Genomic DNA, 115,343 nt, shown 5'->3' with positions numbered 1-115,343 from the left:
CATGACAAGTTCCGGGCGGGCACGCGGGTGCCGCCGGATGTCCTGCACGAGGTGTTCCGAAGCCTCGGCACCCGCAAGGGCATCAGCCACGAGGACTTCCTGTACAGCGAAGAAAGCTGGGCAATGATTGGTGACAGTTACCAGAAATTCTGCACCGAACCCTCGTTCGTCGATTACTTCTGGACCATCCGGATCATGCATTCGCCGCTGTTCCAGCTGGCTGACATTGCCCGCAAACTGCCTGACACCGGCATGGTGCACAGCATATCCACCGGCTACGCCGGGCTTCTGGGAGCCATGGTCAGTGAGCAGCGGGGCATTCCCTTCGCGCTGAGCGAACATGGCATCTACACCAAGGAGCGTAAGATTGACCTGTCGCAGGCGGAGTGGATTCGTGATCCCAGCGATCAGGTCAGTGCCAACATCAACGACCAGCTGGGCTACATACGCCGACTCTGGATCCGGTTTTTCGAGGCCCTGGGCCGACTGACCTATCAGCAGGCTGACCCTATTGTGTCCCTCTACCGGGGCAATCGCGACCGCCAACTGGCCGACGGCGCGGAACCGGAGCGCACCCGGATCATCCCCAACGGTATCGACCCCACACGTTTCGAGGCCGCCCGGGCCGCACGCCCCGAGGCTATCCCGAAGGTCCTCGGCCTGGTGGGCCGGGTGGTGCCGATCAAGGACATCAAGACGTTCATCCGGGCCATGCGCTCCGTGTGCGAGGTGGTACCGGATGCCGAAGGCTGGATTGTCGGGCCCGAGGACGAGGACCCGGTCTACGTGTCCGAGTGCCGCGAGCTGGTTGAAAGCCTGGGTCTTGAAGGGCAGGTGCGGTTTCTGGGGTTCCAGAACGTCAACGACATCCTGCCAAAGCTGGGCCTGATGGTACTGACGTCGATTTCCGAGGCACTGCCGCTGGTAATCCTGGAAGCCCACGCCGCCGGCCTGCCCTGCCTGGCCACCGACGTGGGCGCGTGCCGCGAACTGCTGGAAGGCATGTCACCGGAAGACCAGGCCCTGGGCCGCAGCGGCTCGGTGGTGCCCATTGCCGACCCCGAGGCCACCGCCCGGGAAGCCATCCGCCTGCTGCTAGATGAACGGCTCTGGTACCAGGCCCAGAAGGCCGGCCTCGAACGGGTGCAGCGTTACTACACCCTGGAGAGTATGTTTGGCGCCTACCGGGAGGTTTATGACAAGGCACTTCGGGTAATGGAGGATCGTCACTGATGGCGGGCATTGGCTTTGAACTGCGCCGGATTCTGAAGCGCGACAGCTTTACCGGACTGCTCGGCGCCTATGGTCTGGCCGGCGTGATCAGCTCGGGACCCTGGGTGCTGTCGGTGCTGGGCGTCATGCTCATCGGTATCGTCAGCTTCAATCTCGCGGTGGCAGGATCCGATGTCGTGCAGTTCCTGGTCTCGGTGACCTATCTGATGGCGGTGTCGCTGACGCTGTCGGGCCTGTTCCAGCATGTCTTCACCCGCTGGGTGGCAGACCGGCTCTATGAGCAGAACCGGGGGCGGATCCTGCCCAACCTGATGGGCGTCATCTGGATGTCGACATTGCTTGCGCTGGCCGTGGGCCTACCAGCGGTACTGTTGCTTTTTCCCGGCACCAGCAACCTATACAAACTGCTGATGCTCGCCAACTTCGTGGTGCTCTGTAACCTGTGGCCGGTGACCATCTTCCTCTCCAGCATGAAGTCCTACCGCCGGATCGTGGTGATTTTTGCGCTGGGCTACGCCACCGCCATCACGGCGTCGCTGCTATTTGCCCGGTTTGGCCTGAAAGGTCTGCTGGCGGGGCTGCTGCTGGGCCACAGCCTGCTGTTCTTCAGCTTTTTCTACACCATTATCCGCCAGTACCCCGGCGACGAACTGATACGCTTCGACTTCACCCGCCGCCGGCAGATCTTTCCCACGCTGATTTTCACCGGGCTGCTGTTCAATGCCGCAGTCTGGGCGGACAAGTTCATTTTCTGGTTTCACCCGGACACCTCCCAGCCTATCATCGGCGCCCTGCGCGCGTCGGTCATCTACGACCTGCCCATCTTTCTCGCCTACCTGGCCATTATTCCGGGCATGGCGGTGTTTCTGGTGCGCATGGAAACGGACTTTTCGGAAGCCTACGACCGCTTCTACAACGCCGTTCGGGACGGCGACACCCTGGCACGGATCAGCGGTTTTCGCAATGACATGGTACTGGTGGCACGCAATGGGATTTACGAGATCTGCAAGGTTCAGGGGCTGACGGTGATCATCCTGTTCCTCTGGGGCGAACAGCTCCTCGCCGCCATCGGCATTTCCACGCTCTATCTACCGCTGTTCTACATCGACCTGGTGGCGGTGAGCATCCAGCTCATCCTGCTAGCCATACAGAACGTGCTGTTCTACCTGGATGCCCGGGGCATCAACGTCAGCCTCTGCGTGCTGTTCTTTGCCACCAACATCCTGTTTACCTTCACCACCATAGAACTGGGGGCGGCCTTCTACGGCTACGGCTACGCCGGCGCAACTCTGGTGTCCGCCCTTGCAGGCCTGGCCCTGCTGTCCCGAAAGTTCGACCGGCTGGAGTACGAAACCTTCATGTTGCAGGGCCGTTAAGGCTCGCGCCTCAGGGTCGTTTGGTGACCGCCATGGTGAGGCGGGAAATGCAGGTGGTCTTGCCCGCTTCGTTTTCCAGCAGGATTTCCCAAACCTGGGTGGCACTGCCAATGTGGATGGGGCGGGCGGTACCGTATACCCAGCCCCCGGTCACCGGGCGGATGTGATTGGCGTTGATATCCAGGCCCACGGCGACCGTCTCGGGATCTTTCAGACAGCAGTTGGCAGCCATACTGCCCAGGGTTTCTGCGAGCAACACCGAGGCGCCACCGTGCAGGATACCGAAGGGCTGTACCGTACGCTCATCCACTGGCATGCGGCCCTTCACGAAGTCGTCGCCGATCTCGAGATACTCGATTCCCAGGTGGCTGACGGCGGTGTTCTCACTGGCTTTTGCCAGTTGCTCCAGGTTCGGGGTTCGGGTCCAGATCGCCATTCAGAAGCTGCCTCATTGTCGGTTGAAACGAACGCTGTCTGTAGGCGAGTGTATACAGGTAGGATGCGAACTACCAAGACTTTTTCTGTCGTGCTGAGGCTGCTTTGGTTACCTGCAGCTCGAACTCCGAGGCCGGCACCGGCCGGCCGAAAAAATACCCCTGGAAGTGTGGGCATCCCATGGCGACCAGCCGTTCGAGCTGCCCCCGGCTCTCGACACCCTCTGCAACCGCAGACAGTTTCAGGGCGGATGCGAGGGCGAGGATGGTTTCGGCGATGGCGGCATCATTCGGATCGTCGAGGATGTCCCGGACAAACCCCTGGTCTATTTTCAGCTCGTCCAGCGACAGGCGTTTGAGATAGCCCAGTGAGGAGTAGCCGGTCCCAAAATCGTCCAGCGAAATCCGAAGCCCCATGCTCCTGAGTGTTCTCAGCGTCTGCTCCACCAGCTCGAGGTCGTAAGCCAGGGCACTCTCGGTAATCTCAATCTTCAACCGTCGCGGTGATGCGCCGGTTTTACGGAGCAGCCCCATCACCCTTGTGCAGAAGGAAGGGAGATGAAACTGCCGGGCGCTGACGTTGATGGACACCTGCAGACGGGCGAAGGGATCGCCTAGGGCCTGCCAGCGGGCAACCTGCGCCATCACCTCCTCCATGACCCAGTAACCGATCGGTTCGATCAGGCCGGTTTCCTCTGCCAGCGGAATGAATTCAGCCGGAGACACCGGGCCCTTGCCGGGGCGCGTCCAGCGAAGCAGCGCTTCAGCACCCTCGGGTACACCCTTCTGGTCCACCAGTATCTGGTAATACACGTCCAGCTGGTTTTTCCGGATGGCGCTGCGAAGATCCGACTCCATGGCCAGTCGCTCCGCCACCTTCCTCTGCATCATGCCGTCGTAGAAGCGGATTCGGTCCCGGCCATCCGCCTTGGCCCGAAACATGGCCATATCCGCCTGGCTCAGCAGCTCTTCCAGGGAGGTATCGTGGTTGAAGAACAGCGTCACCCCCATGCTGGCAGAGCCCGTGTAATCGCATCCATCAAGCCGGTAGGGCTGACTGAGCACGTCCCGGACCTTCTCGCAGACCTTCTCCACTTTGGTGGCCGCGTCGGCCGGGTCTTCGGAAAAACCCTTGAGAATGAGTACGAACTCGTCACCGCCCAGGCGCGCAACGGTATCCCACTCCCGCACCACGCCTTCCAGGCGCCGGGCCACCTGCACCAGCAGTCCGTCGCCCACCTGGTGCCCGGCGGTGTCGTTGATGTCCTTGAAATTGTCCAGATCTATGAACACCAGCGCGCCATGCTCCCGGTCGCGGTTGCTGCCCGAAAGCGCCTGGGCCAGCCGGTCCCGGAGCAACCGGCGGTTGGGCAAGTTGGTCAAGGGGTCATAGAAGGCCAACTGCTCGATCTCGGTTTCCGAGCGTTTGCGGTCGGTTACATCGTAGAAATAGCCGTGCCAGACGATGCTTTGATCCGCCAGCATCGCAGGTACGGAGCGGGCCTCAATCCATGCCACGCTGCCGTCCTTCTTGATGGCGCGGAAATCCGTCTCGAACGGGCTCATGTCCCGACGGGAATGCTGCACCTGCGTGAAGAAGTCCGCCTTGTCGTCGTCGGCGATCAGTTCCAGCAAGGCCCGCGCATCCGGCCGCAGGGTCTCCACCGGCAGGCCGAACATGTCCTCCACCTTGCGGCTGATGAAGGGGAAACACACCCGGCCATCCGGGTACATGCGGAACTGGAAGATCACCCCGGGGAACTGACCGGAGTAGCGGAAGAGACTGTGTTCGAAGCGCTCGTTCCTGTGCGCCAGGATCTGCCGATGCAAGGACGCCCCGAGCACTGCGGCCAACGGTTCGAGTGTGGCGCGGTCTCCTTCCCCGGGTGCCCGGTCGCTGGCATCCAGGTAATCCAGACCCAGAACCGCCGCGAGTTTGCCTTCCAGCACGATAGCCACTCGTATCTGCGTACTCGCCGCCACCGAATCCTCATTGCGGATGTCTCCCGGACCACCGACGAGCCCATCGGGCGTGCTGGCGGAGACAATGTTCCGGGCTTCGAGGGCCTGCCACAGCGGCGCAAATTCGTCCCAGGGCCGGTTGCGGACGCCGTCGCTCAGGGAGGCGATGCCCTCGACGCAGGCTTCATGGGTGACCGACACCGTCTGGGTGGCATCGTCCAGCACCAGCAGGAAACCCCGATCAGCGAGAAAGTCCCTGGTGATGTCCCCAATCACCTGATCGAGCGCCTGGCCCAGTTTTTCTATGGGGGCCTGCGCTAACGCCAGTGCCATCCGGCAAACAAGATCAGTTCGATTTGCTTTTCGGTGTGCCATGCCTTCGGACTCCTTCCGCAAGTGCTATCCTTTTAATACTCCGGGCTAGTCAACTCGTATCAGTTCTTCTTTTTGCCAACCGAGCCGGCCAGTCTCGACGACCTGCCGCCGGATCCCCGGCACCGGGCGGATCATGAACAGGTCACCGTTGCGACCGACCATGGCCCTGGGCACACCCTGGGACCGGGCAATGTCCGCATGGGCCTCCATGTGCTCAGCTTCGCCATGGACCGGAATGGCAATGCGCGGCTCAATCCACTGGTACATCAGCGCCAGTTCCGCCTGCGCCGGGTGACCGGATGCATGGATGGGCCACTCGGCGTCTTCCGCGGTAATGACGTTCACGCCCAGGGCTTTCAGGTTGCGGATCAGGGCCTCAATCGATTCCTCGTTACCGGGAATGGCCCGGGCGCTGAAGATGACGGTATCGCCAGCCTCCAGCTCAAAATCCGGATGATTACCTGCGGCCAGCCGGCGCAGGGCGGTTCTCGGCTCACCCTGGCTGCCTGTGGCGACAGCCAGCACCTCATGGCGGGGCAGATAGCCCAGGTGCGAGGGCTGGATCAGCTGGTCACCGCTCTCCCAGAGTCCCGCCGCCCGGGCCGCGTTGGTCATGTTGACCAGCGACCGGCCGAGCAGCCCCATGTAACGGCCAGTCTGCCGGGCAATCCGGGCAAGGGTGTGCAGCCGGGCGATGTTGCTGCCAAAACAGGTCACCACCACGCGACCCTCCGCACGGGCCACCGCCTCTGACAGCCCCCTGTGCAACGTCGCCTCGGAGATCGAGTGGCCCGGTACTGTGGCATTGGTGGAATCACACACCATGGCGGCCACGCCCTCGCGGGCCAGCGTAGTGAAGGTGTTCGGAGAATACCCATGGCCAACCAGGGGCTCGTCATCCAGTTTCCAGTCGCCGCTGTGGAAGATATTCCCCTGCCCGGTGCGAATCATCAGGGCATTGGGATCGGGAATGGAGTGGGTGAGGGCCAGCCACTGTACATTGAAAGGACCGATCTGGCGGCACTCGCCGGTGTCCACTTCGATGATGGGCACCCTGTGCAGCAGATCGAATTCCGCCAGTTTGCGTTTGAGAATCTCGGCCGTGAATCGACTGGTATAAATAGGACATTGCAACAGCGGCCAGAGGTAGGGCACCGCACCCACATGATCTTCGTGACCGTGCGTGATGATCAGCCCCGCCAGGCGGTCGCGGCGATCCGCGATGAACGCCGGATCGGCCATCTGTACGGGCGGCTCACCCCGGTGGTGGACGGTGCCATCCGCCGCGACGCGACCCGGTTTGGGAAAGGTGACGCCGCAGTCCACCATCAGCCAGGCCCCGTCGTGCCCATACAGATTGAGATTCATGCCAATTTCTCCGGTACCCCCTAACGGCAGGAACCAGAGATCTGCTTGTTCCGGAGTCATTTAATCGGGTTTTCCAGGTATTTCAGCACCAGATCTTCGTGGATGCCTTCCATTTCGATGAGTTTCAGGGCAGCCCGGATGTCGTCTGCATAACGGAGGGCCGGTGAAGTTCTGCTCACCGCGATGTAAGAACGCTCGCCAGGCACAAAGAAAGGCGAGACGCTCACGTCCATGCCGAGCTTCTGGACGGTGTAAAGCCCCACGAGTTCGGGCGCAATCACCACGTCCACCCGGCCCTTCTGCATCATGAGCATGAGGTTTTCGTAGCGGGGCGCCGACTCCTTGAGTAGCTTCGGGTCATTGTCAAAACGCGGAAAGTAGGAGGCGCCCTCCAGCACACCGATCGCCCGACCGTAGAGATCGGAATAGCCTTCAATTCGGTGGCGGTCTTCCATGTAGAAAAACAACCTTCGCTCGGGCGGGAAAGCCGGCGCCACAAACTCCATCGTGCGGGTCCGGTCCTCGGTTTCCAGAGGGCCCAGCATGATATCCACCTGGCCCTGCTGGACCATCCGAAGGACACGACGGAACGGAGCCTCCCGGTAGTTCACGTCCCATCCCAGGCGATCGGCAATTTCCTCGAAGATATCAATGTACAAACCGGTAGCCTTGCCGCCTTCCAGGATCCGGTAAGGAGGGGCATGGTTGGCACCCACGGTGACCGTCAGCGCCTCCACTGTTTCCGTACCCTGCTGGGCCCATCCCGGCAGGCCCAGAGCAAAGATCAGGGCACCCATTAACACTCGCATGCACGCCATCCTTGTTCGAGTTCTTCATGTATTGTTAGCAAGACCGACCCGACGCCTCAAGTATAGCCGCTTCAAGATCCGTCGCTCCCGGATTTACGTAACCACGGTTGAATTCAGTCACCGGCGGCACAAGGTTTTTCACATCAAGAGCCGTGCAAGTCATCCACTGTTTAGCCAAGAGGACGGAACACATGAAGATTCTGATGGTTCTCACATCCCACGACCAGATGGGCGATACCGGCCACAAAACCGGCTTCTGGCTTGAGGAATTCACATCTCCGTATTACGTGTTCAAGGACGCGGGTGCCGACATCACCATCGCCAGCCCGAAGGGCGGTCAACCACCGGTGGATCCGAACAGCGAGGCGGACGACGCGCTGACCGAATCCACCCGCCGGTTCCAGCAAGACGCTCACGCGAAAGAATCCCTGGCCAGCACCAAAAAACTGGCGGACGTGGACATGAACGATTTCGACGCCATCTTCTACCCCGGCGGCCACGGCCCGCTCTGGGATCTGGCGAACGACCAGAAATCCATTGCCCTGATCAAGACCGCCTACGAGCAGGACAAGGTGATCGGAGCTGTGTGCCACGCGCCGGCCGTGTTCAAGAACGTGGAAGTGAAGCCCGGCCAGAACATTGTGGGGGGCCGCGAAGTGACCGGCTTCAGCAACAGTGAGGAAGAAGCCGTGGGCCTCGACAAGGTGGTGCCTTTCCTGCTCGAAGACATGCTCAAGCAGAACACCGCCACCTATACCCGGGGCGAGGACTGGGCACCGCACATTGTGGTGGACGGCAAGCTGATTACCGGGCAGAACCCCGCCTCATCCGAAGGAGCAGCGAAAGCCGTCGTTCAGGCCCTCCAAGGCGCCTGATGCCGGCCTGACACTGCCCGCAACCAGGGACAGACCGACGCATCGGTCTGTCCTTGCCTCAGTTTTGAATCCTGCAAACCAGCCCCCCGCCTTCTGCAATTAAACTTCCGTTACTGCCCCGACGACCCGTGCTATCTGTGCTAACGTTTTGAGGAACCTCTCAAAAAAACGGGCCACAGGCATGAGCAACCCCAAACATACCCTGTTCTGGATGACACTGTTTCTGGGCGTCGTCATGGTTGTCGGCGCGCTGATTCACAAGCCGCTGATCGAGGCCTTCATGGCCAACTGGGTATTCAACCTGCTGATCGTGTGCGTGCTGATTGTGGGAATCGCCCTGACCTACCGGCAAGTGTTTGTTTTGTTCCCCGAGCTCAAGTGGATTGCCCAATTCCGAACCGGCCACGCCGGGTTGTCGGTGGTGCAGGAGCCCCGACTGCTCAAGCCCCTGGCCCGCCAGCTGGGCGAGGACGCCAAACGGGATCGCTTCACCCTCTCCACCCTGTCGTTGCGCACCGTGCTCGACGGCATCCACTCGCGCATGGACGAGCAACGGGAGATCACCCGCTATTTCATCAGTCTGCTGGTCTTCCTGGGCCTGCTGGGCACCTTCTGGGGGTTGCTGGGCACCATCAACTCCGTGGGCCAGGTGATCACGGGCCTGGACATGAGCCAGGAAGATTTCGGCAAGGTGTTCGCCGAGCTCCAGCAGGGGTTGCTGACCCCTCTGCAGGGCATGGGCACGGCCTTCAGTTCCTCCCTGCTAGGCCTCGGCGGTTCGCTGATCCTCGGCTTCCTGGATATCCAGGCCGGCCACGCCCAGAACCGCTTCTATGATGGCCTGGAGGAGTGGCTCACCGGCGTCACCAACCTGGTTGATCGTGTTGACACAGAGAAAGACCTGTCATGATCGGATCCCGGCGCCGCTCCCGCAGCACCACCAATGTCTGGCCCGGGTATGTGGATGCTCTCTCGGCCTTGCTGATGCTGGTGATTTTCATGCTGCTGGTGTACGTGGTGAGCCAGCTGTACCTGTCACAGACCCTGTCTGATCGGGACACCCAGCTGGCCCGCCTGAATGCCCAGCTGGACGAGCTTTCCGAGCTTCTGGGGCTGGAGGAAAACCGGAGCGAAGCGCTGGAGAACCAGCTGAGCAGCCTGCAGGAGCGCAACAGCAGCCTGGTGAGTCAGCTGGAATCCACCCGCGAACAGCTGATGCGCCAGTCTGCCATGGCCGACGCCCAATCAGAGCGCATCGCCAGCATGGAAGAGTCCATGGATGAGCAGGACGAGATGTCGGCCAGCCAGCAGGCGATGATCCTGAGGTTATCGAACCAGATTGCGTCACTGCGGGAGCAGCTGCGTCAGATTACGTCCGCGCTCAAGCTGCAGGAGCAGATGACCGCCGATAAAGAGCAGGAACTGGAGCAGGTGAGCCGACGCCTGAACACGCTGCTGGCCGAAAGGGTCAACCAGTTGGAGAAGTACCAGTCCGAATTCTTTGCCCGCCTGCGAGACATTCTTGCCGGCAACGAGAACGTGCGGGTCGTGGGCGACCGCTTCCTGCTGCCCTCGGAACTGCTGTTTGCATCCGGCTCCGCCAAGCTGGGCGAAGCAGGCCGACGCGAGCTGGACAAACTGGCCGATATCCTGCTCGACGTGGCTGACCGGATTCCCGACGACGTGGACTGGATTCTCCGGATCGACGGCCACACCGACATCCTGCCCATCAACACGCCCCGGTTCCCGTCAAACTGGGAACTGTCCACCGCCCGGGCCGTGGCCGTGGTGCGCTATCTGGCCGCCCAGGGCGTGCCGGAGCGACGCATGGTGGCCGCGGGCTTTGGGGAATTCTTCCCGGTTGCCGAGGGTACCTCGCCGGAGGCGCTGCAGCGGAACCGGCGGATTGAGTTGAAGTTGACGGATCGGTAGGGGTCCTGCTTCTGGGCCCCTCTGGCCCTCAAAAATGAATAACCGACCGAATACTCTTGCCCTCATGCATCAAATCAAACGCCTTGTTGATGTCTTCCAAGGGCATCTCATGGGTAATGAACACATCCAGGGGAATCTCGCCTTTCTCGGCTTTTTCCACATAGCCCGGCAGCTCGGTGCGGCCTTTCACGCCACCGAACGCTGAGCCTTTCCAGACGCGACCAGTCACCAGCTGGAACGGGCGGGTACTGATTTCCTCGCCGGCACCGGCCACACCGATGATGATGGACTCACCCCAGCCTTTATGGCAGCACTCAAGCGCGGCGCGCATCACCTTCACGTTGCCGATACACTCGAACGAGTAGTCCACGCCGCCGTCGGTCATCTCGATGATCACTTCCTGGATCGGCTTGTCGTAGTCGTTCGGGTTGATCACGTCGGTGGCGCCCAGCTGTTTGGCGATGTCGAATTTGCCCGGGTTGATATCAATGGCGATGATCCGGCCAGCCTTGGCCATGGTGGCACCAATGATGGCAGCCAGGCCGATACCGCCCAGACCAAAGATCGCGACGGTTGCGCCCTCTTCCACCTTGGCCGTGTTCATCACCGCACCGATGCCGGTGGTTACGCCACAACCGAGCAGGCACACCTTCTCAAGGGGCGCTTCCTTGGGGATCTTGGCCAGGGAGATCTCGGGCAACACGGTGTACTCGGAGAAGGTGGAGCAACCCATGTAGTGGTACAGCGGCTTGCCCTGGTAGGAGAAGCGGGAGGTGCCGTCCGGCATCACGCCCTTGCCCTGGGTAGCCCGAACCGCGCCGCACAGGTTGGTCTTGCCGGAGGTGCAGAACTTGCACTCGCCACACTCGGCGGTGTAGAGCGGAATCACATGATCCCCCACTTCCAGATTTTTCACGCCGGGGCCCACGGCCTCGACAATGCCACCGCCCTCATGGCCGAGGATGGTCGGGAACAGGCCCTCCGGATCGGCACCGGAGAGGGTATAGGCGTCGGTATGGCACACGCCGGTGGCAACGATGCGCACCAGGACCTCACCTTCTTTGGGCGGGGCGACATCCACTTCGACGATTTCCAGCGGTTTGTTGGCTTCAAACGCCACCGCAGCACGGGATTTGATCACGGTCGGACTCCTGTTGAATTTGGGCCTGTGTTCGCGGGTTTAGTGCCTTACTGGCTCGGCTGTTCGTCCATTCTAGACGAACTGACCGGCGCGTGGGCGCCGAAATCTTTTCCGGAACCGGCACGTATCATTGGTTAAACGAGTTTATGAAAGGAGCCATTACGTTGCGTTCGCTTTACTGGTTTACGCGCGATCTGCGCCTGCACGACAACGCCGCCCTGCTGGCCGCCTCCAAATCCGACATTCTGCTGTGTGCGTTTATTGTGGACCCGCGCTGGTTCGGGCCCGGTCCGCTGCAAAGCAGGGCCATGGGCGATCACCGCTGGCGCTTCCTGTGGCAAAGCCTGATGGCGCTGGAGCGCAGCCTCCGGCCCCTGGGTCAGCGGCTGCATATTGCTTTCGGGGAGCCCGAGCGGGTGATCCCGGAGCTGGTTCATGGGCATCAGATCCAGCGGGTTATCCGCTCGCGCCTGCCGGGCACCCAGGAGTACTCGCAGTGGCAGACCATCAAGGAGCGCCTGCCGGATACTCTGTTCCAGCAGTTCGAAACCCTCAGCCTGTTTACCGAGCAGTCCCTGCCCATGGCTCTGCAGGATCTGCCGGACACCTTTTCCCAGTTCCGCAAACAGGTGGAGAAGGCCGGCGAGCGTTGCTCAGAACGCCTGCGCATCCGCACCCTGACAGCACTCCCTCCGCCGCCGGGCTTTCCCGAGGACAACCGTGGCGACTGCCCGGCCATCGCCGAACCGGTGCATCCGCTGCAGTTCATGGGCGGGGAGGCCGCTGGCCTGGAGCGGTTGCAGCAGTTCACCTTCGAAAGCCACTGCATTGATCGCTACAAGGAAACCCGCAACGCCCTGGACACCTGGGATGCGTCCTCCAAGTTCTCGCCCTGGCTGGCCAACGGCTGCCTGTCGGTGCGGGAGGTGGCCGAGACCATCACAGAGTACGAAGCGAGGGAGACGAAAAACGAGTCCACCTACTGGCTCTGGTTCGAACTGCTGTGGCGCGAGTATTTTTTCTGGTATGCCCTGCGGCACGGCGCCAACCTGTTCCGCCGGGACGGGGTGCAGCGAAAACACCGCCACGGCACCTTCTACGGCCATCGTTTCAAGGCCTGGTGCCAGGGCAACACCGAATACCCCCTCGTGAACGCCGCCATGAACCAGCTTCGGGAAACCGGTTACATGAGCAACCGGGCCCGCCAACTGGTAGCCAGCTGTTTCGTGAACGAGCTTGGCCTGGACTGGCGCTATGGCGCCGCATGGTTTGAAGAGCAATTGATCGACTATGATGTAGCAAGCAACTACGGCAATTGGCAGTATCTGGCCGGCGTGGGTGCCGACCCGAGGGGCCTGCGGCAGTTCAACCTGGAAAAGCAGGCGCAACAGTACGATCCCGCAGGCACGTTTGTGGACCGGTGGGGCGGGCATTCGGAACAGCCCGTTGGCCTGCACACCGTGGACGCCGCCGACTGGCCCCTCTAAACCGATCAGCAGAATGGAACGATCGTTATGGCGGAAATCGAATCAGTCCCCACGGCACGGGAGACCCTTGCCCGCATCATTGACACCTGCGCACCGGGCGCGGTGCTGAGCTGCGGCTGGCTGGCCAATGAGGTGGCGAGCGTATGGCAGGATCACCGCCCGGACGTGCGGCGGCACACCCTCGACAGCCACGATCCGAACGCCCATCTGCCCCTGCCGCACGTGGTCGACCTGGCCCTGATTACCGGAACCCTGGAACACCTGCCCCACGACGAAGGCGCCCTGCTCCTGGGCCAGCTCAGGAACTACGGCACCCACCAGATCGCCGTGCTGGTGGCGGAAACGCCCGACTGGGCTTTTACCGACTTTATCGGCCTCGGTTTCCGGCGCCATGCGGAACTGGACAACGATCACGGACCCCTGACGCTCTACACCTATAATCTGGATTCCTACAACCACAAGCGGGCCTGGAATAACCCCGAGAACTGGGCCAACCCGGAAATGTGGGGCAAGGCCTGGTGGTAATGAGCGAGGTGAACGAAAACAGCGTGGCGACAAAACCGAAAAGCCTGAAACCCAGCACCCTCCGCATTGGCACCCGCTATCGGGCCAACCGCCTCAAAGGCCCCTACGACGCCATCGTGATCGGCTCTGGCATTGGCGGCCTCACCACCGCCGCCTGCCTGGCCAAAGCAGGTAAAAAGGTGCTGGTGCTGGAGCAACACTACACCGCCGGCGGCTATACCCACAGTTACGCCCGTAACGGCTACGAGTGGGACGTGGGCGTTCACTACATTGGCGACATGGGCTCGCCCCACACCCTGGGCCGCCGACTGTTCGACTACATCACGGATGGCAAGCTCAAATGGGCGCCCATGGACGAAAATTACGACCGGTTTTTCCTGGGTGAGAAAGTGGTCAACCTGCGTGCCGGTAAAGAAGGCCTGAGGCATTCGCTGATCTCTGCCTTCCCCGAGGAGCGGGAGGCCATAGATCAGTACCTGGCCTTGCTGGGCAAGGTGGCCGATGGCATGCAGTGGTATACCCTCTCAAAGCTGACACCCGGCATCCTCAGCCCGGTGGTCCACAAGGGGCTGGACCTGGCCCTGCCGGATTGCTTCAACAGAACCACCTGGGACGTGCTGAGCGAACTCACCGATAATGAGGAGCTGATTGGCGCGATCACCGGCCAGTGGGGCGACTGCGGAGTAACACCGAAGCAGTCCAGCTTCATGGTGCACGCACTGATCGCCAAGCACTACCTCTACGGCGGCTTTTATCCGGTCGGAGGCGCCTCGGAAATCGCCAACACCATCATTCCGGTTATCCAGAAACCCGGTGGTGAGGTGTTCACCTACGCCGATGTCACCGACATCCTGGTCGAGAAAGGCCGGGCCACCGGCGTGCGCATGGCCGACGGCGAGGAGATCGGGGCACCGCTGGTGATCAGCAACGCCGGCGTGATCAACACCTTTGAAAATCTGCTGCCCGCAGACGTGGCAGCGCAGGCCGGCTACCTGGAGAAACGCCGGCATATCATTCCGTCCATGCCTCATATCGGCCTGTACATCGGTCTGAAAGGCACCCCCGAGCAGCTGGGGCTGCCCCGGACCAATTTCTGGATCTACCCCAGCGCCGACCACGACGGCAATGTACAGCGTTTTCTCGCCGATCCTCACCACTCGGAGTTTCCGGTGGTGTACATCTCGTTCCCGGCCGCCAAGGATCCGGACTACCAGAACCGCTGGCCCGGCACCTCCACCATCGAGATTGTGGCACCCACCACCTGGGAGATGTTCGAGCCCTGGCAGGGCACCACCTGGGGCAAGCGGGGTGACGATTATGAGGCGCTGAAAGAGACCATCACCAACCAGCTTCTGGACGTCATGTACCAGAAGCTGCCCCAGCTACGGGGCAAGGTGGATTACGTGGAAACCTCCACCCCTCTTTCCACCGCCTGGTTCTGTCGTTACGGCCGGGGCGAACTCTACGGCCTGGACCACAACCCCGAGCGCTTCGAGCAGGACTGGCTGAGGCCAAAAACCGACATCCCCGGCCTCTACCTGACCGGCCAGGACGTGCTCACCTGCGGTGTGGTGGGCGCGATGATCGGTGGCCTGGTGACCACCCTGGCAATCCGGGGCTGGCGCGGCGCTGGTCTGGCCAAACGCATTTTCGTGGGGTAGTCGGCCTTGCCAAGACCGATCTGTCTCCGCTGCGGCGTACATGCGGCGATCTGTGTCTGCGCCGATTGCGCGCTGATTGCCAACAGGACAGAGCTCACCGTGCTGCAACATCCGTCCGAAGTTGCTCACGCCAAGGGCACCGTGCGCATACTCACTCAATGCCTGAGCCGCCTGGGGGTGTTTGTGGGCGAAACGCCCGACGACTTCCGCCAGGCGGGGTTTGATCCGCTCAATGACACGCGTGCCTCGGCGCTGCTGTTCCCCGGCCCCGATAGCCAGGAACTGGAAACGGCCGATATCGGCGATATCCGGCACTGGATCCTGCTCGATGGCACCTGGCGTAAGGCCGCCAGAATCCTTTACCAGAATCCGGCGCTGGCAGCGCTGCCCCGTTTCCACTTCGCCAACCCGCCCAGCTCCGTATATGCAATCCGGAAGGCCCCCGGCGAAGGTCATCTGGCCACGGCCGAAGCCGCCGCCTACCTGCTCAACCGGGTGGAGCCCGACCTGGACACCGGCCCTGTATTCCGGGCCATGGAGGCACTGGTCGACCGCCAGCTCGCGCAGATTCCAGCACGACTGCACAAGTACTATCGATAACCCCTGGCCGGTGAGACGACGGCCCGGTTACGGCGTAAAAGCCCACGGGTAATACACGGGGACCAGCCGATGACCACAGACTTCGACCCAGCCGACCTCTCCCGCATCATTGAGATGGCCTGGGAAGATCGAACGCCCTTCGAGGCAATCGAACAGCTTTACGGCTTGCCGGAGAAATCGGTAATCCAGCTCATGCGCCGGGAACTCAAGCCCTCCAGCTTCCGGCTCTGGCGTAAGCGGGTGACCGGCCGTTCCACCAAGCACAGGCTGCTGCGCCCGGCGGGGGTCAGTCGGGGCTACTGCCCCACCCAGTACAAGCACCGCTAGCGCGCCGCTGTTGGCAAATGTTGCGCCAGTGCGCGATCATGGCGATTGATATCCGCAGGCCAAGAGAACGAGAAGGAACCTTCATCCATGGCATTGTTCAGCCGTAAGAACGCCGAAAAGCAGCTCAAGGCAGAAGCCGACCGGGTGCACCGGCAAGACCTGGAGAAACTGCTGGAGCGCCAGCGCGCCATTGAGGAAAAGGTGAAGGGCAGCGGCAAGCTCAAGCGCTTCGGGGCCGATATCCGGCTCATGTTTTCGATGATCCGGGATTACTGGTACGGCAACTACCGGAGCGTTCCCTGGAAAACCATCGCCGCGGTGGCGGGTGCGCTGCTGTATGTTCTGAATCCTCTGGATTTCATTCCCGACCTGATTCTTGGATTCGGCTTTATCGACGATGCCGGCGTGGTGGCACTGTGCCTGAAGCTGGTGGAATCGGATCTGCACCGATACGCGGCCTGGAAAGAGCATCAGGTAGAACCGGAGCCGGTGGCCAGCACAGATTGATTAATTTCTGAACTGGCGGTAATCTCAGCCGCCTCACCGAAACCCCCGTTCAGCCCCTGGAGTTCCTGTGGATTTTGCCACTCTCATAGGCCTTGTCGGCGCCATTCTGATCATCGCATCGGCGGTTATTCTCGGCACGTCTCCGTCCGTGTTTATCAATCCGCCCTCGCTGCTGATCGTGGTCGGTGGCACGCTGCTGGTGGTTCTCGCCAAGTTCAGCTTTGCCCAGTTTTTTGGCGCTTTCAAAGCGGCTGCCCGGGCCTTCAAATTCAAACTTCCGGAAACCCAGGCCAGCATCGAGGAACTGGTGGACGTGGCGCAGGTCGCCCGCAAACAGGGCGTGCTCGGGCTTGAAGGTCGGGAAGTCAGCACACCTTTCCTGGGCCAGGGCATCCAGATGCTGGTGGACGGCCAGACGGGCAAAACCATCAAGCAGTTGTTGAGCAAAGAGCGGCTGATGACCCTCGACCACAACCGATCCGGCGCCAAGGTATTCCAGGCCATGGCCGACGTGGCTCCTGCCATGGGCATGATCGGCACACTGGTCGGCCTGGTGCAGATGCTGTCGAACATGGAAGACCCGAAGTCCATCGGCCCGGCCATGGCCGTTGCCCTGTTGACCACCCTCTACGGCGCCATGATCGCTACCATGATCGCCACACCGATCGCCGACAAACTGTCCCTGCGCATGACCGAGGAAGCGCGACTGCAGTCCCTGTACATCGACGCCCTCGTGGCCATCCAGGAAGGCACCAACCCCCGAATCATCGAACAGATGCTCTCCAGCTATCTGCCGCCCAAAGAGAGGGAGAAAAACGGAGAGGCGGAAACCGCCAGCGGCTAGCCATGGACGAACTGCCAGAAGAGGAAAAACCGGGCATACCGGCCTGGGTGGTCACCTTTGCAGACCTTATGTCGCTGCTGATGTGCTTCTTCGTGCTGCTGCTCTCCTTCTCGGAGATCGACGCCCAGAAGTTCAAGCAGATTGCCGGCGAGCTGTCCAAGGCGTTTGGCGTGCAGCGCGATGTGCCTGCCCTGGAAATCCCCAAGGGCACCAGCCCGATCTTCGACAAGTTCTCGCCTGCGCCACCGGAGCCGACCTTGGTCAACGAGGTCAAACAGACCACCACCGAGGAAGCCCCCGAACTGCAGACCCTGAAAAGCCCCACCGATGTTGCGGTAGAGGCGGCCATGGACGAGCAGATGCAGGAAACCATGGATGACATTCTCCAGGTGCTGGAGCCCGCGATTGCCGATGGTCGTATCAACGTCAGCGAGGATCAGCGCCGAATCGTGATTCGGGTCGAGGAAAAAGGCTCTTTCCCATCGGGCTCCGCTGAGCTGACCTGGGAATTCGAAGGTCTGCTGCTGGACATGGCGGAAGTCATCGAGGGCATTCCGGGGGACCTGACCATCGAGGGCCATACGGACAACGTGCCGATCCGCACCGACCGGTTCTACAGCAACTGGGATCTATCGGCCGCCCGCGCAGCTGCGGTCGCCAACGTCCTCGTGGCCCGGGATCAGGTTGAACCCACCCGGCTGAAGGTGACTGGACTGGCTGATACCGAGCCCCGGGTGCCCAACACCTCACCGGAAAATCGCGCCAAGAACCGGCGAGTGGAGATCATCATCGACCTGTCCGGCCCGCTCCAGGAACGGGAAATTCAGCTACGCGAATTGATTGATGCCGAATCGACCAAGGGGTCGTCCGAGATTCGCATTGAGTCGGCGCCGGCCTCCGGCGACATCAACTGGTAAAAACCGACCATTTTGGTGCGCACTGACCCGGTACGCACTTGTTTAGTGCAAAAAAACCACAGAAACCGCCCCGGCAACCTCCACCATTTCCTCCAAGGCCCTTTCCGCTCTTGAAATGCATTGTTTTGGAACAGCTCTTGCTTTGCATGCCCTCCAACAATGCACAACCCCATCAAAAGGCCCGAAAGAGGCCGAAAACACAACATCAGGAGCGAAAACCCGTGGACATCACGAGTGCAGTACATACCCTGACCGAAAGCGCCAACACGCTGTTCATCCTCATCGGCGCCATCATGGTGCTGGCCATGCATGCCGGCTTTGCCTTCCTGGAAGTGGGCACCGTCCGTCACAAGAACCAGGTCAATGCCCTGGTGAAGATCATGACCGACTTTGGCGTTTCCGCCGTGGCCTACTTCTTCATCGGCTACTACATTGCCTACGGCAGCCATTTCATGACAGGAGCGGCCGAACTCACCGCATCGAACGGCTATGAACTGGTCAAGTTCTTCTTCCTCATGACGTTTGCGGCGGCCATTCCGGCCATCGTTTCCGGTGGTATCGCCGAACGTGCCAAGTTCTACCCCATGCTGATTGCCTCCGGACTGATCGTGGCCTTCGTGTACCCGTTCTTTGAAGGTCTGATCTGGAATGGCAACTACGGTTTCCAGTCCTGGCTGGAGAACCAGTTTGGTGCATCCTTCCACGATTTTGCCGGCTCTGTTGTGGTGCACGCCGTCGGTGGCTGGATTGCCCTGGCCGCGGTGCTCATGCTGGGCGCCCGCAATGGCCGTTATCGGAATGGCCGTGTGGTCGCGTTTGCGCCCTCCAACATTCCGTTCCTGGCCCTCGGCGCCTGGATTCTCACGGTCGGCTGGTTCGGCTTCAACGTGATGTCCGCGCAAACCCTCGACGGCATCAGCGGACTGGTGGCGGTCAACAGCCTGATGGCGATGGTCGGCGGCATCCTGGTATCCATGCTGCTGGGCCGAAAGGACCCGGGCTTTATCCATAACGGGCCCCTGGCCGGTCTGGTGGCGGTATGCGCGGGCTCCGATCTGATGCACCCGGTCGGTGCGCTGATCACGGGCGGCGTGGCCGGCGCCATCTTCGTGTACCTGTTTGAATGGGCCCAGGCCAAAATCGAACGCCTGGACGACGTGCTCGGTGTGTGGCCACTCCACGGTGTCTGCGGCGTCTGGGGCGCCATCGCCTGCGGTATCTTCGGTCAGGAAGCCCTGGGCGGTCTTGGCGGGGTCAGCCTGATGTCCCAGATCCTCGGCTCCATTGCCGGTGTGCTGGTGGCCTTCGTGGGAGGTCTGATCGTGTACGGCGTGATCAGCGCAATCTCTGGCCTGCGCCTGACCGAAGAGGAAGAGTTCAACGGTGCCGATCTGAGCATTCACCGCATTGGTGCCAATGCCGTCGAGTAAGCAGTCATCCAGTCAGTCACGGTAACCGGTGAGTTCCATATAACCGACACCTGCGTGGCTGCCCGTGACGCTCACCGGGCTCTCCCAGTAGGGATAGAGCCCGGTGTTCATATAATTACCCCCGGGCGCCGACACAGTCAGTTGCACGCCCAGGTCCAGCACCTCCAGGCGCCATCGACGGGGCACGCCCTTTGGGTTCGGATCCATTGGCGCGATTCTCAGTTGATCAGCCCGCAGCGCCGCGGGCTCGCCCTCCGCCGGAACCCAGGTGCCCGCCTGAAAAGCGCCATCGTCCTGCCTCAACCGGAAGGCCATCAGCTTGTCACCCGAATCCAGGTGCAGGGCAAACCAGTCCCAGCCCTGCTGGCCGGGCTTGAGAAACTGACTGCTCCATTCCCGGTCGAACCAGCCCTGGCCGGATACCTCGAAGACCTGGTCCCCCAGCCTTACCCGGCCCTCGATGGCCAGATCCACCAGGCTGAAATACATGGAGCCTTCGCCACTGTCGGATTTGGCACTGAATCCCTGGTTACCGTGGGCCACCGGCGCCCGGTTCTGGTTGAGCGTGAGGTCGTACGACCATTTCCCGGCGTCCACCTGCAGTCGCCAGCGCTTGTCGTCGAGGGTGGTCAACTGCCAGTCGTCCAGCCACACGGACATTGGCGCTGCCCGGGCGCCGGCCTGGCCGATATCGCCCCGAGCCAGTTTTTCGGCGAACACATGGTTACCGGAGTAACTCACCGCTGCGTGAGCCATCCAGGCGGCGTGAAGGGGCCAATCGGTGGCCGGTGGCGGTTCGGCGCCGGCGGGCCGGGGTCGCAGGGCCTGGCGGAACTGCGTCCATTGCAACCCCAGCGGCTCACCGTCTGCCGTTTTCAGGTTGGCGGTGAGATACCACCACTCGATCCGGTGCTGGGGGTGCGGGCCGAAATCCCGCGGAAAGCTCAGGCGTTCCCCCGGCCCCGGCTGCAGGAACGGCACCTCGTGCTCCGACTCGGCAACGCCGGCCAGTCCGGCGAAGCCTTCGGACTCCGGGCGCTCTGAGCAGCCTGCGAGCACCCAGGCCAAGGCGCCGAAAACAAGGCAAAGGTAGGCGTGCCTCATCGTTCACCTCCGGTCAACGCATTGACACGGGATGGCGCCGAGATTCCATGCTGCAGTTGCCGGCGCATGAGCCATGCGATGCTCAGGCCAATGGCCAGGCTCAGCACCCCCAGCTCCAGCCAGAAGCCGGGGTACACCGCCATTGGCAGAGACCAGCCAAAGGCCAGCGGGTTGATGCGGTGCACCAGTACCCAGGTCAGCCATACGCCCAGCGGCAGCGCCAGCAGCGCAACGAGGCCGGTCAGGGTAACGGACAGCCGGGTGAGTTGGCGCGCGGCCTGCCCACGGGACATGCCCCACACCACCAGCAGCCGGAAATATCCGGCCCTGGTGGAGAAGAACACCCAGCCCATCAGAAGAAGGGCCGTAGCGGCGAGAATCAATGTGAGTAACGTCATCGCCCGGGTGAGCAGGAAGGTCTGGTCGAAGATCGCGGTCGCCAGTGACTGGATCGAGCGATTGTCCCGAACCGTCAGCTGTTCCTGTTGCCAGATATCACGCAGCCGGCCAGTAACGGTGTCCATGGACAGCGAACCTGGCGACACCGACAGGCTGCGAAACGTTGCTGGAAACTCCGTTGGCAAGGTGGCGGCACTGAGCAACAGCTCGCCCGCAGGCCGACCGTAATCCGGATAGATCGCCAGTATCGGCAACTCGACTGTCTGCCCCGCAAGCACCACCGTCAAGCTCTGTCCGATATCCAGCGCCTGTCGCCGGGCCAGTTGCTCGTTCACCATCAGACCGTCGCCAGCCGCCAGTTGCTGCCAGGCGTTGCCGGTGGCTTCGAGCAGTCGCCAGTCAGTCAACAGCGGCCCCACAGGAGCGATTGCCAGCACATCTACCTGAGTATCGGACCTCTCCGTACCACCGGCCAGGGTGGCGGTGCCACGAATCACCCTGTGCCATTCGCCGCCGGCTTCCGGCATCCGTTCGGCCAGCCAGGCTCCGGCCGGGTCGATATCCGCCTGTGGTGGCACCTCGATGTAGAAATCCGCCGCCAGCCGCTGGTCCAGCCAACGATCGAAGGTACTTTCGAAGGTGGTAACAAGGGCCTGCACCGCCAAAACCATGGCCATGGCAAACTGCAAGGCCACCAGTGGCAAGGCCAGGCGCCGTACCAGCACCGAGAGTTCCCGGTATCGCCAGCGAGCGAGGGGGTCCCGGGTGCGCCCGGCCCACGCCTCGCCCAAACCGCCAACCAACCCAGGGAGCCACAACCCTACGGCCACAAACACCAGCGCCACCCCGAGGAAAAGCACCGGTAGGGAATCAACGAGCATCGACAGCCCAAGGCCTGCGCCCAGCAGTGCCGGCGGCCACCAGCGCCGACCTTTCTCATGGGGCAACAGACCACGCAGCATCGGTCCGAGAAAATCCACCAGGCAGGCCGCCAGCACCACCCCCAGCATGATGCCTACGGGCACCAGCCAGCCACCGCCCTGCCCGGCATAGAGGGGCGCATCGAACAGGCCTTCCAGCGCCCGGCCAAAGCCATCACCAAGCACGGCGGCCAGGAGCCGACCCAGCCATACGCCCGGAAGAATGCACACCAGTGCCAGCAGCAATAGCTCCAGCACCAGTAATCGCCGGATACGCCCGGGGGGAACACCAAAACGCCGCAACAGCGCCAGGCTGTCCCGACGTTGTGCCAGCCCGAGCAGGTACACGCTGCGCACGAGCAGCGCGGTGATCAGCAGTACAAGAACCCCGAGAGCATCAAGGTTCAGCAGGAAGCTTTCACCCAGCTCACCGGTATCCGGCCCGACGGAGAAGGGCGCTGTCCGGTAACCCGCGGGCAGCGGCTCAGCCGATTCGGACCGATCAATGAGCAGGGAAAGCGAGGCCTGGTCGTCGGCACTTCCCGCGGCCTCGCTGATGTCCACAAAGGGCTGGCCATTCAGTTCCCCCTGCCAGGGTGCCTCGGTGCCAGTGTCAGTAACAAAGCAGGCCGCTGCCAGGGGGTCGATGCCAACGACCCGCCCGGTGTCCGGCCCCAAGACTTCAAGCCAGGGCATGACACACAGACCTTCACGCCGCAGGTAGGCAAAGTCAGCGACGGAAACCGGCTGGCCATCGGCCCGCACCACCTGGAGGCGCTCGGCCACCGCGGCCTCGCTCCGGTCCAGGCTGGCCCGGGCCTGGCTGGTCAGGTGATGCACGCCGGTCCAGAGCATAGTGGCCAGCAGGATCATCACAGCCAGCGCCAGTAATTGAAGGGGGTGGCGTCGATAGTGGCTGGTGAGGGCGGAAAAAACCGTCATGGCAGACTCACCGGGCCTGGCGATGGCCAAGATCCAGGGTCCGGTCGCAGCGGTCGGCCAGCTCGGTATCGTGGGTGGCCAGAATCAGGCCGCAGCCATGGCGGGACTGGAGATTGAACAGCACCTCGGCTACGTCCTCGGCGGTGCGCCGATCGAGGCTGCCAGTGGGCTCATCGGCGAGAATCAGGTCCGGCTGCATGGCGAACACCATGGCCAGGGCGGCCCTCTGCCTCTGGCCACCAGACACCTGGTCCGGATAGCGATCGGCCAGATCGCCAATGCCCAGGCGTTCGAGCCAGTCCCGGCAGGGCGCTTCGTCCCTGCTGGCAAGTCGGGAGCGCAGACGAACGTTATCAAGCAACGACAGCGCCGGCATCAGGTTGGCTTCCTGGAACACCACGCCCACACGGCGCCGCCGGAGTTCGCCCCAGCGTGTTTCAGCCCGCCCCAGGGGCCGCGATTGTGCTTCGAACGACTCGCCGAGTATCCGGAGGCTGCCGGCATCCGGCCACTCCAGACCACACAGCACATTCAGCAGGGTGCTCTTGCCCGAGCCCGAGCGGCCAATCAACGCGAGGGACTCGCCCCGGCCAAGATCCAGCGACAGCCCGTCGAAAACAGTGACCGGCTCGTTGCCGCTTCTGAACTGTTTGCGCAGGTCTTGGGCCGAGATCAACAGATCACTCATTCCGATGCTCCCAGAGGCTCTGCGGCCGAGCCATGACGCTGCGCCCGCCACTCGCGGAACTGCTCGAGCCAGGATAACAGGGCCGGTATCACCACCAGCACCAGGAGGGTCGACAGTCCCAATCCGAAGGCAATGGACGTTGCCATGGGAATCAGGAACTGGGCCTGCAGCGAGGTCTCGAACATCAGTGGCAGAAGGCCGCCAATGGTGGTCAGGGAGGTAAGCAGCACTGCGCGTACCCGCTGAACCGCAGCCTCATTGAGGGCATCGGTAATACCCAGACCCTTCTTCCGCTGCTGGTTGTAGAAGGCTACGAGGATAATCGCGTTATTGACCACAATGCCGGACAGCCCGAAAAGGCCAAACAGCGACAGGATGGTCAGTTGCAGCCCCATCACCCAGTGGCCAAGCAACGCCCCCACCAGCGCAAACGGAATGATCGCCATCACGATCAACGGCAGGCTCCAGGAGGCGAACACCCAGGCCAGCACCACATACATCAGACCCAGCCCGATCACCAGGCCGGTCTGCATGTCACCCAGGGTTTCCCGCTGGTCGGCCGCCCGGCCCTCGAAGCTGTAGCGCACGTTGTAGCGGCTGGCGATGTCCGGCAGGGCCTCGGCCTGCAGGCTTTCCAGGATCTGGTCGGTGGTGCTCACCCGGGTGTTCAGGCCTGATGTCACTTCCACCGCCAGCTTGCCGTCGGCGTGGCGCAGGGCCTGGAAGCCCTGCCGGTGGTCCAGGTTCATCACCTGGGTCAGTGGCACGAAACGGCCATCCGGCACCCGGACGGTCACCCTCGACAGCGTGGAAAGCCGTTCACGCTGATCCTTCGGCAACTGTACCCGCACCTCGATTTCATCCCGACGGTCCTGGTAGATCTGGGCAATCCGGCCGTCAAACGCCGCCCGCAGTTGTCGCCCCAGGTCGGCCGTCGTCAGCCCCAGGGCCTGGCCGTGGGCGCTCACCTGGTAGATCAGCTGTTCACGCCCCCAGGGCATATCGTCCTCAACATCCAGCACGCCCGGCAGGGTCGACAGGGCCTGGCTGAGTTCGTCTGCCGCCCGCTTGAGCTGTTCGGCGTCCTCTCCGGTCAGGCGCACATTCACATCGCGGCCCGGCGGTCCGGCCTGGCGCTCGGAAATGGTCAGATTATCCAGACCCGCCGGCAACGCCAGGCGCTCGCGCCACTCGGTGATGAACTCCGGGTTGCGCACCGAGCGCCGGTCCGAGGGCACCAGTTCAATCATCATGGATCCCAGCTCATCCCCGCTCCGTGAGCTGCCCTCTGCACCCTGGGTGGCGCCGACGGTGGTGACCGCATGCAGGATGAAATCGCCACCCAGGGCCTGCTCGGTCTCGTTCAGCGTTCGCTGCATTTGATGCAGAAAATCCTCCACGGTGCCCCGGTCGGTGCCGGCCACAAAACTGGCGTTGGCGTAGAACACCGAAGGCTCCGGCGTTGGGAAGAAATTGAACCCGAGCCGGCCACCGGCCAGCAGGCCTACCGTGACGATGGCCAGTGCCACGGCACCGGCTACGGTCGCGCCCCGGTGCTGCAGACTGTAGCGGGAGAACCGCCGGAACGGGCCCTCGCGGAAACGGTCGAAGCGTTGCTCAAAGCCCTGACGGAAGCGCTCCACCCGTCCGGGCCGGGCGGGCTCTGCAACGGCACGCCGGCTATTCCGGCGGGGTACGAAGGCATGGCGCAAATGGGCCGGCAGCACGATAAAGCACTCCAGTAGGGAGGCCACCAGCACGCAGATCATCACCAGAGGAATGTCCCCCAGGATATTGCCGATTACGCCGCCCACCACCAGCAACGGCATGAACGCGGCCACCGTGGTCAGGGACGAGGCCAGTACCGGCCACACCATGCGTTTGGCGGCGCCCTCGGAGGCGTATATGGATTCCTCACCCATGCGGGCATGGGCGTCGGCGTCCTCACCCACCACGATGGCGTCGTCGACAATCACCCCCAGAGCCATGATCAGGGCAAACAGGGAAATCATGTTGATAGAACCGCCGATCAGCCAGAGCACCGCCATGGCCGCCAGGAAAGCGGTGGGGATGCCTATGGCCACCCACAGTGCCACCCGCCCGGGCAGGAACAGGTACAGCAGGCAGATCACCAGCACCAGGCCGCCGAGGCCGTTGTTCACCAGCAGCGAAATCCGGTCGTCCAGCAACTGCCAGGTTTCATCATACACCTCCAGCTGCACCGTCGGCGGCAGGGTCGGTCGGGTGTCCGCCAGCCAGCGCTCCAGCACCCGGGCGGCGGCCAGGGAATTACCGTTCTCCGCTCGCTGCAGCTGCATTTCCACCGCCGGCTGACCGTCCTTTTCCAGGGTCACCTGGCTCTCACGGGCCTGCTGCCGGATGATGGCAACGTCACCCAGGTTGAGCTGAATGCGCTCACCACTGAGCACCGGAATGCTCTCGAACGCCTGGGGACTGCGCCGCTGTTCCACCGCCCGTAGTTCGCGGGTGGCATCCTGCTGGGCCATCATGCCGGCGGGCAGGTCCCGTGAAATGGCCGCCACCCGCTCTGCGATCTGCTCCAGGGACAGCCCGAGGGTCTCCAGGCGCTCCACCGGCACGTCAATGCTGATCTGCTGTTCAGGCAGCCCCCGGATGGACACCCGGTCTATGCCCCGCTGCAGCAGCTCGTCTTCGAACCGGTACGCCAGTTGCCGCAGCTCATCCCGCGCCACCGGCCCCGACACCAGCAGGCGCGCCACTGGCTCGTAGCGCTCCACGCGGGTTACCTGGGGTTCTTCCGCCTCGGCCGGGAAATTGGTGAACTCGTCCACCTGTTGCTGGACGTCGTCCAGGGCCTGGATCGGGTTGGTGCCCTCCTCGAATTCCAGGGTGATGGACGACACGCCCTGGGCGGAGGTGGACGTCATCTTCTTGAGGCCATCAATGCTGCGCAGCCTCTGCTCCAGCGGGTTGGTGATGCCCTGCTCGATGTCCTCGGCAGAGGCGCCGCTCCAGACCACCCGCACGCTGACAATGTCCAGGGCGAAGGTGGGGAAGAACTGGATATTCATCCGGGTCAGCGCCAGCACACCGCCCAGCAACATCACCAGCATCACCAGGTTGGCCGCCACCCGATGATGGACGAAGAAGCCGATCACGCCCTTGTTGCGTCTCATTGGGCCGGGGCCTCCGTGCCGGACACATCCACCTTGAGACCGGTAAGCGCATTGGGCAGATGGGTGGTGATCAACCGGGCGCCGGAGACCAGGGCATCACCCGACACGAGCAGGCGGCGCTCCCCGTCATCGGCTCGTGCCTCGCCAATCCGGTTCACACTGACCTGCCGCATGCGGCCTTCATCCGTCATCAGGTACACGCGATCGGCGCCGTACAGAGCACTGAACGGAATGGCCACGGTCTGTTCCCTGGGCGCCCGCTCCAGGGTTACCGGCAGCAGACCACCGGGCCGCAGCCCGCCCGGATCGCCCGCCAGCCGCAATATGGCCTCGGTACCCGAGGCATCGCTGGTGCCGGCAAAGCGCACCAGACGGAAGCTGTGCTGGCCGTCAGCGCTGGTGGCGGTCAGGGTCTCGCCGCGGGCCAGGGAGTCGAGCAGCTCGGCCCGGAACATTTCGGGCACACGGGCCCGGAGTTCAAGGCCCTGGGCAGGGTATAGTGACAGCAGCACCTGGTTAGGGCTGACCTGGTCGCCTTTGGCTACCCGGATATCGGTCACCACCCCTTCGAAGGGCGCCACCATGCGTGCTCGTTCGGCGTTCCGCTCGGTGTTGGCCAGGCTGGCCTGCGCCTGGGCCAGTTTTGCTTCCAGGCTTTGCAGCCGCGACGGGTGTTCATCGATCGAACGTTGCCGGGCGCTGACCGTCAGTTCTGCGCGGGCTGCCGCATCGTTTGCCGCTTCCAGGGCTTCACGGGAGGCCAGGTTGCGGTCCACCAGTGAGCGCGTGCGCTCAAGCTGTCGCCGGGCATTCTCGAGAATGGTTTTTTCGCTCTCCAAGGCCGCCCGGTCATTGCGATAGCGCACCTGCTCAGACCGGATCTGCGCTTCCAGGTCCCGAACCTGGGCCCGGGCCTGGGCGAGGGCAGGTTCTATGTCCGCCTCAGACAGCGCCACCAGCAGGTCACCGGCGTTCACCCGCTCGCCCTCGGTCACCGGCCGCGCACCGATCCGCCCGGGCAATGTGGCGGTCACCGTCACCTGTTCCGGCGCCACCAGTTCGCCATAAAGAGGCAGCACGGGTGTGTGGGTGCCAGGCTCCAGGGTCTGAACCTGAACGCGCCAGCTCCGTTCGGTGGCGGTTACTTCGGCGGGTTCCGGGCGGGTCATTTTCAGGAACGCAAAGCCGGCAATACCGATGGCAATGATGACGGCGGGTATCAATCGTTTAAGCATAGAGTCCGGGCCAACCAGGTCTTGGGGTGCCTTTCAGGCAGTGAAAATCCTACTACTATACAATCTACGGCAAATTTCGGATCCGGAGCCGCCCGGTCACGGTGACAGAACCGGCAGCCGGCGCTCCAATATCTCTCATCACAGGGAACCATAGAGCAGTGGAACACCTCCTGCACATCCTGAACGCCAGCATCATCAACATAATCCTTGTGGTGGTCGTCGTGGTGCTGCATAACGAGGTACTGGTGCGCCTCAGTGGCCTGCTGGGCCGAATGCGCCAGAGCCACCATTTCCGGTTGATTGTCGGTGTTCTGGGCGTGCTGGCCACCCATACCCTGCAGGTGTGGATTTTTGCCACGGCCTATTATGTGATGCTCAGGACCGAAGGCTGGGGTGCAATCACCGGTAACACCTCGGGCAGCTTTTGGGACTGCGTCTACTTTTCCTTCACCACCTTTACCACCCTGGGCTACGGCGACATCGAGGCCCTGGGTGTGATGCGATTCCTGACCGGCATCGAAGCATTGACAGGCCTGGTACTGATTACCTGGAGTGCGTCGTTCCTGTATGTGGAGATGCAGCGTTACTGGCCCAGCCGGTAACGCATCTTATGAGAGGAACAATGGGCGATCCAGGGTTCGGCGACATAAAAAAGCCCCGGGTGGAGGAGTTGGATCCACCCGGGGCAGAATGTCACCCGCTGGCTATGGGACGCGGGTAACCGCCATGCACTTAAACTCTGGCAGCGAGCGCGGCACGCAGGGTCCGGCCAGAGTCACCGAGGGATACGACTCCCGCCAGAAACGGATCACCCGGAAGTGCAATACTCGCCCATCACGGACGGGGTCTTTTGAGCAGGGAGACAAACCTGGGGTCAGCGGTACCGACGCTGATCGAGGGTAGTGAGGCGGTCCGGATGGAACACCATCAGGCCAGTGACGAAGGTGCCGTTCACAAAGCCTTCGGGAATCATGAAAAGTGGCAGGTAGCGGAGGTATTCGTGCACCAGTTCGTCAAAGGTGTAGACCCCGCTGCTCCAGAGCATCAGGCACATGACGATGCCAGCCGCGGCTACCGCAAGACCCGCTCCAAAAAAGCCGCAGAAGAAGATATACGCGAAAAAATTCCGGAAATTGCGCCGCCGCTCCCACAGCATGATGCCGTGGCTCACCATGGCCGGCACCATAACCGTGATCAGGCCATTGGCGGCAAACATGACCAGGGGTTCGCGGCCGGTGATCACGGTAATCACCAGCGCCAGCAGCCCTGCCATCACCGCCAGTGCCCAGCCCAGCATGAGCGTGATCACGGTGATGCCGAACACATGAATGGCCAGGCCGGGAGACAGCCCGGCGCGCAGCTGCCAGACAAACCCCAATACAACCGCTGCGCCAAAAAAGGAGTGCTGCAACGCGTTGTCCTTACGGAACCCCTGCCAGTCGATGGTCCGGGCCGCACGAACGAGAATGGCCAGAAAAATCACCAGGGTGAGAATCCACTGGCTGGTCGATAACAGGTTTTCGGTCATGCCCATGGGGAATCTACCGGAACGATCGCGTCAAGGAGACCATCATATAGGCTTGCCCCACCCGGAGCGCAAGCCGGCATGCCACGCTTAGGCGGGTTGGCGGTCGAGCCGGCTCCGGTCGGTCAGGCGCTGCCAGGCTTCGTAAGTGCTCAGGAACACCTGCCCGCCCAGGTGCGACAGCAGTTCAGTGTCCTGCAGGCGATCCATCACTGGCCCTTTCACTTCCGACAGGTGCAACCGAACGCCCGCGTCTTTCATACGTTCGTTGATGGCTTCCAGGCTTTCCAGGGCGGACGCATCCACCAGGTTCACCGCCGGGCACACCAGCACCAGATCCTGCAGTTCCGGCTGCCGGGTCACCAGATCCATTACCGTTTCTTCCAGGAACCGGGCGTTGGCGAAGTACAGGCTTTCGTCTACCCGCAGGAAAGTCACCCGTGGGCACAGCTCCACCTTGTGGCGAAGCACATTGCGGAAGTGCTCGGTGCCCGGAACGCGACCCACCACGGCACTGTGGGGCCGACTGGTGCGGTACAGGAACAGGCCGATCGACAGCGCCACCCCGGCAACGATGCCCGCTTCCACGCTGTGCACCAGGGTCAGCACGATGGTGGCGAGCATGGCACCGAAATCCGGGCGGGAATAGCGCCAGGTGCGCCCCAACGCGGGCAGGTCAATCAGCGTAGACACCGCCACGATGATGGTGGCTGCCAGAGTGGCCTGGGGCAGATAGGCGATGGCCGGCGTCAGGAACATCGTCGCCAGGGCAATACCCACAGCGGCATAGGCGCCGGCCGCCGGTGTTTCCGCACCCGCATCGAAGTTCACAACCGACCGGGAAAATCCACCGGTCACCGGCAGCCCCCCGGACAGGCCGGCGCTCAGGTTGGCGTTGCCCAGTCCGATCAGCTCCTGGTCCGGGTCAATGGTCTGGCGGCGCTTGGCTGCGAGGGTCTGCCCCACCGACACCGATTCCACAAAACCGACAACGCCAATCAGCAGGGCGCTGACTGCCAGCTGCTGCCACAACCCGGGATCCAGACTCGGCAAGGTCAGCTCCGGCAACCCCCGAGGCACCTCGCCCACCAGCCTCACGCCGGCGCTTTCCAGGTCCAGTTGCCAGGCCAGCAGGGTGGTGACCACCACCGCCACAATGGGGGCGGTCCGGCCCAGGATATCCGCCACTCTGGGCGCCAAACCGAGGGTCACCAGCAAGGGCTTGAGGCCCTTGCGAGCGAAAACCAGGAACACCAGGGTTCCCGCGCCCAACAGCAGGGTCACGCCATTGAACTGACCGATCGTGAGCCACAGGGAGCGGCCGATCTCCAGCAGGTTGTGGCCGGAGGCCTGGACACCGAACAGATGCTTGAGCTGGCTGGCAGCGATCACCAGGCCTGAGGCCGTGATAAACCCGGAAATCACCGGGTGGCTGAGAAAGTTGGCCAGAAAGCCCAGCCGCAGGATGCCCATCACCGTCAGCATCAGGCCGGACATCACCGCCAGCAGCACGGCGCCAGCAAGGTACTCCGGGCTGCCCACCTCTGCCAGCGGCGCCAGGGCAGCCGCGGTCATCAGCGAGGCCACCGCCACCGGGCCCACCGACAGGGTGCGGCTGGTGCCGAAAACCGCGTACACCATCAGCGGCAGGATGCTGGCGTACAGCCCCACGTAGGCCGGCAGCCCCGCGAGCAGCGCGTAGGCAAGCGACTGGGGAATCAGCATCACGGTCACGATGGTTGCGGCCACCAGATCGCTGGTGGCCTGGTCCCGGCCATATCCGGGCGCCCACTGCAGAATGGGCAGGTAACGTTTGAGGCTCATGGTCGGCGTCAGAACCGGTTGATCGGCACTTTCAGGTACACCTGGCCGTTGCTCTCCGCCGGCGGCATGTGCCCGGCACGCATGTTGACCTGGACCGAGGGAATGATCAGGCGCGGCATGCCCAGGGTGGCGTCGCGCTCGGTGCGCATCTTCACAAACGCATCCTCGGAGATGCCCTCGTGCACGTGGACATTGCCCCGCCGCTGCTCGGCCACGGTGGTCATGCACTGGTATTCCTCACGGTCCGGCCCCTTGTAGTCGTGACACAGGAACAGGCGGGTCTCCGGCGGCAGCGCCAGCACTTTGCCGATGGACCGGTACAGGGTTCGGGCATCGCCGCCGGGGAAGTCGCAGCGGGCAGTACCATAATCGGGCATAAACAGGGTGTCGCCCACGAAGGCGGCGTCACCGATCACGTAGGTGAGGCACGCTGGCGTGTGTCCGGGCGTGTGCAGCACCCGTGCGGTCAAACCGCCGATATTGAAGCTGTCGCCCTCCTCGAACAGCCGGTCAAACTGGCTGCCATCGCGCTGGAACTCGGTGCCTGCATTGAAGGCCTTGCCAAAGATTTCCTGAACATCGCGGATATGGGCACCAATGCCGGTTTTACCACCCAGTTGCTCATGCAGGTAAGGCGCCGCAGACAGGTGATCGGCATGGACGTGGGTTTCCAGAATCCACTCGACCTTCAGGTTGTTGCGTTGAACAAACTCGATGATGGCATCGGCCGAGCGCACGTCGGTGCGACCGGCGGCGTAATCGAAGTCCAGCACGGAATCGAGGATCGCGCAGGCGTGACTGTCCGGATCGCGCACCACGTAGCTGAAGGTGTTGGTCGGTTCATCAAAGAACGGCTGCACGGTGGGATTGCTCATGACGTTCACCTCTCTGAATCTGTCACAAAGTCAGCATTAATTTTGATCTAAGGATATATCATTAAGTAATATGAGGTGAAATCATCTTTTTTCATATGCGCACTGTCCCTGATGCATCCACCAGGCAGTCCCGCCCGCTCTCTTTGGCCAGGTAGAGCCGATGGTCCGCCAGGCCTATCAGCGCCTCCGGGGTGGCCGGCGTGGCGGTAAACTCATCGATGCCGGCAACGCCGGCGCTGAGCGTTACCGGCACCGACTGGCGTTCAAACACGAACGGTTCATCACGCACCGATTGCAGAATCCGCATCACCAGCTGCGGCACGTCGGTCTGTTCCAGGGCATTGAACACCACCAGGAACTCTTCCCCGCCAAAGCGCGCAATCACGTCCATGGTGCGGGTCTGGCTGGTCAGGATCGCCGCAATTCGCTGCAGGATGTAATCGCCCCCGAGGTGGCCAATGGAGTCGTTAATGGCCTTGAAGTGGTCCACATCGAACATCGCCAGGGCAAATTTCTCGCCCCGACGGTTGCTGCGTCCCAGGAGTTCCTCCAGGCGCGGCATCAGGTAACGGCGGTTGTGCAGACCGGTCAGTGGATCACGGATGGACTGGTTGAGCAGCTCCTCCTCCAGGCGATGCCGCTCCAGGGCGCCTGACAGAAGGCCAGACACGATGATCAGCAGGTCCGCCTGATCCTGACGCCAGGTGCGCTGGCGCAGGGAGTCCACGCCAAAGAAACCCGTCACCCGGCCCCGCACGCGAATGGGCACCGAAAACATGGAAGACACGCCCTGCTCCTGCAGCAAGGCTCGCTCGGCGGCAGCCGTAGCGGGCAACCGGTCGACATCCTCGATGAACACCACACGGCTGGCACTGACCATGCCCTCAATCTGCTCCTGCCACCAGTGGAAGTGCTCGATGACCACGTCCTGCTGGCCGTCTTTCAGGGCGGGCACGCCAGCACGACACCACTCATGGGTGTTGGTCATCCGCTGGTAATCGTCCGAAAAGCCGTACACGTAGGCACGGTCCACTTCGAAAAACTCGCCGATGGACCGCAGCAGCTCATCAATGCACTGATCAATGGTGCCGAATCCCAGGTTGATGAATTCCGTCGACAGCCGGGCAATCAACCGCTGGAAGCCAGCCTGGAACGAAAATTCCGCCTCGCTCTCGCGCAGGCTCTGCTCCAGTGCCTTGTAATGCTGGATATTATGGAATTGGCCGTACCAGAGGGTGCTGCCGTCGGCCTGTCGCTCCGGCACCGAATGCGCCTCAAACCACTGGTACTGGCCATCCGCGAGCCGAAGTCGAGCCCGATAGCTCCAGGGTTTACCCGTGGTGGCGGACTGCTGGATGCTCGCGGTGATCGCGTCAGCGTCTTCAGGGTGGATCACCGAGAACACGGCGTCTGCATTTTCATTGAGCGCGGCGGGGTCGACGCCAAACAGGGTATGCACCTGGTGACTGACGAAAGGGTATCGATGGGACCGGCCGTCTGCGCTGAGCCAGTAGGTGAACAGGACGCCTGGAACACCCGAAGCCAGTTTCTGGAAAAAATGGGCAGGCATCGCAGTCGCCTGCCCATCGTCGGACCTGCTCACCATGGACTAACCGTCTCCCTGACCGAAGAGCCTACCCTCTCCCTAAGGAGTGTAGCTCACCGGATCACGCCAGCCAGGGACGAACGAGTACCTTTTACAGGGTTTCCAGACGCTCCCTGGCTTCGGCACGGCGTCCAGCATCAGCCACTTCCCGGCCGGGCCGTCCCGGTGCTTCGAGCACCTTCTGTAGATAGGCGCGGGCCCGCTCCGGTTCACCCTGATCGAGCAGGAAGTCACCGAAGAAGAAATTCGCATCCAGACCCTCAGGATTGATGGCCAGCGCTTTCTGAAGGTACTGCCGGGCCTTGTCGTCGTCGCCGAACCCCAGCGGCCACCCGGGCACCTGGTAATACAGACTACCAAGAGACGTATAGGCAGAACCGTCCAGCGCCGTTCCGTTGATGGCCAGTGCGGCCTCCAGCGACTTGCGGGCATCCTTGACCAGACCCAGGGCGCCGAGACCGCCCTTGGCACCGGCATAGGTGCTGAGCACGATGCCCTGCCAGATCAGGGGTTCGGCGCGATCCGGATAATGCGCCACAAAGTCTTCTGCCTCGCCGGCCAGGGCCTCGAAGGCCTTTTCCTTCTGGTCGTCAGGCATCTGATACTGGATCTCCGCCCAGCGATGCTGGATGGCCGACAGCTCCGTTTCAAGATCCGCGGACCAGGCCGGCTGGGCGAGCAAGACAAGAAAAGCCAAAAGCACAGGTTTCATGACAGAGCCCTCGAATCCAGGAATCGCCGGATCACCGGCAGCTGTTTGAGCATCGCCTTGTCGACTACACGGGGCAGGATGCCGTTGATCACCACGAACAGACGCTCCGGCCAGCCCAGGAACCGGCGCCGCTGGTCCGTCTCCATGGCACGGAGTATCTCCGAGGCCACCTTTTCAGGTGGATCCATGGTGTTGCCCAGCGCCTGGTTGAGCTGGTTCACCGCTTCGGGGTTCATCGCCGTGGCGGTTGCCCGTGGGGCCACATACACCACCTGCACCGGCGTATCTGCCAGCTCCCGGCGCAGCGACTCGGTAAAGCCTCGCAGCCCGAACTTGCTGGCGCAGTACGCGGTGTAGCCGGGAAAGCCGATACTGCCGAACGTGGATCCCACGAACACCAGCGCCCCCTGGCCGGCTTTCTCGAACCTGGGCGCGAAATGCCGTGCCACCAGCAGCGCCGAACGCAGGTTAACCATCAACTGGGCATCCAGCTCGGCCACCGGCATCTTGCCAAGGCTGGCAAACCGGTTCTGGCCGGCGCAGTGAATCACGCCGTCGATGTCGGGGTAGGCCTCGTTCAGGCGCGCCAGCTGTTGGTCGAGATCCGCCGCTGCCAGGTCCAGATACACCGGGGACACCCCTTCCTGGTGTTCCAGGCACTCCGGGTGCCGTGAGGCCACGATTACCCGGGCACCTGCGCCTACCAGGGGCGCGATCAGGGCCTTGCCAATACCACCGGAGCCGCCCAGCAGCAGAAAAACCCGATCATGCAACCGCATGGCTTTGCTCCTTGCGCCGGGCTGGCAGCGGGATGCTGTGCAGCATATCGCCGTACAGGCGGTAAACCATGCGCGCGGCCTCAATGATGGCCTGCTGGTCGTCCGGATCGGTGATGCTGTTCATCAGGTTACGGAAGAACTCGAAATGCTCCTGGTCCAGGGCACCGTGGGAATACAGGTAGCTGAAGGCCTGGTTGGGCAACTTCAGCTGCTTCTGGATCGCCTCGCCCAGCGGCGTGGCCAGCTCGATGGAGGTGCCCTCAAGCACCTGAACCATACCAAAGAAGGCTGCGGGGTTGCCCCGGTTGATCCGGTCGTACAGGTAGGCAACCATCAGTTCGATGGAGGTATCCGGTGTGCCGTGTCGAATGGCTTCCTTGTCCTCACCGCAGGCGGCAAGATCGTTCAGGATCCACTCATGATGGCCGTACTCTTCCTCGATATATTCCACCAGTGCCTTGCGCACGAATTCCAGGCGCTCGGGCAAACGGCCGCCACAGGCCATCATCAGCGGAACCGTGTGTTTAACATGGTGGTAGGCCTGGGTCAGGAACCAGGTGTAGCCATCCAGATCAAAACGACCCTCGCGAATGGCGGTAATGACGGGTGCACCGGTAACGTGGGCGCGGGCCTCGGCAGTCTCGGACTGCAGTCGATCGAAAAATGCCATGAAAGATCCTCCTGGCAGGTGTGAAGAATGGTTGGGGTCAATAGTGAGTGAGCAAGCGCCGGCGACCAGTGTCGGCAGGTCCGCCTGGATGCGCTGTCGCATGGGGCGCCCGTTGGCGGTCAGGTAGCCATCGGCATGGGTAAGTGGCAGGCGCCGGACATGCACCCGGGCGAGCCGGGCGTAATCCGGCAGGCGTTCATTGAGGGATGCAAGCTGCGCCCCCAGAGCGTCTGTCGAGCGATCATCCTGCACCACCAGCAAGGCCGAGGGATGCGGATCGCCGTCGCCATACACCACGGCCTGACGCGCGCTCAGGGCCTGAATCAGCTCAGTCTCCAGCCACTCGGGGCTGATGTTGCGTCCAAAGCTGGTGATCAGCAGGTTCTTGGCGCGGCCGTTGACCGACAGGAAGCCATCGGAATGACTGGCGCCGAGATCTCCCGTATCCAGCCACCCATCCTCGACGACGCGGTCGCCCAAATAGCCCAGGTGAGTGTTACCGGCAACCCGGATGTGGCCGCGGTCATCCACCCGAACGCGCACGTGGCCCAGCGGCTGGCCGACGGAGCCTTCGCGCTCGGCGCCGGGCACGTTCAGGGCCACCACGGAACCGCACTCCGACAGGCCGTAGCCTTCGTAAAGCGGCAGCCCGACGGCACGCCCCCTGGCCAGCAGATCGGGAGACACCCGTCCGCCGCCCACCGCCAGGAACCGGAAGCCATCACCACTCAGTTGCTGCTGCTCGGCCGCGGCCACCAGGGCCTGCGCCAGTTCCGGAACCAGTATCAGCGAGTGGGGCCGATGGTGATTAATAGCCTCTACCAGCCGTTTGACGTCCAGACCGCTGCTGCCCGTCATACCCAGGCTGTGCAGGGGTGCCACGGTGACCGTGCCGCCCATCAACAGGGGCAGATAAACACCGGCAATGTTCTCCAGCAGGGTGGCCAGGGGCAGAATGCACAGGTGATGCTCCAGGGATACACCGGCCAAACGCTCTTTCAGGGCCAGGGTGGTCGCGGTCATCTGGGCGATGGACAGGCACACACCCTTGGGGGTGCCCGTGCTGCCCGAGGTGAAGGTGATTTTTGCCGTCTGCTCGTGCATCCATGCCTCGCCGCGGGCTTCGGGCAATCGCGTCAACCAGACGCCATACCCCAGATGTTCTCCGCCGTCTGACGCCTCCGCCGACAGCAGGCAATCCAGGCCCGCCCGTTCCGTGAGGTGGGCGGTTTGCGAGGGTGAGAAAAACACCGGTACCGGCACACACACCACCCCGGCCAGCATGCACGCCAGATCGGCCAGAACCCAGGCCATGGTGTTGTCGCCACAGAGGCCGGCCCTGCGCACACCCGAACGGGTCAGTTGATCGGCCAGGGCCTGCGCGGCCTGCATCATCTGGGCGTAGGTAAAGGCAGCCTCCGGCCCCTGCAAAGCCGTTCGCGACGGATGCGTGCCGGCCTGGCGTGCCAGAAGGTCAGGCAATGTGGCCATAGGACCCTCCGGCTGCGGTGCCGTCTGCACAATCGGCTTCGACGGATTGAATCAGCCGCAGAAGGCCTGCGCTGCGAAGGGCGGACATGCCGTCCGCCACCCGAATGGCCATGACCACCGGGTGATGATCGTAATAACGGCCCCAGCCGGCGCCACCATCGGGCAAGCGGGCCGGATCGGCGTCACCCAGGACGTCTGTCGCAATACCGAGCCGGTGAAAGCTGTTGCGCAACTGGTCGGTGCCGGTACAGACCACCCAGTCGTATCCGGCACCATCGAGCCACACCGACAGCGACGCAAACAGGAACCGGCTGACGCCGGCTTCCACACCGGCCAGATGGGCAATCTCGGCAATCCGGTGACGCTCAACGCCCGGCTCCGGCAGCACCGATTCCACCGGCACCAACAGATAGTCCTCCAGAAACAGTCTCTCCAGCGCGGCATTGCGTACCCCCACGGCGGCCAGCAGGCTGCCCTGGGCAGTGGTCAGCGCCAGCAGCGCCGGTATCCGCAGGGTGGGCTCGGCACCATAGGCATGGAGGAAGCGACGCCGGATGAAACCCGCGACGGTTCCGGCCATGGCGGTCTCGGGACGGATTTCGTTAAACCAGCGACCGGCACAACGGAAGACCGGAACCACCTCCCCGGAATCCGGGGAACAATACGTGGACATCATCAGCGGGTCTGTCATGTTAAGCCTCCTGAAGCAACAGCTACCAGACTAGGGCCGCAGGCTTAACCAAGGCTTAAGGGCAGGCGTGAGTTTTCTTAAGCTGACCTTAAGATTTCTGTGCCAGAATGAGTTTCGGAGTGGTAACAGGACCTGCCATGCGGATATTGCTTGTAGAAGACGATCATCACCTGGCCAACACCATGCTGGGCATGCTGCGCGATGGGCAGAACACGGTAGACTGGCTCGATGATGGCCAGCAGGCACTGAATGCCCTGAGCCAGGAACATTTTGATCTGGCAATCCTGGATCTCACCCTGCCCCGCGTGGACGGCCTGGATATCCTCAAGGGTGCCCGAAAACAGGGTGTTCAGACCCCCGTGATCATTCTCACCGCCCGGGGCGGACTGGATGAAAAACTGAGCGGGCTGGATGCCGGCGCTGATGACTATCTCACCAAGCCCTTCGCCATGGCGGAACTGAAGGCCCGCATCAGGGCCGTGACGCGACGCGGCTCAAACACCCTTCCCGGCGGGCTGACCGTGGGCCAGTTGACACTGAATACCGACTCGGGACAGCTGACCACCTGCGAGGGCGTCACCACTCTGCCTCGCAGCGAATTCCAGATCCTGCAATATCTCATGCGGCACCCAGACCAGGTGGCTACCCGCCGGCGCCTGGAAGAACAGCTGTACGGCTGGGATCAGGGTGCCGAAAGCAACGCCCTGGAGGTGCACATCCACCACCTGCGGCGCCGTGTTGGTCGCGACACCATCCGAACGATACGGGGTGTGGGCTACCTTCTGGACAGCCAGGCAGCCGCCGGGGTTACCGAATGTCCCTGACCCGAACCCTTACCCTGCTGGTTACTTCGACGGTTCTGTTAATCGCACTGATTGCCGCAGCCTGGAGCTACATCGAAAGCAACCATGAGCTGGAGGAACTGTTTGACGCCGAACTGGCACAGAGCACTCGTATCGTGCAGGGACTGGTGCAACACCTGGCGAATACCCAGTCCATTGAACAGCTACCAACCACCCTGAGCCGAACCCTGGAATTGCCATTGGCCGAGACCTCAGGCATTGACTTTGAGGCCGACAACGATGAAATACTGCCGGGTGGCATCGGCCACAAATACGAGAAAAAACTCGCTTTCGAGGTGTGGACGCCGAATCGCGAACCGCTGTTGGACACGCTCAAGGCCGACGATACCGAAGGCCTGAAACCTGGCTACTCCTGGGCCGAAGCCAGCGGCCATCGATGGCGGGTGTTCACACTGCAGGATCCGGCTACCGGTTTCTGGATTCGGACGGCCCAGCGCGAAGACATTCGCGAGGAACTGAGTGAAGAACTGGCCCTGGGCAACATCCTGCCCCTGCTCGTGGCACTGCCTCTGCTGTTGCTTGCCGCCGGCACGGCTATCCACGTCGGTTTCCAGCCCCTGCGGAAGCTGGAGCGACCCGTCCGCAACATGGCCCCTGAAAACATCCACCCCCTGGACGACCGCCAGGCACCGAAGGAGGTGGCCGGCCTGGTGCAGGCAGTGAACGGCCTGCTGCGGCGACTGAACCAGGCACTGGAGCGGGAGCGGCGGTTCTCGGCGGACGCCGCCCATGAGTTACGCACGCCCCTGACCGCGCTGCGCCTGAACCTTGAAAAGGTCTGCGAGACCAATCCCGGGCAGTACGAGGACCTGATCCAGTCCGTGGATCGCATGGTGCACCTGGTGGAGCAGATGCTGCTGCTCAACCGGGTGGATTCGGGCGCCGACTTCACGCCCGAATACCACAACCTGTCAGCAATTGTGGAGCAGAGCATTGCCGACGTGGCACCCCTGGCCCTGAAAAAGCACATCGACCCGGTGCTTGAGGATCATACCGGCCAGGCCCTGGTGTGCTGTCACAGCGCCCTGATCAATACCCTGATGCGGTCCCTGCTGGCCAACGCCATCCAGTACAGTCCGGAGCACACCACCATCGAGACCCGGCTGACTCCCTCGGGAGAGGGTTACCTCATCACCGTCTGCGACCAGGGGCCGGGCATCCCCGCAAACGAACGGGAACGGGCCCTGAGCCGGTTCGTGCGTCTGGATCAGCGTCTGGGAGGCGGCGCCGGCCTTGGCCTTGCCATCGCCCGGCGCATTGCCGAACTTCATGGCGGCCAGCTCACCCTCGCCGACCGGCCCGACGGTCAGCGGGGTCTGTGTGCCACCATCTGGCTTCCCGCCCGCCCATCCTCAAAACAGAAGCGGGCTTAAGGTTGGTTTAAGGTTCAAGACGGATACTCCTGCCCATCGCCAACTCCCTTTTCTAAGGATGATGCTTGATGGGCCAGGAAAGAACTCTCTCGCTGGTTATTCCAGCCAAGGACGAAGCGGCCAACATTGCCAGCCTGCTTATCGAGGCCTTCGGTGTGATGCGGGACTACCATGGCTTCGAAGTGGTACTGGTGGACGACGGCAGCACCGACAATACCCTCGATACCGCGATCCGGACCGCCCGGGCCCTCGGGGGACGACTGGTCACGGTTCGCCACGACCAGAGCATTGGCCAGAGCGGTGCACTGGCCTCCGGCATTCGTCGGGCCCGCAGCCGGTTGATCGTCACCATGGACGGCGACGGCCAGAATGACCCGGCTGACATTCCCGCGCTGCTGCAGAAAGCCAACACGCTGACCAATCCGGATTTCTGCATCGCCGGCTATCGTAAGAACCGCAAGGACACGGCATGGAAGCGATTCCAGTCGAAGCTGGCCAACCGCGTTCGCGACGCCCTGCTCCATGACGGGGTACCCGATACCGGCTGCGGCCTGAAGCTGTTTCCGCGGGACACCTTCCTGAAGCTGCCCTGGTTCGACCATGGCCACCGCTTTATCCCGGCGCTGGTGCGCGGTATTGGCGGAGAGATAGCCGTGGTGGAGGTCAACCACCGGCCCCGAACCGCCGGCACCTCCAAATACAACGCCTGGAACCGGGCCTGGGCCGGCATCGTTGATCTGCTCGGAGTGCTTTGGCTGCTGCATCGCACCCGGGTGCCGATGATCCGGGAATCGGCCGAGGCCGACGCCCGGGCGTCGTTAGCGGAGCGTTCCTGAGATGCCCAACGGTTCCCGCTGGCTGGCCTTTGCAGCGCTGGTACTGTTTGGCTATCTGACCATCCACTACGGCTGGCTCGACTTTATCACCAACCAGAACGCCGTGGCCGATTACCTGCAAACCCATGGCGCCGCCGGACTGCTTGGTCTGACGCTCTCCGGGGCTGTGTTCACGGGCCTGGGCGCGCCCAGGCAGGTACTGGCGTTTGTTTCCGGCTTTGCGCTCGGCGGGCTTAATGGCACCGCGATCTCCACTCTGGCCACGGCCATGGGTGCCGCCGGCTGCTTCCTGACCGCCCGCTGGCTACTGGCCAAGTCCCTGCAACAGCGATTCGGGCACCGTATGCAGCAGTTCGACCGTCTGTTTCGTGACCAGCCCCTGATCAAGGTAATGATGGTGCGGCTTCTGCCCGTGGGCAGCAATCTGGTCACCAATCTGGTCGCCGGCTGCTCCGGCATCCGTTTTTACCCATTCCTCGCGGGCAGCACACTCGGCTACCTGCCCCAGATGCTGGTATTTGCCCTCGCCGGCGCCGGCATCGGCAGCGCCGACAGCTATCAGTTGGCCATCAGCAGCGGCGTCTTCATCCTGGCCTCCGTGATCGGCGCCTTGCTTTACCACAACCAACGGGCCAGGCGCCTGGCTGATTCTGTTTCCGACACGCACTGAGACCCACCCATGCCCGCATCACCCCTGGTACGACACCTTCCGGAAACCCTGTTCAACCTCTCACGCAACCGCCTCTTGCTGCTGTTGCTGGCGTTCGCAGCCATCATGATTCTGTCCGGCGTGGGCCTGCGCTCGCCCTGGCCCGCCGATGAGCCCCGATTCGCAGAAATCGCCCGTGAAATGGTGGACTCCGGCCAGTGGTTGATCCCCATGCGCGGCAGCGAGTTCTACCCTGACAAACCACCGGTGTTCATGTGGAGCATCGCCCTGTTCTACTGGCTGACCGGCAACCTGAACGTCGCCTTCCTCCTGCCCAGTGCCTTGTGCAGCCTGCTGATCCTCGGTCTGGTGTTTGATCTGGGCACCCGGTTGTGGAACCAGCGCACCGGTGCCATTGCCGTCATGCTGCTGATGCTGGCTCCGCAATTCCTGATTCAGGCCCAGAGGGCCCAGATTGATGCCATGGTGGCCTGCTGGATCACGGTGGCCTGCTACGGCCTGATCCGGCACTTTTTCCTGGGGCCGGCCTGGGCCTGGTACTTCGTTGGCTGGGCGTTCATGGGGCTCGGAATCATTACCAAGGGGGTCGGGTTTCTGCCGGCACTGATGCTCCTGCCCATACTGGCGATGAAATATCGGGACCGGTCGCTGTTTGCCGGCACCCTGCAGTGGCGCTGCGCCCTGGGCCCACTGGTGATGCTGGCAGTGGTTGCTGCCTGGCTGATTCCCATGGTGCTGTACGTGAACCACCTCGGCACCGAGGAGGCCCTGGCCTACCGGAACAATATCCTGTTCAAGCAGACCGGAGAGCGCTATGCCGACTCCTGGGGCCATATCCAGCCCTGGTACTACTACCTCACCAGCGTGATCCCCGCGCTCTGGTTCCCCCTGCCGCTGCTACTTCTGGCCCTGCTCCGGCCGCTCTCCGAAACTGCGCGGTATCGCCCCCTGATCACAGTGCTGCTGGCCTGGATTGCCCTGGTAATTGTGTTTTTCAGCCTCAGCCCCGGCAAACGGGGTGTCTATCTGCTGCCCGCGCTGCCGATGCTGGCACTGGTGCTGGCCCCGATTGCCAGCAGCCAGAAACCGGCCAGATGGTTCCCGCCGGTACTCACCGCCCTGCACTTCGTGCTGGGAGCGGCCCTGATTGCCGTGGGCATTCTGGCCTGGAACGATTACCCCAGGCTTGTGGAGAAAGTCAGCGATTACAGCAGCGACCCTTCGCGCCTGCACGAGGCGGGCACGCTGGTGTGTGCCCTGGGAACGATATGGCTGCTCAGCCTGTTCGGGTTCTGGCGCTCGCGGGCAATGGGCCGCCTGTTCGTTGCGCTGATGGTGAGCTGGCTGCTGCTGTCCACCTGGGGCTATCGAATCCTGGAGCCCCTGCGAACCCCGAGAAACATCCTGGCGGCTGCCGAGCAGCAGATGCCCGCTGGCGCGCAGCTGGGAATGATCGACTTCAGTGAACAGTTCATCCTGTTCTCCAAATCCGATTTCACCCATTTCAGCTACTTCAGCAGTCTTGAAGAGGAAAACCGCAACGCCTGGCTGTGGATGAAAGAAACCGATAACAGCTTTCTACTGATTGCCAAAAGCCAGGCCCTGCAATGCTTCGACAACACCGGCGCAACGCTCCTGGGAACAGCCCACCGGGAACAGTACCTGCTACTCAGCGATGCCCAGATGAAACCCGAATGCGCGCCGCCGCAGCGGATCCGGCGCTTCACCACCCCGGCGCCCTTTGCCAACGGAGGCATGTGATGACACTGATGGATGCCGAAAATCGGTTCGGGGCCGTTTCCCGGGTGATGCACTGGGTTATGGCGGTTCTTCTGCTCGTGAACCTTGCCAGCGAAGTCTGGTTCAAGGCGCTGGGACTCAGGAAGTCCACGATCTGCGCGCCAACGTGTTGTGGGCGATGATTGGCTTACATGTCGCCGCTGCCCTGGCACATCAGTTCGTGCTGGGAGACCGGACCATGAAGCGAATGGCCTGACTCGGGCGGTCAGCCGCCCTACGGATCCGGATGAATCGAGAGGCTCTGGTCCGGAGGCGGCAATCCGGGAAGCAGGGCCTCCACGTCAATCCTGTAGCCAGCGAAAAACGCTTCCGCCGCCTGAATCAACGCATTCTCGGTTTTCAGGATGCCCAGGTAAACCGGCCACTCGGCGTCGATCAGTCCGGTGCTGTAACCATCCGGATCGAATCCCAGCAGCTGGGCCAGAAACCGGAACTCCAGCTCATTCATGACGATGTAATCGCACCGTTTTTGCAGAAAAATGCTCAGCATCTGCTGGGCATCGTACGCGTCCAGGCGTACCAGATTGGCACTGAGGCGCCGCTCAAGCTGGTCACTGTAAACAAACCATCGTCGCAGGCAGACGCTGCCCTGAAGATCATCGAAGGAAAGGGGTTTATGGCCAGGTTGCGCGAACACTCGATCCCGCCAGGTTAACACCGGTCCTATGGCGTGCATGCGGTCAGGCAGCGGCATCCACAGTGGGTTGGCGAAAACCGCGTTGGCGTGTCCGTTTTCCAGGGCCCAGGCCTGCCGTTTACGGGGCATGGGGCGGAACTCGGCGGCAATACCGGTCTCCTGACTAAACTCCTGGATCACCTCGGCCAGAATGCCCTTATCCAGGCTGTGGCCGTAATAGAATGGGAGAAAACCCTCACTCGATCCCATGATCTGGAGCGTTTGAGATGAAACCGGAGCGAACCAGAATGCTGCCAGAATCAGCAGGCCTACTCTCATCAAGTGAGTCTCTCAGTGATCGAGTGGTTCAGGCCACACAGTCTCCGTTGGAGTGCGCCCAACACATCCCCAGCGTAGCACAGGGGTACATAGTTAAATGACGTGAATCATCACTTTTATCACAACCACAGGATCACGCCTTAGCGCTTGACTACATTTAACATTTGCAGGGGTGGAGTCGCCCGGCTGCCGCCGGGGTTGGGGCCTGGCCAGGCGGGAAATCAGCCTGGTACAAACACTGGGAAGCCGTCCAGTTCCGCAGAGAGCAAGCGCTGGCCGAACAGGCTTTCAAGTGCCGAGGTCACCAGCATGTCCCGGGCCGGGCCCCAGCAGGCCTGGCCGTCTGGGTACAGCAGAAGGATCTGGTCGCACCATCGCGCAGCCAGGTTGAGGTCGTGGAGGCACATAAAGACCGCCCGATCGCATTTTGCCTGGTGGCGCAGCAGGGTCATGACGGCGGTCTGGTGCTGTAGATCCAGGTGATTGGTCGGCTCGTCCAGAAGCCAGATCTCCGGGCTTTGGGTCATCAGGGTGGCAATGGCCACCCGCTGGCGTTCGCCACCGGAGAGGGTATTGATCAGACGATCTTTCAGGTGAATGACATCAAGGGTTTCGAGGGCTCGCTCTGCAATCGCCAGGTCATCACCACTCTCCATCTGCCAGGCGGACAACCAGGGATGTCGACCGATCAGGGCGGTTTCCAGAACCGTTGCCGGGAATCCATCCTGCCGGTCCTGAAATACGAGGCCGATCCGTTGCGAGAGGGTTTTGCGGCCGATGTCACGCAGCGGGGTTCCATCAAGTCGCAGGTCTCCGCTTCTGAGCTCCCGCAACCCCGCTAGCGTATGCAACAGGGTGGTTTTGCCCACGCCATTGGGACCCAACACCCCCCACACCTGCCCCGGCTCGATGGCCAGATCCAGCGGCGCACCGGAAGCACGCCCCGGAATATCGATGATCAGCGATTCTGTGGTCAGGCGCGTCATCATCGACTCCGGTACAACAGATACAGGAACGTGGGAACACCGAGCAGCGCAGTAATCACGCCCACCGGCAACTGCTCCGGCGCAATCACCACCCGCGCCAGGGTATCCGCCATTACCAGCAAAGTGCCCCCGGCCAGGGCGCACGCTGGCAGCACCAGTCGCTGGTCGTTACCCAGGACCAGCCGCAGCATATGGGGCACCACCAGGCCCACAAACCCCACCGAGCCGGCCATGGTCACCGCCGTGGCCGTCAGCAGACTGGCCATGAGGTAGATGGACCACTCCAGGGGCCGCACCGACACGCCGAGTGCCGCCGCCTGCAGGGAGCCCCTGGCCAGAACATTCAAAGCCCGCCCCAGGGGGAAGACCAGTACACACACCAGCACCAGGATGATCAGGCCGGGCCAGGGCGTGGCGGCGTGGGACAGATCACCCATCAGCCAGTACAGCATGCCAGGCAGCCGACTGGCCGGCGTCATCGACAGGATCAGGGTGATGATAGCGCCCCAGCCTGCGGCCACTACCACACCTGTCAGTAACAGCCGCGATGGCGTCCAGCTGCCACTGCCATGGGCCAGGCCGAACACCAGCAGAGTCGCCAGCAGGGCACCGGCAAAAGCCGAACCGGACACCAGGAAGCCGGCGGCACCGCCCAGCATGGCCAGCAGGGCGCCCACGGCGGCCCCGCCGGATAGCCCAAGCACATAGGGATCGGCCAGCGGATTGCGCAGCAGCACCTGCATCAGGGCGCCGGCTACCGCCAGCAGCCCACCGGTGGCGAAGGCACTCAGGGTGCGCGGCAGTCGAAGCTCCAGAATCAGGGTCTGTTGCAGAGCGCTGCCGCCACCGGTAACCACGCGCAGCGTGTCCTCGATGCCAATGGAAGTACTACCGACACTCACCGACAGCAGTGCCGCCGCCAGGGCGGCTAGCAGCAGCACAATCAGGGGTCTGGAATAACTAGAGATTGGCACGGGCCTGCTCCAGGGTCTGGCACAGGTGGCGCGCACCTTCGGCAAAGCGGAGGGTGGGTCGCGCCAGCAGATCCGGCGGTTCCAGGAACAGGTTGCCGGCTGACACGGCGGTCAGCTCCGGGTACTGTTGCCAAATCCCCAGCCAGTTATCCTTGCCCGCTTCGCCGGCGGTAACGATGGCTTGCGGATTGGCCGCCAGCACCGCCTCAATGCTGAGCCGTGGCACCAGTCGCGGCAGGTGGCCGAACACGTTGACCCCACCACACAGCTCGATGGCCTTGCTGATCAGCTCTTCCCGGTTGACGGTCATCAGCGGCTGGTCCCAGATCTGGAAGAACACCCGCACCGGGCCGGCGCCGTCGTAGCGCGCCTGAAGCTCAGCGATATCCGCCCGGAAGGCGTCTGCGCGACGCTTCCCGATAGCCGAATTGCCCGTCAACAGTGCCAGATTTTCAACGGCGACGGCGATGTCGTCAAAGGTACGCGGGGCCAGCCAGAAGACGGTGATGCCGAGGTCCGCGAGCCGCTCCAGCTGGCTCCGGGAATTGCCATCGACCCAGGCCACCACCAGCTCCGGCGCCAGGGACACAATGGCTTCCAGATCCAGGCGATTACTGTCGCCCACTTGTGGCAGGTTGGCGGCTTCTGCCGGGTAATCGCTCCAGGCACTCACCGCCACCACCCGGTCGCCGGCGCCGGCCGAAAACAAAAGCTCGGTGGCACCGGGAGACAGGGAAACCACTCGCCTCGCCGGCGCCTCCAGGCACACCTGCCTGCCCAGCGCATCCCCGGCGCACATCGCCTGCGCCGGGGATGGCATCAGAACAAGGCAGGCGACAAGCAGAACGAATCCGCGCTGGATCATGGCGCTGGCATCATGGGTCAGTGAATGGGACTACTGGCGGAAATCATAGCGTATGGACGCCAGGTACGTCCGTCCCGCTGCAAGATAGTCAAAGGGCTCGAACGTAACACTGTCGAACCCGCCACTTGTGGTGTACCGGCGATCCAGCACGTTATCCACCTTGAACTGCGCGGACCACCCCGGCAGGAAATTCCAGGCGGCGCGCAGGTCCAGGGTTCCGTAACCGGGAAGCCGGCTGTTATTGGCGGCATCGTTGTAGCGGTCACTTTCGGCAATCACGCTGGCGCCCACGGACCACTGGTCGAACAGACGGTCCACGTCCAGCCGCACATTGCGCTCCGACCGGCGAGGCAGACGCGCTCCGGTATCCCGGTTCTCGGTGTCGGACAGGGTAATGGCCGCATTCACATCCCAGTTCACCGTTTCGAAACCTGAAGACAGTTCAATACCGCGAATCCTCGCGGATTCGACGTTTTCCACGGTCCCTTCAAACGTTACGGGGTCGGACACAAAGGTTATCAGATCGTCCACATCGTTCTGATACACGGCCACATCCCAGAACCAATGGCTGTAACGGCCACTTACCCCAATTTCCACCATCTGACCCTCTTCCGGATCAACGTCGGGGTTGCCGGTGTAAAAGGGTACCTGCAGGTAAAGATCATTGAAGGTGGGCGCTCGAAAAGAGGTGGCATAGCTCACCCGTGCCCGGTGGGCCTGATCGAACTGGTGACCGAGGGCGAGGCCGCCGGTTTCTTCCTTACCGTAGGCTTCGTTGTCATCCAGACGTGCACTGGCCATCACATCGGTGGGGCCGAAATTCAGGCGGGCCTGGCCAAAAACGGCGGTGTTGGTGCGGCTGTCTTCGCTGAACTGGCTGGTGCCTTCCACCTCATCCACAGTTGCCTCGGTGCCGACCACGAACTCGTGCACGCCCGCGGTGAGGGTGTTTTCCCAACGGGCCGACCGGTGCAGGGTATCGAACACGCTGGGGAAGGAGCCGAAGGTATCCTGCTCGTCACGGGACTCGGAAAACTGGATCCGGGTACGCCAGTAATCGCTGGCCACGGCCTCCAGATACAGGCCCATGGCGCGAACCAGAAAGTCCGTATCGCCACCCTCAAACTCGGTATTGCCTTCGGACTGAAACACCGTGACACCGGCCCCACCGCCCTGGTCGAACCGGTGGCTCACCTTGGCCAGTCCGCCGGCATTGCGAAAGCCCTTGTCCTCGCCACCAGCCCGGAGGTTGGTTCCGTCGGTATCCGAATACACGCCACCGACAAGAAAGCCGGTGCGACCTTCGCGCCCGGCCACGCCAGCGGTGGATTCCAGAAGGCTGTGGGAGCCGCCAGACAGTTCCACCCAGCCCTGCCGGGCCGCTTCCGGCTCAAGCGTAAAGGCCTGCACCACGCCACCAACGGCATCCGCCCCGTAAAGGGAGCTCTTGGCGCCGCGCACCAGCTCAACCCGCTCGATCAGCTCGGGCGGGAGAAACTGCCAGGGGGGGATGCCCGCCGAGGCAGAGCGCAGGCGGATGCCATCCAGCAGCAACACCGTGCCGGCACTGCCTGCGCCACGCAGAAATACGCTGGTGGTCTTGCCATAACTGCCGTCCGATACCACATTCACACCCGGCTGCGCGTGCAGCAGGTCCCGGAACTCGGCCGGCTGCTGGCGGCGAATGTCGTCTTTTTCGATCACGGTGACGGAAGACAGGCTCTCGCCCACGGTTTGTGGCCCGAGGGTTGCGGTCACCACGATGGGATCAAGCGCATCGGCCTGGGTGTCAGACTGGGCCATTACGGCCAGCGGCAGGGCGGCGAGGGACACGCCCGCCAATACAACAGGAAAGGATTTTGAGGACATCAGCTTTGCTCCGCACTCCGCGCGCACCCGCACGGGATTCTGGGTTTTGTTGCGGAACAGGCAGGAGGGCGGGCGGCAGGTCAGGCAGGCCACGGGAAAGCGGCAGACGGCCCTGGTATTTCGCCCACCTGCGTCGCCCACCGCAACACCGGGTGTTTTTCCAGGCCGGTCTCCGGGCTGGCAGGCGGAACCGACGGTTCCCGGGCAATCACCTTCCCATGTCACGCGACACAGTGGCGCATCAGATTGCCGTTATCCTGCTTACCGTTGCGGGGGCAGCATCGGACTCGCGCTGGCCAGGCCAGGCTCACCGATTTCCCGTTTCACCCGTCGCGCTTCGCGACGGACACCTGAAAAAGTGCGGCAAGGCTAGCAACAAGGGCCTGAGCGGTCAATGAGATCCGTCAAAGGTCGACATGGCCGCTGGCCGGCGCCGCTGCTATATTGCTGTACTGACAACGACTTTTCTTCATCAGCCCCGGGAGTCTTATGCAGGCCGAGCTCATCGACATCCGCAATCACATGGCCCAGTACCCGCCGTTTGACGAGATGCCCGATAAGCTGCTCGACCAGGTGGTCGGTGGCATTGAGGTGGTCTATTTCCGGGCCGGCACGCAGATTCTCGAGTTTGGCGAGTCCAATAACTGGCTGTTCTATGTGCGCAGCGGCGCGGTTGAGATCTACCGGCGTTCCGGGGAGCTGTACAACCGTATCAGCGAGGGGGAAATCTTTGGGCAGTTCGGTCTGCTGATGAACAAGCGGGTGCGGTTTCCGGCCAGGGCGCTGGAAGACACCCTGATTTACAAGATTCCTGGCGAGATCTTCCAGTTGCTCTGGGAAAGTGACGACAACTTTGCCGATTTTGTCGAGATTGAGGACCGCAGTCGCCTGCGCTCCGCGCTCTCCCGGCGGGAGAAATCCAATGAGCTGATGACCTCCAAGGTGACCCGGCTGATCTCCCGCAAGCCGGTATCGGCGCCCCACACGGTACGCCTCCAGGAGGCGGCGCGAATCATGACCGAGCAGGGCGTGTCGGCCCTGCTATTGATGGATGAAGAGGGCGAGAAACCACTGCTGCGGGGCATCATCACGGACCGCGACCTGCGCACCCGCGCACTCAGCGAGGCGTTGCCCTCGGAGACGCCGATCAGCGAGATCATGTCCGAAGACCTCATCACCATCGGCTCCTCCGTGTTCATCTTCGAAGCCATGCTCACCATGCTGCACAACAACGTACACCACCTGCCGGTGATGGAAGGCGACGAGGTGCGTGGCGTCATTGCCCTGTCGGACATCGTGAAGTACGAGAGCCAGAGCAGTCTCTATCTGGTCAGCAACATTTATCACCAGAAGGATGTCAGGGGCCTCAAAGCGATCAGCCAGAACGTGCGCGACAGCTTTGTCCGCATGGTCAACGAAGACGCCAACTCCCACATGATCGGCAGCGCCATGGCTGGTATCGGCCGCAGCTTTACCCAGCGGCTGCTGGAACTTGGCGAGGAAAAACTGGGGCCACCCCCCATCCCCTACTGTTTTATGGCCCTGGGCTCCATGGCCCGGGATGAGCAACTGGTGGTCACCGACCAGGACAACGCCATGATCCTGGACGACAGTTTTGTGCCGGAGGAGCACGATGAATACTTCCTCGCGCTGGCCAAATTTGTCTCCGATGGCCTCGCGGAGTGCGGGTACAGCTACTGCACCGGCGATATCATGGCCACCAACCGGAAATGGCGGCAGCCGCTGAAGGTCTGGAAGGAATACTTCACCGACTGGATCGAGAATCCCAAGGCAGAAGCGCTGCTGAACAGCAACATCTTCTTTGATCTGGACGGGATCTACGGCCAGACTGACTTCGCCGAGCAACTGAAAACCCTGGTGGCAAACAAGGCGGCCAACAGCCCCCGATTCCTGGCCATGCTGGCGCGCAACGCCCTGAACCGGACCCCGCCCATAGGCTTCTTCCGGACGTTTGTGCTGGAAGAAGATGGCAAACAGCAGAAGACCTTCAACCTGAAACGCCGGGGCACCGCGCCGCTGTCGGACCTGATCCGGGTGCATGCGCTGGCCTGCGGCTCCCGCGCCCAGAACTCTTTCGAACGCCTCAAGGCCATCGGCAACACCAAACTGCTGCTGGACGACGACCTGGGCAACCTGCGCGATGCCCTGGAGTTCATTTCCATTGTGCGGATACGACACCAGGCCCTGGCGATCGAGGCGGGCAAGGAGCCCGACAACAACGTTCGCCCCGAGGACCTCTCGCCCTTCGAGCGCAGCCACCTCAAGGATGCCTTCCAGGTGGTGAGTAACGCCCAGAAATTCCTGCGCTTCCGCTACAACGCCCAGGTGGTCCGCAATGTCTGAGCGCTCCCCTACCGAGCCCAACCAGACAGACCCGGAAGTAACGCGGCTACCCTGGCCGGAGCAGTACCAGGCCCTGGCAGAACGCAGCCAGTCGCCTCTGCTCAAGGCTTTCTATGAAAGCGGATGCGTCTCTGCCGACACCCCGCTCCGGGATGTCCCGATGGTAGCGCTGGACTTTGAAACTACCGGCCTGGATGCCAGCCAACATTCGATTGTCAGCGTGGGGCTTGTGCCATTCACGCTCGACGGGGTGCAGCTGGCACAAGCGCGGCATTGGATAGTCCGGCCCCGCCTGCCCCTGCACCAGACCTCCATCACCGTGCACGGCATCACCCACAGCGACATTGATCAAGCGCCGGATCTTGAGGACATTCTGGAGGAGCTGTTTGCCTGCCTGAACGGCCGGCTGCCGGTGGTGCATTACCGGAACATCGAGCGGCCTTTCCTGGATATTGCCCTGCGCTGGCGCCTGGGCGAAGGCATCCGGTTTCCGGTCCTGGACACCATGGCCATTGAGGCGCACCTGTACCCGAACCGCAATCCCTCTGGCTGGCGACGCCTGATCGGCCAGAAACCGGTTTCAATTCGCCTGGCCGACAGTAGGCAGCGCTACGGCCTGCCCCATTACGCCGCCCATAACGCGCTGATCGACGCCCTTGCCACTGCCGAGCTGTTGCAGGCGCAAGTCTGGCACCACTTCAGTCCGGAGACGGCGGTGGGGGATCTCTGGTTGTGACCTGAGTGTCGGTTTACGCTGCGCTAATCCGACCTGCTCGAATGCCTCATTGGCCGGCCACCTCCGCCTTCGGCTTCACCTCGTCGATCCATTTGCCATAACCGGCCTGCTCCATCTTGTCGAGCGGGATGAAGTCCAGCGCCGCCGAGTTCATGCAGTACCGCAGTCCGGTGGGCTTCGGACCGTCGTTGAACACGTGCCCGAGGTGAGAGTCCGCGTACTGACTCCGGATCTCGGTGCGGGTCATGAACAGCGAGTTGTCTTCCCGTTCCACCACCGCATCCGGGGTGATGGGCCGAGTAAAGCTTGGCCAGCCGGTGCCAGACTTGTATTTGTCCCGGGAGGAGAAGAGCGGCTCGCCAGAGACGATATCCACGTACAGGCCGGGCTGCTTGTTGTCCCAGTACTTGTTATTGAACGCCGGCTCGGTGCCATCCTCCTGGGTGACCTCGTACTGCATATCCGTCAGGCGTTTTTTCAGGGCCTGCTGGCTTGGCATCTCGAAGGTCTTGGGGTCAAAGCCCTTGCCATCGGCCTTATCGGCACTGGCCGTTGCCCCACCGTTCGACACCAGATCATCGCTGGCATCCACGGTAGCGTTCTCCTGGAACCGGCTGTAGTCGAGCTGGTAGTCCTCGCCATAGACCTTTTCGATGAACTGGTAACGCCCGGAATTGAAGGTATAGAAGTTGTAGCGAACCGGATTCTTCTCGTAATAGTCCTGATGGTATTCCTCGGCGGCGTAGAAATTCTTCAGCGGCACGACCTCGATGACCACCGGTTTGTCATACACGCCGGAGGCCTCCAGCTCGGCCACTGCCTGCTCCGCCAGACGCTTCTGGGCCTCGTTGTGGTAGAAAATAGCCGGCCGGTACTGCTTGCCGCGATCCACAAACTGTCCCTGGTTGTCGGTGGGGTCCATCATCCGCCAGAGTGCCTGCAACAGGCCCTCATAGGTCATTTTTTCCGGGTCGTAGTAAACCTGAACCGCTTCGGTGTGGCCGGTCTTGCCCGAGGACACCTGCTGGTAGGTCGGGTTGGCCTGATCACCGCCGGCATACCCGGACACGGCTTCCACCACGCCGGGGACCCGCTTCTCGTAGCCCGCCTCCACGCACCAGAAGCAGCCACCGGCGAAGGTGGCCACCGCCAGCCCGGGCTGATCAGGAGCGAATCGGGTGTCTCTGGCCTGGTGCTTTTCGGCGGTGGCCTGGGCGGTAAACAGGCCGCCGGCAGTCACCAGCGCCAGGGCAATGACAGTGCCTGCAATTGTACGTTTCATAAGACATCTCCTCTGGGTGATTCGATGGCTCTAGGGTAAGGCTGCGGATTCACGAAAACGTTCAGTGTTTGTTACGAATTCATAAAGCTGTGGATTGTTCCCGGTCGCCACCCGGTCGTTGACCCACCATCGGCAACCAGACACTGAATACCGCACCGTTGGCGTTGGTTGCCCTGAGTTGCCCGTGCTGAAGCGCCACCATGCGCTGGGCAATCGCCAGCCCCAGGCCCGCATGTCCGGCGCGGGACGCGCCCGACGCCTGGTAGAAGGGTTCGAACAGGTGGTCCAGGTCGTCGGGATCAATGCCCGGGCCCTCATCTGCCACCGATATCTCGACCCCGTCATCGTCGACCGCCACACTGAGGGTGACCGAGCTGCCCTCGGGGGCGTGGTCAATCGCATTGCCTATCAGGTTATCCAGTACCCGTTCGGTCATGGCAATGTCTGCCAGCACCTGCGCCGGCGCCATTTCAGTCACGACCAGGGTTACGCCTGCACGCTCCGCTTTGGGCCGATGTTTATGGGCCACATCATGTAGCAACTCTGCCACCATGAAGGGCTCCGGCACCGGCTGTTTCTCCCTGGCATCCAGGGCCGCCAGCTCGAACAGTTCCTCCACCAGGCGCCCGAGCCGATGGGTCTCGGCCAGGGCAATACCGAGGAAGCGGGAACGCTCATCTGCCTCGAGCGAGTCCTGCTTCAACCGCAGGGCCTCCAGATAGCCCTGGATGGATGCCAGCGGCGTGCGAAGGTCGTGGGACACCTGGGCCACCAGTTGCCGGCGCTGGGCGTCCTTGTCCTTGAGCATGTCCAGTTGGGCCTCGATGCGCCTCGCCATCTGGTCAAAGCGGGCAGACAGGTAATCGAGGTCGTCGCCGGCGGTGGCCACGTCTGGTGCCTGGTCCGCAGACATGCCCTGATTGAAGGCTTCCACCCGGTCAGTCAACCGTGACAGTCGCCGGGTCAGCAGTCGGAAAAACACCAACCCCGCCAGCAGCCCAACCACCAGGCTGACGGCCAGGGCACCGGCCCCCATCTGCAGCAGACGGTCACTGTGCACCATGCTCTCGGCCAGATCGTACTCCTCGCCCCGGAGCACCACGTACAGGTAACCGGTCGGGTTGTCGGCGCCCGGCACCGGTGTGACCGAAAACACCTTGCGACGGTCATGGCTGCGCGGATCATCGCCGGGCAACGGGTAAGCGTCCGGATTGTTCAGCAGACGGATAATCGGTTCCAGGGACACCCGGTTACGCTTGATCTTGTCGGGGTCGGCGGAGTACGACAGGATCTTGCCCTGACGGTCGAGCAGGTAGATTTCGATGCTGGGATTGATGGTCATGTACAGCTCGAACAACTGCTTGAGGGCATCGCGGTTGAGCTCACCATCGGTCACCAGATTGCGGTCGGCCACCAGGTTGCGGGCCAGGTCGCGATTGAGCTGCTGATTGATCGCCGCCGAGTACTCCCGCACCGAGGCCAGGCTCAGGAAGGTGAACAGACCACCCACCACCAGCAACAACAGGAACAGACCGATGGCCAGGCGTGCGTACAGGGTCCGGAACAGGGGCGGCGCCATGATCAGTCCATGAACCGGTAGCCCACACCCCAAACGGTCTGGACATAGTGCGGGTCGGCCGGGTCGGCTTCAATCTTGTTGCGCAGGCGATTGATGTGGGTGTTCACGGTGTGCTCGTAGCCCTCGTGGTTGTAACCCCACACCGCGTCCAGCAACTGCGACCGGCTGAACACCCGTCCCCGGTGAGAGGCAAAATGCCAGAGCAGGTCGAACTCCCGGGCGGTCAGCTCCACCGGCTGGTTATCAACCGACACCCGTCGACGCACCGGGTCGATTCGCAACCGGTCCACCTCGATTTCACTGGCATCGTCGCCGGTAGAGGCACTTTTTGAGAAAGCGTCCACCCTTCGGAACAGGGCCTTGATCCGGGCCGACAGCTCCGCCACGCTGAATGGCTTGGTGAGGTAATCGTCCGCGCCCATCTCGAGCCCCAGCACCCGGTCAAGCTCGGTGCTTTTCGCCGTCAGCATGAGCACGGGTACATAGCCGGGGCCGGACCGGATTTCCCGACACACGGCCAGGCCATCCAGGCCGGGCAGCATCAGGTCCAGGATCACAAGGTCAATGCCGCCTTCGCGAAACCGCTCCAGGCCAGTATCGCCACGATCCACCAGCACTGGCTCCATACCCAGATCCGACACCTGCATGCGTACCAGTTCTCCGATGCCGGGATTGTCCTCGATGATCAATACGGTTCTCGTCATGATGACGGGCTCCTGCGCCTGGCCCTCTTGGGAACTTTCAATACAGCCACGCAGGCAGTTTAGGCGGAAAACTTCACAAAACCATCACAGGGTTCCTGCCACGCAGGACACAGCAGGCCCGGCCCCGCATAGCGGGTTGTCGGTTTAGTGGTTAGAATGAACCGAAATTCCGGCACGAGGTGGCAGTGACTGACAGAACCGTTCCCAGGGCAACACCCGCGGAGGCTTTCAAACGGGCCCGTCGCATGTGGCTCAAGGGTGAGCGCATCCACCTGGCACCCCTGTCGGAAGAACTCGGCATTGGCCGTGCCACCCTGTTCCGCTGGGTCGGCAACCGGGATCTGCTCATCGGCGAGATTCTCTGGTCCCTGTACGAGCCGCTCTGGCGGCAGGCCATGGCGGAAACACCAGGCGTGGGTATCGACTACATCGTGGGCGTGTATCGGCGCACCAATTCCACCATCCTGCATTTCGAACCCCTGCGGCGGTTCATCCACCAGGACCCGGAATACGCCCTGAAGATACTTACCTCGTCGCAATCGATCCTGCACACCCGCACCGTGGAAACCAACACCCGGATGCTGAAGGATCAGGTGGCTGCCGGACACATCAAGCCACCCATGAATATTTTCAGCCTGTCCTACTTCATGATCCGCCTTGCCGAATCCTGCCTGTACAGCGACATTATCGCCGGGCGTGAGCCCAGGGAGGCCGAATTGGAGGATGCCTGTACCGCCGTGAGGATTTTGCTTGGAGGAAAAGCGTAAGGCGGATCACTCAGAACTCGCTCAGGTACCCCCGTTCGGGCCCAGTCCGCATTTCAGCAGGCCAGGCATCTAGCGTTTACAATTGCAACGAGCGAACTTCCAGAAACTCCTCCAGACCCCACTTGCCGAACTCACGCCCGATACCGGAGTGGCCGAAACCACCGAACGGCGCCAGCGGATTGAACGCGCCCCCATTGACGAACACCTGGCCAGTGCGCAGCTTGCTGGCGATTTTCTTTGCCTTTGCGTCATCCCCGGACCAGACTGCGCCGGACAGACCGTACTGGGTGCCGTTGGCAATTTTTACGGCCTCGGCTTCGTCGTTATAGGGGATCACGCACAACACCGGCCCGAAGATCTCTTCCTGGGCAATACGGCTATCCGGCTTGACGTTGCCGAAGACGGTGGCCTTCACGAAGTAACCCTGTTCACACCCTTCCGGTGCTTCCGGGCCGCCAGCGACCAGCCTGGCGCCTTCCTCGATACCCAGCTTGATGTAGTCGATAACCTTGTCACGCTGCTGTGCGGAGGACAGCGGCCCCAGGCGGGTGGTTTCTTCCAGCGGGTTGCCCGGTGTCATTTTCGCCACCGCAGCAGCGGCCAGTTCGCAGGCCTCATCGTGCCTGTCTGCCGGAACCAGCATGCGGGTGAGCGCGGTGCAGGTCTGGCCGGAATTGAGCAGGCAGTTGTTGACGGTACCTTTGACGGCAGCCGCCAGGTCCGCATCCGGCAAAATAACCGAGGCGGATTTGCCGCCCATTTCCAGAGCGATCCGTTTGAAATCGTCGGCGGCCGCATGGGCAATCAGGTTGCCGGTGCGGGTGGAACCGGTGAAGGACACCATGCGCACATCCGGGTGTTTGATCAGGGTATCGCCCACCGTATGGCCATAACCGCACACCAGGTTGAACACGCCCTTGGGCAGATCGGTGTCATCGAGGATTTCCGCAAGAATATAGGCCGTCTGGGGAGCGATTTCCGAGGGTTTGAGCACCACGGTGCAGCCAGCGGCAATGGCCGGAACAATTTTCAGGATCACCTGATGCAGCGGGTAGTTCCAGGGGGTGATACAGCCAACCACCCCCACCGGGGCGTACTGTACTTCGGAGTTTCCGGACTGTTCAGTGAATGGGAAGTCCGGCAGTAGTTTCAGGTAGCTCTTGGTGACCGTAGCCGGCATACCTGCCTGGATGGGCGCGGCCAGCTTGATGGGCATGCCCACTTCCCGGCAGACGGTCTTGGCGATCTCCGGAGCCCGTTCTTTCAGGCCTGCGTGAAGTTGTTCCAACACCTTGATGCGTTCATCCAGTGTGCTTTCCGACCAACTTTCGAAGGCGGCGTCCGCGGCGGCAATGGCCTGTTCCATTTCACACGCGCCGGCGGCAGGCACCCGGGCAATAACCTCGCCGGTGCCAGCTTCGTGAACATCGATCATGTCACCGGCCCAGCTCACCCACTGGCCGTTGATGTAGTTTCTGTTCAGCTCGTTCATGCTTCCCCCAGTCACCTGCGATAAGTCTGCGTAAGAGCCGATGTCAGACCACTTCAAACAGGCCGGCAGCGCCCTGACCGCCACCGATACACATGGTAATCACCACATACTTTGCGCCACGACGCTTGCCTTCAATCAGGGCGTGGCCCGTCATTCGGGCGCCAGTCATACCGAAGGGGTGACCGATTGAAATGGAACCACCGTTTACGTTCAGTTTTTCCATGGGAATACCGAGGCGATCGCGGCAATAAATGACCTGGGATGCAAAGGCTTCGTTCAGCTCCCACAGATCGATGTCGTCCATGGTCAGTCCGTTCCGATCAAGCAGGCGCGGGATCGCATACACCGGGCCGATGCCCATCTCATCCGGTTCACACCCGGCGACGGCAAGGCCCCTGAAGATTCCCATGGGTTCGATGTTGTGCTTCTCGGCGTAGGTGCTGTTCATCACCGTGCACACGGAGGCCCCGTCGGACAGCTGGCTGGCATTACCGGCCGTAATGAACTGCTCCGGGCCACGGACCGGCTCCAGGCCCGCCAGGCCCTCGAGGGTCGTGTTCGGCCGGTTGCATTCGTCAGCACTCAGAGTCACCTGTTTCTCGCTGACCTCACCGGTTTCTTTGTCCTTGACCAGCATGGTGGTGTCGAACGGCACAATCTCATCGTCGAACTTGCCGGCCTGCTGGGCCGCTGCTGTGCGCTGCTGGGAAATCAGAGAATACTCATCCTGTGCCTCACGGCTGACGTTGTAGCGTTTGGCGACAATATCCGCCGTCTCGATCATCGAGAGGTACAGCTCCGGCTTGTTCTTCATCAGCCACTCATTGGTGGCGTGAAAGCTGTTCATTTTCTCGTTTTGCACGAGGGAAATAGACTCAACCCCGCCAGCCACCATAGCCGGAACCTTCTCGGACACTACCCTCTGCGCAGCGAGGGCAATGGACTGCAGACCGGAGCTGCAGAAGCGGTTGATGGAGAACCCCGCGGTGGTTACCGGAAGACCCGCGCGTATGGCCGCAAGGCGGGCAATGTTCCGGCCCTGGGTGCCCTCCTGGTAGGCCGCACCCATGATCACATCTTCCACAATGGCCGGATCGATGCCCGCGCGTTCAACGGCGTGTTTGATGACATGACCTGCCATATCCACGCTGTGGGTGTTGTTCAAAGAGCCCCGGTAGGATTTGGCAAGACCGGTACGGGCGGTGGAAACGATGACTGCATCAGACATGACACTACTCCTTTAAAGATCGCCGAATTTCTTGCCTTCACGCACCAGCTTTTCAAGCAGGGCCGACGGCTCCCACTGCTCACCCCCAACGGTGTCCTGGTACTTTTTCACCGCCGAAAGAATGGTGTCCAGTCCTTCCTGATCGGCCCAGAACATGGGGCCACCGCGATAAGCCGGGAAGCCGTAGCCGTATATCCAGACGATGTCGATATCCAGCGGACGGTCCGCGATGCCTTCCTCGAGGATCTTGGCGCCTTCGTTGATCATCACGTACATGCACCGCTCCAGGATTTCCTGGTCGGTGATCTCCCGCGGTGTGATTCCCTGCTCCTTGCGGAACTCCTCGATCAGCTGCTCCACCTCGGGATCCGGGATCGGCTTGCGACTGCCTTCCTCATACTTGTACACACCTGCCTGGGTCTTTTGACCAAGGCGCCCCTGTTCGGCGAGCTTGTCCATCCAGCTTGCAGGAATGTCCTCGCCTGACTTGCGACGCTCTTCGCGGATGCGGTAACCCACATCAATCCCGGCCAGGTCGGACATTGCAAACTGCCCCATGGGGAAGCCGAGATCGGTCAGTACCTTGTCGACCTGTTGTGGTGTGGCCCCCTCGTCTACAAGCGACATGGCTTCGGTGCCACGCTTGTGGAGCATCCGATTGCCGACAAAGCCGTAGCAGTTGCCCACCATGACACCGACTTTCTTGATCGTCCTGGCAACCGCCATCACCGTGGCTTTGACCTCATCGGAGGTCTTGCTGCCACGCACGTTCTCCAGCAGCTTCATCACGTTGGCCGGGCTGAAGAAGTGCATACCCACCACGTCTTCCGGGCGTTTGGTGGCGGACGCAATCTCGTCGATATCCAGGGTTGAGGTGTTGGAGGCCAGAATCGCGCCCGGCTTGCACACCTCATCAAGCTTGGCGAAGATTTCCTTCTTGATGGCCATGTTCTCGAACACCGCCTCGATCACCAGATCAACATCCCGGAAATCGTCGTAGGTGAGGCTTGGAGTGATCAGTGCCATCCTCTGTTCCACCTGCTCCTGGGTCAGTTTGCCCTTCTTCGCGGAGTTCTCGTAGTTGCGGCGGATGATGGCCAGGCCTTTGTCCAGAGCGTCCTGTTTTACCTCGACGATGGTGACCGGAATGCCCACGTTGACGAAGTTCATGGCAATACCGCCACCCATGGTGCCGGCGCCAATAATGCCCACACTTTTCACATCACGAACCGGCGTGTCCTTGGGCAGCCCCTTGACCTTGGAGACCTCTCGCTCGCCAAAGAACGAATGGATCAGGCCGGCGCGCTGGGGCGATTCCATGCACTCCATGAACAGTTCCCGCTCGCGCTTCATGCCTTCTTCAAACGGCAGGTTGAAGGCGGCTTCCACGGCGTCGACACACTTGAACGGGGAGAACAGACCGCGGGCCCGCTTCTTCAGCTCTTCCCGGAACTGATCAAAAACGTCGCTGCCTTTGTCCGCCTCGATTTTGTCAGTGATATCGCGAACACGACGTACCGGCTTGCCTTCATCGGCTACTTTCTGCGCGTAAGCCATGCCCACTGTGCGGGCATCGTCGCCTTCTTCCACGGCATCGAGAATACCAAGGGCCAGCGCATCCTTGGCGCCGACAAATTCACCGGTGGTGATCATTTCCAGCGCTTTTTGGGCACCGGTCAGGCGCGGCAGCCGCTGGGTGCCGCCAGCACCGGGCAAAAGACCCAGCTTCACTTCCGGCAGCCCTACCTTGGCGCTGCTGACGGCAACCCGGTAGTGACAGCTCAGCGCGGTTTCCAGACCACCGCCCAGGGCCGTGCCATGGATCGCGGCAACCAGCGGCTTGTCGCTGTTTTCAAAAATGTTGACCAGCGTCGGCAGCGTGGGCTCCTGCATGGGCTTGCCGAACTCACGGATGTCGGCACCGGCGATGAAGGTTCGCCCCTCGCAAACCAGCAGCAGTGCCTTGGCCTCTGTATCGTTCTGGCCCTGCTCCAGGGCTGCGAGCAGACCGGAACGAACAGCCTGGCCGAGGGCGTTTACCGGCGGGTAGTTCACGGTAATAACGCCGATGTTGCCTTCCCGGTTATAGCGAACGACCTCAGACATGATTTCTCCTCGCATTAGTTCTGAAATATGATTTTAACTAGCGAAACATGCGTACGATTTAATACAAGTTCGTCGGTGTTTTCAACCATCCGGTAAACAGCAGTCACAAAAAAACCGCAGTCTTTCCTCTGCGGTTTTTGGTCAGGAGTCCGTCGGAAGGCGGCGGGGAGGTTCTTCCTTCGTTACTTGGGAGTTAGTCTCAGACGCCCAAGGATTCAATATCGCCAGCCAGCATCGCCAGCTGGTGGGCAATGGAACCACGGAGCTTTTCCGCCGGCACCAGATAAGACGGCGCAGCACAGGTCAGGGCCATGATAGTGCCGTCCTGCAGGTGGATTGGCACACCGGCGGAGTTGATGTTCCGGTCCCACTCCCCTGTGGACAGGCAGAAACCATGTTCCTTGTAATCCTTCATGGCCTGGTCCAGGCCCGCTTTCTTCTCCGGCCAGTCTTTGCCGTATTTGGCCGCCATGGCATCGTCAATGACCAGGCGGGCTTTGTCGCTGATAGCGCAGTAGTAGGCACGGCCGGCAGAAGTGGTGGCCATGGGCAGTTTCAGGCCGATATCCATGCGCAGCAGGGACGCCTCCGGTGGCAGACGGTTTTCCACGTAGATCATGTGCAACCGGTCGCGGCAGGTCAGACCTATCGACATGTTGGTCTGGCGGGCAAACTCGTCCATGTAGGGCTTCGCCAGCTGGCGAACCTTGAGATTGGATACGTAGGCATAACCGAGCGCCAGCACCCCGGAACTCAGCTGGTATTTTTCTAACTGGGTGTTGTAGCTGAGGTAACCCAGCTTGGTGAGGGTATACGTCATCCGCGACACGGTCGGTTTAGGCAGCCCGGTAATGCGGGCGATGTCCTGGTTGCCCAGAATCACTGGCCCCTGGCTGAAGGCGCGGAGCACGTCCAGACCACGAGACAGGGCCTCTACAAACTTGCGGTCTTTTTCCGGCTTAACGGGCTCACCGTCAGTGGATGCCACTTTCAGTTCGGGTGAGATCTGCTTTTTTCCTGCCATAATGGGACGTCCTCCAACCGCGTCGCCCGCTCCGGTAACCGGTGTATTAATATGGTGAATGACTGCGAATTCACCATTTTAATCGCTGCAGAAATCAAGTACCAGAAAGTCTTTTCAAAATTCGTACCAAATATGAAACACTTGGCACTTATGTTTCAAATTCGGAATCGCAAGGCGGTACTGTATACCGACTTTTTCGAATTAAACCGATTTTCTATTCTGCATTGCAAAACAAACTAGCAGCCATCGAACCCTGTGGCGACAACCGGAGGCAAAATGAAGATTCTCTTTGTGGCAGGCGACCCGAAACCCGAGCGCTGGACAGTGCCCATCAAAGAACTCTTGCCGGAAGCGGAGATTTCCGTTTGGGATCCGGAGGGACCTGCTGTTGACGCGGATTATGCCATCGTGTGGCAGCCCCCTGAGGCGCTATTTGAGCGGGAAAAGCATCTGAAAGCGGTGTTCAATCTGGGTGCGGGTATAGACGGCCTGCTCAAGGTTGCCAACCTGCCGCAAAACCTCACGATTGTACGCCTGGAAGACGCAGGGATGTCGGTGCAGATGGCGGAGTACGTGCTGCACCAACTGCTGGAAGCCAGCCGCGAGATGGAAACCTACCGGGAACAGCAACGCCAGGGCATCTGGAAGATCCATCGCCCCATCAAACGCAGCGAGTGGCCGGTGGGTGTCATGGGGCTGGGCCACATTGGCAAGCGGGTCGCCCGCACACTGGCCGACCTGGACTATCAGGTAAGTGGCTGGGCCCGCGGGGTACATAACCTGGAAGGGGTCAGCACCTATGCCGGCCCGGACCAGCTTGGTGACTTTCTGCAATCCTCTCGTGTTCTGGTCAACACCCTGCCCCTGACCGACGACACCCGGAATATCATCGACTACGGGCTGCTGAGTCAACTTCAACCTGGCGCCGTGCTGATCAACGTCGGCCGGGGTGAGCATCTGGTCGAGGACGACCTGCTTCGGGCACTGGACGATGGCACCTTGCTGCGCGCCTCCCTTGACGTGTTCCGCAAGGAACCCCTGCCGGAGGGGCACCCCTTCTGGCAGCGGAAAGAAATCACCATCACGCCACACATCTCGGCCCGGACCCTTCGAGACGCCACGATCGAGCAGATCACCAGTAAGATTCGGGATCATGCCGCAGGGCGCACCATCTCAGGGATCGTGGATACCGACCGGGGCTATTAACCCGGTGCCAGCCAGGCCACCAGCGCCGTAAGAGCCAGCAGCACCGGCAGCGCAATCAGCGCGAACACGCCATTCCACCGGAACGCCACAACCCACCGGGAGATCTGCCCGAACCTGGATAACAGCATGACCGAGGGGCCAAATGGCGAGAGCATCATGGCCAGGGAAAAGCCGATGACCAGAGCCACGGCGACCGGGAGCAGATCCATCCCCTCGGCCACCAGCTGGGGCAACAATCCGGCCTGGACGCTCAGAACGGTGATGGGAATGATCCCGATCATGGAGAACATGGGTAGCATCAGCATGCCCACGACGGCCACCAGAAAAACACCACTGCCAGAGGCGACCAGCCCCGCCAGCGCATCCGCCGGAATGACCGCAGACAGGGCTACCCCAAGAATCGCCGAGGCGGCGAAAATGGCCATCTCATTCTGCATGGCCCATACCTGGCTGGAGCCTTCCTGAAGAACCGGCATCAACCCCCGTTCCTGCCAGAGCATATAAAGCAGTGTTACGGTCGGCACAGACAACATGGCCGCCACCGACACCTTGAAATCGGTCGTCGCCACCAGACACGCCATCACCGTAAACACCAGCAGGATAAGGAACAGCAGACGACCAGTACCCGGCAGCCAGCCTTCAACGGCAACGCGCTCACTGCTGACCTTGCGGAACCGGCGCTGTTCGAGCACCCAGCCAATCACAACCATCAGAATCGCGGCAACCACTCCGAACGGCAGAAGCTGCGACCAGCTCAACTGGGGAAGCTCCCGGGTGAGAATCGCAACCGCCACGCTGGTGGGCGCCACGAGTGGCACGAGGGCAAATCCCCTCAGGGCACTGATCAGGACACTGCGCAACCACTGCAGGCGGGATTCGCCACTGATGCCACGCTCACGCAGGGTTTCAGAGAGACTTCCGCACAGCAGGTTCATCATTCCAAAACTCAGAACCGTGGCAACGCCGCAGCTGACCAGAGCGTACTTGGGATAGAGCAGGACGGGCCTGCCGCCAAGCAGCACATCGTGAATCCGGCGCAATACCTCAAACCGACGCACAAGGCACTGCATCAGGCCCAGGCTGCCCAGAAACGCGGAATAGAACGCTGCGTCAGACGCCGCCTTCAGCACCAGCTCGTCGTCCAGAGCCCCGCGCCAGGCAAGCCCCCCCAGAACCAGAAGGGCTATAACCAGTAACATCCGGGCATACCCCTGCAGGCGCCCGGCTCCCGCCAGAAAGGCAGTGATAAACGCCACGCCCGCCAGCGCACTGAGTTCGCGGCTTTCGAGACAGATAGCCACGAGCTCCGTCACCACCGCCAGGGAGACCCACCACTGCAGCATGCCGCTCAGCACAGGGGCACCTGGTCAGCCTTGAACACTGCTTGCATTTCCATAACACCCGGATTAGTCTTTCAGGATCAAATTACAAAACTGTGTTTCGCTTAATGAAACAACATTGATACAAAGATAGCACAAACTGGTCCACTGCCCCTAGCGCCGGACTTTTGATATTCGCTTTCAGGAGAGTACACAATGGCTTCCGCACCCTGGAATGATCTGCTGGATTTCGATTCCCAACTGGACGAAACCGAGCGTCAGGTCCGAGACAGCATCCGCAGCTTCTGTGATGAGCAACTGATGCCTGGTATCACCGAGGCCAACCGGCACGAAAAGTTCGACCGCTCCATCTTCAATCAGATGGGTGAACTCGGCATGCTGGGTGCGACCCTGCCTGAAGAATACGGCGGACCGGGTCTGAACCATGTCTGCTACGGTCTGATTGCCCGTGAAGTGGAGCGGGTGGACTCGGCCTACCGCTCGGCCCTCAGCGTTCAGTCATCTCTGGTGATGTACCCGATTCATTCCTACGGCAAGGAAGCGATGAAAAAACGCATCCTGCCCAAGCTGGCCTCCGGCGAGTACGTCGGCTGTTTCGGCCTGACCGAACCCAATCACGGTTCCGACCCGGGCGGCATGGAAACCCGGGCCAAGAAAGTCGACGGTGGCTACTTGTTGAGTGGTTCCAAAACCTGGATCACCAACTCACCGATTGCCGACGTCTGCGTGGTCTGGGCCAAACTGGACGGCAAGGTGAACGGCTTTGTGATCGAGCGCGAGGGCGCCAAGGGCCTGGACACACCCAAGATCGAGGGCAAATTCTCCCTGCGGGCGTCGGAAACCGGCTCCATCTTTATGGATGAGGTGTTCGTTCCGGAAGAGAACCATCTTGAGGTGGAAGGGCTGAAAGGACCCTTCAGCTGCCTCAACAAGGCCCGTTTCGGCATCAGTTGGGGCTCCCTGGGCGCCGCTGAATTCTGCTGGCACGCGGCCCGCAACTACACCCTGGAACGGAAGCAGTTTGGCAAGCCCCTGGCCGCCAACCAGTTGGTCCAGAAAAAGCTGGTGGACATGCAGACCGAGATCACCATTGGCCTGCAGGCCGTTCTGCAACTGGGCCGCATGATGGATGCCGGCACCGTCACACCCGATGCCATCTCGTTGCTCAAGCGCAACAACTGCGGCAAGGCTCTGGACATCGCCCGGGTAGCCCGGGACATGCATGGCGGTAACGGCATTTCCGACGAGTACCACGTGATTCGCCACGTGATGAATCTGGAAGCCGTGAACACCTACGAGGGTACCCATGATGTCCACGCGCTGATTCTGGGCCGCGGCCAGACCGGCATCCAGGCATTCAGCTGACTTACAGATCGACGCGAACGAGGTTTTCCTATGAATTTGAATTACACCACCGAGGAACTCGCCTTCCGTGATGAGGTCCGCGCGTTCCTGGATGAAAAACTGCCGGAGGATATCGCCGCCAAGGTAAAAGGCTTCCGCCGGCTATCCAGGGAAGACCACCAGTGCTGGCAGAAGATACTCAGCGAACAGGGCTGGTACGCCACCCACTGGCCGGAAGAATACGGCGGTGTGAACTGGAGCCCGGTTCAGAAGCACATCTGGGATGAAGAGTCTTCCCGGTACGGTGCGCCTCGCTCCGTACCTTTCGGTGTCAACATGGTGGCGCCGGTGATTATCAAGTTTGGCTCCGAAGAGCAGAAGCAGAGATACCTGCCGAGAATCCTCAGCGGCGAAGACTGGTGGTGCCAGGGCTATTCCGAGCCTGGCGCCGGTTCAGACCTGGCCTCGCTCAAGACGCGGGCCGTTCGCGACGGCGATCACTACATTGTGAATGGCCAGAAAACCTGGACCACCCTCGGCCAGCACGCCAACATGATTTTCTGCCTGGTGCGCACCAACACCGAAGTAAAGGCGCAGGAAGGCATCTCTTTCCTGCTGATCGACATGAACACCCCCGGTATTACCGTGCGCCCGATTATCACCCTCGATGGCGAGCACGAAGTCAACGAAGTGTTCTTCGAGGATGTAAAAGTCCCCGTCGAAAACCTCGTTGGCGAGGAGGACAACGGCTGGACCTACGCCAAGTACCTGCTCACCTATGAGCGCACCGGTCTGGCCGGCATCGGCATTTCCAAGGCCGCGCTCCAGCACCTGAAGGAACTCGCCTCCCGCCGCACCAGGAACGGTCGCCCGCTGATTGAGGACGCGTCTTTCGCGCGACGCATTGCCCAGGTTGAGATCGATCTGATGGCTGCTGCCATCAGCAATCTGCGCATCATCGCCTCGGTCGAGGGCGGCGGCATGCCGGGCGCGGAAAGCTCCATGCTGAAGGTTCGGGGCACGGAAATTCGCCAGACCATCAACGACCTGGCGCGGCGTGCCATTGGCCCCTACGCGCTTCCGTTTGTGGAAAAGGAACTGGATCTGGATTACAGCGGTGAATTCCTTTCAGACGAAAATGCCGCACCACTGGCTGCCCAGTACTTCAACAACCGCAAGCTGTCCATTTTCGGCGGATCCAACGAGATCCAGAAGAACATTGTGTCGAAAATGATTCTCGGGCTTTAAGGAGGCGACCATGGATTTCCGACTCAACGAAGAGCAGCAGATGCTGCAGGATACCGTGGCCCGTCTGGTGCGCGGTGAATACAGTTTTGAAAAGCGTTTGAAGTACAGCGAATCCGATCTGGGCTTCAGCGCCGATTTCTGGAGACAGCTGGGAGAGCTGGGCCTCACCGCCGTACCCTTCCCGGAAGAGCTGGGAGGTTTTGGCGGCAGTGGTGTTGAAGTGCAGAGCGTTATGACCGAGCTGGGCCGCGGTCTGTGCATTGAGCCCTACCTGCAATCGGTCATTCTGGGCGGTGGTTTGATCGCCCAGGCCGGCAACAGTGAGCAACAGGAACAGTGGCTTGGCGACATCGCCAGCGGTGAGGTTCGTGCTGCGGTAGGCCTCCAGGAGCCACAGAGCTTCTACAACCTGAACGATGTGGAAACCCGCGCGGAAAAATCCGGCGACGGTTACGTTCTGAACGGTCGCAAGGCGGTCGTGATTGGCGGGCATTGCGCCGACGTGCTGGTGGTGTCCGCCCGGACGTCAGGCGACAGCCGGGACTCCGCTGGCATCAGCCTGTTTCTGGTCCGCCCGGATGCCGAGGGTCTGGAAGCCCGAACCTATCCGACAATTGACGGTTCGAAAGGCTGCGACCTGTTCCTGAACAACGTCAAGCTGGGTTCCGATGCTTTGCTCGGCGAAGAAGGCAAGGCTGCCAATGTCATTGAATACCAGACCGGCCGCGCCATCTCCGCATTGTGTGGAGAAGCGGTCGGCGTCATGGAAGTGGCCTGCGACCTGACCCTGGACTACCTCAAACAGCGCAAGCAGTTCGGTGTGCCTATCGGCAGGTTCCAGGTGTTGCAGCACCGGATGGTGGACATGATGTCTGAGCTTGAACAGGCGCGATCCATGGCGATACTGGCCGCAAGCGTTGCTGACCAGCCCCAGAGCGACGAGCGCCGCCGGATTCTGGCCGCCGCCAAGAACGTGATTGGCCGCAGTGGCCAGTTCATCTCCGAGCAGGGCATCCAGTCCCACGGCGGCATCGGTATGACCTGGGAGTACAACTTTGCCCATTACGCCAAGCGTCTGGTCATGATCAACCACCAGCTCGGCGATGACGACTTCCATCTGGAGGCTTACACCATCCTTTTACAGGCGGGTTAACAACCCCTCTCGGTGAGCCCTGGTTCTTCTATTATTCAGGGGTGGTCGCCAGACCACCCCTTTTTTGCATCCGGAGGTGAACAACGATGACAAAAACCGACGCAAAACCGGACACCAACAACGGACAGACGACGGAATGGCAGGTCCGTACCGAACTCGCTGCGGCTTATCGCCTGGTCGCCCTGTTTGGCTGGGACGATCTGGTTTTCACCCATCTTTCAGCCCGGGTGCCAGGGCCAGAGCACCACTTCCTGATCAATCCCTATGGTCTGCTGTTCCATGAAATCACCGCATCCTCACTGGTCAAGGTGGATCGGGACGGCCAGGTGGTGCAGGCCGGCGGGCTCGGACGGGTCAACCCGGCCGGCTTCACCATTCACAGCGCCGTGCATATGGGCCGGGAAGATGCCGGCGCGGTCATGCATCTGCATGCCCCGGACGGCGTGGCCGTCTCGGCTCATAGGGACGGCCTGCTGCCCCTGAGTCAGACCGCCATGCTCTGTCTCGACCACCTGAGCTACCATGATTACGAAGGCGTTGCATTGAACCTCGACGAGCGCGAGCGGCTGATCCGGGACCTGGGCAACAAATCCATGATGCTGCTTCGTAACCACGGCGTGCTGACCGCGGGGAAGGATGTCCCCGAGACCTTCACCTACCTGTATTTCCTGATGAAGGCCTGCGAAATCCAGGTCAAGGCCCAGAGCTGCGGCCCCACATGGATGCCCTCGGAGCAGGCGATCCGGACCACAGCGGAGCAGTCGCAATCCCTGGGCGCCGCGTCGAAGCTCACCTGGCCGGCTCTGGTACGACTGCTGGACAGCAAGAACCCGGGCTACAGCGTCTAGGGGGTATGAATGAAAGACGTACAGCTTGCGGAACTTGCCAACATGGCGGGGCGGCTGGTGAGCCACAGCCCCTGGCTCACCATCACCCAGGAGATGGTCAATGCCTTTGCCGACGTGACCGGTGATCATCAGTGGATTCACATAGATGTCGAGCGAGCCAAGCGAGAATCACCCTGGAAAAGCCCCATCGCCCACGGCTATCTGACGGTCTCGCTCATCTCGAGACTGAATCCCCAGGCGCTCAAAGTGCTCGGGCCGTCCGCTACCATCAACTATGGATTGAACCGGCTGCGTTTCCCATCGGCGGTGAAAGTCGGCTCAAGCATCCGCACCCGGGTGGAGCTGCTGGCGGTTGATCAGGTCGACGACCAACGCCAGCTAGCAACTTACAGGACCACCGTTGAGATCCGGGGCGAGGACAAGCCGGCCTGTGTGGCGGAAAATCTGATTATGTATGTGGCCTGACGAGCCCTGATCGACGGTTGCTCGAACAGGGCTCGACTCCCCACCTGATCAGGTGTGCTGCTTCCATTCCTCCTCCTGCAGGGCCCGCCACATCAGCTTTCCGGTGGGGGATTTCGGCAGCGCCTCCATGAACTCCACAATAGTCGGAATCTTGTAGGCCGCCATCTGCTCCCGGCACCAGTTGACGATGTCTTCTGCTGAGGTTCTACCCTCCGCCTCGGGGGTCAGGACAATACAGGCTTTCACCGTTTCTCCCCGTTTCGGATCCGGTGCGGAGATGATACAGACCTCGTGGATGGCCGGGTGCCGGTACATCAGACCCTCCACTTCGGAGGGCCACACCTTGAAGCCGGACGCGTTGATCATGCGTTTGACCCGATCCACCATGAAGAAATAACCGTCCTCATCGTAGTAGCCGAGGTCGCCGGTCCGGAAGAAGCGTTTGCCATCGATCTCCACGAACGCGGCTTCGGTTTCTGCCGGTCGGTTCCAGTACCCAATGGTCACCTGCGGGCCGCAAGAGACGATTTCACCGGTTTCACCGGGGCCCTTTTCCTCAAGGGTATCCACATCGACTATCCGGCTGTCCACATCGAAAACAGGAATACCCAGACACTGGGACTTGGGTTGCTTCACCGGGTTGATGTGCGTCGCCGCCATGGTCTCGGACAGACCATAGCCCTCGATGTAGTCCAGACCGGTCATGGTTTTCAACTTTTCCGCCACCGCCGCCGGCATGGCTGCCCCGCCGCCGCCGATGGTATTCAGGCTGCTGAGGTCGTACTGGCCGATGTCCGGATTCGACAGAAAATCCACCGCCATGGTCACGATGTTGGTCCAGCCGGTTACCCGGTAGCGCTCGATCAGACGAGCCGCCGTGGTACGGTCCCAGCGGGTCATGATCACCGACGTCGAACCGCTGTAGATGGGACTGTTCATGGAGCCGGTCATGCCGGTTACATGGAAGAATGGCAGCGTGGACAGCTGCACCGTATCCGGTGTGCTCAGGTTCCAGAACGCACGGTGCATGGCCGTTGCCATGACGGAACGATGGGTGTGCATGCAACCCTTGGGGGCGCCGGTGGTACCCGAACTGTAAGGGATAACGGCCAGATCTGCCGGGCCTGCTGTGTGAGCGGACGGCTTGTATCCTGCGCCAAGTGCTGCTTCCCAGGTCACGACGCCACGCACACCCCGCGACCAGACCGGAGCGGCAACTTCTGCTGGCAGATCAAGATCGGTATCCGGTTTGATGTAGCTACTGTAAGACGCCACCACCACCTGCTTGAGATCCGTTTCCGGCAACTGGGGAATGATGAAGTCCGCCAGCTCCTGGCCGGCCAGGCAGATCGACGCTCCCGTGTCGGCGATGAAGTGCTCGAGCTCCGCAGCCCGGTTCATCGGATTTACAGGGATCACCACCGCATCCGCTCTCAGGATGGCGTAGTAGGCGATGACATATTGCGGTGAGTTCTGCATGTAGAGCAGGACACGATCTCCCTTGGAAACGCCTTGTGACTGGAGATACCCCGCCATGGCCTCAACCTCCTCGAGCAGGCGCCGGTAGGTGAGGGGCGCATCATAGAAGACGATGGCGTTGTGGTCCGGGTAGCGTCGTGCGGAAATCTCCAGGTTGGTGAAGACGCTGGTTTCCGGCAGGGTCATGGTCTTGGGCAGTTCTCTGGGCCAGACCTTGAAATGGCGTGTGAACATGCGTGTTGCTCTCCAGGGTTCAGTCAGTCGGCCACAGGTGCAGCCAGCTATTATTCATGGGTGCTCGCTGGCAACCTGCCAGCCGATGTCCGCCAACAGGCTGGCCCGCTTGCCGACACTCAGGGCGTTGGCATTGGCGGCGTTGCCGTCCAGCGCTCGCTTGTAGACACCCTGCAGGATGGCCGCCAGCCGGAACAGGGAAAACGCCAGGAATACATGCCAGTCATCAATTCCCTCGCGCCCGGTCTTCGCGCAGTAGCGGGCGATGGTCGCTTGCTCATCGGGAATCCCCAATGCGTCCAGATCCTCCCCCTGCAAACCGCGCATGCCTTCCATATCGGAGGGCAGATAATAAGGCATGCAGTAATAGGCCAGGTCCGCCACCGGATGGCCCAGCGTGGACAGCTCCCAATCGAGGATCCCGATCACCTCGGGCTTGTCCGGCGCCAGCATGAGGTTGCCGAACCGGTAGTCGCCGTGGGCGATGGCGGTCTCGTCCGCAACAGGAATATTCTCCGGCAACCAGGCCATGAGTTTGTCCATGGCAGGCAGATCGTCTGTCTTCGACGCCAGATACTGCTTACTCCAGCGCGCCACCTGTCGCGCCACATAGCCTTCCGGGCGGCCGTAATCTCCAAGACCGATCGCGTTTACGTCCACCGAGTGCAGGGCCGCCAGGGTATCGACGGCCGAGCGGTGGGCCAGAAGGCGATCCTCCCGGCCCAGCTCCGGCAGAGCCGAATGACTGATGATCCGGCCTTCCAGAAAGTCCATGACATAGAACGGGGTTCCAATGACCGCACTGTCCTCGCACAGCACCCGTACTCTGGGGACCGGCACCTCAGTATGGTCTGCCAAGGCCTTCATCACCCGGTATTCGCGCTCCACCATATGGGCTGAGGGCAGCGTCTTTCCAGGCGGCTTCTTGCGCAAGACGTATTGGCCAGCACCAGTGTCCAGCAAAAACGTGGGGTTGGACTGCCCACCCTGGAACTGGCGAACGTCCAGACGTTCACCCACCTCCGGCAGTTCTGCCTGAAGCCAGGCCAGCAGCCGCTCCTCGTCAAACCTGTGTGCCGGCAGAACGTCCACCAGCTCTGGTGCTGTCGTCATAGTGTCTCGATAGATTCCGTTAGCAAATGGTCTCGCCACCGTCGGCAACGATGACCTGGCCTGTGATGTACGCGCTTGCCCTGGTGGACAGGAACACGGCCAGGCCGGCGATATCTACCGGATCCCCGATCCGACGCAGCGGGGTCTTGTCTTCCGCGCGCTTCACCCGAACCGGGTCTTCCCAGAGGGCCCTGGCAAAATCGGTCTTGATCAGGCCCGGGGCGATACTGTTGACACGAATGCCTTTCGGGCCCCATTCCACGGCCAGATTGCGGGCCAGGGCCGCCTCAGCGGCTTTCGACACCCCGTAGGTTCCAATGGTGGTGTTACCCCGAAGGCCGGCGATGCTGGACAGCAGAACCACCGCACCCTCACCCTTCTCCGCCATCTGGGGCAGGACCATGTTGGTGAGCCAGAAAGTGCCTTTGACGTTGGTATCCATGATCTTGTCCCAGGCCTCGTCGGTCATCTCGGCGGTGGTGCCATAAACGGGGTTAGTGGCCGCGTTGCACACCAGCACGTCGATCGGGCCCCAGGCTTCGTTGGTCCGGTCCACCAGGTTCTGAAGATCGTCTTTCCGGCCCACGTGACAGGGCACGGCTATGGCTTCGAAGCCCTGCGCTTTCAGTTCGGCAGCCACCTGTTCGCAGGCGTCGGCCTTGCGACTGGAAATCACCACCCGGGCACCAAGACGGGCCATTTCCTCGGCGATGGCGCGGCCAATGCCCTTGGTGGAGCCGGTAATGACAGCGACCTTGCCGGTCATATCAAACAGCGGGTTGGTCATGGTTTGATCCTCATGCCGTTGGATTAGCGATACTGACGGAGTTCCATCTTGGCCACGGAGTCCAGGTGCACCTCATCCGGACCGTCCGCCAGTCGAAGCGTTCGTACCTTGGCCCAGGCTGAAGCGAGGAAGGTGTCCTGACTGACACCGGCACCGCCGTGCACCTGGATCGCGCGGTCCAGCACCTTCAGCGCCATACTCGGTGCGATCACCTTGATCATGGCAATTTCCTGGCGTGCCACCTTGTTGCCCACGGTATCCATCATGTGGGCGGCCTTGAGGGTCATCAGGCGCGCCTGTTCAATCTCGATACGGCTGCGGGCGATGTCCTTGCGGATGGAATCGAAACTCGACAGGGGCTTGCCGAAGGCCTCACGCTGACCGGCACGCCGGCACATCAGCTCCAGGGCCCGTTCGGCAACACCGATGGTGCGCATGCAGTGGTGAATACGGCCCGGCCCGAGGCGACCCTGGGCAATTTCAAAACCCCGACCTTCGCCCAGCAGAATATTGCTGGCCGGCACCCGCACGTTGTCGTAGTGAATCTCGGCGTGGCCATGGGGCGCGTGGTCATAACCGAACACGGTCAGCGGACGGATCATCTTTACTCCCGGCGCATCCAGCGGCACCAGAATCATCGACTGCTGCTTGTGTTTCTCGGCGGTGGGGTCGGTCTTGCCCATAACGATGGCAATTTTCGAGGTGGTGGTCATGGCGCCGGAAGACCACCACTTCTTACCGTTGATCACATACTCATCGCCCTCGCGACGAATCTCGCAGGCGATGTTGGTGGCATCGGAGGAGGCCACGTCCGGCTCGGTCATTGAGAAACAGGAACGGATCTCCCCGGCCAGTAGCGGTTTCAGCCACTGTTCCTGCTGTTCCGCGTTGCCAAAACGGGCAATGGTTTCCATGTTGCCGGTATCGGGCGCGGAACAGTTGAACACTTCCGGCGCCATCTCCGAGCGGCCCATGATTTCGCACAGGTGGGCGTACTCGTAATTGCTCAGCCCGGCACCGTAGTCGCTCTCGGGCAGAAACAGGTTCCAGAGGCCCTCGCCCCTGGCTTTCTCTTTCAGTTCTTCAATGATCGGAATCGGGGCCCAGCGGTTCTCTGCCTGTGCGATCTGTTCGTGGTGCAGGTGTTCGTTTGGGTAGATGTGCTCATCCATGAAGGCGCTGAGCTTCGACTGCAACGCTTTGGCTTTCTCAGACAGATCGAACATGTCCGCTTCCTCTTGTTGGTATTGGTTCCGGGGCCATCCGGCCGTCAGATGGGCACACCTTCGGGTTTGTCACTGCCAGAGCGGATGCGAAAGGTGCCCTCGCCGATGGCCAGCAGGTTGCCTTTGTCGTCATGCACTTCGCCGGTACTGTTGAAGATCCGGCGCCCCCCGGCGCGTTTTCTGCCGGTAACCCGAATCACTCCCTCGGAGCACTGGCCGGTAAACGTGGTGGTAAGCGACAGGGTGACTGCCTTGCGCATCCGGCCCGGAAAGGGGCAGTAGGTTCCGGCCTGCGCCATGGCTATGTCCAACAGCGACGTCAGCACACCACCATGGATAACGCCGCCAAGATTCCGATGCGCGGGCCGAAGCTCAAGCTCGATGACCGCTTCATTTTCCTCCCATGACACCTGGCGGTAGCCAAGCAGACTGTGAAAACCGGGCAGATCCTGACCGTGGGCAATGTGGCGGTTTTCCTCATTCATCAGACATTCATTCCAGATGGGCCAGGCGGCTAATGTTGTCTTTGTAGTTCTGTTGTTTTCGTAATTTGTCACGCCTTACGGTTTTGAGTCAATATATTTGAAAGTGTGTTTCATCTAGTAAAACAAAACAGAGAAAGATCAACGAAAAATGAAAAGTGCAACGAGTAGCGGGCCGAACTTTTCGGTTATCACAGCCGCTGACAACCCCTTCCATGTTCAGGCGTCAGGCGCTGATGTCGCAGGTCCGCGACGGTGAAAACGGTTCTTTTGAGCTACCCTTGGACCACGTACAGCCGCAAATCGGAACGACAAACATCCTATTGCAAAGCCCGAATGATGTGATAGATTCAGAGAATAAAATTCACCCTGCAGTTACGAGTTCTGCACAGTGAAACACAAAGCAAAGCCACTACAACAATGAACGAGGCACGCTCATGAAACTCTTTGCTACTGCTCGCAAGACTCTGACGGTGTATGCGTCAGCCCTTACTCTCGGTATTACCGCTGCGCTCTCGGCAGTACCCGCTGCAGCTCAGGACTCCTTTACCTGGAAGGTGCAGTCCCACTGGCCCGGCTCCAGCAGCTCCTACACGGACAGCCTTGGCCGCATCAAACGGGTACTGGAAGAGCGCACTGATGGCCGCCTGAAACTGCAGCTTTACGAGGCCGGCGCCCTGTTCAAGGCCACGGACACCTTCAACGCTGTGAGCCGTGGCATACTGGAAATGGGCACCATTTCTCCGGCCTACGCCCAGGACAAGATTTCCCTGGCAGGCATTGCCTCCGGTCTGCCGTTTGCGTTCCGCAATGTCTGGGAAGCCGCCTACTTTCACCAGAACCTGGGATTCGAACAGATGCTCCGCGACGAAGCGGCAGAGCATGACGTTTACTGGGCCACGGACAAAGTCTATCCGACCGAAATGGTGGTCAAGGAGCCGATTGAAAGCGTTGAGGACTTCAACAGCCTGAAAATCCGCTCCTCCGGCGCCCTGCAAACGTTCCTGACCGAGGCTGGCGCCGCCGCCTCCTACATCCCGGGCAGCGAACTCTACTCGGCTCTGGATTCCGGCATCGTGGACGGTGCCCACTGGGGGGCGGCCCAGGGTGCCTACAGCATGGGCCTGTATGAAGTCGCCAAATACCACGTGCAGCCTGCCCTGAACATTGCCGGCACCGACGTCATCATCGTCAGTCAGAAAGCCCTGAACAAGCTGCCGGAAGACATGCAGAAGATCGTCAAGGATGCCCTGAACGAGCAGTTCTGGATCCGCACCAACGAGTACCAGTACAAGGAGCGCATCACCCTGGCCAAGGCCATCGAAGAGCAGGGCGTGCAACTGAATGTCCTCCCGGACGAAGTCCAGGACAAGCTGGTCGCCACCGCTCAGGCCATGTGGGATGAAGAAGGCAAGCGCAGCGAGAACGCCAAGAAGGCGCTCGACATGCTGAAAGGCTACCTGGCCGATCTCGGCTACCTCTGATCAGGCGTTGCTCTGAATCAGGCCGGGGTTCCTGACCCCGGCCTTTTCGTCCCCGAACCAAATCAGCTTGCCGTGGGAGATTAACGTGAGTGTGATGATCGCCACATTCATGAGAGGGGTTACCCGTCTCAACGATTTCATCGGCCGGTGGGTGGCCCTCCTCATTTTCGCGATGTTCGTATTTCTGCTTCTGGAAGTCGGGTTCCGTTACCTGCTCAACTCCCCCACGGTCTGGACCAACGAGCTGACCCAGATGCTATTCGGCGTCTACGCCGTCATGTCCGGCGGCTACATCATGGCCCATCGGGGCCACGTGAACGTGGATCTGTTGCATTCGCACCTGAAGCCTCGTAAGCGCGCGGCTCTGGACATTGTCACCTCTTCGATCTTTTTCATTTTCACTCTTGCCCTGTTGTGGTTCGGGATCGACATGGCCCAGGAATCGATGTCCAGCTGGGAAACGTCCTATTCCGCCTGGAATCCACCCATCTGGCCGGTGAAGCTGGCCATCCCCATCGGTACTGCGCTGCTGGTTTTACAGGGGCTGGTCAAACTGCTCGAAGACATTGCCGTGGCGTTCAACCTGGATTACTACACGCCCGAAGAGACTGGATCTGAAGGAGAGCAGCTGTGAGCATCGAAGCCCTGACTCTCCTGTTTTTTGGCGCACTGCTGTTTTTCCTGCTGCTGGGTCTGCCGCTGGCGTTTGTGCTCGGCGGCGTTTCGGTGGTGTTCCTGTACTTCACCTGGGGCTTTGACTCTTTCTACATGGTGGCCTCCCAGATCTGGGGCACCATGGAGAGCTTTACTCTGGTCGCCATTCCTCTGTTCGTCTTCATGGCCATGATTCTGGAGCGCACGGGTGTGGCCCGGGATCTGTACCGGATGATGCACTTGTGGTGTGGCGGCCTGCGAGGTGGTCTGGCCCTGGGCACTCTGGGCATCTGTGCGGTGTTTGCCGCAATGGTGGGCATCAGCGGTGCTGCGGTGGTGGCCATGGGCACGATCGCCTTACCCTCCATGCTGGAGCGGGGCTATGACAAGAACATGGCCCTGGGCGTGATCAATACCGGCGGTGGCTGGGGCATACTGATTCCGCCCAGCATCCTGATGATCCTGTACGCCCTGATCACCGGTGTTTCCGTCGGTCAGATGTTTGCCGCCGGCATCATGCCGGGCATCCTGCTGATGGTTCTGACTGCCATCTACATTATTGTGCGCTGCTACCTGCAACCCGAGCTTGCGCCGGCGCTGCCAAAAGAAGAACGGGGCACCTGGCCTGAAAAGTTCCGTGCTCTGCGGGCTGTGCTCCTGCCGATTGGCGTGGTGGTCATGGTTTTGGGTTCCATCATCGGCGGTATCACAACGCCAACCGAAGCTGCCGCCATGGGCGTTTTGGGTGCCCTGATTTCGGCTGCCGTCTACAGAGAGCTCAAATGGAGCATTCTCAAAGAAGCGGCCATCCGCACCTTCAAGCTTACCGGCATGATCATGTGGATACTCTTTGCCGCGCACGCCTTCAGCGCCGCCTACCAGAGCATGGGCGCTCAGGAGCTGATCGAGGGACTGATGAACATGGTTCCCGGCGGACCATGGGGCATCATTATCGCAATGATGGTGATCGTGTTCCTGCTGGCCATGGTGCTGGACCCGGTGGGCATCATGCTGATCACCCTGCCGGTATTCATGCCGATTGTGGAATCCCTGGGCTTCGACCCGATCTGGTTCGGCATCCTGTTCGTGATCAACATGGAAATCGGCTATATGACGCCGCCCTTCGGCTTCAACCTCTTCTACCTGAAGGGCATCGTGCCGCCGTCGATCACTATGAAAGACATCTACAAGTCGATCATTCCTTTCGTGATTGTTGAAATCGTGGGCATCATCCTGATCATGATTTTCCCTGAGATTGCGACCTGGCTGCCGGATTTACTCTTCTAATGACCAATGGAAGATAACCGGTCGGACGGTGGCTGGCTCGCCCCCGGCGTCATCGCTGACAGGGCGGAGCAAAGAGTACACTCAGATTTCCGGCATTCCGCGGTATTGTGGCGGACAAACTCCCGGGCCAGACCGGGTTCTGCCGTGCGCAGCTGACCGGTACAGATGGCAACGTGCCGGTACAGCGCCTCGATTGCCTCAGGCCGGGAATAGTAAGGCCCTAGCTCCGGTATTTCCCGGGTTCGAACCAGCCATTTACCGCTTTTGAAGATCAGCCGCTTGTCGATGTCGAACAGCGGTCCAGTGTTCAGAATTTCGAACATGGTTTTGATTCCCCTTGAAGTGGGCCAACCGGGGCAATTGCCCCCGGTTGGCTGCAGGTAGAACCCGGTTCTCAGCGAACCCCGGCCCGGCGCAGTGCGGCCGGCGTGTATTCGCGTGAGCTCCGCTCGGTGTCGTACTCGTAGGGCGTCTCTTCTTCGTTGGTCAGCCCCATCACCAGGTAGCGGCCCGACAGCAGGTCGTACAGGGTTTCGAAGGCATAGGCCGGGATATTGGCGTCGTAGATCTGCATGGCGTGCGCCTCGGCAACGCGCCAGAGGTTGCCCCGTCCGTCATAGTGGTCAACCAACGCGATCTGCCAGGTGTCCTCATCGATGTAGAAATCGCGCACTTCGTACACGTGACGTTCGCCGTCCTTGAGTGTCGCCTTCACGTGCCACACCCGGTGCAGCTCGTAGCGGGCCAGGCTCTGGTCGATGTGACCGGGCTGGATGATGTCTTCATAGCTCAGATCGGCACTGGCCAGACGGTAGGCATTGTAGGGAATGTACATTTCCTTCTTGCCCACCAGCTCCCAGTTGTATTTGTCCGGGGCGCCATTGTAGAGGTCCAGGTTGTCCGAGGTACGCTGACCGTCAGCCGCCGTGCCCGGTCCGTCGTAGGCCACGTTAGGGGCCCGGCGCACGCGGCGCTGACCCGAGTTGTACAGCCAGGCGCGGCGCGGTTCCTTGACCTGGTTGATGGTCTCGTGAACCAGCAGGACGTTACCGGCCAGGCGGGACGGAGCGGTGATTGCCTGCTTGAAGTAGAACATCACGTTGGGGTCTTCGGCGGGATCGTAATCCTCCAGGGCCACCCGCTCAGTGAAGTATTCGGTGAACTTCACCGGGCTGAAATCGCCGTTGGGCTGAGGCGTCACCTGGGCCACGTTCCGGGTGAAGGAACCACCGCGGTACCGGGTAATGTGGTTGAAAATGGCTTCCAGACCGTTCTGGGGGATGGGGAACGGTGTGGCGGTCTGGTAATTCTTGAGACCGTTGCCGCTCTCTACCAGCTCCACCTTGGTGGCGTTCTCGATGGTCTGCTTTTCCACCTTGTCCGGGTAGCTCGCGGTGCGGCGGGTCTGATAGACGGGGATGAAATAGTCCTCGTACTTCTCGATCATGGCCACCTGGCCGGGGCTCAGGTTCCCGGCGTACTGGTCGACGTTGCTCTGGTCAATCCGGAACAGTTCCTTGTCTTCCGGGAACGGGTTCACGTAGCGGCCATCGCCCTTATAGTTGGCCGGCGGCTGGTCCAGCCCGCCGTCCCAGGCGGGGATCTCGTCACCATTACCCGCCTTGACGGCGCCCATGGGAGTCAGGGTGTCGCCCAGTTTTGCCGCTTCCTGCTGGGACACGGCGGCCAGGGCCTGGCCCGATGTCAGCAGAGTTCCGGCAATGGCGCCGTACAGTATGGTTCGCATCATGGTCATTGGAGTGAACTCCTCTCTAGGTGGTGTCTTATTCAGAATGAGTAGGAAACGGAAGCGGCGATAAAATCACGGTCACTGATTTCGTTGTATTCGCCACCGAAGTAGTTGGTGTAACTGATCGACGCCTTGTAGGCGTTCTGATAGGTGGCGTCGAGGCCCAGCCCGATGGACTTGTTGCCTTCCTTGAAGTTGCCACCGGGATCCGGCGCATAGCCCTGCACGTCATGGCTCAGGAAGAGCTTCGGCAGCAGGTTCACACCGGCAAAGGCGCTCGGGTAATCCCAGGCAAACAGCGCCCGGTAGCCCCAGGAGAACGAAGTGGTAAAGCCATCGCCGCCGCAGTTGGTGGGGTTGATGTTCAGGCGTTTGGTCGGATCATTGGGATCCGGGCTCTGGCTACAGAAGTCACCGGTGAAGCTCTCGCCCTCCAGAGGAACCGGACCCACACCATAGATACCGGAGCGTCCATAGCGAGCCTCGGATTTGCCGGGCAGGTCGTGTACATAGGTGGCACCAACCTCGGCCACGATGATGAAGCGGGCAGCGCCCATCACCCGGTCGATGAAGTGAATGGCCGTGGCCTGGGCCTGGGAAACCCCGTAGCGGTCGTAGCCTTCAACCGCCGTACCCGCATAGGTACCGCCCTTCTCTGCGCGACGTTGCTCAAGCTTCGAGACAATCTGGCCATCCGGTCCGCGCTGCTGCAGGCCGCCGTAGATCAGCTCGAAGGTGTTCCACTGGATTGGCAGGTTCGGCCGGTAGCTGTACTCGGCCCCGAGGGAAGTGCCGGTCGGCAGCGTGGTGTTGATGCTGATGCCATACAGATCGATGCCCTTCGGGTACTCGATGAAGTAGCTGGGGAAGCGAGCATCCGGCTTGCTCGGGTCGTACTGCTGGGTTTCGTCGGCATCCGAGGGATTGTTCACTACGCCGCTGATGTAGGGCAGGCGGCTGTGGTAACGGGTATAAAAGAAGCCGAGTTCGGCGTCGAGTTCGGTCACGAACCAGCGCGCCGCCACACCAAACTGGTCGCGATCACCCGGTTCCTTGTCTCCCTGCCTGGGCGCGATGAAGCCCTCCTCGAACGCCTGGGAGTCCGGCACCTGGCCCGCCAGCAATACCGGGCCGCAGCCATCAGCAGCGACATCGGCGGTAGAGAAGAACGTGCCGCAGTCATCAATGCGGAAAGGCTCCCAATCGGTCTGGACAAAGGCCTCAAGGTTGATTTCAGGCGTGATGCCCACCGAGGTGTAGAGCATTTCCACCGGCAGCAGCACGTCCTTGAGTTCCGCACCGGGGGCCCGGAAGGCCGGTACGTCGATCGGGTTGACCGCGTTGATACCACCGAGAATAAAGGTGCTCTCACCCCAGTTGACCACCTGGCGTCCGTAACGCACCGACACTGGCGTGTCGCCGAAGTACCAGTCGGTGAACACGTAGGCGTCCAGCAGATCGGCGCCGGCGGCGTTGTCTTTCGCCTGGGGGTTCAGTTCCCGCTGCTGACCCACCGGATCAACGGCGCGCGGGTTATCCTTGAGCTCGTAATCGTAGTAATAGGTGCCGCGAACCAGCGCGCCCACCCGTGTCAGGGTGTCGCTGTCGGGCGCGTAGTCCAGGAAAAGCTCGGTCCGACCCCGCACAATCTGCGAGTAGGGATCGTTTTTCTCGAAGTTCAGGTTACCGTCGTCGAAGTTGTTGGACGACGCACCGACGTTGCTGTACGCGAACTCCGGGCCCAGGTTGCCCTGGGTGATGAGGGATTTGTCCTGGTTTTCAAGACGGATGCCGATGCCCGCCGTGAGCGTTGTGCTCAGGGACGCGTCAATCTCGTAGACGCTGAAGTTGAAGGCGCCGGCACTGGGTGCCAGACAGGCCAGCTGAACCGCCAGGGCCAGACGGACCGGTTTTGCCAGGGCAGTGTTTATTGTTTTCATTGCGTTCACTCCGCAAGTTCTGGGCAAAGCCTCCCCCTACGGCGAGGCCGAGCCGTTATTTTTCTGTCGTGGAAGGGCGTGGTGCGTTGGCCTGGCCGTCCAGGCCAACGCTTCTGGATCAGATACCGAAGATGTCGCCGATGATGCCGCCGGTTCCGCCATCACCGCCGTCGCCGCCATCCCCACCGGAGCCGCCGCCGGAGCTGCCGTCACCGGCATCGGTGTTACCTTCGGCCGAGCAGTCTGTACCGTCGGTGTTGGCGTTCTTCACAACGCAGGGATTGCTGACCGATACCGTGCCGTCGGTGAACAGCTCCAGCATCTGCGCGGTCATCTCCGTGAACACGGCACTGGAAGAGAAGCTGTCTGCTTCCTTCTGACCCGCGGAAATCGGGTTACCGTGGGAGCCTTCCAGGTAGCGGGTAATGAACGGCAGGCCAGTACCCAGGGGCGTGGATTCAGCGTTCATGGCCGCAGCCAGTGGATCCGTACCGGCAATCGGCATGTTCTCGCCTTCGATCACAAAGCCGGTTTCCGGGATGGTGATCGACAGCGGCCCCAGCAGGTACCGGTCGGCATCCGCGGCATTCGGAATGGTGTCGTCGGTCGGACGATCGGGATCGTTCGGCACGCCAACAATCTCCGTCAGCAGCAGAGGCTGGTCCTTGTACAGCGGGGCGAAGGCAGTCGGGTCCGCAGAATCCAGGAGCCCCTGGAAGACGTTGAAGTAGATGTTCAGCTCAGTGCGCCCCTGGGTCAGGATGCCGTCCGAAGCCGCGTCCAGTCCCGGCAGCACACGGGGCGCAACCGACTGGGAGTTCTCGACAAGGCGCGTGAAGCCACCGCCGGTATTGAGGAAGTTGGAGGCCGAGATGCTGAACAGGTTCGGGTTATCGGCGGCCGCCGTGTTGGTGACGTAGGGCACCGCAGCGCCGCCCATGCCGCTGAGCGAATGCGTCAGGAAGTACACCCGGCTGGTGTTGATCTGTAGCCCGTTAGTGCATGGGCCACAGTTGTTAACCGCATCCTCGATGGCCTGCAGGGAGGCATTGACGTTCAGAAGATCCAGGGCACCCTGGCGCATGTTGTCACGGGTATTCGCGTAGTTGGCGAAGTTGAGGAACAGGGTGCCCGATTCCGGTGATTCCAGCTCGCCCGCCGGCACCGGATTCAGGTTGGCGTCAGCAGCAAAGCCGAAGTGTCGCTCGGTGGCGTCTGCCGACGCCCCGGCCTGGGCGGTAATCGGCGACAGTCCGACGATACCGGTGTCGAAGATACCGTGGAGTGGCTGATCAATGCCGATGGTCACAAAGCAGTCCTTGGTGTTATCGGCCAGGCAGGTGAGACCTGCGGCTGTTGCCAGCGGCAGGATTGCCGAACGGTCCGTGGTCGCCGCATGCTGGTAGATGATCACCGGATAGCCACCCGCCGGTGGTACGGATGTGGTTGACGGCCCGGTAACCACAAGAGGCACAGTGGTATCGGCAACCTTCCGGGCAAACGGGAAGCGGTAGGAGATGCGGCTTGAGGGCGCGGCATCCAACTGATCGTTGCTACTGAAGTCGGCGGGCTGCCAGCTGGAAGTGGTCAGCGCGGTACCACTGCCTTCCTCGGGCAGCGCCTGGAAATAGGGCAGGGTAATCTCGCCCTCGTAAACCCGGATGTCGATATCGGTTCCGAGACCGCCGATCTCGATCCGCTGGCGCAGCGCCGGGTTTACATCGCCACCTTCTTTCTCACTGAACACGCTCACCGTGCGCGGCTTGGGAGTATCGACCAGCGGCGCAGCAGCCGAGGCCAGGGCCTGGGCGCGGGTCTCGGTGTCAATGTTCTCGTCCGTGGCCTCAGCGGTGGCCACCTGAATGGCGTGGGCCATGCGGCGATCCGCCTCTACGTCGGCAACCACGTCGCTGTATAGAACCACGGTGCCACTGGCGTTGGCATCGGTCAGGATACTTGCCAGGCCCTGGTCGTACAGCCGGAACGCCGGATCGGTGAGCTTGGTGTAGATCGCCGTGTTGACGCTGGCCTCTTCCGCGCTGGCCTCGCCGTCGAGCGGCTGGTTGCTGAGATTATAGAAGCCGGCCACAAGCTTGCCCAGTTCCTGCTGACGCTGAGACACCTGCAGCGTTTCCCGGAAGTGGGTGACCGGAGCGGCATTGGCCAGCAGCACATCCTCAACCGCAGTGGTGGTGATGGCCGTGGCATAGGTCACATCGTCAAAGGTGGCGACGAAGCCGGCTGCTGCCGGATACTCGCGCTTGAAGTCGAAGTAGTCGGCCGCCAGTTGACGCGCTGGCAGCATCGCTTCGCGGAATGGCTGGAAGGCCGCGTTGGACAGCACCTTATCGGGGTCGGCGACCGACTGATACGTGGGTGAGCCCACCAGAGGTTCGCCGTTGGCATCGACAATATCGTTGGTCAACGCCAGCACGTACTGGGTCTTGGACGCCAGAGGCGTGAGCGGCAGAATACGGATCAGGTTGTTCTGGCCACCGTCGATATCCAGAAGCTCAACCCGGAGCTTTTCGGTAATCAGGTCGCTGAAAATGGCGTCCGCTTCGGCGGTGTTGCCCTGCTCCCTGAGTTTCAGCGCTTCACGGTAACGTGCCGCCGGTGTCAGCCCCGGGGCCTCGAGATTCTCCGGGAATACAGCGTCGCCACCGGCGTATTCAACGGGAATCAGGAAGACATTCTGATCCGGGTTCGGCACCACCTCGCCCTCGACCTCCACAAACCCCCTGGCATCGAGAATCTGCTGGCTATCCAGGCTGGCGCTGATCTTGACGTCAATGGGTGCGAGAACCGACGCGCCGTCCAGGAAACCGATACCCTGGGTGACCGGGTTGGCCGGATCGGTGCCATTGAGCATGGTGCCATCGTCCACCTCGCTCAGGTAGAACAGGGCGTCGCTGGGGATGACGAATTCGGTTTCCAGCGGATCAAACAGCGGATGGGTACCACGTTCGATGCCACTGCCACTGATCTGGTAATCGGGGTCTGCATTCTTGCTGGTCTGGCCGCCGCTGTCGAGACAGCCGGTCAGGCCGAATGTGGCCGCCGAGACGGCGACAAACAATGCGTTGCGGATAAGCATACTCTGTTACCTTTGGTCTTTTTGTAGTTGAGCGATTCCGTCGCTTCTGACCGCCTACCACGTAGGTCTAATTGCAAAGGTTCCAGAACAACGTGAGATTTTTTTGCCAGGCCACCCGTAGGGGAGCCCAAATATCTGATTCAGAGCAGATTTCTGGCGTTCTTTTTTTTACATTATCGCCATACCCCCAGCCAGCGCGGGCTGATAGACTGACCCCTGCATGAATTTGACTCGCCCGCACAGAGTGTTGCCGGCAACGTATCGATCAGGGGTGTCCATTGGCCTTGCTGCCATTCCGCCAGTCCAAGTCAAAGCGCTTTGAGGCTCTCATACGCCCTCACCTTCGGGCGCTGCACGGTTTCGCCTATCGATTGACGGGCAACCAGCACGACGCGGAGGACCTTGTGCAGGACGTCGTCACCAAGCTGGTTTCCAAAGTGGACGAACTGGAGCAGGTCGACGACCTCAAACCCTGGCTGCACCGGGTCACCTATCGGCAGTTCATCGACACCATTCGCAAACGTCCCGCAGGGCGTGAGACCTCTGCCAGCGCCCTGGACACTCGCGAGGATCAGACGCCGTTTCTGGAAACCCTGCCAGACACGGAGTCCGACCCGGCACTGCAAACCGAGCACCAGCGAAACGCGGACACCCTCCACCGACTGGTGGGCGAGCTCAAACCCGATCAGCGCACGCTTTTGCTGATGCACGACTCCGACGGCTGGCGCCTGGAGGAGATTGCCGAGGTTCTCGACGTACCCCTGGGCACCATAAAATCCCGCCTGCATCGCGTCAGGGCACTGCTTCGAACAAAACTGGAAGCGGAAATGGAACCTTTTGGAGAGCAACAACGTGGCTGCCAATGAGGTGAAGACAATGAACTGCAGCGAATTCAGACAAAACGTGGATGCCCTGGCGACCGGAGAACTTCCGGAGATCGCCGATCGCGCCATGCGTGAGCACGCCGCGGGCTGCAAGGATTGTTCTGCAACGCTCGCCACTGCGACCTTCATTGCCCGGGAAATCGCCCGGGATCATGCCCCGGAGCCGGACCCCGATTTCGAGTCCCGTATTCTTGGCCGTGCCTTGGCAGACAGCGCCAACAACCAGCCCAGACGCTGGTCCACGCCTCTGTGGAGTGGGGCCGTGGCGGCAGCGCTGGTGGTCGGCGTGTTCCTGGGCGGGCAATGGAATCAATCTCCGGAACCGCAGCCCGCTGTCGTGGCGGAATCGGAGGTATCTCCGGCTCAGCCCGGCGAGAGCCAGCAAAAGGTGGTCCGGCTGGCCTTCACGTCCAAGGAAGCTGTCGAGAATGTCACCCTGACCCTGGAACTGCCGCCGAACATGGAGCTGACACCGTTCCCCGGAAGGCACCGGGTGAGCTGGAAAGTCAGTCTCAAGCCCGGCGACAACCTTCTGGCCCTGCCGGTAAACATACTGTTCCCCGGCGAAGGCAGTCTGATAGCCCACCTGGGTGAAGGCGACAAGAGAAAAACCTTCAGAACTGACATTGGCAAGTTAACGGAGCCATCGTCATGACACGCACTAGCAATCACAGAATACGGTGGATGGCGGCCCTGCTGTTGGGGTGCCTGACCCTGTCGTTCCAGGCCGTGGCGGAGACGGATTACGACGTCACCATGCGCATGGTGGAAGACGAAGAGGCGCTGGATTCGTCGTTCGTTCAGGAAATGCAGATTCCCGAGTCGATCAACGAGCTGGAATACGACGCCCCGCTGGAGCCGCTCGACTCAACCGACATTGCCAATGACGCGAGGGAGAGTTTCGACAATCTGTCCTCCCAGGCGAGAGAAACCCGGGATGCCCTGGATTCTGAACTCCCCGGAGAAGAAATCCTGGACAACCCCCTCGATGGCATTACGGACCCGGATCTGTCAGATCCGGATCTGACAGATCCATTACCCGACACCGGGCTGGATCTTGTCGACGATCCGGAATCCACCATCAATGACACCCTGAACCAGTAACGACTAACGACGGGCTCTGCCAGCAAGGTTCCGGACGAAAGACTGATGAATACAGTTTCAGCTTTTTGCTCCTGACGAACGTTATTGGATGAATTCCACCGTCAGTCTGGGTTAAGCTCCCCCTGTATGCAGGTTTGGGCGCGTTTTTTTGCGTCTGCGGATTGTCCGGCTTTCAGGGGATCGCGTTTGCTGTCTCGATCGCTCCTTCTATTTGTCCTGTTGGTGGGTACCAGCCTCCATGGCATGGCTGGCGAACACCGTGAGGAACGCTATCGACAGGACTTCAAGGCGGGCATCGCAGCCTTCCGGAACAACAACCTGGAGGAAGCCCGACAGCGCCTGGAGTCCGCCGCCACGGGACTTGAATCCCGTGCCCTCACCTACAACCTGGGCGTACTGTATTACCGGCTCAAAGAATTCGATCTGGCCGAGCAGCAGTTTCGCAAACTGCTCGATACCGCCCAGCGCGCCCTCGCCTTTTATAACCTCGGCCTGATTGCCCTTGCCCGAGATGACCAGACCGCGGCCAGGGAAGCCTTCCACCGCGCCGCCAGCGAAACCACCGAGGAAAACCTTGCCAGACTGGCCCGGGCCAAACTGCGAGAGCTGAAGGCTCCTGTGCCTGCCCGGGACTGGCAGGCGCTCGCGTCCATTGCCGCCGGGTATGAAAACAACATTGGCCTGTTTCCGGATTCGGCACCCAGCGCAATCGACGGCAGCTTCACAGAAACCATCGCCGCACTGTCCGGCACGCCGCTGGAAGAAGGCAAGGATGCCCTGAAAACCACGCTTCAGCTCTATGGCCGGGATTACATGGGCAACGACCGCTTCAACGCGCACCTGGTGAGGGGGCTGGCAGCCTGGCAACGGACCCTGGAGGGGGGCCGGTTAGAACTGGGCCTGGGGGCGGACCAGGCGTGGCTTGGCAATCGCAGCCGGGAACAGCGGGCCCGGCTTGCCGGAAAATGGACCACCAGGGGCTGCGCCCTGGGCTCGGAGAGCGCCCTGTGCAGTCTGGCACTGAACGCCGAACAGGTGTTCGCTGCTCCGCGGTACAACGCCTACGACGGCCAGCATTATCAGGCGGAGGCCCGCTACCGGGCCCGACAGGGCAAATGGCTGGGCGAGGCACAGTATCGCCTGGAATACGACGACCGGGAAAACTTTGATACCGGCCGGGAATTTTTCAGTGTCTCTCCTATCGCGCACACCCTGAAGCTGGGCCTGGATTATGCGCTGACGCCATCGTTCGATTTCGGCGCTTCCATCGGTTACCGGTTCAGCCACTACCGAAGCGCCCACCGGTTGCTGGTGCCCGAGGGGCTGCTCTCCATACAACGACAGGACAACCGCGTGCAGGTTGCCCTGGAAGGAGAATATCAGGCCACTGAACGGGTTTCGGTATTGCTCAAGCTGCAGTCTACCGACAACAACAGCAACATTGCCCGCTACGACTACAATCGGCAAACCGCCACGCTGGGCGTGGCGGTTCGGCTTTAATAGCCCGTAGCCAATCGCTTACTCGATCTCGACGAGCACCTCACCCGGCACCACCCGGTCACCCTTCTTGATGGCTACGCTGGCCACGGTTCCGGCAATGGTGGCTTTCACCTCGGTCTCCATCTTCATGGCCTCGATGATTAACACCGGATCGCCGGCCTGAACCTGATCACCCTCACTGACCAGAACATCCACGATGTTGCCGGGCATGCTCGTGGTCACGTGGCCTTCCTCGGTAGCAGTAGCGCGTCCACCGCTTGATCGGGCACCCTCGCCATCCTCGCCCAGAGAGGCCAGGTGGATTTCCTCGGGCACGCCATCCACGGTCATGTAGAAACGACGCTCGTTTTCCCCGGTCGGGTTGGCACCGGTCACGTGGATGTCGTAGCTCTCACCGTGCACAGTGATCTTGAACTTGGTGGACACGCCGCCTCCCGAGGCGCCGGTAGGAATGGGTTCCAGCGGCTCGGGCTGCAGGGTGCCGTCGCGACGCTGTTCCAGATAGGTCTTCGCCTGGTCCGGGAACATGGCATAGGTGAGCACATCCTCTTCACTGGTCGCGAGGTCGCCGACCTGCTTGCGCAGCTCGTCCAGCTCCCTGGGAATCAGGTTGGCAGGGCGTTCCTCAATCAGGTCCTCCTTGCCCACGGCCCGCTGCTGCAGCGCTGTGTCGACGTCTGCAGGCGCCTTGCCGTACCAGCCCTGAAGGTATTTCTTGACCTCATTGGTAATGGACTCGTAGCGCTTGCCCGCCAGCACGTTGATCACCGCCTGGGTCCCGACAATCTGGGAAGTCGGCGTCACCAGCGGCGGATAACCCAGATCCTTGCGCACCCGGGGGATTTCCTCGAACACTTCCTGGATGCGATCAAGGGCGCCCTGTTCTTTCAGCTGGTTCGCCAGATTGGACATCATGCCGCCCGGCACCTGGGACAGCAGCACGGAAGTATCCACCCCGTTGTAGGCACTCTCGAACTGATGGTACTTCTTGCGCACTTCCCGGAAATAGCGGGTGGCCTCATCCAGCAGTTCCAGATTGAGCCCGGTTTCCAGGCCCGCGTCGTGCAGCGCCGCCACCAGGGATTCCGTGGGTGGGTGGCTGGTGCCGCCGGCAAACGCCGACAGGGCAGTGTCGATGTGGTCCACGCCCGCCTCCATGGCGGCCCACTGGCACATGGGGGCCATGCCCGAGGTCGCGTGGGAATGCAGGAACACTGGCAGGTTGAGGGTTTTCTTGAGCTTGCTCACCAGATCGGCGGTCACCGCCGGAGTCAGCAGGCCCGCCATGTCCTTGATGGCAATACTGTCGGCGCCCATCTCGGCCATGGCTTTAGCCTGCTCGAGGTAGGCGTCGGTGGTGTGCACCGGGCTGACGGTGTAGCAGATGGTGCCCTGGGCGTGTTTGCCCGCTTTTTTCACCGCCTTGATGCTGGTTTCGAGGTTGCGCACATCGTTGAGCGCATCAAAGATGCGGAATACGTCCATGCCGTTCTCGGCAGCCTTGGCCACAAAGGCTTCCACCACGTCGTCGCCGTAATGGCGATAGCCCAGCAGGTTCTGGCCCCGCAGCAGCATCTGCAGGCGGGTGTTGGGCAACGCCTGGCGCAGAGTGCGCAGGCGCTCCCAGGGGTCTTCCTTCAGGAAGCGAACGCAGGCATCAAAAGTGGCCCCGCCCCAGCACTCCAGGGACCAGTAGCCGGCCTGGTCCAGCCACTCACAAGCCGGCAGCATGTCTTCGGTCCGCAGGCGGGTAGCGATCAGGGATTGATGGGCGTCCCTGAGGATAACGTCGGTAATGTGGATCTTGCGCTTGGTCATTGGGATGTCTCCGATGTTCTTTTACAGGCCCGCCTGGGCTGCGATGGCGGCAGCGATGGCTGTGGCGATGGATTCAGGGCGGGTCTTGGTGCTGTACTCGAGCAACTGCGGATTGCGCTCCACAAAGCCGGTATTGAAATTCGCGGCCTGGAAATCCGGGTGCTCCAGAATCTGCTTGTAATAGGGAATGGTGGTCTGCACGCCGTAAATGCCCATGTCGCCGAGGGCGCGACGGGACCGGGCAATCAGCTCCTCCCAGTCCATGGCCCAGACAATCAGCTTGGCGCACATGGAGTCGTAGTAGGGCGGAATCTCGTAGCCGGTGTACATGTTGGCGTCGGTGCGCACACCCGGGCCGCCGGCGGAATAATAGCGGCTGATGCGCCCGAAGCTGGGCAGAAAGCCGTTCTTCGGGTCTTCCGCGTTGATGCGGAACTGCGCCGCGAAACCCCGGTAGGAAATGTCTTCCTGCTGGATTCCCAGCGGTTCTCCAGCAGCGATGCGAATCTGGGCCTTGATGATATCCACCCCGGTGATTTCCTCGGTGATGGTGTGCTCCACCTGCACCCGGGTGTTCATTTCCATGAAGTAGAAGCTGCCATCGTGATCCAGCAGAAACTCCACGGTGCCGGCGTTCACATACCCGCACTGCCTGGCCACGCGCTTGGCAAGATCGCCTATGTACTCGCGCTGGCTTTCCTCAAGCTGGGGTGAAGGCGCCAGTTCGATCAGTTTCTGGTTCCGGCGCTGAATGGAGCAGTCCCGCTCATAGAGGTGAACCACATTGCCGTGAGTGTCGGCGAGGATCTGAACCTCAATGTGCCGGGGCTCGATGATGCATTTTTCCAGGAACACCTCGGCACTGCCGAAGGCTTTGGTGGCCTCGGAGATCACCCGCTCGTAGTTCTGCCGCAGTTCCTTCTCGTTATCGCAGCGCCGGATACCCCGGCCGCCGCCGCCAGAGGTGGCCTTCAGCATGACCGGGTAGCCAATGTCCGCCGCCTGGGCCACGGCATCCTCGACGTTCTCGAGGTTGCCCTCGGAACCGGGGGTCACCGGCACACCCGCCGCCACCGCCGTCTGCCGGGCCTGGGTCTTGTCGCCCATGGACGAAATGGCGCTGGCCGACGGCCCCACGAAGGTGATGCCCCGCTGCTCGCATATGGCCGCAAGCTCGGCATTCTCGGACAGGAAACCGTAACCGGGATGCAGGGCATCGCAACCGGTTTCCACCGCCATGTTCACAATATGGTGGGGGTTCAGGTACCCGGACAGCGGGTCCTTGCTGATCTGATAGGCCTCGTCGGCTTTTTTGACGTGCAGGGAATACTCGTCAGCCTCGGAATGAATAGCGACCGAGCGTATGCCCAGTTCGCTGCAGGCCCGGGCAATCCTGACCGCAATCTCGCCGCGATTGGCGATCAGCAGCTTCCGTATAGCCATGGATGTTCCTCCAGGTGATGGAAGTCGTGGTATTGAAAGGTGTGGCTGTGCCGCGGCTTGCGCCGCTGGCGTGGTCGGAACTCAGGACCGGGGCGGCGCCTGGGGCAACACCGGAAAGCTGGCGCTGGACACCGGCCCACGATACCCGCCAAGGGGCATGGGCTCCGACGTCTTCGCGCCGGCGGAACGTGACAGAACGCTGCATTTGGGAGCACCGCCCTCCAGACCGCCATCGCCCAGCGCATCCGACACAACCAGCCCGCTGCTCGGGTCGGCCGTCAGGGATGTCAGAGCCAGTTCGGCGGATTGGGCGGGTAAACACACCAGACCAGTGGCCAAAATCAGAATGAGTCCGAAGACCCGACTCCGGCAATTCGGGTGGGCGTCCTGCATGGGCGTCCTTTAGGGGTGACGAAAGTCGTACGTAGTTTTACGTGGTTAGCTCATCGATTCAATACGTCTTTTTAGGACAGATAGATCGATTTTTTCGATGTTAAATTACTCCGGCACCCTTGGCACCGGAGTAACCTTCGACGTCAGAAGCCTCCGTTCACCACATGGACAATCTCATAGAACTTGGTCGCCCGATGCTCCAGATCGATGGTCAGGTCCAGTCTCTGCAACATCTCACGGGCCGAAACCAGCCCCCGGAGATAGGAACGCGACGGCAGGTGCCTGTCGTCATCCAGCACCAGCAGGAACTCCTCGTGGACTTCCCGAAAGGTATTGACCAGATCGCCGACCGTGGCCACTCGCAGATCCCGGTAGTGAATCGCGGGTAGCTCGCTCACCGGGCGCATGATGTCACGCACCCGAAGATCCTTCAGGGCCACTCCCTGTCGGTGCGCAAGGCTCATGGGCTTTTCGCCGCTGACATCCTCGATGGCAAGAATGCCAAGGCAGTCACCGGCCTGGTTTTCGACAATCTTGAAGGAAGTGTCGGCCAACTTCATCCAGAGCCTGGCTTCAGAGACAGACATGTCTGAGTTGAGCACCGACCGTTTCTGCTCGGCAAAATCGTTGAGCAAATGGACGGCGGAATCCTCACTGCCAATCTGTGACAGTGGTTTGGCTGTGGGCAGGGCGCCCGTGCGGGCCAGTTCCTGCACAGGCAATGCATTGAATGCAGTGTTCATGGAAAACCTCGTGATTCTGAACGTGGGTGGGACCCTCTGCGAACGCGCAGAGCAATCCGGTAATGTCGGAATCAGACGAGGTGAGGCGGTGCCTGGGGCAGCAGCGGGTAGCTCAGCAACCTCAGCGGTGGCTGGATAAAATCCAGGCTCGAGGAATAGAACGCCCGGAACTCACCCGCGGGAAACCGAAGAAGCGACGAGACCGAAGCCGGCGTATCAGGCGAAGACGAATCGCCGGATTCACCAACAAACACCAGAACCGGCGAGTGGTGTTCATCGAGCTGTGGATCGAGGGCCGTGTGGGATGGGCCGCTCAAAAACACCACGAGCAGGCCCGAGAACAGCATCGTCAGGAGACTGATCTTGAGGGTGCGACCGTTGATGAACCAGCTCGGCATAGGGAAGTCTGAGGTTAGTTTCCAAACGACTTGACACCTATCAACATATAGGGTTTCCACGCCAATGCAAGCCCAGGAAGAGATTAAATCGGCGTAAGTCCTTCCTATGGCAGGCCCGAACCCGGCATGACCGGGCCCATGCCATCGACGTTTTATGAGCCGCCAAAAGATAACGCCGGCACTCCGTTTTGCTTATTGACTTAATGAAACCTTTAGCGACCAACGACCCATAATAACAATAAGAAAATCGTTAAAAGACGCCCTTTTATTTGCCCGAAAAACACACTGAAACCCAAATAAGTGTAATGAAAGAAAAAAGAAACCTGGCTTTAAATTCAAACGATTAGACACATCACATTACGGCTTCTAACGTCCTTGAGTAGCGCTGGAAAAATAACGCCACGCAGACCATTAGCCAGTGGTTCCGAATAAATAATAACCCCCGGACGGTAGAGAACATGACGCAGTTCCTGTTAAACGCATCGGTTAAAACCAAACTTTTATCCGCTTTCACACTTATTCTTCTTCTGTTAATCACCAGTTCCATTATTTCCTACTCAGCCGTAAATGAGCTCTTCGAGAAAAATGATCAGACCCGGGCGGTCTCCAGGCTCAACAATCTGGTTGACCAGGCCCGGCTGAACGAAAAGAACTTCTTTCTCCGTAACGATCCCAGGTACGCGGAAAACACCCTGAGCACCATCGAAGAGGCCATCGAGCTTGCCGAATACGAGCGCGGCGTTCTTCAAACACCGGAAGAAAAAGAGGCCATGGCAATCATCGCCAAGGATCTGACCGAGTATCGCGAAGCTTTCGAACGAATGGTGTCACAGCAGGCCGACCCCGTGGATTCTTCGGCAGGGGAGAGCACCACCACGACAATGGAGCAGGACGAGGCCAGGGTGATTGAACTGGCGCGGGACGCCCGTGCCCAGGCGGATGCCGCCCTGGCCCTGGGGCGCGCCCAGACGGAGCAGACCCGTGATAGAACCACGCTGATTCTGCTGGTGACCGGGATTATTGCGGTGATCGTGGGGAGTGCCTCGGCAATGCTGATCACCCGCTCCATTGTCCGCCCGCTGGACCAGCTCTCGGAACATGCCACGCGGGTTGCCGATGGCGACCTGACCCAGAATCTGCACGCCACCCGCAAGGACGATCTGGGCCGTCTGATGGAGGCCATGCAGGCGATGACTGAAAACCTTCGGCACATGGTGCGTGAGGTCACCGACGGTATTGCCCAGGTTGCCAGCTCTGCCGAGGAGCTGTCGGCCGTCACCGAGCAAACCAGCGCCGGCGCAACCCAACAGCGGGACCAGACCGACCAGGTGGCCACCGCCATGAACCAGATGACCGCAACCATCCAGGACGTGGCGCGCAACGCCGAGGAAGCCGCCACCGCCGCCTCGGAAACCGACACCCGCGCCAAAGAAGGCTACGACACCGTGTCCATGGCCATGAACCGGATCGAGGCGCTGTCCCGGGATATCAATCAGAGCGCCGAGTCCATCGGCCGGCTGCGCGAGGAAAGCGCCAATATCGGGACCATCCTGGATGTCATCCGTGAGATCGCCGAGCAAACCAATCTGCTGGCCCTGAATGCGGCCATTGAGGCGGCCAGAGCCGGTGAACAGGGCAGAGGCTTTGCAGTGGTTGCCGACGAAGTGCGAGGCCTGGCGCAGCGGACCCACCAATCCACCGGTGAAATTGAATCCCTGGTCAGCGCACTGCAGAACCGGGCCAACGAAGCGGTGGAGAACATGCACACCAACAGCCAGGGTGCCGAGTCGGCCGTGAACGCCTCACGTTCCGTAGGAGAGGCTCTGGCCAGCATTGTCACCTCGGTTTCGACCATCCAGTCCATGAACCAGCAAATTGCCACGGCGGTTGAGGAACAGACCTCGGTGGCCGAGGACATCAGCGAGAATGTGGTCAGCATCCGCGAAGTCACTGACCAGAACGCCACCGCCAACCAGCAAATCGCGGTATCGTCGAACGACCTCGCCAGCCTGGGAAGTGATCTGAAAGGCATTTCCGAGCGTTTTCGTCTGGCGTGAGGTTGCATTTCAACGCAGACAGCCACCGGCAATGACTGGCTTCGCTCAGAGCCGGTGGCGTTTGCCGCAAAGGCTTTATTAATCCCGGATTTATGTGCTTAATGCAACTTTGTCTGTTTCTGTTTTTGTCTGTAAGATCAGGGTGTTGCTAGCAGGTAAATCCAATGAATCTAGGGCAGGCGATCAGACGCTTGAGAAAACAGCAAGGCATGACTCTGGCAGAGCTGGCCCAGCGCTGCGACTCACACGTCGGCAATCTGTCCAGAATCGAGCGAGGACTCGCGAAGCCGAGCCTGGAGTTGCTCTACCGCCTGGCCGAGGCGCTCAATCTGGCGGTGGCGGACATCTTCTCCATCGCCGAACGAAAGCAGCCGGATACCAAACAGGACGCCCTGAACGCTGCTTTTGTTTTGCTACCGGACGCCGACCGGGTGTTGCTGCTCGAATTCGCCAGGCTCCTCAAGCGTCGCCACCATCTTCAGGCGGAAGCCGGCAACGCTGAGCGAATCGATGCGTCCGCACAATCGGCGCCGCTGGCGCCGCACCTCTCAGGACCAGAAGAGACGCCTAGCTGATTATCCTCCCGGCGACCCGGCCATCTGCTCCCGCCATCACGAAAAAATGCCGACGCTACGATCGCGGACACACTCTGCCACCGAAATTTGCAATCGGGCCCAATCTATTCTTCATTTGCGGTTAAAGCTCGGCCGGACGCAGCCGATAAAAGATTCATCAAAAGTGTCGATTCCGGCGCATCCAATAAATTCCTTTCCAAGGAAAACAACATGTCGTTAGCCAACACCATGAACAATATTTCCGTCGGCAAGAAGTTGGCCGGAGGCTTTGCCGCACTGGTTGTGCTCGCCCTCGTGATCGCCGCTCTCAGCATTCAGACCCTGAGCCAGTATAACGAGCGTTCACTGATTGTTGCCGCCGCCAGCAGGGTTGAGGCCAATCTCCTCAACGCCCGGATCGAGGAGATTCTGTTTCTGCTTCGCAAACAGCCCGAAAAGATCGATCAGTCCAAGGAGCTGGCGCAGAAGGCCAGCGACATTGCCGCGCCCCTGAAAGACGTTCTTGTGGTACCCGCAGACGATGAGCGCATTGACCGTATTGTTGCCGGCGTGCGGAAATTCAATTCGCTGCTGGACCGCCTGGTGGCGTCCATGGACGGCCAGCCCGATCAGCTGAGCCGCATTGAGAACGACATCCGTACGACCGCCATCGAGATCGTCGATATTGCCAATGAGCTGCGGAGGATCCAGGTCGAGCGAATGGAAGAGCAGTACCAGACGGCCGTAACCACCCTGATCGTGATCACAGCCATCGCGGTACTGCTGGCGATTTTCATTGCCTGGTCGATGACCCGCGCCATCCTGAAACCGGTAACGGAATCGGTCGAAATCGCCAACAAGGTCGCCTCCGGTGATCTCACGGTTGAAGTCCGCAGCAACCGGGGCGACGAGTTCGGTCAGTTGCTTTCGGCCTTCGGAACCATGGTGACCAGCCTGCGGGAGCTGATCCGCGAAATCGACACCGGGGCCAGCAGCATTGCCTCGTCCTCTGAGGAGTTGTCCACCGTTACCAACCAGACCAGCAAAGGTGTGGCGGAGCAGCAGACCCAAACCGACCAGGTAGCCACCGCCATGAACGAGATGGTGGCTACCGTTAACGACGTGGCGAAGAGTGCCGAGGCGGCGTTCCAAGCCGCCAACCACGCCAGCGAGAAATCCGGCAGCGGTGAGAAGGCGGTGAAGGAAACCCTGGAATTCGTCACCGAGCTCAACAAACAGAGCAGCAACGTGATGAAGCAGCTGAACAGCCTGCAAGCCGAAACCCAGAACATCGGCACCGTTCTGGACGTCATCAAATCGGTCGCCGAGCAGACCAATCTGCTGGCCCTGAACGCCGCCATCGAAGCGGCACGGGCCGGCGAGCAAGGGCGCGGTTTCGCGGTGGTGGCCGACGAGGTGCGTTCACTGGCCCAGCGCACCCAGAGTTCCGCGACGGAAATCGACACCCTGATCAGCAATCTGGTGAGCAGTGCCGAGACCTCGGTCAACAGCATGGAAACCGGTAACAAGCTGTCCCAACAGACGCTTGAGCGAGCGGAGCTGGCCGGCAATACCATTCGGGAAATGGCCGAGGCGGTTGAGGAAATCCGACAGTACAACAGCCAGATCGCCACGGCGGCAGAGCAGCAGAGTTCAGTGGCCGAGGACATCAACCAGAACATCACCCAGATTCGCGATGTGGGTGATCAGTCCGCCGCCTCCACTGAGCAGGTATCGGCCGCCAGTGATGAGCTGGCCAGGCTGGCCGAAGGCCTCAGCAACCAGATCGCCCGCTTCAGGGTCTGAAGTTGATTGCCAAGGTCACAGTGCAACGCTAATCTCGTGGGACTTCCGGACAAAGGAACCGGAAGCCCACATAAGGAGATCAGCCCATGCTTGACCCGCAATCAACGTCTGCCCCGTTGTTCAAGAGTGTCATTATCCCGGCCCTGCTGTTCCTGCTCCCGCTGCTGGCGGCGCAAAGCCAGGCCGACACCCTCTCCAACCAGAAAGTTGCCTCGTTTATCGAAAGTGTCAGGGCCGCGGAAAGGCTGGCGCCGGAATTCGAGGAGCTGGACCGTCAGATGGAGAACCAGAACGACGGCACCATGCCCGACTTCTCCAGAATCGTGTCCGAGTCAATAGCGCAAATGAGAGGTCACGAAGCCTATGATCGCCTGGAAGATGTAGTGCAGGACCACGGCTTCGATAACCTGGAAGAATGGGGCAGCACAGGTGACCGCGTGTTTCAGGCCTGGATGGCGATAGAAATGGCCGAGCAGAATCCCGCCGCCAGGAGAGAGATGGAGGCTGCCATAGCGGAGATGGAAAGCAGCCCTCATATGACCGCGGAGCAGAAAGCCCAGATGCGCGCCATGATGGAGGGTGCAATGGGTGCGATGGAGAGCGCCAGCGATGCACCGGAAGCCGATATTGAGGCCGTGCGCCCCCACCTGAAAGCTCTCAGGCAGTTAGGCGAGGAGTAAAACCTGCGCCTTGAAAAAGGAAAGCCCGGCAAGTCAGCTTGCCGGGCTTTTTCATTTACGCCTGCGTTCACTTCCTGTGGCTATGCCATCAGGTTGTAGACAAATACGATGGCCACGGCAATAGGCGTGACAAACCGGATCAGGTTATACCACAGGGTAAAGGAGCCGCCCTGTAAGGCGAGATCGGTTTTCAGAGACTCCTTCGCCACAAACCAGCCCACAAAGACCGCGGTGAGGAGGCCGGACAGCGGCAGCAAGACGTTGGCGGTGAAGAAATCGAGCAGGTCGAAGATGGTCTTGCCCTCGAAGCGCTCGAACATGGCCAGTGGGGCCACATCCGACCACAGGTTCAGGGACAGGATTGAGGCAATCCCCAGGGCCCAGCACAGCACGCCCACGAGCACGGCACTGCCGGTCCGCGCCATGCCGGATTTCTCTTCCACCCACTCAACCACCGGCTCCAGCAGGGAGATCCCCGAGGTCCAGGCGGCAAACAGCAGAAGAATGAAGAACAGGGTGCCGAACAACGAACCCAGGGGCATATTACCGAACGCCAGGGGCAGGGTCTGGAAAATCAGACCCGGACCGGCACCCGCTTCCAGGCCGTTGGCAAACACCACCGGGAAGATCGCCAATCCCGCCAGCAGCGCCACCACAGTGTCCATGATGGCCACGCTCACCGCGGTACGGCCTATGGAAATGTCGCGCCCGAGGTAGGAGCCGTAGGCCATCATGATGGCCATACCCAGGCTCAGGGTGAAGAAGGCATGCCCAAGGGCGATCAGCACGCCATTGATCGACAGGGCGCCAAAATTGGGGGTGAACAGGAAGCTTACGGCCTCACCGAAATGACCGGTGGTCATGGCGTAGCCCACCGCCACCAGCAGCAGGACAAACAGGGCCGGCATGAGAATGGTCACCGCCCGCTCCAGGCCGCCTTTCAGGCCGCGGGACACCACCAGAATAACCAGAGCCATGAACACCGTGTGCCACAGCAGGAGCTGCCCCGGGCTGGCCAGCAGGCCGCCAAACAGCTCGCCAATGGAATCGGCGGTGCCGCCGGTGAAGTCGCCCATGGCGGCGTGCCCAACGTAAGAGGCAGCCCAGCCGCCAATCACCGAATAGAACGACAGAATCACGAAGGCCGCAATCATGCCGATAATCGCGGAGACGCGCCAGGCGGGCGCGCTCAGGTTGCGCTCTGCCACCAGGCGCATGCTGGTAATAGGGTTGTGGCGGCCGTTTCGACCAATGAACACCTCTGCCATCATGATGGGAATACCGATCACCGCGATACACAGCAGGTAAACCAGAACAAAGGCGCCACCGCCGTTTTCACCGGTCACATAGGGAAATTTCCAGATGTTACCGAGACCGACGGCCGAACCGGTCGCCGCCAGAATAAACGCCAACCGGGAAGACCAGAGACCACGAGCGGCCCCGTTGCCGTTACCCGAAACCGAGTTGGACTGAGTCATGTTGTGTTCCTGTGCTTTTGGCTGAGGAATGGACATTCACAAAAAGAGAGCGCCACGGACCTGCCGTGGCAATTGGGGCGGGATTCTGCCAGCAGTGGCGGCGTGATGCCAGTGCGGCTGCCCCGCCGGCAGCGGAGCCACCGGCGGGTTATCGGGCAAGTAATCGGTAGATGGTGGCTAACTAGCCGTTTTTGCTGATAAACCTGGAGACCAGATCCTTCAGGCCACGGGACACGGTGCTGAGGCGATCACTGCTCTGCTTCGCCGAGTCTGCCTGGCTGTCGCTGTGGTCCGCCAGCTCAGCGATGTTGGTGATCTGCCGGTTGATCTCGTCAGACACCTGGCTCTGCTCCTCGAACGCCGCCGACATACTGATAAAGCTGTCGGAAATGGTCTGGATGGAGGTCACGATGTCCCGCAGGGAATTTTCTGCCTCACGCACCTTATCCAGGCCCTGGCCGGCAACCGCTTCGCCATCGCGGGTCGCCTGAACGGCCGAATCCACCTGCTTGCGGAAATCGTCGATCACGTCCTGAATCCGAACCGTGGACTCCCGGGTACGGCGGGCCAGGGAGCGCACCTCATCTGCCACCACCGCAAAGCCCCGGCCCTGCTCGCCGGCCCGGGCCGCTTCGATGGCCGCGTTCAACGCCAGCAGGTTGGTCTGTTCGGCAATCTCCGAAATGAGATTGGCCGCCTCCCCAATGCTGTTGGTGGATTCGCCCAGTTTGCCAATGGTAGTGCCAATGCTGTTAACACGGGTTACCAGCTGCTCAATCGCGACCAGTGCCTCGGCGCTGCGATCGCTGCCCACACCTGCCAGCCGGTTGGCCTCTTCCGCCTCCCGGGCGTTGGCGGTCACCGATTCAGTCACCTCCTGGATCGAGGCCGTCATCTCATTGATGGCGGACGCCGTCTGGTCGGTCTCTGCCCGCTGACGGGCAATGGCAGAGGCGCCCTCGCTGATGTAGTCATAAGAAGCCCGAGCCTGCTCATACAGCAGCTCCGCCTGGTCCTCGATCCGTGCCAGGGCGGTGCGGATTCTCGCCTGCTCACTGAGCAGGGCCATGGCCACTTCGGCGAAGGCCCCGCTTTCATCGCTGTAGGTGCGGGCAACGATGGGATCCCGGAAGGCATCGGGGCACAGCGCCAGCAACCCGCCGAGACGCGCCCGGACGGAACGGAGCACCAGGCCGGCGCCGATCACATGACCGGCCACCACCAGGGCCGCGGCCAGCCAGGGTTGATCAAAGCGCAGCGCCACCAGGCTCAGAACCAGGGACACGATGAAAGGCCAGCCGGATCTCAGGATGGACCGCATCTGGCCGCCCACACTCATGAGACCCTTGCCGGCGGAAATGCGACCGTACAACTGCTCGGCCCGCGCCACCTGTTCCCGCGTAGGCTCCACCCGTACCGATTCGTAGCCCACCATCTGGCCATTCTCACGGATGGGCGTGACATAGGCACTGACCCAATAGTGGTCGCCGCTTTTAGCGCGGTTCTTGACCACACCCATCCAGGCCTTACCGGCCTTGAGATAGTCCCACATGTCCTTGAACACGGCCTGGGGCATGTCAGGGTGCCGGATGATGTTGTGGGCCTGGCCGACCAGCTCTTCCCGGGAAAAGCCGCTGATCTCCACAAACTCTTCGTTGCAGTAAGTGATCACGCCTTTCAGGTCCGTCGTTGTAATCAGACGGCCTCCCTTTCGCATTCTGATTTCACGCTGGGTAACGGGCAGATTCTTGCGCATAAACGGGCCTTACTCAGTCGGCGGAACAAAGAAACGGATGAATTGGGGAGGGCAAACGCCACTGCCGGCGCTTGATATGGGTCAACGGTTACTCTGCCCGGCTCACGGTAACGGCCGGGGGTGCCAGAACCTTAGTCCGTGAAAGTCCTTACGAGGCTGTGGCCAGCCGGGCCCGGGGATGAAAGCGGGCGTTGACCCACAACGAGAAGGCGATGACTGCGCCGCCCAGCGCCAGTCGCAGGAGGTCGGCGTCCCGGTTCCAGATCAGCAGATTGACGATCAACCCTGCCGGCACCAGGGCGTTGTTCATGATCGCCAGGGTGCCGGCGTCCACCACACAGGCGCCCCGGTTCCACAAGAACAGGCCCAAACCGGACGCGGCCAGGCCGAGCCAGGCCAGAATGCCCCATTGCACCGGTGTGGTGGGCAGCCTCTCGGGGTTGCCAAATATCAGGAACGACGGCAGCGCAATGATCAGCGCGCCAAAGAAGAAATATCCGAACGTGCGGTAAGCCGGCACCTCAATGGGGTAATGCTGCATCACGTGCTTGTAGCCCACCTGCCCGGCGGCGAACGTGAAGTTGGCCACCTGCAGTAGCAGAAAACCGGTAATGAAGTCCTCACTCAGGCCATCGTAGCGTATGATACCGGCGCCAACCGTGGCGATGGCGGCGGCCAGCAGGGCCACCGGCGAAAACCGGCGATACAGACCGTCGTCGATGAGCGTTACGTACAGGGGCGTAAAGATGGTGAACAGCAGCACCTCGGGTACCGTGAGGTAGCTGAAGGACCGATACAGACACAGATAGGTAATACCGAACTGCAGCATGCCGGTGGCCAACACCCCGAGCTTGAGACCGGAGGGCACGCCGCGCCAGCGGGTAAACGGCAGAAACACCAGAGCGCCCAGCAGCACCCGGCTGAGCACCGCGAAATCACTGTCCACCTGGCCGGCCAGAAATTCGCCGATCAGGCTGAACGAGAACGCCCACAGAACGGTAACAAAAACCAGAAGTCCCATTGCCACTGCCATCGGTTGTGATCCAGGCGCGTACTTTACCGGTTTTCAGTCAAATTTTCAGTGCAGGAATACAACGGGATAACACCCTATGGATGAAGTCCACCAGCCATTACCGGAGACCCGGCAGCCCCTGCTGACGCGCACCCTGGCCGAATGGCGCACACTGGCCATTCTCGGTGGCCCCATTCTGGTTGCCCAGCTCGCCCAGATGGCCAATGGCGTGATTGACACCGTCATGGCCGGCCACGCCAGCGCTGAGGATCTGGCCGCCGTCGGCATTGGTACCAGCCTGTGGATGCCGCTGTTCCTGTTCTTCATGGGCATGCTCGGCGCCCTGCAACCGATCATTTCCGGCTACAACGGTGCCAGAACCCTCGAGAAGATCATGCCGGCCACCTGGCAGGGGCTGTATCTGGCCGCCATCGGATCGGTGATCATGATTGCGCTGCTGACCAACGTCCATCCAGTGCTGTCACTTCTGGAGCTGGACACGCACACTGCCCGCATTACCCAGGGCTATCTGGATGCCTTCGCCTGGGGCATTCCGGCACTGCTGTTGATTACGGCGTTGCGAGGGCTCACCGATGGCCTGGGCCATACCCGGGTGATCATGGCGTTCTCGGTGCTCAGCACCCTGGTGAACCTGCCCATGAATTACATCTTCATCTACGGCAAGCTGGGGCTGCCTGCCATGGGCGGCGTAGGCTGCGGCTGGGCCACCGCCATCTCCAACGGCGTTGCGGCCCTCGGACTGTTGCTTTACCTGAACCGAAGCCGCGCCTACCGGCAATTCCATCTTATTTCAGACTGGGTAAAGCCCGACATCGCAGGCCTCCGCTATGTTCTGGCAATCGGCATTCCCATTGGATTCACAATTTTCGTGGAAGCCAGCATGTTCTCGGTGATTGCCCTGTTCCTGGCCCCCCTGGGGCCGGTGGTGGTTGCCGGGCACCAGATTGCCCTGAACGTGGTGTCGCTGTTGTTCATGCTGCCGCTCAGCATTGGTATGGCGCTTACCCTGCGGGTCAGCTTTCTGATGGGCGCTGGGGCGCCAGACACGGCCAGGTTGATCGCCCGCAGTTCGCTGATCCTGGCCACGGGCACCGCCCTGGTGTTCGCGCTGATGTTGCTGGTATTTTCCCGGGAAATCGCAGCACTTTACACCTCTGATCAGGCCGTGCAGGCGGTAACCGTGCGCCTGCTGATGTTCGCGGCCTTCTTCCAGATAGCCGACGTTATTCAGGTCACCTGCATCAGCGCTCTTCGCGGTTACAAGGACACCCGCATTCCGATGTTCATCATGCTGTTTTCGTTCTGGGGCGTGGGCCTGCCGCTGGGTTACCTGCTGACATTTACCAACTGGCTGATTCCCGCCATGGGGGCGGCAGGGTTCTGGGTGGGGCTGACCGGCGGGCTGGCCTCGGCTGGCCTTCTGCTGGGCTGGCGTCTGTTTCTGTTCCGCCCCGCTGATCAGGCGGTTTGAACGGCAGGCTCTGACGTTTCCGGCTCATCCGAGAAGACAATGCGGTCACGCCCGGTTTCCTTGGCCCGGTACAGGGCAGCGTCCGCACGCGCCAACCAGCTGTCGACACTTTCTCCCGGCTTGAGCAGGGCCACACCGAAGGAGGCCGTGACCGTACCGCCCGGGTGCTTCATATACTTGCGCAGCACCTGTTGCAGGTTATTCATCACGGCTTTGAGACCAATCCCATCTACCCCCGGCAGCAGAAGCACAAATTCCTCGCCACCAAACCGAAAAAGTTGATCCGATTTCCGCGTGTTCTGGGCCAGCAATGCGACCAGATCGATAAGCACATCGTCACCAACACCGTGGCCATGCTCATCGTTGATCTTCTTGAAATGATCGATGTCCAGCAGCACCAGGGCATAGGGCAAGCCGGTGCGCACCGAGTTGGCAACCGCCAGCTCCAGCTCTTCATCCATGGAACGGCGATTCTTGATGCCGGTCAGGGGATCAACCGTGGCCAGGTGCTCCAACCGCTCCCGCTGGTTGTGATTCCTGTAGGCGAACACGTAGGCGCAGGCGCTGACCACCAGAGCGGTGGCGACAAAGGTCCACAGGTGCACCTCAGACCGGAAGGCCCCGCCATGGATAACCAGAGCGACCACCGAGGCAATATTCAGAATCACCGCAATGCGCGGATTGGTCAGGAAGAAGGTTGTCACCAGGCACGGGTACAGCCAGAACAGCCCGGGCTCACCAACCACGGCACCCACCGTTACCGCTCCACCGCAGGCAACCAGGGCGCAGACCAGACCGCTTCTGCGGGTATCGCCCGTCATCCATGCATAGACGACAGAACCCGTGATCCCCAGCAGAATCACGGTATCAACAATGCCGGCTACCACATTGCCCTGCAGGAATCGCATAACGGCAAACGGCGTGATGCCCAGTACCGCACTGGCACCGAGCAGGGTGATAATCGACAACCTGAAATCCGTTCTCAGTCGATAGAGCATCCAGGCGCTCGTCCTTTAAAATTTATTACAAATCCAAGAATAGACCAGAAGACAGGCTCGGTCCGTGTCGGGCAACCATTCTTTACAGTTTTAACGCGCAGTCACGAAAATGTGAATCATCGCTCATCTTTTTAGGCCATGTCTCCCCGGAAGCTGTGAAATTCGGTTAAAACTGTCCTCGAAACACACAGATGCAATCCTGCCCGAGTGGAGAGCCAAGGGCAATCAGGGTTACACTGAGACCAATCTAACCTGTAGCTGAGACACTCGTTTGACCGACCTCGTCCGAATTGCTCCCGGCGCGCTCACTATCGGCCGCCCCCTGCCCTGGACCGTCTACGATACCGACGGCAACGTGCTATTGCGCCAGGGCTACGTAATTCAGACCAATTCCCAGCTGGAGCAGCTGTTCGAGCGGGGCCGGTTCAAGCCCCGGAAAATCGAGCGGCCCCAGGAGGAGGTGTTCGAAGACAACCGGGAACGCAATCCCTTTGCCGACTACCCGGATCTGCTCCAGGCGCTGGAAACCACACTGAACGCCATTACCGAAGGCGATCCCTCCGCCCAGAAGCGGCTGCTTGGCCTGGCCCGGATGGTGGAACGCACCTGCACAGAATCGCCGGAGGCCACACTGGCCCTGGTGCACCTCTACTCCATCGGGCCGGTGATCTACGAACAGATCCTGTTCTACGCCATTCTGTGCCAGTTCGTCGGGCGCCAGTTCGGGCTCGAGGAAAAGCGCATCAGTGTGCTGACGGCCGCTGCGTTAACCGCCAATCTGGCGCTGGTGCCCATTGCCGACAAGCTCAACGCGTCCAACACCATTCTCAACGAGGAACAGCGGGGGGTGATTCGACGACACCCGCACCGCAGCATCCAGGCCCTGCGGGATGCGGGCATCGACAACAAGCTGTTGCTGACCATCATCGCCCAGCACCACGAGCAGGCCGACGGCAGCGGCTATCCCAAGGGCCTGAGCGGTACCGAGATCCGTCCGGAAGCAGAGATTCTTGCCCTGGCCGAGCGCTACGTGGCCATGATCACCAAGCGGGCCTACCGCAACCGGATGAACATCGCCCAGGCCCGAAAACTGATCGCCAACCTTGCCGACGGCAAGTTCCGCCCGGCTATCCCGAAGGCGCTTCTGCAGGTGTTGGGGGAGTATCCGCCCGGCGTTCTGGTGCGGCTGGAAAACAACGAGGTGGGCGTGGTCACAAAACGACCGGTGCGGGCCCGTGGCCCCTTCGTCAAAGCCATCTTCGGCCCTCGCGGAAATCGCTACACCGGTACCTTTGAACGCGACACCAGCCTGCTGGAGTTCAACATCCGGGCCCTGGAAGAGCCCGAGATCATGCCGTCCATGGACTTCAGCCTGGTATGGGGCTTCCGTTCCTGACGTCGCCGCTACAACCCAAGAGCCCGGGCATGATGCTCCAGATGATCGTCGATGAACGACGCGATGAAGAAGTAGCTGTGGTCATACCCCCGGTGCATGCGCAGGTTGATGTGATGGTGAAACTTCTCGCAGACATCCGCCAGGGCGTCCGGGTTTAACTGGCTGTCGAGGAACTCGTCGGCCGTGCCCTGATCCACCAGCAGCGGCAGTCGCTCACGGGCGGTGGGGATCAGCAGCGTGGCATCCCATTCCTCCCAGCTTCGCGGGTTGTCGCCCAGGTATCCCTTGAACGCCTTCTGGCCCCACGGACACTCGGTGGGGTTGGCAATCGGCGCGAACGCCGACACCGACGCATAACGCCCCGGATTCTTGAGGGCACAGATCAGCGCCCCGTGACCACCCATGGAATGCCCGCTGATGGCGCGCTGATCGGTTACCGGCAGCTCGTTCTCGATCAGCTGGGGCAGCTCCTTGACCACATAATCGTACATCCGGTAGTGGGGCGCCCATGGCTGTTGCGTGGCGTTGATGTAGAACCCGGCGCCGCTTCCGAAATCATAGCTGTCGTCTTCTCCGGGCAGGTTCAGGCCCCGGGGGCTGGTGTCCGGGCACACAATGGCCAGTCCAAGCTCTGCCGCCTTTTTCTGGGCACCGGCTTTCTGCATGAAATTCTGGTCTGTGCAGGTCAGGCCCGAAAGCCAGTACAGCACCGGTACTGGTCTGGCGCCAGCGCCTACCGCACCCGGCGGCAGGTACACCGCAAACTCCATGTCGCATTCGAGGGTCGCGGAGGTATGGCGGTAACGCCGGTGCTCACCATCGAAACAGACGTTGGTGGATAGAAGTTCCATAGTGTCCTCAGTCGGTGAATGGGAAGTGAATCAGTCTTCGGCGCTGGCATACTTGGGCAGCTCCAGGCCACAACCGGTGCGCGCCAGTTCCAACAGGATAGCGGTACGAGTGACAATGCCCACCAGTTTGCCGTGATCCACCACGGGATACACTTTCGGTTTGCCCGCCCCCAGGTTCTGGGCCAGGTCCACCACCGCCATCTCCGGAGAAATTGTCAGGGGTTTTCGGAACATTACGTCGTCAACAATCGGATCGCCCTCGCAATGGTAACTGCTCACCAGCAATGCGTGTATGCAATCCTGTTCGGAGACAAATCCCAACACCTGCCGCTTGTCGTCCACCACCGGCAGGCCGGTCACGTGGTTGTGCAGCAGGGTTTTAACCACCGAGGTCAGCGGGGTACCGCACCGGATCGGCTCGATATGGTTCCACATGACATCAGAGACCTTGAGCGAACGCATGGGCAGAATCCCTCCCATTGGTGAATGTTGCTGCGGCCGGAATCTTCCCGACCGCCTTTGCTATAAACATAGGCAATCCTCCGCTGATACACCACTTTTCGCTGGCGGCCAGTTTACAAGGCAGATTATCTAATTAAACTCAAAGGGTTATCCCCAACAGGGGCTCACTATCAAACCCATCCATGGCACATTCAGGGAGACCCCATGGAAGCGATATCCGCATTTGTAGGCGAAATAAACGGACTGGTCTGGGGCCCGCCCATGCTGGTCATGATTCTGGGCGTTGGCCTGTTCCTGAGCATTGGCCTGAAATTGATGCCCATCCTCAAACTGGGCGCCGGTTTCCGGCTGATGTGGAGCGGCCGGGCCCGGGGCGATGCCTCCGAGGGGGAAATCCCCCCGTTCCAGGCCCTGATGACGGCCCTCTCGGCCACGGTGGGCACCGGTAACATCGCAGGTGTTGCCACCGCGGTGTTCCTGGGCGGACCTGGCGCCCTGTTCTGGATGTGGCTGACCGCCCTCGTGGGCATGGCCACCAAGTATTCCGAGGCCGTCCTGGCCGTGCGGTTCCGGGAGGTGGACGAACGCGGCGCCCACGTAGGCGGCCCCATGTACTACATCCGCAATGGCCTTGGCAGCAAGTGGGCCTGGCTGGGGATCCTGTTTGCGGTGTTTGCCTCGGTGGCGGCCTTCGGCATTGGCAACACGGTGCAAGCCAACTCGGTGGCGGATGTGCTGGAAACCAACTTCGGCCTTCCCCACTGGCTGACCGGGCTGATCCTCATGGTGCTGGTGGGCATGGTGCTGATTGGCGGCATCCGGCGTATCGGTCAGGTAGCCAGTGCGCTGGTACCGTTCATGGCGGTGTCATATGTGTTCGTGGGCCTGGTGGTTCTGGCCATCAATGCCCATGACATACCAGACGCCTTCGGGATGGTATTCACCCACGCCTTCAGCCCAATCGCCGCCCAGGGTGGCTTCGCGGGCGCTGCCGTCTGGGCCGCAATCCGTTTTGGCGTAGCCCGGGGCATTTTCTCGAACGAGGCCGGCCTGGGCTCGGCGCCCATCGCCCACGCGGCGGCACAGACCAATAACCCGGTCAAGCAGGGCATGGTGGCCATGCTCGGCACCTTTATCGACACCATCATTGTGTGCAGCATCACCGGTCTGGTCATCATTACCTCCGGCGCCTGGACTTCCGGCGAAACCGGCGCGGCCCTCACCTCCCTGGCCTTTGAACAGGGCTTGCCGGGCTTTGGCAACTACCTGGTGGCCATCGCGCTGGCAATCTTCGCGTTTACCACCATTATCGGCTGGTCCTTCTACGGCGAGCGCTGTATCGAATTCCTGTTCGGGGTGAAGGCCATCGTGCCCTACCGGGTACTGTGGATACTGGCCATTCCGGTAGGCGCAACGGTAAATCTGGGCTTCATATGGCTGGTGGCGGACACCCTGAACGCCATGATGGCTCTGCCGAACCTGATTGCGCTGCTGTTGCTGAGCCCGGTGGTATTCAGGCTGACCAGGGACTACTTTGATAAAGAGAAAGCTCTTGGCGTTAAATGACCGCCCGATTAGAGCGTCTGTTCATAAGGATGTGAGCAGACAATCGAGTGATTGAGGTTGGGGAGGCTTGTTTTATCGGCCTTCCGCACCAAGGTTTTACGTATGCAACACCGTGTCTAAGTTAACCTGACAAAGGAAAGGAGAGCATCAATGACTCTGCGTCTTGGAGATACCGCACCGGATTTTGAGCAGGATTCCAGCGAAGGCAAGATTTCCTTCTACGACTGGTTGGGCGACAGCTGGGGCATTCTTTTCTCACACCCGGCAGATTTCACACCGGTGTGCACCACCGAACTCGGCCTGACCGCCAAACTCAAGGACGAATTCGCCAAGCGCAATGTGAAGGCCATTGCCCTGAGTGTCGACCCGGTGGATTCACATCGGGAGTGGATCAAGGACATCAACGAAACCCAGGGCTGCTCGGTGAACTTCCCGATCATTGCCGACCAGGATCGCAAGGTTTCCCAGCTTTACGACATGATCCACCCGAATGCAGACAGCAGCCTGACCGTGCGCTCACTGTTCGTAATTGATCCGAACAAAAAAGTGCGCCTGATCATCACCTATCCGGCCAGCACCGGTCGCAACTTCAACGAGGTGCTGCGCGTGGTCGACTCCCTGCAACTGACCGACAACCACAAGGTGGCCACCCCCGGTAACTGGGAGCGTGGCGGCGACGTGGTGATCGTGCCGTCCCTGCAGGATGAGGATGAGATCAAGGAGCGTTTCCCGAAGGGCTACAAGGCGGTGAAATCCTACCTGCGGATGACACCCGACCCGAAGGCCAACTGGAGCGGTGAGTAACTCTTGTCGCTTCAAGGCCCTGAAAACGCAAAAAGGCCGGGCAGCGTGGCTGCCCGGCCTTTTTATTGTCCGACTGCCCTGCGATCAGAACGCAGGAACAACTGCACCTTCGTACTGCTTCTTGATGAAGTCACGAACGGCATCAGAGGTCAGGGCATCCGCCAGCTTCTGCATGGCTTCGCTGTCCTTGTTGTCGGGACGTGCCACCAGGATGTTCACATAGGGTGAATCGGAGCCTTCAATCACCAGCGCATCCTCGGTGGGGTTCAGCCCAGCTTCCAGAGCATAGTTGGTGTTGATCAGGGCCAGGTCCACCTGGTTCAGGATACGCGGCAGAGTCGCAGCTTCCAGTTCCTTGAAGTCCAGATCTTTCGGGTTCTCTGCAATATCCCGCGGTGTCGCAGTGATCTTGCTCTCATCCTTCAGGGTAATCAGACCCGCTTTCTGCAGCAGCAGCAGGGCACGGCCGCCGTTGGTAGGGTCGTTCGGGATGGCCACTACCGCGCCTTCTTTGAGCTCGTCCAGTGAGTCGATCTTGCTGGAGTAGGCGCCGAAGGGCTCAACGTGGACTCCGGTAACGGTCACCAGATCGGTGCCACGGCCAGCGTTGAACTCATCCAGGTACGGCTTGTGCTGGAAGAAGTTGGCGTCCATCCGCTTCTGGTCCACCTGGATGTTCGGCTGGATGTAATCCGTGAATACTTTCACATCCAGCTCAACGCCCTGCTCGGCCAACTGGGGCTTCACGAATTCCAGGATTTCGGCGTGGGGTACCGGCGTGGCCGCTACGGAGAGTTCCTCGGCAGCAACCGCACCGGAGAAAGTAGCTGCGGCAGCCAGTGCCACGAAAGTTTTCTTCAGATTCATAGATAGATTCTCCTGTTGGACATCGTGAACGAATGAATTCGGGTTGGGAGTACGGCCCGCAGTCGGTCGGAAACCCTTTCCGAAAAACGCCCGTGGATACGTCCCTGTAGGGCTCGGTCGCGCCATCCCTGGCGCTCCACGTTTTCGGAAAGGGTTTCCGACCGCCCGCCGGCCTATGCCCAGCTTTTCTATTTTCTGCTGAAGTACAGGACCAGACGGTCTCCGACCATCTGCAATACCTGCACGAAAATGACCAATAACGCCACTGTAATAACCATTACGTCGGTCTGGAATCGTTGATAGCCGAAGCGGATGGCCAGGTCACCGAGACCGCCACCGCCGATAACACCGGACATGGCAGCATAGGACACCAGTGTGATAGCCGTTACCGTGATACCGGCGATAATGCCGGGAAGGGCTTCCGGGAGCAGGGCACCGAAAATGATCTGGCGCACGCTGGCGCCCATGGCCTGGGTGGCTTCAATGATGCCCCGGTCTACCTCCCGCAGGGAGGTTTCCACCAGCCGGGCGAAGAACGGGGCGCCTCCCGCCACCAGAGGCGGAATGGCCCCGGCAACGCCGAGTGAGGTACCAATGAGCATGACCGTGAACGGAATCATCACGATCAGCAGAATGATGAACGGCACCGAACGCAGTACGTTCACCACGAACGACAGCACCGCATAGGCCACCGGCTGTTCCAACAACTGGCGCTTGCCGAACAGAAAAAGCAGCACGCCGATGGGCAGGCCGATCAGAACGCTGAACAGCAGGGACATGCCCACCATCACCAGAGTGTCCCAGCTGGCCCAGCCAATCTCGGTCCAGTCCACGTTACTCAGCAAGGCTTCCATCAGCGCAACACCTCCACGTGTACATCGGCAGCCTCGAAGGCCTGCATGGCCACGTTCAGGTCACCGCCCACCAGGGACAGGGTCAACTGCCCGTAAGGGATGTCCTTGATGTGATCAATGCGACCGGACAGGATGCTGAAATCGACACCGCTCTGCCGGGCCACGCTGCCCAGCAGTGGCTTGTAGGTGGACTCGCCCTTGAAGGTCAGCCGCAGGATACGACCGTCCGCCTTGCTCAGGTCTTCCTGCAGCTCGTCGCGGTCTATGCTCTCACTCTCGAACACAAAATCCCGGGTGGTCTGGTGTTTGGGGTGCAGGAACACCTCGCTCACCGGGCCCATTTCCACCACTTTCCCCGCGTCCATCACCGCCACCCGGTCGCAGACCCGGCGCACAACGTCCATTTCATGGGTAATCAGAACAATGGTCAGGCCCAGCTCCCGGTTGATGTCCGCCAGCAGTTTCAGCACAGACTGGGTGGTTTGCGGGTCAAGGGCACTGGTGGCTTCGTCGCAGAGCAGAATGGTGGGCCGGCAGGCGAGGGCGCGGGCAATACCCACCCGCTGCTTCTGGCCGCCGGAAAGCTGGGAGGGGTACTTGTTGGCGTGATCGCTGAGGCTGACCCGCGCCAGCAGTTCCTCAACCCGGTTGCGAATCTCGGCCTTGGAATAAATGCCGGCGAGCTTCATTGGAAAGGCAATGTTGTCCGCCACTGTTTTGGACGACAGCAGATTGAAGTGCTGGAAAATCATGCCAACCTTGCGGCGGAACGCTCTCAGCTCGGCGGCATCGTAGCCGGTGATGTCCTCGTCATCGATCAGGATGCGACCGCCGGTGGGCGGCTCCAGCAGATTGATCAATCGCACCAGGGTCGACTTGCCCGCCCCGGAATGGCCAACAATGCCGAACACCTCGCCGGTTTCAATGGTCATATCGGTGGGATGAAGCGCGGGGATCGCCCGGCCGCCCACCTGATACGATTTCTGTACCTGGTCAAATACAATCACGGTCAGCGCCTTGTGGGTGCAGCGTTAAAACCGGCGATTATAGCCCATCCGACCGGTAAACCCGAATTCGGGCACTGCCGCCCTTGTGGGTAGTTGTCCCTACACAAACCGTTACCTGACACTGTTCACCCGCTGGATTAAACTTGGATCGGAAAGGAACCTTCATTTTCTCCAGAGGCGCCAGCCCCAGAGGCTCACAACCGTGACCACCGAAAAACCAATCGCTCCCGCAAGGATGAACTCCACCCAGGCCTGGGTGACCTATCTCAGCAAAGTCGAGCTACCGGTACTGGCCAACACCCTCCGGCGCATCAACGAGCTGACCGACAGCCGCAACAGCACCGTCAACGAGCTGGCCAACGTGATTCTCAACGACGCCCAGCTCACCTCCCAGGTGTTGCGACTGTCCAACACGGTGTTCTACAACCAGACCCGGACCCAGGTCAGCACCGTCAGCCGGGCCATTACCCTGATCGGTTTCGATGCCGTCAAATCCATGGCCATCTCCTCGCTGATTGTCGATACCCTGCTCAAGCGCAATGATCGCCCCCATTTGCTGCGCTGCCTCGCCAGGGCCATTCATGCCGCGGTCCAGGCCCGATGCCTGATGCCCAAGCGCAACGAGACCGCCCTTGAGGAGGTGTTCATCGGGGCCTTGCTGATGAACATCGGCGAGCTGGCGTTCTGGTCCTGCGAAACCGAGCAGGCAACGGAACTGGAGGAGCGCATGCGTCTGGATGAGCCTCCCGTCGAGGCGCAAAAAGCGGTGCTGCATACCACCTTTACCGAGATCACCCGCGGACTGGTGGAGGCCTGGTCCCTGGGCCCTTTCATCAAGGATGTGGTGTCACCGGGGCAGGCCAATTCTCTGGGTTCCAGCCTGGTTCGCAACTGCGTCGATATGGCCCGGCTGTCCGAGCAGGGCTGGAGCGGGCCGCATATGGACAAGGCACTGGAGCGGTTGGGCAAGGACATTGGCGAGAGCCCGGCGGTGGTTCGGGACCAGCTCAAGGTGAACGCCTCAGAAGCGATGCGAGTTGCCGTTTCTCTGGGCATTCCGCAGGTTACCGCATTGATGCCGGGAGCCTCGGGCGCTTCGGCGGAAGCGGTCCCGGAAGCACCGAACATGGACCCGGAACTGCAACTGGAAATCCTGCGTGAATTGAGCCAATGCCTGGCCGAAAAACCCGACATCAACGAGGTCTGTCAACTGGTTATTGAAGGCATCCACAGGGCCATTGGCATGCAAAGGGTGGCGCTGCTGATGGCCGACCGAGCGGGAGACAAGCTGGTACCAAGGAAGCTTGGTGGCCGGGGAACCGAGGAGTGGCGGCAGCATTTTCTTATCCATAAGGATGGCACAGGGCCTCTGGGCGGACTGCTTCCCC

The 115,343-nt window shown here is 61.1% G+C and carries 100 protein-coding genes and 1 riboswitch (2 of these 101 only partly in view); of the genes, 46 read left to right on the top strand and 54 right to left on the bottom strand.

From position 1 onward, the window contains the following. Both pelF and pelG read left to right on the top strand, forming a co-directional pair. Nucleotides 1-1,233 carry the 3' portion of a GT4 family glycosyltransferase PelF gene (gene pelF, locus BM344_RS11850; protein ID WP_091990007.1) on the top strand. Its footprint begins 276 nt before the window's first position, so only the last 1,233 of its 1,509 coding nucleotides appear in the window; its start codon lies off the left edge, out of view; its stop codon occupies nucleotides 1,231-1,233. Then, entirely contained in the window at nucleotides 1,233-2,609 is a 1,377-nt protein-coding gene (pelG, locus tag BM344_RS11845) for an exopolysaccharide Pel transporter PelG (protein WP_091990005.1), read from the top strand. Before pelF ends, pelG begins: the two co-directional genes overlap by 1 nt. 10 nt (nucleotides 2,610-2,619) lie before the next feature. On the opposite strand, the gene BM344_RS11840 is transcribed toward pelG, so the two are convergent. The 4 genes from BM344_RS11840 to BM344_RS11825 form a co-directional block, all read right to left on the bottom strand. Beyond that, nucleotides 2,620-3,045, bottom strand: coding sequence for a hotdog fold thioesterase (locus tag BM344_RS11840; RefSeq protein ID WP_091990002.1), 426 nt, complete (start codon nucleotides 3,043-3,045; stop codon nucleotides 2,620-2,622). Between the two features lie 70 nt (nucleotides 3,046-3,115). Beyond that, a complete protein-coding gene (locus BM344_RS11835) occupies nucleotides 3,116-5,380 on the bottom strand; it encodes a putative bifunctional diguanylate cyclase/phosphodiesterase (protein WP_091990000.1) in 2,265 nt (754 codons plus the stop codon). Between the two features lie 45 nt (nucleotides 5,381-5,425). Beyond that, entirely contained in the window at nucleotides 5,426-6,748 is a 1,323-nt protein-coding gene (locus tag BM344_RS11830) for a ribonuclease J (protein WP_228143611.1), read from the bottom strand. Between the two features lie 56 nt (nucleotides 6,749-6,804). Next, the gene (locus BM344_RS11825; RefSeq protein ID WP_091989995.1) at nucleotides 6,805-7,557 is read right to left on the bottom strand and encodes a substrate-binding periplasmic protein; all 753 of its coding nucleotides are present in this window, start codon (nucleotides 7,555-7,557) and stop codon (nucleotides 6,805-6,807) included. 191 nt (nucleotides 7,558-7,748) lie between these two features. Between BM344_RS11825 and BM344_RS11820 the strand changes: the two genes are divergently transcribed. The 3 genes from BM344_RS11820 to BM344_RS11810 all read left to right on the top strand — a co-directional run bounded on the left by BM344_RS11820 (nucleotide 7,749) and on the right by BM344_RS11810 (nucleotide 10,364). Continuing rightward, a complete protein-coding gene (locus BM344_RS11820) occupies nucleotides 7,749-8,432 on the top strand; it encodes a type 1 glutamine amidotransferase domain-containing protein (protein ID WP_091989992.1) in 684 nt (227 codons plus the stop codon). A gap of 181 nt (nucleotides 8,433-8,613) precedes the next feature. Further along, a complete protein-coding gene (locus BM344_RS11815; RefSeq protein ID WP_091989989.1) occupies nucleotides 8,614-9,342 on the top strand; it encodes a MotA/TolQ/ExbB proton channel family protein in 729 nt (242 codons plus the stop codon). Next, nucleotides 9,339-10,364, top strand: coding sequence for a peptidoglycan -binding protein (locus BM344_RS11810; protein ID WP_091989986.1), 1,026 nt, complete (start codon nucleotides 9,339-9,341; stop codon nucleotides 10,362-10,364). Before BM344_RS11815 ends, BM344_RS11810 begins: the two co-directional genes overlap by 4 nt. Nucleotides 10,365-10,392: 28 nt before the next feature. Here the strand turns inward: BM344_RS11810 and BM344_RS11805 are convergent, their stop codons facing one another. After that, nucleotides 10,393-11,505: an S-(hydroxymethyl)glutathione dehydrogenase/class III alcohol dehydrogenase gene (locus BM344_RS11805; protein WP_091989983.1), complete on the bottom strand. Its 1,113-nt coding sequence runs from the start codon at nucleotides 11,503-11,505 to the stop codon at nucleotides 10,393-10,395. Between the two features lie 164 nt (nucleotides 11,506-11,669). Here BM344_RS11805 and BM344_RS11800 point away from each other — a divergent pair, with 164 nt between their 5' ends. From BM344_RS11800 to BM344_RS11760, 9 genes are all read left to right on the top strand, one after another. Further along, entirely contained in the window at nucleotides 11,670-12,992 is a 1,323-nt protein-coding gene (locus BM344_RS11800) for a DASH family cryptochrome (RefSeq protein ID WP_091989980.1), read from the top strand. Between the two features lie 27 nt (nucleotides 12,993-13,019). After that, nucleotides 13,020-13,517 carry a DUF6231 family protein gene (locus tag BM344_RS11795; protein WP_091989978.1) on the top strand — a complete coding sequence of 166 codons (498 nt, stop codon included), beginning with the start codon at nucleotides 13,020-13,022 and terminating at the stop codon, nucleotides 13,515-13,517. Then, a complete protein-coding gene (locus BM344_RS11790) occupies nucleotides 13,517-15,178 on the top strand; it encodes a phytoene desaturase family protein (protein ID WP_091989975.1) in 1,662 nt (553 codons plus the stop codon). The genes BM344_RS11795 and BM344_RS11790 overlap by 1 nt, the downstream gene beginning before the upstream one ends. A gap of 6 nt (nucleotides 15,179-15,184) precedes the next feature. Next, nucleotides 15,185-15,778 carry a tRNA-uridine aminocarboxypropyltransferase gene (locus BM344_RS11785; protein WP_228143610.1) on the top strand — a complete coding sequence of 198 codons (594 nt, stop codon included), beginning with the start codon at nucleotides 15,185-15,187 and terminating at the stop codon, nucleotides 15,776-15,778. A 69-nt stretch (nucleotides 15,779-15,847) separates the two neighbouring features. Then, a complete protein-coding gene (locus BM344_RS11780) occupies nucleotides 15,848-16,105 on the top strand; it encodes a TIGR03643 family protein (protein WP_091989973.1) in 258 nt (85 codons plus the stop codon). 87 nt (nucleotides 16,106-16,192) lie between these two features. Further along, nucleotides 16,193-16,612, top strand: a complete 420-nt coding sequence (locus tag BM344_RS11775) for a YkvA family protein (protein ID WP_091989970.1) — start codon at nucleotides 16,193-16,195, stop codon at nucleotides 16,610-16,612. A gap of 67 nt (nucleotides 16,613-16,679) precedes the next feature. Then, complete coding sequence (pomA, locus tag BM344_RS11770) at nucleotides 16,680-17,456, top strand: flagellar motor protein PomA (protein WP_091989967.1); 777 nt, start codon at nucleotides 16,680-16,682, stop codon at nucleotides 17,454-17,456. Between the two features lie 2 nt (nucleotides 17,457-17,458). Further along, entirely contained in the window at nucleotides 17,459-18,373 is a 915-nt protein-coding gene (locus BM344_RS11765; protein WP_091989965.1) for a flagellar motor protein MotB, read from the top strand. Nucleotides 18,374-18,594: 221 nt separating this feature from the next. Next, the gene (locus BM344_RS11760) at nucleotides 18,595-19,803 is read left to right on the top strand and encodes an ammonium transporter (protein WP_091989962.1); all 1,209 of its coding nucleotides are present in this window, start codon (nucleotides 18,595-18,597) and stop codon (nucleotides 19,801-19,803) included. A 12-nt stretch (nucleotides 19,804-19,815) separates the two neighbouring features. Here the strand turns inward: BM344_RS11760 and BM344_RS11755 are convergent, their stop codons facing one another. Genes BM344_RS11755 through BM344_RS11735 form a run of 5 tightly spaced genes read right to left on the bottom strand, consistent with a single transcriptional unit; the run spans nucleotide 19,816 to nucleotide 28,249 of the window. Continuing rightward, on the bottom strand, nucleotides 19,816-20,907 hold the full coding sequence (locus BM344_RS11755; RefSeq protein ID WP_091989960.1) for a lipocalin-like domain-containing protein: 1,092 nt from the start codon (nucleotides 20,905-20,907) through the stop codon (nucleotides 19,816-19,818). Then, on the bottom strand, nucleotides 20,904-23,168 hold the full coding sequence (locus BM344_RS11750; protein WP_091991073.1) for an FtsX-like permease family protein: 2,265 nt from the start codon (nucleotides 23,166-23,168) through the stop codon (nucleotides 20,904-20,906). The genes BM344_RS11755 and BM344_RS11750 overlap by 4 nt, the downstream gene beginning before the upstream one ends. Nucleotides 23,169-23,175: 7 nt before the next feature. Then, nucleotides 23,176-23,856, bottom strand: coding sequence for an ABC transporter ATP-binding protein (locus BM344_RS11745; RefSeq protein WP_091989957.1), 681 nt, complete (start codon nucleotides 23,854-23,856; stop codon nucleotides 23,176-23,178). Continuing rightward, nucleotides 23,853-27,014, bottom strand: a complete 3,162-nt coding sequence (locus BM344_RS11740; protein WP_091989954.1) for an efflux RND transporter permease subunit — start codon at nucleotides 27,012-27,014, stop codon at nucleotides 23,853-23,855. Before BM344_RS11740 ends, BM344_RS11745 begins: the two co-directional genes overlap by 4 nt. After that, complete coding sequence (locus BM344_RS11735) at nucleotides 27,011-28,249, bottom strand: efflux RND transporter periplasmic adaptor subunit (protein WP_091989951.1); 1,239 nt, start codon at nucleotides 28,247-28,249, stop codon at nucleotides 27,011-27,013. The genes BM344_RS11740 and BM344_RS11735 overlap by 4 nt, the downstream gene beginning before the upstream one ends. A gap of 176 nt (nucleotides 28,250-28,425) precedes the next feature. Between BM344_RS11735 and BM344_RS11730 the strand changes: the two genes are divergently transcribed. Further along, nucleotides 28,426-28,851: a potassium channel family protein gene (locus tag BM344_RS11730; protein ID WP_091991071.1), complete on the top strand. Its 426-nt coding sequence runs from the start codon at nucleotides 28,426-28,428 to the stop codon at nucleotides 28,849-28,851. A 272-nt stretch (nucleotides 28,852-29,123) separates the two neighbouring features. On the opposite strand, the gene BM344_RS11725 is transcribed toward BM344_RS11730, so the two are convergent. The 8 genes from BM344_RS11725 to BM344_RS11690 all read right to left on the bottom strand — a co-directional run bounded on the left by BM344_RS11725 (nucleotide 29,124) and on the right by BM344_RS11690 (nucleotide 38,422). Beyond that, the gene (locus tag BM344_RS11725; RefSeq protein WP_091989949.1) at nucleotides 29,124-29,783 is read right to left on the bottom strand and encodes an energy-coupling factor ABC transporter permease; all 660 of its coding nucleotides are present in this window, start codon (nucleotides 29,781-29,783) and stop codon (nucleotides 29,124-29,126) included. A gap of 81 nt (nucleotides 29,784-29,864) precedes the next feature. After that, the gene (locus tag BM344_RS11720) at nucleotides 29,865-31,598 is read right to left on the bottom strand and encodes a SulP family inorganic anion transporter (protein ID WP_091989946.1); all 1,734 of its coding nucleotides are present in this window, start codon (nucleotides 31,596-31,598) and stop codon (nucleotides 29,865-29,867) included. A gap of 8 nt (nucleotides 31,599-31,606) precedes the next feature. After that, complete coding sequence (locus tag BM344_RS11715) at nucleotides 31,607-32,473, bottom strand: MBL fold metallo-hydrolase (protein ID WP_091989943.1); 867 nt, start codon at nucleotides 32,471-32,473, stop codon at nucleotides 31,607-31,609. A 91-nt stretch (nucleotides 32,474-32,564) separates the two neighbouring features. Then, nucleotides 32,565-34,043, bottom strand: a complete 1,479-nt coding sequence (locus BM344_RS11710; RefSeq protein WP_228143609.1) for a diguanylate cyclase — start codon at nucleotides 34,041-34,043, stop codon at nucleotides 32,565-32,567. A 127-nt stretch (nucleotides 34,044-34,170) separates the two neighbouring features. Then, the gene (locus BM344_RS11705) at nucleotides 34,171-34,791 is read right to left on the bottom strand and encodes a tetratricopeptide repeat protein (RefSeq protein WP_091989937.1); all 621 of its coding nucleotides are present in this window, start codon (nucleotides 34,789-34,791) and stop codon (nucleotides 34,171-34,173) included. Further along, entirely contained in the window at nucleotides 34,788-35,570 is a 783-nt protein-coding gene (locus tag BM344_RS11700) for an SDR family oxidoreductase (protein WP_091989935.1), read from the bottom strand. The genes BM344_RS11705 and BM344_RS11700 overlap by 4 nt, the downstream gene beginning before the upstream one ends. Then, a complete protein-coding gene (locus tag BM344_RS11695) occupies nucleotides 35,557-37,731 on the bottom strand; it encodes an AMP-binding protein (RefSeq protein WP_091989931.1) in 2,175 nt (724 codons plus the stop codon). The genes BM344_RS11700 and BM344_RS11695 overlap by 14 nt, the downstream gene beginning before the upstream one ends. Beyond that, entirely contained in the window at nucleotides 37,715-38,422 is a 708-nt protein-coding gene (locus BM344_RS11690; protein WP_208603394.1) for a thermostable hemolysin, read from the bottom strand. The genes BM344_RS11695 and BM344_RS11690 overlap by 17 nt, the downstream gene beginning before the upstream one ends. A 137-nt stretch (nucleotides 38,423-38,559) precedes the next feature. Here BM344_RS11690 and BM344_RS11685 point away from each other — a divergent pair, with 137 nt between their 5' ends. The 6 genes from BM344_RS11685 to BM344_RS11660 all read left to right on the top strand — a co-directional run bounded on the left by BM344_RS11685 (nucleotide 38,560) and on the right by BM344_RS11660 (nucleotide 44,086). Then, nucleotides 38,560-39,246: a response regulator gene (locus BM344_RS11685; protein WP_091989928.1), complete on the top strand. Its 687-nt coding sequence runs from the start codon at nucleotides 38,560-38,562 to the stop codon at nucleotides 39,244-39,246. Next, nucleotides 39,237-40,658 (top strand): ATP-binding protein, encoded by a 1,422-nt coding sequence (locus BM344_RS11680; RefSeq protein WP_091989925.1) that lies wholly within the window; start codon nucleotides 39,237-39,239, stop codon nucleotides 40,656-40,658. Before BM344_RS11685 ends, BM344_RS11680 begins: the two co-directional genes overlap by 10 nt. Nucleotides 40,659-40,726: 68 nt before the next feature. After that, nucleotides 40,727-41,494, top strand: a complete 768-nt coding sequence (locus BM344_RS11675) for a glycosyltransferase family 2 protein (protein ID WP_091989922.1) — start codon at nucleotides 40,727-40,729, stop codon at nucleotides 41,492-41,494. A 1-nt stretch (nucleotide 41,495) separates the two neighbouring features. Further along, on the top strand, nucleotides 41,496-42,164 hold the full coding sequence (locus BM344_RS11670; protein ID WP_091989919.1) for a TVP38/TMEM64 family protein: 669 nt from the start codon (nucleotides 41,496-41,498) through the stop codon (nucleotides 42,162-42,164). 9 nt (nucleotides 42,165-42,173) lie between these two features. After that, nucleotides 42,174-43,925, top strand: coding sequence for an ArnT family glycosyltransferase (locus BM344_RS11665; RefSeq protein ID WP_091989917.1), 1,752 nt, complete (start codon nucleotides 42,174-42,176; stop codon nucleotides 43,923-43,925). Further along, nucleotides 43,925-44,086 carry a hypothetical protein gene (locus BM344_RS11660; RefSeq protein WP_228143608.1) on the top strand — a complete coding sequence of 54 codons (162 nt, stop codon included), beginning with the start codon at nucleotides 43,925-43,927 and terminating at the stop codon, nucleotides 44,084-44,086. The genes BM344_RS11665 and BM344_RS11660 overlap by 1 nt, the downstream gene beginning before the upstream one ends. A gap of 92 nt (nucleotides 44,087-44,178) precedes the next feature. Here the strand turns inward: BM344_RS11660 and BM344_RS11655 are convergent, their stop codons facing one another. The 5 genes from BM344_RS11655 to BM344_RS11635 form a co-directional block, all read right to left on the bottom strand. Next, complete coding sequence (locus BM344_RS11655; protein WP_091989914.1) at nucleotides 44,179-44,919, bottom strand: substrate-binding periplasmic protein; 741 nt, start codon at nucleotides 44,917-44,919, stop codon at nucleotides 44,179-44,181. Between the two features lie 221 nt (nucleotides 44,920-45,140). Beyond that, on the bottom strand, nucleotides 45,141-45,905 hold the full coding sequence (locus tag BM344_RS11650) for an ABC transporter ATP-binding protein (protein WP_091989912.1): 765 nt from the start codon (nucleotides 45,903-45,905) through the stop codon (nucleotides 45,141-45,143). Continuing rightward, the gene (locus BM344_RS11645; RefSeq protein WP_091989909.1) at nucleotides 45,905-46,879 is read right to left on the bottom strand and encodes a FecCD family ABC transporter permease; all 975 of its coding nucleotides are present in this window, start codon (nucleotides 46,877-46,879) and stop codon (nucleotides 45,905-45,907) included. The genes BM344_RS11650 and BM344_RS11645 overlap by 1 nt, the downstream gene beginning before the upstream one ends. After that, the gene (locus BM344_RS11640) at nucleotides 46,866-47,744 is read right to left on the bottom strand and encodes a cobalamin-binding protein (protein ID WP_091989907.1); all 879 of its coding nucleotides are present in this window, start codon (nucleotides 47,742-47,744) and stop codon (nucleotides 46,866-46,868) included. The genes BM344_RS11645 and BM344_RS11640 overlap by 14 nt, the downstream gene beginning before the upstream one ends. A 30-nt stretch (nucleotides 47,745-47,774) precedes the next feature. Continuing rightward, a complete protein-coding gene (locus BM344_RS11635; protein WP_091991065.1) occupies nucleotides 47,775-49,613 on the bottom strand; it encodes a TonB-dependent receptor plug domain-containing protein in 1,839 nt (612 codons plus the stop codon). 146 nt (nucleotides 49,614-49,759) lie between these two features. Beyond that, nucleotides 49,760-49,982, bottom strand: a riboswitch (cobalamin riboswitch). Nucleotides 49,983-50,102: 120 nt separating this feature from the next. Here BM344_RS11635 and BM344_RS11630 point away from each other — a divergent pair. Together BM344_RS11630 and BM344_RS11625 are read left to right on the top strand one after the other, a co-directional pair. Further along, nucleotides 50,103-51,977 (top strand): putative nucleotidyltransferase substrate binding domain-containing protein, encoded by a 1,875-nt coding sequence (locus BM344_RS11630; RefSeq protein ID WP_091989904.1) that lies wholly within the window; start codon nucleotides 50,103-50,105, stop codon nucleotides 51,975-51,977. Beyond that, nucleotides 51,970-52,713 carry a 3'-5' exonuclease gene (locus BM344_RS11625; RefSeq protein WP_091989901.1) on the top strand — a complete coding sequence of 248 codons (744 nt, stop codon included), beginning with the start codon at nucleotides 51,970-51,972 and terminating at the stop codon, nucleotides 52,711-52,713. The genes BM344_RS11630 and BM344_RS11625 overlap by 8 nt, the downstream gene beginning before the upstream one ends. 46 nt (nucleotides 52,714-52,759) lie before the next feature. Here the strand turns inward: BM344_RS11625 and msrB are convergent, their stop codons facing one another. The 3 genes from msrB to BM344_RS11610 form a co-directional block, all read right to left on the bottom strand. Beyond that, complete coding sequence (msrB, locus tag BM344_RS11620) at nucleotides 52,760-53,995, bottom strand: peptide-methionine (R)-S-oxide reductase MsrB (protein WP_091989898.1); 1,236 nt, start codon at nucleotides 53,993-53,995, stop codon at nucleotides 52,760-52,762. A 79-nt stretch (nucleotides 53,996-54,074) separates the two neighbouring features. Beyond that, nucleotides 54,075-55,574: a sensor histidine kinase gene (locus BM344_RS11615; RefSeq protein ID WP_091989895.1), complete on the bottom strand. Its 1,500-nt coding sequence runs from the start codon at nucleotides 55,572-55,574 to the stop codon at nucleotides 54,075-54,077. A 2-nt stretch (nucleotides 55,575-55,576) separates the two neighbouring features. After that, nucleotides 55,577-56,278: a response regulator transcription factor gene (locus BM344_RS11610; RefSeq protein WP_091989892.1), complete on the bottom strand. Its 702-nt coding sequence runs from the start codon at nucleotides 56,276-56,278 to the stop codon at nucleotides 55,577-55,579. 185 nt (nucleotides 56,279-56,463) lie between these two features. Between BM344_RS11610 and BM344_RS11605 the strand changes: the two genes are divergently transcribed. Continuing rightward, nucleotides 56,464-57,045 (top strand): QsdR family transcriptional regulator, encoded by a 582-nt coding sequence (locus BM344_RS11605; RefSeq protein ID WP_091989889.1) that lies wholly within the window; start codon nucleotides 56,464-56,466, stop codon nucleotides 57,043-57,045. 76 nt (nucleotides 57,046-57,121) lie between these two features. On the opposite strand, the gene BM344_RS11600 is transcribed toward BM344_RS11605, so the two are convergent. From BM344_RS11600 to BM344_RS11585, 4 genes are all read right to left on the bottom strand, one after another. Next, nucleotides 57,122-58,537, bottom strand: coding sequence for an aldehyde dehydrogenase family protein (locus BM344_RS11600; protein ID WP_091989886.1), 1,416 nt, complete (start codon nucleotides 58,535-58,537; stop codon nucleotides 57,122-57,124). Nucleotides 58,538-58,580: 43 nt separating this feature from the next. Further along, on the bottom strand, nucleotides 58,581-59,765 hold the full coding sequence (locus BM344_RS11595) for an acetyl-CoA C-acyltransferase (RefSeq protein ID WP_091989883.1): 1,185 nt from the start codon (nucleotides 59,763-59,765) through the stop codon (nucleotides 58,581-58,583). A 12-nt stretch (nucleotides 59,766-59,777) separates the two neighbouring features. Continuing rightward, complete coding sequence (locus tag BM344_RS11590; RefSeq protein ID WP_091989881.1) at nucleotides 59,778-61,871, bottom strand: 3-hydroxyacyl-CoA dehydrogenase NAD-binding domain-containing protein; 2,094 nt, start codon at nucleotides 61,869-61,871, stop codon at nucleotides 59,778-59,780. A 199-nt stretch (nucleotides 61,872-62,070) separates the two neighbouring features. Continuing rightward, nucleotides 62,071-62,895, bottom strand: coding sequence for an IclR family transcriptional regulator (locus BM344_RS11585; protein ID WP_091989878.1), 825 nt, complete (start codon nucleotides 62,893-62,895; stop codon nucleotides 62,071-62,073). 276 nt (nucleotides 62,896-63,171) lie between these two features. Between BM344_RS11585 and BM344_RS11575 the strand changes: the two genes are divergently transcribed. Then, nucleotides 63,172-64,101, top strand: a complete 930-nt coding sequence (locus tag BM344_RS11575) for a 2-hydroxyacid dehydrogenase (RefSeq protein ID WP_091989874.1) — start codon at nucleotides 63,172-63,174, stop codon at nucleotides 64,099-64,101. Here BM344_RS11575 and BM344_RS11570 read toward each other — a convergent pair. Beyond that, nucleotides 64,098-65,456 (bottom strand): hypothetical protein, encoded by a 1,359-nt coding sequence (locus BM344_RS11570; RefSeq protein ID WP_407656813.1) that lies wholly within the window; start codon nucleotides 65,454-65,456, stop codon nucleotides 64,098-64,100. The two genes, BM344_RS11575 and BM344_RS11570, sit on opposite strands and share 4 nt — an antisense overlap. Before the next feature lie 180 nt (nucleotides 65,457-65,636). On the opposite strand from BM344_RS11570, the gene BM344_RS11565 reads away from it, so the two are divergent. The 5 genes from BM344_RS11565 to BM344_RS11545 all read left to right on the top strand — a co-directional run bounded on the left by BM344_RS11565 (nucleotide 65,637) and on the right by BM344_RS11545 (nucleotide 70,499). After that, nucleotides 65,637-66,806 carry an acyl-CoA dehydrogenase gene (locus BM344_RS11565; protein ID WP_091989871.1) on the top strand — a complete coding sequence of 390 codons (1,170 nt, stop codon included), beginning with the start codon at nucleotides 65,637-65,639 and terminating at the stop codon, nucleotides 66,804-66,806. A 30-nt stretch (nucleotides 66,807-66,836) separates the two neighbouring features. Continuing rightward, nucleotides 66,837-68,033 (top strand): acyl-CoA dehydrogenase family protein, encoded by a 1,197-nt coding sequence (locus BM344_RS11560; RefSeq protein ID WP_091989868.1) that lies wholly within the window; start codon nucleotides 66,837-66,839, stop codon nucleotides 68,031-68,033. A 10-nt stretch (nucleotides 68,034-68,043) separates the two neighbouring features. Next, nucleotides 68,044-69,186: an acyl-CoA dehydrogenase family protein gene (locus BM344_RS11555; RefSeq protein ID WP_091989866.1), complete on the top strand. Its 1,143-nt coding sequence runs from the start codon at nucleotides 68,044-68,046 to the stop codon at nucleotides 69,184-69,186. A gap of 86 nt (nucleotides 69,187-69,272) precedes the next feature. Next, a complete protein-coding gene (locus BM344_RS11550; RefSeq protein WP_091989863.1) occupies nucleotides 69,273-70,034 on the top strand; it encodes a class II aldolase/adducin family protein in 762 nt (253 codons plus the stop codon). 9 nt (nucleotides 70,035-70,043) lie between these two features. Further along, nucleotides 70,044-70,499, top strand: a complete 456-nt coding sequence (locus tag BM344_RS11545; protein WP_091989860.1) for a MaoC family dehydratase — start codon at nucleotides 70,044-70,046, stop codon at nucleotides 70,497-70,499. A 48-nt stretch (nucleotides 70,500-70,547) separates the two neighbouring features. Here BM344_RS11545 and BM344_RS11540 read toward each other — a convergent pair whose 3' ends face one another. Genes BM344_RS11540 through BM344_RS11520 form a run of 5 tightly spaced genes read right to left on the bottom strand, consistent with a single transcriptional unit; the run spans nucleotide 70,548 to nucleotide 75,823 of the window. After that, on the bottom strand, nucleotides 70,548-72,212 hold the full coding sequence (locus tag BM344_RS11540; protein WP_091989858.1) for a long-chain fatty acid--CoA ligase: 1,665 nt from the start codon (nucleotides 72,210-72,212) through the stop codon (nucleotides 70,548-70,550). Nucleotides 72,213-72,266: 54 nt separating this feature from the next. Next, on the bottom strand, nucleotides 72,267-73,325 hold the full coding sequence (locus BM344_RS11535) for a phosphotransferase (protein ID WP_091989855.1): 1,059 nt from the start codon (nucleotides 73,323-73,325) through the stop codon (nucleotides 72,267-72,269). A gap of 19 nt (nucleotides 73,326-73,344) precedes the next feature. Then, nucleotides 73,345-74,112, bottom strand: coding sequence for an SDR family NAD(P)-dependent oxidoreductase (locus BM344_RS11530; RefSeq protein WP_091989853.1), 768 nt, complete (start codon nucleotides 74,110-74,112; stop codon nucleotides 73,345-73,347). Nucleotides 74,113-74,135: 23 nt separating this feature from the next. Next, the gene (locus BM344_RS11525) at nucleotides 74,136-75,338 is read right to left on the bottom strand and encodes an acyl-CoA dehydrogenase family protein (protein WP_091989850.1); all 1,203 of its coding nucleotides are present in this window, start codon (nucleotides 75,336-75,338) and stop codon (nucleotides 74,136-74,138) included. A 44-nt stretch (nucleotides 75,339-75,382) separates the two neighbouring features. After that, entirely contained in the window at nucleotides 75,383-75,823 is a 441-nt protein-coding gene (locus tag BM344_RS11520) for a PaaI family thioesterase (RefSeq protein ID WP_091989848.1), read from the bottom strand. A 434-nt stretch (nucleotides 75,824-76,257) separates the two neighbouring features. Between BM344_RS11520 and dctP the strand changes: the two genes are divergently transcribed. From dctP to BM344_RS11505, 3 genes are all read left to right on the top strand, one after another. Then, nucleotides 76,258-77,304: a TRAP transporter substrate-binding protein DctP gene (dctP, locus tag BM344_RS11515; protein WP_091989844.1), complete on the top strand. Its 1,047-nt coding sequence runs from the start codon at nucleotides 76,258-76,260 to the stop codon at nucleotides 77,302-77,304. Between the two features lie 85 nt (nucleotides 77,305-77,389). Continuing rightward, nucleotides 77,390-77,938 (top strand): TRAP transporter small permease subunit, encoded by a 549-nt coding sequence (locus BM344_RS11510; RefSeq protein ID WP_091989841.1) that lies wholly within the window; start codon nucleotides 77,390-77,392, stop codon nucleotides 77,936-77,938. Then, complete coding sequence (locus BM344_RS11505; RefSeq protein ID WP_091989838.1) at nucleotides 77,935-79,245, top strand: TRAP transporter large permease; 1,311 nt, start codon at nucleotides 77,935-77,937, stop codon at nucleotides 79,243-79,245. Before BM344_RS11510 ends, BM344_RS11505 begins: the two co-directional genes overlap by 4 nt. On the opposite strand, the gene BM344_RS11500 is transcribed toward BM344_RS11505, so the two are convergent. The 4 genes from BM344_RS11500 to BM344_RS11485 form a co-directional block, all read right to left on the bottom strand. Beyond that, the gene (locus BM344_RS11500; protein WP_091989836.1) at nucleotides 79,242-79,568 is read right to left on the bottom strand and encodes a hypothetical protein; all 327 of its coding nucleotides are present in this window, start codon (nucleotides 79,566-79,568) and stop codon (nucleotides 79,242-79,244) included. The genes BM344_RS11505 and BM344_RS11500 overlap by 4 nt on opposite strands. A gap of 71 nt (nucleotides 79,569-79,639) precedes the next feature. After that, nucleotides 79,640-81,001, bottom strand: a complete 1,362-nt coding sequence (locus BM344_RS11495; protein ID WP_091989833.1) for a DUF1329 domain-containing protein — start codon at nucleotides 80,999-81,001, stop codon at nucleotides 79,640-79,642. Between the two features lie 32 nt (nucleotides 81,002-81,033). Continuing rightward, the gene (locus BM344_RS11490) at nucleotides 81,034-82,935 is read right to left on the bottom strand and encodes a DUF1302 domain-containing protein (protein ID WP_091989831.1); all 1,902 of its coding nucleotides are present in this window, start codon (nucleotides 82,933-82,935) and stop codon (nucleotides 81,034-81,036) included. A 118-nt stretch (nucleotides 82,936-83,053) separates the two neighbouring features. Further along, nucleotides 83,054-86,032, bottom strand: a complete 2,979-nt coding sequence (locus tag BM344_RS11485; protein ID WP_091989828.1) for a hypothetical protein — start codon at nucleotides 86,030-86,032, stop codon at nucleotides 83,054-83,056. A 278-nt stretch (nucleotides 86,033-86,310) separates the two neighbouring features. On the opposite strand from BM344_RS11485, the gene BM344_RS11480 reads away from it, so the two are divergent. The 4 genes from BM344_RS11480 (at nucleotide 86,311) to BM344_RS11465 (ending at nucleotide 89,520) form a co-directional block, all read left to right on the top strand. Beyond that, on the top strand, nucleotides 86,311-86,898 hold the full coding sequence (locus BM344_RS11480; protein WP_091989824.1) for an RNA polymerase sigma factor: 588 nt from the start codon (nucleotides 86,311-86,313) through the stop codon (nucleotides 86,896-86,898). Between the two features lie 10 nt (nucleotides 86,899-86,908). After that, nucleotides 86,909-87,571 (top strand): zf-HC2 domain-containing protein, encoded by a 663-nt coding sequence (locus tag BM344_RS11475; protein ID WP_139229638.1) that lies wholly within the window; start codon nucleotides 86,909-86,911, stop codon nucleotides 87,569-87,571. Next, complete coding sequence (locus BM344_RS11470) at nucleotides 87,568-88,020, top strand: hypothetical protein (RefSeq protein WP_139229637.1); 453 nt, start codon at nucleotides 87,568-87,570, stop codon at nucleotides 88,018-88,020. The genes BM344_RS11475 and BM344_RS11470 overlap by 4 nt, the downstream gene beginning before the upstream one ends. 186 nt (nucleotides 88,021-88,206) lie before the next feature. Then, entirely contained in the window at nucleotides 88,207-89,520 is a 1,314-nt protein-coding gene (locus tag BM344_RS11465) for a tetratricopeptide repeat protein (protein ID WP_091989817.1), read from the top strand. 18 nt (nucleotides 89,521-89,538) lie between these two features. Here the strand turns inward: BM344_RS11465 and oadA are convergent, their stop codons facing one another. From oadA to BM344_RS11440, 5 genes are all read right to left on the bottom strand, one after another. Beyond that, a complete protein-coding gene (oadA, locus tag BM344_RS11460; protein ID WP_091989814.1) occupies nucleotides 89,539-91,338 on the bottom strand; it encodes a sodium-extruding oxaloacetate decarboxylase subunit alpha in 1,800 nt (599 codons plus the stop codon). A 21-nt stretch (nucleotides 91,339-91,359) separates the two neighbouring features. After that, nucleotides 91,360-92,781: an acetyl-CoA carboxylase biotin carboxylase subunit gene (locus BM344_RS11455; protein ID WP_091989812.1), complete on the bottom strand. Its 1,422-nt coding sequence runs from the start codon at nucleotides 92,779-92,781 to the stop codon at nucleotides 91,360-91,362. 81 nt (nucleotides 92,782-92,862) lie between these two features. Further along, entirely contained in the window at nucleotides 92,863-93,174 is a 312-nt protein-coding gene (locus tag BM344_RS11450; protein ID WP_091989809.1) for a hypothetical protein, read from the bottom strand. Between the two features lie 143 nt (nucleotides 93,175-93,317). Then, nucleotides 93,318-93,917, bottom strand: coding sequence for a CBS domain-containing protein (locus BM344_RS11445; protein WP_091989807.1), 600 nt, complete (start codon nucleotides 93,915-93,917; stop codon nucleotides 93,318-93,320). 71 nt (nucleotides 93,918-93,988) lie between these two features. Then, on the bottom strand, nucleotides 93,989-94,315 hold the full coding sequence (locus tag BM344_RS11440) for a hypothetical protein (RefSeq protein WP_091989804.1): 327 nt from the start codon (nucleotides 94,313-94,315) through the stop codon (nucleotides 93,989-93,991). A gap of 458 nt (nucleotides 94,316-94,773) precedes the next feature. Between BM344_RS11440 and BM344_RS11435 the strand changes: the two genes are divergently transcribed. The 4 genes from BM344_RS11435 (at nucleotide 94,774) to BM344_RS11420 (ending at nucleotide 99,412) form a co-directional block, all read left to right on the top strand. After that, nucleotides 94,774-96,372, top strand: coding sequence for a methyl-accepting chemotaxis protein (locus tag BM344_RS11435; RefSeq protein WP_091989801.1), 1,599 nt, complete (start codon nucleotides 94,774-94,776; stop codon nucleotides 96,370-96,372). A gap of 164 nt (nucleotides 96,373-96,536) precedes the next feature. Further along, nucleotides 96,537-96,947, top strand: a complete 411-nt coding sequence (locus tag BM344_RS11430) for a helix-turn-helix domain-containing protein (protein ID WP_091989798.1) — start codon at nucleotides 96,537-96,539, stop codon at nucleotides 96,945-96,947. A gap of 210 nt (nucleotides 96,948-97,157) precedes the next feature. Continuing rightward, entirely contained in the window at nucleotides 97,158-98,732 is a 1,575-nt protein-coding gene (locus BM344_RS11425) for a methyl-accepting chemotaxis protein (protein ID WP_091989796.1), read from the top strand. Nucleotides 98,733-98,818: 86 nt separating this feature from the next. Next, nucleotides 98,819-99,412, top strand: a complete 594-nt coding sequence (locus BM344_RS11420) for a hypothetical protein (RefSeq protein ID WP_228143607.1) — start codon at nucleotides 98,819-98,821, stop codon at nucleotides 99,410-99,412. 80 nt (nucleotides 99,413-99,492) lie between these two features. On the opposite strand, the gene BM344_RS11415 is transcribed toward BM344_RS11420, so the two are convergent. The 3 genes from BM344_RS11415 to BM344_RS11405 all read right to left on the bottom strand — a co-directional run bounded on the left by BM344_RS11415 (nucleotide 99,493) and on the right by BM344_RS11405 (nucleotide 103,667). Next, the gene (locus BM344_RS11415) at nucleotides 99,493-100,890 is read right to left on the bottom strand and encodes a sodium-dependent transporter (RefSeq protein ID WP_091989793.1); all 1,398 of its coding nucleotides are present in this window, start codon (nucleotides 100,888-100,890) and stop codon (nucleotides 99,493-99,495) included. Between the two features lie 181 nt (nucleotides 100,891-101,071). Beyond that, nucleotides 101,072-102,646: a methyl-accepting chemotaxis protein gene (locus tag BM344_RS11410; RefSeq protein ID WP_091989790.1), complete on the bottom strand. Its 1,575-nt coding sequence runs from the start codon at nucleotides 102,644-102,646 to the stop codon at nucleotides 101,072-101,074. 148 nt (nucleotides 102,647-102,794) lie between these two features. Next, complete coding sequence (locus tag BM344_RS11405) at nucleotides 102,795-103,667, bottom strand: carboxylate/amino acid/amine transporter (protein ID WP_091991058.1); 873 nt, start codon at nucleotides 103,665-103,667, stop codon at nucleotides 102,795-102,797. 88 nt (nucleotides 103,668-103,755) lie between these two features. Between BM344_RS11405 and BM344_RS11400 the strand changes: the two genes are divergently transcribed. Continuing rightward, the gene (locus tag BM344_RS11400; RefSeq protein ID WP_091989788.1) at nucleotides 103,756-105,150 is read left to right on the top strand and encodes an MATE family efflux transporter; all 1,395 of its coding nucleotides are present in this window, start codon (nucleotides 103,756-103,758) and stop codon (nucleotides 105,148-105,150) included. Here BM344_RS11400 and BM344_RS11395 read toward each other — a convergent pair. Next, on the bottom strand, nucleotides 105,138-106,148 hold the full coding sequence (locus tag BM344_RS11395) for a GGDEF domain-containing protein (protein ID WP_091989785.1): 1,011 nt from the start codon (nucleotides 106,146-106,148) through the stop codon (nucleotides 105,138-105,140). The two genes, BM344_RS11400 and BM344_RS11395, sit on opposite strands and share 13 nt — an antisense overlap. A 271-nt stretch (nucleotides 106,149-106,419) precedes the next feature. On the opposite strand from BM344_RS11395, the gene BM344_RS11390 reads away from it, so the two are divergent. Next, complete coding sequence (locus BM344_RS11390) at nucleotides 106,420-107,544, top strand: HD-GYP domain-containing protein (protein WP_091989782.1); 1,125 nt, start codon at nucleotides 106,420-106,422, stop codon at nucleotides 107,542-107,544. Between the two features lie 8 nt (nucleotides 107,545-107,552). Here BM344_RS11390 and fghA read toward each other — a convergent pair whose 3' ends face one another. Further along, entirely contained in the window at nucleotides 107,553-108,395 is an 843-nt protein-coding gene (gene fghA / locus BM344_RS11385) for an S-formylglutathione hydrolase (RefSeq protein ID WP_091989780.1), read from the bottom strand. A 30-nt stretch (nucleotides 108,396-108,425) separates the two neighbouring features. Beyond that, the gene (locus BM344_RS11380) at nucleotides 108,426-108,857 is read right to left on the bottom strand and encodes a CBS domain-containing protein (RefSeq protein WP_091989777.1); all 432 of its coding nucleotides are present in this window, start codon (nucleotides 108,855-108,857) and stop codon (nucleotides 108,426-108,428) included. A gap of 204 nt (nucleotides 108,858-109,061) precedes the next feature. On the opposite strand from BM344_RS11380, the gene BM344_RS11375 reads away from it, so the two are divergent. Both BM344_RS11375 and BM344_RS11370 read left to right on the top strand, forming a co-directional pair. Next, nucleotides 109,062-110,423 (top strand): alanine/glycine:cation symporter family protein, encoded by a 1,362-nt coding sequence (locus tag BM344_RS11375; protein ID WP_091989774.1) that lies wholly within the window; start codon nucleotides 109,062-109,064, stop codon nucleotides 110,421-110,423. Nucleotides 110,424-110,573: 150 nt separating this feature from the next. Then, nucleotides 110,574-111,227: a peroxiredoxin gene (locus tag BM344_RS11370; protein ID WP_091989771.1), complete on the top strand. Its 654-nt coding sequence runs from the start codon at nucleotides 110,574-110,576 to the stop codon at nucleotides 111,225-111,227. 84 nt (nucleotides 111,228-111,311) lie between these two features. Here BM344_RS11370 and BM344_RS11365 read toward each other — a convergent pair whose 3' ends face one another. From BM344_RS11365 to BM344_RS11355, 3 genes are all read right to left on the bottom strand, one after another. Further along, on the bottom strand, nucleotides 111,312-112,094 hold the full coding sequence (locus BM344_RS11365) for a MetQ/NlpA family ABC transporter substrate-binding protein (protein WP_091989769.1): 783 nt from the start codon (nucleotides 112,092-112,094) through the stop codon (nucleotides 111,312-111,314). A 188-nt stretch (nucleotides 112,095-112,282) separates the two neighbouring features. Next, nucleotides 112,283-112,948, bottom strand: a complete 666-nt coding sequence (locus BM344_RS11360) for a methionine ABC transporter permease (RefSeq protein WP_091989766.1) — start codon at nucleotides 112,946-112,948, stop codon at nucleotides 112,283-112,285. Continuing rightward, a complete protein-coding gene (locus BM344_RS11355; RefSeq protein WP_091989763.1) occupies nucleotides 112,948-113,955 on the bottom strand; it encodes a methionine ABC transporter ATP-binding protein in 1,008 nt (335 codons plus the stop codon). The genes BM344_RS11360 and BM344_RS11355 overlap by 1 nt, the downstream gene beginning before the upstream one ends. 202 nt (nucleotides 113,956-114,157) lie before the next feature. Here BM344_RS11355 and BM344_RS11350 point away from each other — a divergent pair, with 202 nt between their 5' ends. Next, nucleotides 114,158-115,343: the 5' portion of an HDOD domain-containing protein gene (locus BM344_RS11350; RefSeq protein WP_091989760.1), read on the top strand. 236 nt of this gene lie beyond the right edge of the window; only the first 1,186 of its 1,422 coding nucleotides appear in the window; it begins with the start codon at nucleotides 114,158-114,160; its stop codon lies off the right edge, out of view.

Origin of the sequence: Marinobacter gudaonensis (assembly GCF_900115175.1) — a bacterium.
Lineage (GTDB): Bacteria > Pseudomonadota > Gammaproteobacteria > Pseudomonadales > Oleiphilaceae > Marinobacter > Marinobacter gudaonensis.
Note: the sequence above shows the minus strand (reverse complement) of the source record. Positions and strands in the feature narration are given on the sequence as shown.

What these genes read in the sequence shown, in the direction of transcription:
- pelG (WP_091990005.1), top strand. Translation starts at nt 1,233, where the DNA reads ATGGCGGGCATTGGCTTTGAACTGCGCCGGATTCTGAAGCGCGACAGC.
- BM344_RS11840 (WP_091990002.1), bottom strand. Translation starts at nt 3,045, where the DNA reads ATGGCGATCTGGACCCGAACCCCGAACCTGGAGCAACTGGCAAAAGCC.
- BM344_RS11835 (WP_091990000.1), bottom strand. Translation starts at nt 5,380, where the DNA reads ATGGCACACCGAAAAGCAAATCGAACTGATCTTGTTTGCCGGATGGCA.
- BM344_RS11830 (WP_228143611.1), bottom strand. Translation starts at nt 6,748, where the DNA reads ATGAATCTCAATCTGTATGGGCACGACGGGGCCTGGCTGATGGTGGAC.
- BM344_RS11825 (WP_091989995.1), bottom strand. Translation starts at nt 7,557, where the DNA reads ATGCGAGTGTTAATGGGTGCCCTGATCTTTGCTCTGGGCCTGCCGGGA.
- BM344_RS11820 (WP_091989992.1), top strand. Translation starts at nt 7,749, where the DNA reads ATGAAGATTCTGATGGTTCTCACATCCCACGACCAGATGGGCGATACC.
- BM344_RS11815 (WP_091989989.1), top strand. Translation starts at nt 8,614, where the DNA reads ATGAGCAACCCCAAACATACCCTGTTCTGGATGACACTGTTTCTGGGC.
- BM344_RS11810 (WP_091989986.1), top strand. Translation starts at nt 9,339, where the DNA reads ATGATCGGATCCCGGCGCCGCTCCCGCAGCACCACCAATGTCTGGCCC.
- BM344_RS11795 (WP_091989978.1), top strand. Translation starts at nt 13,020, where the DNA reads ATGGCGGAAATCGAATCAGTCCCCACGGCACGGGAGACCCTTGCCCGC.
- BM344_RS11790 (WP_091989975.1), top strand. Translation starts at nt 13,517, where the DNA reads ATGAGCGAGGTGAACGAAAACAGCGTGGCGACAAAACCGAAAAGCCTG.
- BM344_RS11780 (WP_091989973.1), top strand. Translation starts at nt 15,848, where the DNA reads ATGACCACAGACTTCGACCCAGCCGACCTCTCCCGCATCATTGAGATG.
- BM344_RS11775 (WP_091989970.1), top strand. Translation starts at nt 16,193, where the DNA reads ATGGCATTGTTCAGCCGTAAGAACGCCGAAAAGCAGCTCAAGGCAGAA.
- BM344_RS11765 (WP_091989965.1), top strand. Translation starts at nt 17,459, where the DNA reads ATGGACGAACTGCCAGAAGAGGAAAAACCGGGCATACCGGCCTGGGTG.
- BM344_RS11755 (WP_091989960.1), bottom strand. Translation starts at nt 20,907, where the DNA reads ATGAGGCACGCCTACCTTTGCCTTGTTTTCGGCGCCTTGGCCTGGGTG.
- BM344_RS11750 (WP_091991073.1), bottom strand. Translation starts at nt 23,168, where the DNA reads ATGACGGTTTTTTCCGCCCTCACCAGCCACTATCGACGCCACCCCCTT.
- BM344_RS11745 (WP_091989957.1), bottom strand. Translation starts at nt 23,856, where the DNA reads ATGAGTGATCTGTTGATCTCGGCCCAAGACCTGCGCAAACAGTTCAGA.
- BM344_RS11740 (WP_091989954.1), bottom strand. Translation starts at nt 27,014, where the DNA reads ATGAGACGCAACAAGGGCGTGATCGGCTTCTTCGTCCATCATCGGGTG.
- BM344_RS11735 (WP_091989951.1), bottom strand. Translation starts at nt 28,249, where the DNA reads ATGCTTAAACGATTGATACCCGCCGTCATCATTGCCATCGGTATTGCC.
- BM344_RS11725 (WP_091989949.1), bottom strand. Translation starts at nt 29,783, where the DNA reads ATGGGCATGACCGAAAACCTGTTATCGACCAGCCAGTGGATTCTCACC.
- BM344_RS11720 (WP_091989946.1), bottom strand. Translation starts at nt 31,598, where the DNA reads ATGAGCCTCAAACGTTACCTGCCCATTCTGCAGTGGGCGCCCGGATAT.
- BM344_RS11715 (WP_091989943.1), bottom strand. Translation starts at nt 32,473, where the DNA reads ATGAGCAATCCCACCGTGCAGCCGTTCTTTGATGAACCGACCAACACC.
- BM344_RS11710 (WP_228143609.1), bottom strand. Translation starts at nt 34,043, where the DNA reads ATGCCTGCCCATTTTTTCCAGAAACTGGCTTCGGGTGTTCCAGGCGTC.
- BM344_RS11705 (WP_091989937.1), bottom strand. Translation starts at nt 34,791, where the DNA reads ATGAAACCTGTGCTTTTGGCTTTTCTTGTCTTGCTCGCCCAGCCGGCC.
- BM344_RS11700 (WP_091989935.1), bottom strand. Translation starts at nt 35,570, where the DNA reads ATGCGGTTGCATGATCGGGTTTTTCTGCTGCTGGGCGGCTCCGGTGGT.
- BM344_RS11695 (WP_091989931.1), bottom strand. Translation starts at nt 37,731, where the DNA reads ATGGCCACATTGCCTGACCTTCTGGCACGCCAGGCCGGCACGCATCCG.
- BM344_RS11690 (WP_208603394.1), bottom strand. Translation starts at nt 38,422, where the DNA reads ATGACAGACCCGCTGATGATGTCCACGTATTGTTCCCCGGATTCCGGG.
- BM344_RS11685 (WP_091989928.1), top strand. Translation starts at nt 38,560, where the DNA reads ATGCGGATATTGCTTGTAGAAGACGATCATCACCTGGCCAACACCATG.
- BM344_RS11680 (WP_091989925.1), top strand. Translation starts at nt 39,237, where the DNA reads ATGTCCCTGACCCGAACCCTTACCCTGCTGGTTACTTCGACGGTTCTG.
- BM344_RS11675 (WP_091989922.1), top strand. Translation starts at nt 40,727, where the DNA reads ATGGGCCAGGAAAGAACTCTCTCGCTGGTTATTCCAGCCAAGGACGAA.
- BM344_RS11670 (WP_091989919.1), top strand. Translation starts at nt 41,496, where the DNA reads ATGCCCAACGGTTCCCGCTGGCTGGCCTTTGCAGCGCTGGTACTGTTT.
- BM344_RS11665 (WP_091989917.1), top strand. Translation starts at nt 42,174, where the DNA reads ATGCCCGCATCACCCCTGGTACGACACCTTCCGGAAACCCTGTTCAAC.
- BM344_RS11660 (WP_228143608.1), top strand. Translation starts at nt 43,925, where the DNA reads ATGACACTGATGGATGCCGAAAATCGGTTCGGGGCCGTTTCCCGGGTG.
- BM344_RS11655 (WP_091989914.1), bottom strand. Translation starts at nt 44,919, where the DNA reads ATGAGAGTAGGCCTGCTGATTCTGGCAGCATTCTGGTTCGCTCCGGTT.
- BM344_RS11650 (WP_091989912.1), bottom strand. Translation starts at nt 45,905, where the DNA reads ATGACGCGCCTGACCACAGAATCGCTGATCATCGATATTCCGGGGCGT.
- BM344_RS11640 (WP_091989907.1), bottom strand. Translation starts at nt 47,744, where the DNA reads ATGATCCAGCGCGGATTCGTTCTGCTTGTCGCCTGCCTTGTTCTGATG.
- BM344_RS11635 (WP_091991065.1), bottom strand. Translation starts at nt 49,613, where the DNA reads ATGTCCTCAAAATCCTTTCCTGTTGTATTGGCGGGCGTGTCCCTCGCC.
- BM344_RS11630 (WP_091989904.1), top strand. Translation starts at nt 50,103, where the DNA reads ATGCAGGCCGAGCTCATCGACATCCGCAATCACATGGCCCAGTACCCG.
- BM344_RS11625 (WP_091989901.1), top strand. Translation starts at nt 51,970, where the DNA reads ATGTCTGAGCGCTCCCCTACCGAGCCCAACCAGACAGACCCGGAAGTA.
- msrB (WP_091989898.1), bottom strand. Translation starts at nt 53,995, where the DNA reads ATGAAACGTACAATTGCAGGCACTGTCATTGCCCTGGCGCTGGTGACT.
- BM344_RS11615 (WP_091989895.1), bottom strand. Translation starts at nt 55,574, where the DNA reads ATGGCGCCGCCCCTGTTCCGGACCCTGTACGCACGCCTGGCCATCGGT.
- BM344_RS11610 (WP_091989892.1), bottom strand. Translation starts at nt 56,278, where the DNA reads ATGACGAGAACCGTATTGATCATCGAGGACAATCCCGGCATCGGAGAA.
- BM344_RS11600 (WP_091989886.1), bottom strand. Translation starts at nt 58,537, where the DNA reads ATGAACGAGCTGAACAGAAACTACATCAACGGCCAGTGGGTGAGCTGG.
- BM344_RS11595 (WP_091989883.1), bottom strand. Translation starts at nt 59,765, where the DNA reads ATGTCTGATGCAGTCATCGTTTCCACCGCCCGTACCGGTCTTGCCAAA.
- BM344_RS11590 (WP_091989881.1), bottom strand. Translation starts at nt 61,871, where the DNA reads ATGTCTGAGGTCGTTCGCTATAACCGGGAAGGCAACATCGGCGTTATT.
- BM344_RS11585 (WP_091989878.1), bottom strand. Translation starts at nt 62,895, where the DNA reads ATGGCAGGAAAAAAGCAGATCTCACCCGAACTGAAAGTGGCATCCACT.
- BM344_RS11575 (WP_091989874.1), top strand. Translation starts at nt 63,172, where the DNA reads ATGAAGATTCTCTTTGTGGCAGGCGACCCGAAACCCGAGCGCTGGACA.
- BM344_RS11565 (WP_091989871.1), top strand. Translation starts at nt 65,637, where the DNA reads ATGGCTTCCGCACCCTGGAATGATCTGCTGGATTTCGATTCCCAACTG.
- BM344_RS11560 (WP_091989868.1), top strand. Translation starts at nt 66,837, where the DNA reads ATGAATTTGAATTACACCACCGAGGAACTCGCCTTCCGTGATGAGGTC.
- BM344_RS11555 (WP_091989866.1), top strand. Translation starts at nt 68,044, where the DNA reads ATGGATTTCCGACTCAACGAAGAGCAGCAGATGCTGCAGGATACCGTG.
- BM344_RS11550 (WP_091989863.1), top strand. Translation starts at nt 69,273, where the DNA reads ATGACAAAAACCGACGCAAAACCGGACACCAACAACGGACAGACGACG.
- BM344_RS11545 (WP_091989860.1), top strand. Translation starts at nt 70,044, where the DNA reads ATGAAAGACGTACAGCTTGCGGAACTTGCCAACATGGCGGGGCGGCTG.
- BM344_RS11540 (WP_091989858.1), bottom strand. Translation starts at nt 72,212, where the DNA reads ATGTTCACACGCCATTTCAAGGTCTGGCCCAGAGAACTGCCCAAGACC.
- BM344_RS11535 (WP_091989855.1), bottom strand. Translation starts at nt 73,325, where the DNA reads ATGACGACAGCACCAGAGCTGGTGGACGTTCTGCCGGCACACAGGTTT.
- BM344_RS11530 (WP_091989853.1), bottom strand. Translation starts at nt 74,112, where the DNA reads ATGACCAACCCGCTGTTTGATATGACCGGCAAGGTCGCTGTCATTACC.
- BM344_RS11525 (WP_091989850.1), bottom strand. Translation starts at nt 75,338, where the DNA reads ATGTTCGATCTGTCTGAGAAAGCCAAAGCGTTGCAGTCGAAGCTCAGC.
- BM344_RS11520 (WP_091989848.1), bottom strand. Translation starts at nt 75,823, where the DNA reads ATGAATGAGGAAAACCGCCACATTGCCCACGGTCAGGATCTGCCCGGT.
- dctP (WP_091989844.1), top strand. Translation starts at nt 76,258, where the DNA reads ATGAAACTCTTTGCTACTGCTCGCAAGACTCTGACGGTGTATGCGTCA.
- BM344_RS11500 (WP_091989836.1), bottom strand. Translation starts at nt 79,568, where the DNA reads ATGTTCGAAATTCTGAACACTGGACCGCTGTTCGACATCGACAAGCGG.
- BM344_RS11495 (WP_091989833.1), bottom strand. Translation starts at nt 81,001, where the DNA reads ATGACCATGATGCGAACCATACTGTACGGCGCCATTGCCGGAACTCTG.
- BM344_RS11490 (WP_091989831.1), bottom strand. Translation starts at nt 82,935, where the DNA reads ATGAAAACAATAAACACTGCCCTGGCAAAACCGGTCCGTCTGGCCCTG.
- BM344_RS11485 (WP_091989828.1), bottom strand. Translation starts at nt 86,032, where the DNA reads ATGCTTATCCGCAACGCATTGTTTGTCGCCGTCTCGGCGGCCACATTC.
- BM344_RS11475 (WP_139229638.1), top strand. Translation starts at nt 86,909, where the DNA reads ATGAACTGCAGCGAATTCAGACAAAACGTGGATGCCCTGGCGACCGGA.
- BM344_RS11470 (WP_139229637.1), top strand. Translation starts at nt 87,568, where the DNA reads ATGACACGCACTAGCAATCACAGAATACGGTGGATGGCGGCCCTGCTG.
- oadA (WP_091989814.1), bottom strand. Translation starts at nt 91,338, where the DNA reads ATGACCAAGCGCAAGATCCACATTACCGACGTTATCCTCAGGGACGCC.
- BM344_RS11455 (WP_091989812.1), bottom strand. Translation starts at nt 92,781, where the DNA reads ATGGCTATACGGAAGCTGCTGATCGCCAATCGCGGCGAGATTGCGGTC.
- BM344_RS11450 (WP_091989809.1), bottom strand. Translation starts at nt 93,174, where the DNA reads ATGCAGGACGCCCACCCGAATTGCCGGAGTCGGGTCTTCGGACTCATT.
- BM344_RS11445 (WP_091989807.1), bottom strand. Translation starts at nt 93,917, where the DNA reads ATGAACACTGCATTCAATGCATTGCCTGTGCAGGAACTGGCCCGCACG.
- BM344_RS11440 (WP_091989804.1), bottom strand. Translation starts at nt 94,315, where the DNA reads ATGCCGAGCTGGTTCATCAACGGTCGCACCCTCAAGATCAGTCTCCTG.
- BM344_RS11435 (WP_091989801.1), top strand. Translation starts at nt 94,774, where the DNA reads ATGACGCAGTTCCTGTTAAACGCATCGGTTAAAACCAAACTTTTATCC.
- BM344_RS11430 (WP_091989798.1), top strand. Translation starts at nt 96,537, where the DNA reads ATGAATCTAGGGCAGGCGATCAGACGCTTGAGAAAACAGCAAGGCATG.
- BM344_RS11425 (WP_091989796.1), top strand. Translation starts at nt 97,158, where the DNA reads ATGTCGTTAGCCAACACCATGAACAATATTTCCGTCGGCAAGAAGTTG.
- BM344_RS11420 (WP_228143607.1), top strand. Translation starts at nt 98,819, where the DNA reads ATGCTTGACCCGCAATCAACGTCTGCCCCGTTGTTCAAGAGTGTCATT.
- BM344_RS11415 (WP_091989793.1), bottom strand. Translation starts at nt 100,890, where the DNA reads ATGACTCAGTCCAACTCGGTTTCGGGTAACGGCAACGGGGCCGCTCGT.
- BM344_RS11410 (WP_091989790.1), bottom strand. Translation starts at nt 102,646, where the DNA reads ATGCGCAAGAATCTGCCCGTTACCCAGCGTGAAATCAGAATGCGAAAG.
- BM344_RS11405 (WP_091991058.1), bottom strand. Translation starts at nt 103,667, where the DNA reads ATGGGACTTCTGGTTTTTGTTACCGTTCTGTGGGCGTTCTCGTTCAGC.
- BM344_RS11400 (WP_091989788.1), top strand. Translation starts at nt 103,756, where the DNA reads ATGGATGAAGTCCACCAGCCATTACCGGAGACCCGGCAGCCCCTGCTG.
- BM344_RS11395 (WP_091989785.1), bottom strand. Translation starts at nt 106,148, where the DNA reads ATGCTCTATCGACTGAGAACGGATTTCAGGTTGTCGATTATCACCCTG.
- fghA (WP_091989780.1), bottom strand. Translation starts at nt 108,395, where the DNA reads ATGGAACTTCTATCCACCAACGTCTGTTTCGATGGTGAGCACCGGCGT.
- BM344_RS11380 (WP_091989777.1), bottom strand. Translation starts at nt 108,857, where the DNA reads ATGCGTTCGCTCAAGGTCTCTGATGTCATGTGGAACCATATCGAGCCG.
- BM344_RS11375 (WP_091989774.1), top strand. Translation starts at nt 109,062, where the DNA reads ATGGAAGCGATATCCGCATTTGTAGGCGAAATAAACGGACTGGTCTGG.
- BM344_RS11370 (WP_091989771.1), top strand. Translation starts at nt 110,574, where the DNA reads ATGACTCTGCGTCTTGGAGATACCGCACCGGATTTTGAGCAGGATTCC.
- BM344_RS11365 (WP_091989769.1), bottom strand. Translation starts at nt 112,094, where the DNA reads ATGAATCTGAAGAAAACTTTCGTGGCACTGGCTGCCGCAGCTACTTTC.
- BM344_RS11360 (WP_091989766.1), bottom strand. Translation starts at nt 112,948, where the DNA reads ATGGAAGCCTTGCTGAGTAACGTGGACTGGACCGAGATTGGCTGGGCC.